116 protein-coding genes (1 of these 116 only partly in view) are annotated in these 108,907 nt (G+C 67.1%); 51 read left to right on the top strand and 65 right to left on the bottom strand.

The genetic code is table 11. From position 1 onward, the window contains the following. Positions 1–40: 40 nt before the first annotated feature. The gene (locus CHINAEXTREME_RS07115; protein ID WP_007140239.1) at positions 41–994 is read right to left on the bottom strand and encodes a DUF7093 family protein; all 954 of its coding nucleotides are present in this window, start codon (positions 992–994) and stop codon (positions 41–43) included. A gap of 130 nt (positions 995–1,124) precedes the next feature. Here CHINAEXTREME_RS07115 and CHINAEXTREME_RS07110 point away from each other — a divergent pair, with 130 nt between their 5' ends. From CHINAEXTREME_RS07110 to CHINAEXTREME_RS07100, 3 genes are read left to right on the top strand one after another with little or no spacing between them, the layout of a single operon-like run. Continuing rightward, positions 1,125–1,421 carry a DUF6432 family protein gene (locus CHINAEXTREME_RS07110; protein WP_007140240.1) on the top strand — a complete coding sequence of 99 codons (297 nt, stop codon included), beginning with the start codon at positions 1,125–1,127 and terminating at the stop codon, positions 1,419–1,421. A 39-nt stretch (positions 1,422–1,460) separates the two neighbouring features. Further along, the gene (gene ygfZ / locus CHINAEXTREME_RS07105; RefSeq protein ID WP_007140241.1) at positions 1,461–2,576 is read left to right on the top strand and encodes a CAF17-like 4Fe-4S cluster assembly/insertion protein YgfZ; all 1,116 of its coding nucleotides are present in this window, start codon (positions 1,461–1,463) and stop codon (positions 2,574–2,576) included. 60 nt (positions 2,577–2,636) lie between these two features. Further along, positions 2,637–3,041: a hypothetical protein gene (locus CHINAEXTREME_RS07100; RefSeq protein WP_007140242.1), complete on the top strand. Its 405-nt coding sequence runs from the start codon at positions 2,637–2,639 to the stop codon at positions 3,039–3,041. Position 3,042: 1 nt separating this feature from the next. On the opposite strand, the gene CHINAEXTREME_RS07095 is transcribed toward CHINAEXTREME_RS07100, so the two are convergent. The 9 genes from CHINAEXTREME_RS07095 to CHINAEXTREME_RS07055 form a co-directional block, all read right to left on the bottom strand. Next, complete coding sequence (locus CHINAEXTREME_RS07095; protein ID WP_007140243.1) at positions 3,043–4,494, bottom strand: MATE family efflux transporter; 1,452 nt, start codon at positions 4,492–4,494, stop codon at positions 3,043–3,045. Between the two features lie 46 nt (positions 4,495–4,540). After that, complete coding sequence (locus tag CHINAEXTREME_RS07090; protein ID WP_044961568.1) at positions 4,541–5,638, bottom strand: geranylgeranyl reductase family protein; 1,098 nt, start codon at positions 5,636–5,638, stop codon at positions 4,541–4,543. A 70-nt stretch (positions 5,639–5,708) separates the two neighbouring features. Continuing rightward, positions 5,709–6,347 (bottom strand): GTP-dependent dephospho-CoA kinase family protein, encoded by a 639-nt coding sequence (locus CHINAEXTREME_RS07085; RefSeq protein WP_007140245.1) that lies wholly within the window; start codon positions 6,345–6,347, stop codon positions 5,709–5,711. 6 nt (positions 6,348–6,353) lie between these two features. Then, entirely contained in the window at positions 6,354–6,551 is a 198-nt protein-coding gene (gene spt4, locus CHINAEXTREME_RS07080; RefSeq protein WP_006673686.1) for a transcription elongation factor subunit Spt4, read from the bottom strand. Positions 6,552–6,553: 2 nt separating this feature from the next. Beyond that, positions 6,554–7,129: a DNA-directed RNA polymerase gene (locus CHINAEXTREME_RS07075; RefSeq protein WP_007140246.1), complete on the bottom strand. Its 576-nt coding sequence runs from the start codon at positions 7,127–7,129 to the stop codon at positions 6,554–6,556. A gap of 1 nt (position 7,130) precedes the next feature. Beyond that, positions 7,131–7,580, bottom strand: coding sequence for a PIN domain-containing protein (locus CHINAEXTREME_RS07070; protein WP_007140247.1), 450 nt, complete (start codon positions 7,578–7,580; stop codon positions 7,131–7,133). A 20-nt stretch (positions 7,581–7,600) separates the two neighbouring features. Continuing rightward, the gene (locus CHINAEXTREME_RS07065) at positions 7,601–8,833 is read right to left on the bottom strand and encodes a translation initiation factor IF-2 subunit gamma (protein ID WP_007140248.1); all 1,233 of its coding nucleotides are present in this window, start codon (positions 8,831–8,833) and stop codon (positions 7,601–7,603) included. Positions 8,834–8,981: 148 nt separating this feature from the next. Next, positions 8,982–11,690, bottom strand: coding sequence for an efflux RND transporter permease subunit (locus CHINAEXTREME_RS07060; RefSeq protein WP_007140249.1), 2,709 nt, complete (start codon positions 11,688–11,690; stop codon positions 8,982–8,984). Between the two features lie 209 nt (positions 11,691–11,899). Further along, positions 11,900–12,811, bottom strand: a complete 912-nt coding sequence (locus tag CHINAEXTREME_RS07055) for a DUF7351 domain-containing protein (protein ID WP_007140250.1) — start codon at positions 12,809–12,811, stop codon at positions 11,900–11,902. Positions 12,812–12,917: 106 nt separating this feature from the next. On the opposite strand from CHINAEXTREME_RS07055, the gene CHINAEXTREME_RS07050 reads away from it, so the two are divergent. The 3 genes from CHINAEXTREME_RS07050 to CHINAEXTREME_RS07040 all read left to right on the top strand — a co-directional run bounded on the left by CHINAEXTREME_RS07050 (position 12,918) and on the right by CHINAEXTREME_RS07040 (position 15,370). Beyond that, positions 12,918–13,874, top strand: coding sequence for a winged helix-turn-helix domain-containing protein (locus tag CHINAEXTREME_RS07050; RefSeq protein ID WP_007140251.1), 957 nt, complete (start codon positions 12,918–12,920; stop codon positions 13,872–13,874). Positions 13,875–14,020: 146 nt separating this feature from the next. After that, positions 14,021–14,296, top strand: a complete 276-nt coding sequence (locus CHINAEXTREME_RS07045) for a hypothetical protein (protein ID WP_007140252.1) — start codon at positions 14,021–14,023, stop codon at positions 14,294–14,296. Positions 14,297–14,353: 57 nt separating this feature from the next. Next, on the top strand, positions 14,354–15,370 hold the full coding sequence (locus CHINAEXTREME_RS07040; RefSeq protein ID WP_007140253.1) for a DUF5787 family protein: 1,017 nt from the start codon (positions 14,354–14,356) through the stop codon (positions 15,368–15,370). A gap of 34 nt (positions 15,371–15,404) precedes the next feature. Here CHINAEXTREME_RS07040 and CHINAEXTREME_RS21810 read toward each other — a convergent pair whose 3' ends face one another. From CHINAEXTREME_RS21810 to CHINAEXTREME_RS07025, 4 genes are all read right to left on the bottom strand, one after another. Continuing rightward, on the bottom strand, positions 15,405–15,575 hold the full coding sequence (locus tag CHINAEXTREME_RS21810) for a hypothetical protein (RefSeq protein WP_007140254.1): 171 nt from the start codon (positions 15,573–15,575) through the stop codon (positions 15,405–15,407). 145 nt (positions 15,576–15,720) lie between these two features. Then, positions 15,721–16,545 (bottom strand): MBL fold metallo-hydrolase, encoded by an 825-nt coding sequence (locus tag CHINAEXTREME_RS07035; RefSeq protein WP_007140255.1) that lies wholly within the window; start codon positions 16,543–16,545, stop codon positions 15,721–15,723. A gap of 51 nt (positions 16,546–16,596) precedes the next feature. After that, a complete protein-coding gene (locus CHINAEXTREME_RS07030) occupies positions 16,597–16,977 on the bottom strand; it encodes a hypothetical protein (RefSeq protein WP_007140256.1) in 381 nt (126 codons plus the stop codon). Positions 16,978–17,077: 100 nt separating this feature from the next. Then, complete coding sequence (locus CHINAEXTREME_RS07025; protein WP_007140257.1) at positions 17,078–17,545, bottom strand: DUF2237 family protein; 468 nt, start codon at positions 17,543–17,545, stop codon at positions 17,078–17,080. Positions 17,546–17,673: 128 nt separating this feature from the next. Between CHINAEXTREME_RS07025 and CHINAEXTREME_RS07020 the strand changes: the two genes are divergently transcribed. Then, positions 17,674–18,042 (top strand): rhodanese-like domain-containing protein, encoded by a 369-nt coding sequence (locus CHINAEXTREME_RS07020; protein ID WP_007140258.1) that lies wholly within the window; start codon positions 17,674–17,676, stop codon positions 18,040–18,042. Between the two features lie 139 nt (positions 18,043–18,181). Here CHINAEXTREME_RS07020 and yciH read toward each other — a convergent pair whose 3' ends face one another. From yciH to CHINAEXTREME_RS22165, 7 genes are all read right to left on the bottom strand, one after another. Beyond that, positions 18,182–18,475, bottom strand: a complete 294-nt coding sequence (gene yciH / locus CHINAEXTREME_RS07015; protein WP_004217450.1) for a stress response translation initiation inhibitor YciH — start codon at positions 18,473–18,475, stop codon at positions 18,182–18,184. An 82-nt stretch (positions 18,476–18,557) separates the two neighbouring features. Then, positions 18,558–20,864 (bottom strand): transglutaminase TgpA family protein, encoded by a 2,307-nt coding sequence (locus CHINAEXTREME_RS07010; protein WP_007140259.1) that lies wholly within the window; start codon positions 20,862–20,864, stop codon positions 18,558–18,560. Continuing rightward, positions 20,861–22,003: a DUF58 domain-containing protein gene (locus CHINAEXTREME_RS07005; RefSeq protein WP_007140260.1), complete on the bottom strand. Its 1,143-nt coding sequence runs from the start codon at positions 22,001–22,003 to the stop codon at positions 20,861–20,863. The genes CHINAEXTREME_RS07010 and CHINAEXTREME_RS07005 overlap by 4 nt, the downstream gene beginning before the upstream one ends. Positions 22,004–22,016: 13 nt before the next feature. Beyond that, positions 22,017–23,057: an AAA family ATPase gene (locus tag CHINAEXTREME_RS07000; protein WP_007140261.1), complete on the bottom strand. Its 1,041-nt coding sequence runs from the start codon at positions 23,055–23,057 to the stop codon at positions 22,017–22,019. A gap of 298 nt (positions 23,058–23,355) precedes the next feature. Beyond that, the gene (locus CHINAEXTREME_RS06995) at positions 23,356–23,550 is read right to left on the bottom strand and encodes a cold-shock protein (protein WP_007140262.1); all 195 of its coding nucleotides are present in this window, start codon (positions 23,548–23,550) and stop codon (positions 23,356–23,358) included. 153 nt (positions 23,551–23,703) lie between these two features. Beyond that, on the bottom strand, positions 23,704–26,184 hold the full coding sequence (locus CHINAEXTREME_RS06990) for a methyl-accepting chemotaxis protein (RefSeq protein ID WP_007140263.1): 2,481 nt from the start codon (positions 26,182–26,184) through the stop codon (positions 23,704–23,706). Between the two features lie 158 nt (positions 26,185–26,342). Then, entirely contained in the window at positions 26,343–26,612 is a 270-nt protein-coding gene (locus tag CHINAEXTREME_RS22165) for a DUF7573 domain-containing protein (RefSeq protein ID WP_029601505.1), read from the bottom strand. A 181-nt stretch (positions 26,613–26,793) separates the two neighbouring features. On the opposite strand from CHINAEXTREME_RS22165, the gene CHINAEXTREME_RS06980 reads away from it, so the two are divergent. Further along, positions 26,794–26,991, top strand: a complete 198-nt coding sequence (locus tag CHINAEXTREME_RS06980; protein WP_007140265.1) for a hypothetical protein — start codon at positions 26,794–26,796, stop codon at positions 26,989–26,991. Here the strand turns inward: CHINAEXTREME_RS06980 and CHINAEXTREME_RS06975 are convergent. The 5 genes from CHINAEXTREME_RS06975 to CHINAEXTREME_RS06955 all read right to left on the bottom strand — a co-directional run bounded on the left by CHINAEXTREME_RS06975 (position 26,988) and on the right by CHINAEXTREME_RS06955 (position 33,328). Next, complete coding sequence (locus tag CHINAEXTREME_RS06975) at positions 26,988–27,986, bottom strand: 5,10-methylenetetrahydromethanopterin reductase (RefSeq protein ID WP_007140266.1); 999 nt, start codon at positions 27,984–27,986, stop codon at positions 26,988–26,990. The two genes, CHINAEXTREME_RS06980 and CHINAEXTREME_RS06975, sit on opposite strands and share 4 nt — an antisense overlap. Next, positions 27,983–28,765, bottom strand: a complete 783-nt coding sequence (locus tag CHINAEXTREME_RS06970) for a coenzyme F420-0:L-glutamate ligase (protein WP_007140267.1) — start codon at positions 28,763–28,765, stop codon at positions 27,983–27,985. The genes CHINAEXTREME_RS06975 and CHINAEXTREME_RS06970 overlap by 4 nt, the downstream gene beginning before the upstream one ends. Positions 28,766–28,838: 73 nt before the next feature. Next, positions 28,839–30,485, bottom strand: coding sequence for a hydantoinase B/oxoprolinase family protein (locus tag CHINAEXTREME_RS06965; protein WP_007140268.1), 1,647 nt, complete (start codon positions 30,483–30,485; stop codon positions 28,839–28,841). Beyond that, on the bottom strand, positions 30,482–32,539 hold the full coding sequence (locus CHINAEXTREME_RS06960) for a hydantoinase/oxoprolinase family protein (protein ID WP_007140269.1): 2,058 nt from the start codon (positions 32,537–32,539) through the stop codon (positions 30,482–30,484). The genes CHINAEXTREME_RS06965 and CHINAEXTREME_RS06960 overlap by 4 nt, the downstream gene beginning before the upstream one ends. Positions 32,540–32,824: 285 nt before the next feature. Beyond that, on the bottom strand, positions 32,825–33,328 hold the full coding sequence (locus CHINAEXTREME_RS06955; protein WP_007140270.1) for a metallophosphoesterase family protein: 504 nt from the start codon (positions 33,326–33,328) through the stop codon (positions 32,825–32,827). A gap of 61 nt (positions 33,329–33,389) precedes the next feature. On the opposite strand from CHINAEXTREME_RS06955, the gene CHINAEXTREME_RS06950 reads away from it, so the two are divergent. The 3 genes from CHINAEXTREME_RS06950 to CHINAEXTREME_RS06940 all read left to right on the top strand — a co-directional run bounded on the left by CHINAEXTREME_RS06950 (position 33,390) and on the right by CHINAEXTREME_RS06940 (position 36,437). Next, a complete protein-coding gene (locus tag CHINAEXTREME_RS06950; protein ID WP_007140271.1) occupies positions 33,390–34,832 on the top strand; it encodes an NUDIX domain-containing protein in 1,443 nt (480 codons plus the stop codon). A gap of 149 nt (positions 34,833–34,981) precedes the next feature. Further along, a complete protein-coding gene (ddh, locus tag CHINAEXTREME_RS06945) occupies positions 34,982–35,911 on the top strand; it encodes a D-2-hydroxyacid dehydrogenase (protein ID WP_007140272.1) in 930 nt (309 codons plus the stop codon). A gap of 10 nt (positions 35,912–35,921) precedes the next feature. Continuing rightward, complete coding sequence (locus CHINAEXTREME_RS06940; protein ID WP_007140273.1) at positions 35,922–36,437, top strand: GNAT family N-acetyltransferase; 516 nt, start codon at positions 35,922–35,924, stop codon at positions 36,435–36,437. Between the two features lie 288 nt (positions 36,438–36,725). Here CHINAEXTREME_RS06940 and engB read toward each other — a convergent pair whose 3' ends face one another. Beyond that, on the bottom strand, positions 36,726–37,343 hold the full coding sequence (engB, locus tag CHINAEXTREME_RS06935) for a GTP-binding protein EngB (RefSeq protein ID WP_007140274.1): 618 nt from the start codon (positions 37,341–37,343) through the stop codon (positions 36,726–36,728). Positions 37,344–37,380: 37 nt separating this feature from the next. Beyond that, positions 37,381–39,201 (bottom strand): sensor histidine kinase, encoded by a 1,821-nt coding sequence (locus CHINAEXTREME_RS06930; RefSeq protein ID WP_007140275.1) that lies wholly within the window; start codon positions 39,199–39,201, stop codon positions 37,381–37,383. Positions 39,202–39,334: 133 nt separating this feature from the next. Here CHINAEXTREME_RS06930 and CHINAEXTREME_RS06925 point away from each other — a divergent pair, with 133 nt between their 5' ends. Further along, positions 39,335–40,627 (top strand): TIGR00341 family protein, encoded by a 1,293-nt coding sequence (locus tag CHINAEXTREME_RS06925; RefSeq protein WP_049918393.1) that lies wholly within the window; start codon positions 39,335–39,337, stop codon positions 40,625–40,627. Between the two features lie 11 nt (positions 40,628–40,638). On the opposite strand, the gene CHINAEXTREME_RS06920 is transcribed toward CHINAEXTREME_RS06925, so the two are convergent. Beyond that, positions 40,639–41,079 (bottom strand): hypothetical protein, encoded by a 441-nt coding sequence (locus tag CHINAEXTREME_RS06920; RefSeq protein WP_007140277.1) that lies wholly within the window; start codon positions 41,077–41,079, stop codon positions 40,639–40,641. A 19-nt stretch (positions 41,080–41,098) separates the two neighbouring features. After that, complete coding sequence (locus CHINAEXTREME_RS06915) at positions 41,099–42,136, bottom strand: NOG1 family protein (protein WP_007140278.1); 1,038 nt, start codon at positions 42,134–42,136, stop codon at positions 41,099–41,101. Positions 42,137–42,218: 82 nt separating this feature from the next. Between CHINAEXTREME_RS06915 and CHINAEXTREME_RS06910 the strand changes: the two genes are divergently transcribed. Together CHINAEXTREME_RS06910 and CHINAEXTREME_RS06905 are read left to right on the top strand one after the other, a co-directional pair. Further along, complete coding sequence (locus CHINAEXTREME_RS06910) at positions 42,219–42,635, top strand: DUF5518 domain-containing protein (RefSeq protein WP_007140279.1); 417 nt, start codon at positions 42,219–42,221, stop codon at positions 42,633–42,635. An 82-nt stretch (positions 42,636–42,717) separates the two neighbouring features. Continuing rightward, positions 42,718–43,590, top strand: coding sequence for an arylamine N-acetyltransferase family protein (locus CHINAEXTREME_RS06905; protein ID WP_007140280.1), 873 nt, complete (start codon positions 42,718–42,720; stop codon positions 43,588–43,590). Between the two features lie 78 nt (positions 43,591–43,668). Here the strand turns inward: CHINAEXTREME_RS06905 and CHINAEXTREME_RS06900 are convergent, their stop codons facing one another. The 5 genes from CHINAEXTREME_RS06900 to CHINAEXTREME_RS06875 all read right to left on the bottom strand — a co-directional run bounded on the left by CHINAEXTREME_RS06900 (position 43,669) and on the right by CHINAEXTREME_RS06875 (position 46,161). Then, complete coding sequence (locus tag CHINAEXTREME_RS06900) at positions 43,669–44,016, bottom strand: four-helix bundle copper-binding protein (protein ID WP_007140281.1); 348 nt, start codon at positions 44,014–44,016, stop codon at positions 43,669–43,671. Between the two features lie 141 nt (positions 44,017–44,157). Next, positions 44,158–44,442: a phosphoribosyl-ATP diphosphatase gene (gene hisE / locus CHINAEXTREME_RS06895; RefSeq protein ID WP_007140282.1), complete on the bottom strand. Its 285-nt coding sequence runs from the start codon at positions 44,440–44,442 to the stop codon at positions 44,158–44,160. Next, positions 44,443–44,910 carry a bifunctional nuclease family protein gene (locus CHINAEXTREME_RS06890; RefSeq protein WP_007140283.1) on the bottom strand — a complete coding sequence of 156 codons (468 nt, stop codon included), beginning with the start codon at positions 44,908–44,910 and terminating at the stop codon, positions 44,443–44,445. Positions 44,911–45,047: 137 nt separating this feature from the next. Beyond that, entirely contained in the window at positions 45,048–45,746 is a 699-nt protein-coding gene (pdxT, locus tag CHINAEXTREME_RS06885; RefSeq protein WP_007140284.1) for a pyridoxal 5'-phosphate synthase glutaminase subunit PdxT, read from the bottom strand. A 253-nt stretch (positions 45,747–45,999) separates the two neighbouring features. Then, positions 46,000–46,161, bottom strand: coding sequence for a preprotein translocase subunit Sec61beta (locus CHINAEXTREME_RS06875; protein WP_007140285.1), 162 nt, complete (start codon positions 46,159–46,161; stop codon positions 46,000–46,002). A 127-nt stretch (positions 46,162–46,288) separates the two neighbouring features. Here CHINAEXTREME_RS06875 and CHINAEXTREME_RS06870 point away from each other — a divergent pair, with 127 nt between their 5' ends. After that, positions 46,289–46,819 (top strand): Lrp/AsnC family transcriptional regulator, encoded by a 531-nt coding sequence (locus CHINAEXTREME_RS06870; protein ID WP_007140286.1) that lies wholly within the window; start codon positions 46,289–46,291, stop codon positions 46,817–46,819. A 26-nt stretch (positions 46,820–46,845) separates the two neighbouring features. Here the strand turns inward: CHINAEXTREME_RS06870 and CHINAEXTREME_RS06865 are convergent, their stop codons facing one another. Both CHINAEXTREME_RS06865 and CHINAEXTREME_RS06860 read right to left on the bottom strand, forming a co-directional pair. After that, positions 46,846–48,201, bottom strand: a complete 1,356-nt coding sequence (locus CHINAEXTREME_RS06865; RefSeq protein WP_007140287.1) for an aspartate aminotransferase family protein — start codon at positions 48,199–48,201, stop codon at positions 46,846–46,848. Between the two features lie 163 nt (positions 48,202–48,364). Further along, a complete protein-coding gene (locus CHINAEXTREME_RS06860; protein ID WP_007140288.1) occupies positions 48,365–49,009 on the bottom strand; it encodes a universal stress protein in 645 nt (214 codons plus the stop codon). Between the two features lie 194 nt (positions 49,010–49,203). On the opposite strand from CHINAEXTREME_RS06860, the gene CHINAEXTREME_RS06855 reads away from it, so the two are divergent. Further along, positions 49,204–49,473 carry a thioredoxin family protein gene (locus CHINAEXTREME_RS06855; RefSeq protein WP_006673733.1) on the top strand — a complete coding sequence of 90 codons (270 nt, stop codon included), beginning with the start codon at positions 49,204–49,206 and terminating at the stop codon, positions 49,471–49,473. A 186-nt stretch (positions 49,474–49,659) separates the two neighbouring features. On the opposite strand, the gene npdG is transcribed toward CHINAEXTREME_RS06855, so the two are convergent. Continuing rightward, positions 49,660–50,328 (bottom strand): NADPH-dependent F420 reductase, encoded by a 669-nt coding sequence (gene npdG / locus CHINAEXTREME_RS06850; RefSeq protein WP_007140289.1) that lies wholly within the window; start codon positions 50,326–50,328, stop codon positions 49,660–49,662. Positions 50,329–50,531: 203 nt separating this feature from the next. Between npdG and CHINAEXTREME_RS22605 the strand changes: the two genes are divergently transcribed. Next, the gene (locus tag CHINAEXTREME_RS22605) at positions 50,532–50,927 is read left to right on the top strand and encodes a DUF7344 domain-containing protein (RefSeq protein ID WP_007140290.1); all 396 of its coding nucleotides are present in this window, start codon (positions 50,532–50,534) and stop codon (positions 50,925–50,927) included. 43 nt (positions 50,928–50,970) lie between these two features. Here the strand turns inward: CHINAEXTREME_RS22605 and CHINAEXTREME_RS06840 are convergent, their stop codons facing one another. From CHINAEXTREME_RS06840 to CHINAEXTREME_RS06825, 4 genes are all read right to left on the bottom strand, one after another. Next, positions 50,971–51,216, bottom strand: a complete 246-nt coding sequence (locus CHINAEXTREME_RS06840; protein ID WP_007140291.1) for a hypothetical protein — start codon at positions 51,214–51,216, stop codon at positions 50,971–50,973. A gap of 59 nt (positions 51,217–51,275) precedes the next feature. After that, on the bottom strand, positions 51,276–52,673 hold the full coding sequence (locus CHINAEXTREME_RS06835) for a hypothetical protein (RefSeq protein ID WP_029601501.1): 1,398 nt from the start codon (positions 52,671–52,673) through the stop codon (positions 51,276–51,278). 173 nt (positions 52,674–52,846) lie between these two features. Then, positions 52,847–53,104 (bottom strand): hypothetical protein, encoded by a 258-nt coding sequence (locus tag CHINAEXTREME_RS06830; protein ID WP_007140293.1) that lies wholly within the window; start codon positions 53,102–53,104, stop codon positions 52,847–52,849. Positions 53,105–53,193: 89 nt separating this feature from the next. Then, positions 53,194–53,790, bottom strand: a complete 597-nt coding sequence (locus tag CHINAEXTREME_RS06825; RefSeq protein WP_007140294.1) for a uracil-DNA glycosylase — start codon at positions 53,788–53,790, stop codon at positions 53,194–53,196. An 85-nt stretch (positions 53,791–53,875) separates the two neighbouring features. Here CHINAEXTREME_RS06825 and CHINAEXTREME_RS06820 point away from each other — a divergent pair, with 85 nt between their 5' ends. Beyond that, positions 53,876–54,286 carry a disulfide bond formation protein B gene (locus CHINAEXTREME_RS06820; protein ID WP_007140295.1) on the top strand — a complete coding sequence of 137 codons (411 nt, stop codon included), beginning with the start codon at positions 53,876–53,878 and terminating at the stop codon, positions 54,284–54,286. Positions 54,287–54,322: 36 nt separating this feature from the next. On the opposite strand, the gene CHINAEXTREME_RS06815 is transcribed toward CHINAEXTREME_RS06820, so the two are convergent. Next, the gene (locus CHINAEXTREME_RS06815) at positions 54,323–54,916 is read right to left on the bottom strand and encodes an endonuclease dU (protein WP_007140296.1); all 594 of its coding nucleotides are present in this window, start codon (positions 54,914–54,916) and stop codon (positions 54,323–54,325) included. 67 nt (positions 54,917–54,983) lie between these two features. Next, the gene (locus CHINAEXTREME_RS06810; RefSeq protein ID WP_007140297.1) at positions 54,984–55,160 is read right to left on the bottom strand and encodes a DUF5786 family protein; all 177 of its coding nucleotides are present in this window, start codon (positions 55,158–55,160) and stop codon (positions 54,984–54,986) included. A 138-nt stretch (positions 55,161–55,298) separates the two neighbouring features. Here CHINAEXTREME_RS06810 and CHINAEXTREME_RS06805 point away from each other — a divergent pair, with 138 nt between their 5' ends. Then, entirely contained in the window at positions 55,299–55,934 is a 636-nt protein-coding gene (locus CHINAEXTREME_RS06805; protein ID WP_007140298.1) for an MBL fold metallo-hydrolase, read from the top strand. A gap of 402 nt (positions 55,935–56,336) precedes the next feature. Here the strand turns inward: CHINAEXTREME_RS06805 and CHINAEXTREME_RS06800 are convergent, their stop codons facing one another. The 3 genes from CHINAEXTREME_RS06800 to CHINAEXTREME_RS06790 form a co-directional block, all read right to left on the bottom strand. Next, positions 56,337–56,486 (bottom strand): 50S ribosomal protein L40e, encoded by a 150-nt coding sequence (locus CHINAEXTREME_RS06800; RefSeq protein ID WP_007140299.1) that lies wholly within the window; start codon positions 56,484–56,486, stop codon positions 56,337–56,339. Between the two features lie 57 nt (positions 56,487–56,543). Further along, complete coding sequence (locus CHINAEXTREME_RS06795) at positions 56,544–57,089, bottom strand: DUF367 family protein (protein WP_007140300.1); 546 nt, start codon at positions 57,087–57,089, stop codon at positions 56,544–56,546. A 71-nt stretch (positions 57,090–57,160) separates the two neighbouring features. Beyond that, on the bottom strand, positions 57,161–58,960 hold the full coding sequence (locus tag CHINAEXTREME_RS06790) for a Rieske (2Fe-2S) protein (protein ID WP_007140301.1): 1,800 nt from the start codon (positions 58,958–58,960) through the stop codon (positions 57,161–57,163). A 121-nt stretch (positions 58,961–59,081) separates the two neighbouring features. Between CHINAEXTREME_RS06790 and CHINAEXTREME_RS06785 the strand changes: the two genes are divergently transcribed. Beyond that, positions 59,082–59,423 carry a nuclear transport factor 2 family protein gene (locus CHINAEXTREME_RS06785; protein ID WP_007140302.1) on the top strand — a complete coding sequence of 114 codons (342 nt, stop codon included), beginning with the start codon at positions 59,082–59,084 and terminating at the stop codon, positions 59,421–59,423. A gap of 227 nt (positions 59,424–59,650) precedes the next feature. After that, positions 59,651–60,673, top strand: a complete 1,023-nt coding sequence (locus CHINAEXTREME_RS06780) for an NAD-dependent epimerase/dehydratase family protein (protein WP_007140303.1) — start codon at positions 59,651–59,653, stop codon at positions 60,671–60,673. 82 nt (positions 60,674–60,755) lie between these two features. On the opposite strand, the gene CHINAEXTREME_RS06775 is transcribed toward CHINAEXTREME_RS06780, so the two are convergent. After that, a complete protein-coding gene (locus CHINAEXTREME_RS06775; RefSeq protein WP_007140304.1) occupies positions 60,756–61,904 on the bottom strand; it encodes an MBL fold metallo-hydrolase in 1,149 nt (382 codons plus the stop codon). 178 nt (positions 61,905–62,082) lie between these two features. Here CHINAEXTREME_RS06775 and CHINAEXTREME_RS06770 point away from each other — a divergent pair, with 178 nt between their 5' ends. Together CHINAEXTREME_RS06770 and CHINAEXTREME_RS06765 are read left to right on the top strand one after the other, a co-directional pair. Then, positions 62,083–62,637 carry a DoxX family membrane protein gene (locus tag CHINAEXTREME_RS06770; RefSeq protein WP_007140305.1) on the top strand — a complete coding sequence of 185 codons (555 nt, stop codon included), beginning with the start codon at positions 62,083–62,085 and terminating at the stop codon, positions 62,635–62,637. Between the two features lie 261 nt (positions 62,638–62,898). Continuing rightward, complete coding sequence (locus CHINAEXTREME_RS06765; protein WP_029601500.1) at positions 62,899–63,357, top strand: Tfx family DNA-binding protein; 459 nt, start codon at positions 62,899–62,901, stop codon at positions 63,355–63,357. Positions 63,358–63,565: 208 nt separating this feature from the next. Here the strand turns inward: CHINAEXTREME_RS06765 and ubaA are convergent, their stop codons facing one another. Then, positions 63,566–64,402 (bottom strand): SAMP-activating enzyme E1, encoded by an 837-nt coding sequence (gene ubaA, locus CHINAEXTREME_RS06760; protein WP_007140307.1) that lies wholly within the window; start codon positions 64,400–64,402, stop codon positions 63,566–63,568. Between the two features lie 171 nt (positions 64,403–64,573). Here ubaA and CHINAEXTREME_RS06755 point away from each other — a divergent pair, with 171 nt between their 5' ends. The 4 genes from CHINAEXTREME_RS06755 to CHINAEXTREME_RS06745 all read left to right on the top strand — a co-directional run bounded on the left by CHINAEXTREME_RS06755 (position 64,574) and on the right by CHINAEXTREME_RS06745 (position 68,205). Beyond that, positions 64,574–64,759, top strand: a complete 186-nt coding sequence (locus tag CHINAEXTREME_RS06755; protein WP_007140308.1) for an HVO_0416 family zinc finger protein — start codon at positions 64,574–64,576, stop codon at positions 64,757–64,759. A gap of 112 nt (positions 64,760–64,871) precedes the next feature. Then, complete coding sequence (locus CHINAEXTREME_RS21805) at positions 64,872–65,030, top strand: DUF7563 family protein (protein ID WP_007140309.1); 159 nt, start codon at positions 64,872–64,874, stop codon at positions 65,028–65,030. An 83-nt stretch (positions 65,031–65,113) separates the two neighbouring features. Continuing rightward, positions 65,114–66,997 carry a UvrD-helicase domain-containing protein gene (locus CHINAEXTREME_RS06750; protein WP_007140310.1) on the top strand — a complete coding sequence of 628 codons (1,884 nt, stop codon included), beginning with the start codon at positions 65,114–65,116 and terminating at the stop codon, positions 66,995–66,997. 2 nt (positions 66,998–66,999) lie between these two features. Continuing rightward, on the top strand, positions 67,000–68,205 hold the full coding sequence (locus CHINAEXTREME_RS06745) for a M24 family metallopeptidase (protein ID WP_076738705.1): 1,206 nt from the start codon (positions 67,000–67,002) through the stop codon (positions 68,203–68,205). Between the two features lie 16 nt (positions 68,206–68,221). On the opposite strand, the gene CHINAEXTREME_RS06740 is transcribed toward CHINAEXTREME_RS06745, so the two are convergent. Continuing rightward, on the bottom strand, positions 68,222–68,503 hold the full coding sequence (locus CHINAEXTREME_RS06740; protein ID WP_007140312.1) for a DUF7533 family protein: 282 nt from the start codon (positions 68,501–68,503) through the stop codon (positions 68,222–68,224). Between the two features lie 281 nt (positions 68,504–68,784). After that, positions 68,785–70,185 (bottom strand): metallophosphoesterase, encoded by a 1,401-nt coding sequence (locus tag CHINAEXTREME_RS06735; RefSeq protein WP_007140313.1) that lies wholly within the window; start codon positions 70,183–70,185, stop codon positions 68,785–68,787. Between the two features lie 116 nt (positions 70,186–70,301). On the opposite strand from CHINAEXTREME_RS06735, the gene CHINAEXTREME_RS06730 reads away from it, so the two are divergent. Beyond that, entirely contained in the window at positions 70,302–70,931 is a 630-nt protein-coding gene (locus CHINAEXTREME_RS06730; RefSeq protein WP_007140314.1) for a riboflavin synthase, read from the top strand. Positions 70,932–70,944: 13 nt separating this feature from the next. Here the strand turns inward: CHINAEXTREME_RS06730 and CHINAEXTREME_RS06725 are convergent, their stop codons facing one another. Further along, positions 70,945–71,292: a hypothetical protein gene (locus tag CHINAEXTREME_RS06725; protein WP_007140315.1), complete on the bottom strand. Its 348-nt coding sequence runs from the start codon at positions 71,290–71,292 to the stop codon at positions 70,945–70,947. Between the two features lie 102 nt (positions 71,293–71,394). Next, positions 71,395–72,417, bottom strand: coding sequence for a PrsW family intramembrane metalloprotease (locus CHINAEXTREME_RS06720; RefSeq protein WP_007140316.1), 1,023 nt, complete (start codon positions 72,415–72,417; stop codon positions 71,395–71,397). Positions 72,418–72,703: 286 nt separating this feature from the next. On the opposite strand from CHINAEXTREME_RS06720, the gene CHINAEXTREME_RS06715 reads away from it, so the two are divergent. Then, the gene (locus CHINAEXTREME_RS06715; protein WP_029601499.1) at positions 72,704–74,164 is read left to right on the top strand and encodes a DUF402 domain-containing protein; all 1,461 of its coding nucleotides are present in this window, start codon (positions 72,704–72,706) and stop codon (positions 74,162–74,164) included. Positions 74,165–74,171: 7 nt separating this feature from the next. On the opposite strand, the gene CHINAEXTREME_RS06710 is transcribed toward CHINAEXTREME_RS06715, so the two are convergent. Beyond that, complete coding sequence (locus tag CHINAEXTREME_RS06710; protein ID WP_007140318.1) at positions 74,172–74,624, bottom strand: NUDIX hydrolase; 453 nt, start codon at positions 74,622–74,624, stop codon at positions 74,172–74,174. 164 nt (positions 74,625–74,788) lie between these two features. Next, positions 74,789–74,929, bottom strand: a complete 141-nt coding sequence (locus tag CHINAEXTREME_RS21800; RefSeq protein ID WP_007140319.1) for a DUF7560 family zinc ribbon protein — start codon at positions 74,927–74,929, stop codon at positions 74,789–74,791. A gap of 165 nt (positions 74,930–75,094) precedes the next feature. Here CHINAEXTREME_RS21800 and CHINAEXTREME_RS06705 point away from each other — a divergent pair, with 165 nt between their 5' ends. The 4 genes from CHINAEXTREME_RS06705 to CHINAEXTREME_RS06690 all read left to right on the top strand — a co-directional run bounded on the left by CHINAEXTREME_RS06705 (position 75,095) and on the right by CHINAEXTREME_RS06690 (position 77,338). Continuing rightward, the gene (locus CHINAEXTREME_RS06705) at positions 75,095–75,328 is read left to right on the top strand and encodes a hypothetical protein (protein WP_007140320.1); all 234 of its coding nucleotides are present in this window, start codon (positions 75,095–75,097) and stop codon (positions 75,326–75,328) included. A 95-nt stretch (positions 75,329–75,423) separates the two neighbouring features. After that, positions 75,424–76,323 (top strand): acyltransferase, encoded by a 900-nt coding sequence (locus CHINAEXTREME_RS06700; protein ID WP_007140321.1) that lies wholly within the window; start codon positions 75,424–75,426, stop codon positions 76,321–76,323. A gap of 171 nt (positions 76,324–76,494) precedes the next feature. After that, positions 76,495–76,818 (top strand): DUF7577 domain-containing protein, encoded by a 324-nt coding sequence (locus CHINAEXTREME_RS06695; protein WP_007140322.1) that lies wholly within the window; start codon positions 76,495–76,497, stop codon positions 76,816–76,818. Positions 76,819–76,978: 160 nt separating this feature from the next. Continuing rightward, positions 76,979–77,338, top strand: a complete 360-nt coding sequence (locus CHINAEXTREME_RS06690) for a HalOD1 output domain-containing protein (protein ID WP_007140323.1) — start codon at positions 76,979–76,981, stop codon at positions 77,336–77,338. A gap of 140 nt (positions 77,339–77,478) precedes the next feature. On the opposite strand, the gene CHINAEXTREME_RS06685 is transcribed toward CHINAEXTREME_RS06690, so the two are convergent. Beyond that, positions 77,479–78,222: a TraB/GumN family protein gene (locus CHINAEXTREME_RS06685; protein WP_007140324.1), complete on the bottom strand. Its 744-nt coding sequence runs from the start codon at positions 78,220–78,222 to the stop codon at positions 77,479–77,481. Positions 78,223–78,465: 243 nt separating this feature from the next. On the opposite strand from CHINAEXTREME_RS06685, the gene CHINAEXTREME_RS06680 reads away from it, so the two are divergent. Beyond that, on the top strand, positions 78,466–78,711 hold the full coding sequence (locus CHINAEXTREME_RS06680; protein WP_007140325.1) for a hypothetical protein: 246 nt from the start codon (positions 78,466–78,468) through the stop codon (positions 78,709–78,711). Between the two features lie 87 nt (positions 78,712–78,798). Here the strand turns inward: CHINAEXTREME_RS06680 and prf1 are convergent, their stop codons facing one another. Beyond that, positions 78,799–80,058 (bottom strand): peptide chain release factor aRF-1, encoded by a 1,260-nt coding sequence (gene prf1, locus CHINAEXTREME_RS06675; RefSeq protein ID WP_007140326.1) that lies wholly within the window; start codon positions 80,056–80,058, stop codon positions 78,799–78,801. Between the two features lie 168 nt (positions 80,059–80,226). Here prf1 and minD point away from each other — a divergent pair, with 168 nt between their 5' ends. Both minD and CHINAEXTREME_RS06665 read left to right on the top strand, forming a co-directional pair. Then, positions 80,227–81,126, top strand: coding sequence for a cell division ATPase MinD (gene minD, locus CHINAEXTREME_RS06670; protein WP_007140327.1), 900 nt, complete (start codon positions 80,227–80,229; stop codon positions 81,124–81,126). 387 nt (positions 81,127–81,513) lie between these two features. After that, a complete protein-coding gene (locus CHINAEXTREME_RS06665; protein WP_007140328.1) occupies positions 81,514–82,059 on the top strand; it encodes a hypothetical protein in 546 nt (181 codons plus the stop codon). A 219-nt stretch (positions 82,060–82,278) separates the two neighbouring features. On the opposite strand, the gene CHINAEXTREME_RS06660 is transcribed toward CHINAEXTREME_RS06665, so the two are convergent. The 4 genes from CHINAEXTREME_RS06660 to CHINAEXTREME_RS06645 form a co-directional block, all read right to left on the bottom strand. Further along, entirely contained in the window at positions 82,279–83,382 is a 1,104-nt protein-coding gene (locus tag CHINAEXTREME_RS06660; protein ID WP_007140329.1) for a pyridoxal-phosphate dependent enzyme, read from the bottom strand. A gap of 2 nt (positions 83,383–83,384) precedes the next feature. After that, positions 83,385–84,344, bottom strand: coding sequence for a succinylglutamate desuccinylase/aspartoacylase family protein (locus CHINAEXTREME_RS06655; protein ID WP_007140330.1), 960 nt, complete (start codon positions 84,342–84,344; stop codon positions 83,385–83,387). Between the two features lie 100 nt (positions 84,345–84,444). After that, on the bottom strand, positions 84,445–85,983 hold the full coding sequence (locus CHINAEXTREME_RS06650; RefSeq protein ID WP_010546524.1) for a stage II sporulation protein M: 1,539 nt from the start codon (positions 85,981–85,983) through the stop codon (positions 84,445–84,447). Between the two features lie 275 nt (positions 85,984–86,258). Then, positions 86,259–86,759: a TRAM domain-containing protein gene (locus CHINAEXTREME_RS06645; protein ID WP_007140331.1), complete on the bottom strand. Its 501-nt coding sequence runs from the start codon at positions 86,757–86,759 to the stop codon at positions 86,259–86,261. Positions 86,760–86,986: 227 nt separating this feature from the next. On the opposite strand from CHINAEXTREME_RS06645, the gene CHINAEXTREME_RS06640 reads away from it, so the two are divergent. Next, positions 86,987–87,778 carry an electron transfer flavoprotein subunit beta/FixA family protein gene (locus CHINAEXTREME_RS06640; RefSeq protein ID WP_007140332.1) on the top strand — a complete coding sequence of 264 codons (792 nt, stop codon included), beginning with the start codon at positions 86,987–86,989 and terminating at the stop codon, positions 87,776–87,778. Then, positions 87,775–88,728: an electron transfer flavoprotein subunit alpha/FixB family protein gene (locus CHINAEXTREME_RS06635; RefSeq protein WP_010546523.1), complete on the top strand. Its 954-nt coding sequence runs from the start codon at positions 87,775–87,777 to the stop codon at positions 88,726–88,728. The genes CHINAEXTREME_RS06640 and CHINAEXTREME_RS06635 overlap by 4 nt, the downstream gene beginning before the upstream one ends. A 49-nt stretch (positions 88,729–88,777) precedes the next feature. On the opposite strand, the gene CHINAEXTREME_RS06630 is transcribed toward CHINAEXTREME_RS06635, so the two are convergent. Beyond that, positions 88,778–89,869: a molybdopterin-dependent oxidoreductase gene (locus CHINAEXTREME_RS06630; protein ID WP_007140333.1), complete on the bottom strand. Its 1,092-nt coding sequence runs from the start codon at positions 89,867–89,869 to the stop codon at positions 88,778–88,780. 481 nt (positions 89,870–90,350) lie between these two features. Here CHINAEXTREME_RS06630 and CHINAEXTREME_RS06625 point away from each other — a divergent pair, with 481 nt between their 5' ends. The 3 genes from CHINAEXTREME_RS06625 to CHINAEXTREME_RS06615 all read left to right on the top strand — a co-directional run bounded on the left by CHINAEXTREME_RS06625 (position 90,351) and on the right by CHINAEXTREME_RS06615 (position 95,003). Further along, a complete protein-coding gene (locus CHINAEXTREME_RS06625; protein WP_007140334.1) occupies positions 90,351–91,628 on the top strand; it encodes an ABC transporter substrate-binding protein in 1,278 nt (425 codons plus the stop codon). Between the two features lie 9 nt (positions 91,629–91,637). Next, a complete protein-coding gene (locus CHINAEXTREME_RS06620; RefSeq protein ID WP_007140335.1) occupies positions 91,638–93,998 on the top strand; it encodes a methyl-accepting chemotaxis protein in 2,361 nt (786 codons plus the stop codon). A gap of 162 nt (positions 93,999–94,160) precedes the next feature. After that, positions 94,161–95,003, top strand: a complete 843-nt coding sequence (locus CHINAEXTREME_RS06615; protein WP_007140336.1) for a polyprenyl synthetase family protein — start codon at positions 94,161–94,163, stop codon at positions 95,001–95,003. A gap of 29 nt (positions 95,004–95,032) precedes the next feature. Here the strand turns inward: CHINAEXTREME_RS06615 and CHINAEXTREME_RS06610 are convergent, their stop codons facing one another. After that, complete coding sequence (locus CHINAEXTREME_RS06610) at positions 95,033–96,289, bottom strand: DUF373 family protein (protein WP_007140337.1); 1,257 nt, start codon at positions 96,287–96,289, stop codon at positions 95,033–95,035. Between the two features lie 193 nt (positions 96,290–96,482). On the opposite strand from CHINAEXTREME_RS06610, the gene CHINAEXTREME_RS06605 reads away from it, so the two are divergent. The 3 genes from CHINAEXTREME_RS06605 to CHINAEXTREME_RS06595 all read left to right on the top strand — a co-directional run bounded on the left by CHINAEXTREME_RS06605 (position 96,483) and on the right by CHINAEXTREME_RS06595 (position 100,146). Beyond that, entirely contained in the window at positions 96,483–97,478 is a 996-nt protein-coding gene (locus CHINAEXTREME_RS06605; RefSeq protein ID WP_007140338.1) for a radical SAM protein, read from the top strand. A gap of 349 nt (positions 97,479–97,827) precedes the next feature. Continuing rightward, positions 97,828–99,264, top strand: coding sequence for an IS66 family transposase (gene tnpC, locus CHINAEXTREME_RS06600; RefSeq protein WP_029601814.1), 1,437 nt, complete (start codon positions 97,828–97,830; stop codon positions 99,262–99,264). 129 nt (positions 99,265–99,393) lie between these two features. Next, complete coding sequence (locus CHINAEXTREME_RS06595) at positions 99,394–100,146, top strand: hypothetical protein (protein WP_007139770.1); 753 nt, start codon at positions 99,394–99,396, stop codon at positions 100,144–100,146. Between the two features lie 36 nt (positions 100,147–100,182). On the opposite strand, the gene CHINAEXTREME_RS06590 is transcribed toward CHINAEXTREME_RS06595, so the two are convergent. Next, complete coding sequence (locus tag CHINAEXTREME_RS06590; protein WP_007139771.1) at positions 100,183–101,490, bottom strand: helix-turn-helix transcriptional regulator; 1,308 nt, start codon at positions 101,488–101,490, stop codon at positions 100,183–100,185. Positions 101,491–101,707: 217 nt separating this feature from the next. Between CHINAEXTREME_RS06590 and CHINAEXTREME_RS06585 the strand changes: the two genes are divergently transcribed. Together CHINAEXTREME_RS06585 and CHINAEXTREME_RS06580 are read left to right on the top strand one after the other, a co-directional pair. After that, positions 101,708–102,976 carry a DUF7096 domain-containing protein gene (locus tag CHINAEXTREME_RS06585; protein ID WP_007139772.1) on the top strand — a complete coding sequence of 423 codons (1,269 nt, stop codon included), beginning with the start codon at positions 101,708–101,710 and terminating at the stop codon, positions 102,974–102,976. A gap of 126 nt (positions 102,977–103,102) precedes the next feature. Beyond that, positions 103,103–103,645 (top strand): type IV pilin N-terminal domain-containing protein, encoded by a 543-nt coding sequence (locus tag CHINAEXTREME_RS06580; RefSeq protein WP_338013392.1) that lies wholly within the window; start codon positions 103,103–103,105, stop codon positions 103,643–103,645. A gap of 92 nt (positions 103,646–103,737) precedes the next feature. Here CHINAEXTREME_RS06580 and CHINAEXTREME_RS06575 read toward each other — a convergent pair whose 3' ends face one another. Then, positions 103,738–104,361: a methyltransferase domain-containing protein gene (locus tag CHINAEXTREME_RS06575; protein WP_007139774.1), complete on the bottom strand. Its 624-nt coding sequence runs from the start codon at positions 104,359–104,361 to the stop codon at positions 103,738–103,740. Between the two features lie 233 nt (positions 104,362–104,594). Between CHINAEXTREME_RS06575 and ahaH the strand changes: the two genes are divergently transcribed. The 5 genes from ahaH to CHINAEXTREME_RS06550 all read left to right on the top strand — a co-directional run. Beyond that, positions 104,595–104,927: an ATP synthase archaeal subunit H gene (gene ahaH, locus CHINAEXTREME_RS06570; protein ID WP_007139775.1), complete on the top strand. Its 333-nt coding sequence runs from the start codon at positions 104,595–104,597 to the stop codon at positions 104,925–104,927. Then, positions 104,914–107,199, top strand: coding sequence for a V-type ATP synthase subunit I (locus CHINAEXTREME_RS06565; protein ID WP_238593364.1), 2,286 nt, complete (start codon positions 104,914–104,916; stop codon positions 107,197–107,199). Before ahaH ends, CHINAEXTREME_RS06565 begins: the two co-directional genes overlap by 14 nt. A 348-nt stretch (positions 107,200–107,547) precedes the next feature. Continuing rightward, the gene (locus CHINAEXTREME_RS06560) at positions 107,548–107,811 is read left to right on the top strand and encodes a hypothetical protein (RefSeq protein ID WP_007139777.1); all 264 of its coding nucleotides are present in this window, start codon (positions 107,548–107,550) and stop codon (positions 107,809–107,811) included. Positions 107,812–107,831: 20 nt separating this feature from the next. Further along, the gene (locus CHINAEXTREME_RS06555; protein WP_007139778.1) at positions 107,832–108,419 is read left to right on the top strand and encodes a V-type ATP synthase subunit E; all 588 of its coding nucleotides are present in this window, start codon (positions 107,832–107,834) and stop codon (positions 108,417–108,419) included. Next, positions 108,416–108,907, top strand: the beginning of a protein-coding gene (locus CHINAEXTREME_RS06550; RefSeq protein WP_007139779.1) for a V-type ATP synthase subunit C. Its footprint extends 609 nt past the window's final position; the window shows 492 of its 1,101 coding nt (coding positions 1–492); the start codon lies at positions 108,416–108,418; the stop codon falls past the right edge of the window. Before CHINAEXTREME_RS06555 ends, CHINAEXTREME_RS06550 begins: the two co-directional genes overlap by 4 nt.

Below are 108,907 nucleotides of genomic sequence, written 5' to 3'. Positions count from 1 at the left end.
GAGCGGCGGTTGCCCTGGAAAACCGTTCCAGCACTCCGTATCAGTGCCGCGGCCGCTCGCCGAGATACCCCTTGCGGCAGTCGGGACAGATGTCGCCGGCCCGCAGCGAGGCGCGGTTCTCCGCGGCGACGTAGTCACACCGGGGGCAGTAAAACTCCGTGGGCACGTCCTCGTCGGCCGGATCCTCTTCCGTCGGCACCGGTACCGAGCCGTCGCGTTCGATGCCGGAACCGCTCTCGAGGGCGGGTTCCTCGCTCGAGTCGTCGTCTTCCATCGCCTCGAGGTCGGCGGTCACGTCGGCAGCACTGATACCGTCGGAGCCGCCCGTCCCGCCGGCGGCCGTCCCGACGTCGCCCTCGGAGACGCCGCGGTCGACGCCGTCGGGGACGCCGGTCTCGCTCGAGTCGTGCTCGAGGACGACTGCGTCGTCGTCGGTCGGGTCACCGACCTCGGCCTCGGGCCACTCGGTCGGGTTCTCCTCCTCGACCGGCGGGCCGACGTCGCTCGAGTCGGGCCACTCACCGTGTTCGCGGTCGCTGTCGCGGTCGCGATCGGCCGGTGAGTCCTCGAGGATCTCGCCGTCGTCGTCGGCGGCCGTCGCCACGGTGTCGTCCGCGTCCGTGTCGGCGTCGGCCGTCGGCTCGACGGTCTCGGTTTCGCCGGCGTCCGCGTCGATGAACTCGACGTCTTCGCCGTCGGCGGCGCTCTCGGGCTCGGAGCCGGACGGTTGTTCGGAGTCGATGTCGGACTCGGGCCCGGGTTCAGGTACGGATTCGGGTTCGGGTTCGTGTTCGTCGGGCAACTCGTCGCCGTCGATCGCGGAGGAGATGCTCGTCACTTCCGTGTTCTCGCTGATGACGTTCCGTTCGCCACAGCGGGTACACTCCTCGTACTCCTGGACGGTAACGACGACTTCACTGCCCCGTTCTTCGCGCTCGCGTTCGACGTCGGGATCGCCGTAGTCGTGTCCGAGCAGCGAACATCGCAGGACCATTGTCACACCGTTCCGAGCGGGGCCATAAAAAACGTACCGCCTGGGTCCGGCGGGGCGACGACAGTGCCGCCCCGACTCGAGGGTCGCCAACGACAAACGTCAAATCCCGGGTCGTCGAATACCAACACGGATGAAAGCAAAGCGGGAGTACCGGAACCGGGAGCGGACGGAAGTCGCGGTACTCGACGCACTCGTCGATCGAGCCGACGACGGCATGACCGTCTTCGAACTCCGCGCGGCCGTCGAGGCGGAGATCGACGACCTCGAGGACGCTCTCGCGACCCTGAAGACCGACGGCCTCATCGTCGTCGAATCGGACGGCGACCAGACCCTCATCAAGCCCGCCGACCGGGTGATTCCCGAGGTTCCCGACGAAGAGCCCGAGGAATCGATCGGCGACTGGCTCCGGGACCGGCTGCCTTTTTGAATCGAAACGCCTGATACGCTCAGGCTCCTGACTGGAGGCATGAGCGTCATCGAGTCGATCCACGAGGACCACGGCGCGACGTTCGGCGAACGGGGCGACCGGACCGTCGTCGAACACTTCGGCCGGCCCGAGCGGACCCACCGTGCGGTCCGCAACGGCGTCGGCCTGATCGAGATGGTCTCCGGCGTGGTCGTCGTGGAGGGCGACGACCGCCTCGAGTACGTCGACAACGTGGTCTCGAACCGCGTCCCCGACGAGGACGGCCAGGGCTGTTACGCGCTCGTCCTCGATCCCCAGGGAGGCATCGAGGTCGAACTGTACGTCTACAACGCCGGCGAGCGGCTCTTGCTTTTCGTCCCGCCGCAAAAGGCCGAACCGCTGGCCGAGGAGTGGTCCGAGAAGATCTTCATCCAGGACGTCGAGATTCGGGTCGCAACGGACGACTACGCGATCTTCGGGATTCACGGCCCCCAGGCTACCGAGAAGGTCGCGAGCGTCCTCAACGGAGCCGCCTCGCCCGAGGACCGGCTCTCGTTCGTCCGCGGCTCGATGGGCGACTCCGGCGTGACCGTCGTCCGGACCGACGCGCTCGCGGGCGAGGAGGGCTACGAGGTGATCTGCGCCGCCGCCGACGCCGAGTCCGTCTACGACGTCCTCCTCAACCAGGGGCTGAACGCGGCCCCCTTCGGCTACCGGACCTGGGACTCCCTCTGTCTCGAGGCCGGGACGCCGCTGTTCGACACCGAACTCGAGGGCGAGATCCCGAACGTCCTCGGGTTACGGAACGCCCTGGACTTCGAGAAGGGCTGTTACGTCGGCCAGGAGGTGGTCTCCCGTGTCGAAAACCGCGGGCAGCCGAGCCGCCAGTTGATCGGACTGACAATCGCCGGCGAAAGCGAAGCGGAAGCCGCCGAGGGGCCAGTTCCCGAGTCCGGCGCGGCCGTCTTCGACGGCGACGCCTCCGTCGGCGAGGTCACCCGCGCCGGAGAGAGCCCGCTGCTCGAGGAGCCTATCGCGCTCGCGGTCGTCGACTACGGCCTCGAGAGCGACGACCTGACGGTTCGCGTCGGCGGCGAGGAGGTGCCGGCGACCCGGACCGAGTTGCCGTTCTACGAGGGCTCGGATCGCTCGGGTCGGCTGCCGACCTACGAGTGACGGGACGAGGCCGGAAGCCGCCGGCCCGGGCCTGACGGCCGTCCGGGTTCGAAGGACCGTATGAACGACAGCATCGACGACGCCGATCTCGAGGAACTCACCGAACGAGTCCGCACCCAGTCGGCGGAAGCACCCGGCTCCGACACCGAACGCGTGACGATCCGGTCGCTCGAGGTGATCAACTCCGACTCGCTCGCGACGCTCCGCGAGGAGTTCGAAACGGACCCGCCGACCGAAACGAACGCCGAGCCGACGTTCGTCCTCTCCGAGGAGAACGCCGATCGTCTGCTCGAGGACTCGTCGGAGTCCGACCTGGAGGCGCTCGAGGACCGACTCGGCCGACCGGTGACCGTCAGCGGGGAGATGCCCGACGACACCGTCTTGCTGCTGACACCCGACGCCGTCGACGGCGCGGAGCTGCTCGAGCCGGAGGGGATCGCCTGCGGGATCGTCGTCAGTCGCTAACTCAATCCTCACCCGGCTCCGCGGACGGCCGGTACTTCCGACTCACCGCCTTCCAGCGGCCGCGCCGGAACAGCCAGTAGTTGATTCCGCCCGGGACGTAGGTCTCGAGCAGAAAGGCGAGATAGAGTCCGCCGACGCCAAGCGGCGTGACGAGACCGATGGCGGCCGCCGGAAGCGCGAAGACGTAGCGGCCGACCAGCGAGGCGACGAACGGCAGTCGCGTGTCGCCGGCCCCCAGCAGCGCACCCGCGGCGGCCCCGTCGATCCCGTAGCCGACCGCGCTGACCGCGCCGACGGCGACGAAGACTGCGGCCTGGGCGATCTCGCCCGGGTCGGCGACGAATAGCCCGGCGATCGGTTCCGCGAGGGCGATCACCAGGAGGCCGGCCGCGGCGTAGATCAGGACCGACAGCCGGACGATGGCCGCGCCGAACGCGCCGGCCTCGTCCTCCTCGTTGGCCCCGAGTCGCTGTCCCACGAGCGAACTCGCGGCCAGCGACAGTCCCCAGTTGATGCTGTTGATGAGCCCGCGGATCCGGCGACCGACCTCGACCGCGGTCACGACGACCGGCCCGAAGGCGGCGGCGATCCAGAGTAGCGGGAACACGGCGACTCCCTGGGCCAGCCGACGGCCGATCTCGGGCGTCGAAATCTCGACCAACTGCCTCGCCAGTCCCAGGTGAAGCCACGGGCCCGAACGCGTGATCGGCACCGGGCTGGGTTCCATCCCGAGGCGGCCGTACGATCGTCCGCTCATCCCCCAGCCGAGGACGAGGGTGACGAACCCCGTCGACAGGGTCGTCCCGAGTCCCGCGCCCGCGACGCCCATGCCGAAGCCGAAGATGAAGGCGGCGCTGAGGACGATGTTCAACACCGCACCCCCGGCGCGGGCGACCATCTCCGTGTACGTGTCGCCGACGCCGGTGTAGGTCCGACTGGCGATGAGATTGAGGAGTTCGAACAGCACGGCCGGCGCGACGAAGACCAGGTACGTCGCCCCGTACTCGACGAGCGCCGGGTCGGCGTCGAACAGGCCGATCAGCGGCTCGGCAAACAGGAGGAAAGCGCCGACAAGCGGCAGTGCGATCGCCGTCGCCAGCAGGACGCTCTGGGTTACCACCAGCGAGGCCCGCTCGGTCGCCTCGCCGCCGTAGTTCTGCGAGACGAGGCTGACGGTGCCGCCGGCCAGCCCCAGCCCCAGCATCGTCACGATCTCCCAGTACGCGAGCGCGAAGGCCATCCCGCCGGTGCTCGCGATGCCGACGGCCGTCCCGACCATCGCCAGGTCGGCCGTCTGCTTGGACATGATCGCGAACCCGGTGACGATCCGGGGCCAGGCCAGGTCCATCGTCGGCCGGAACCGATCGCTCGAGATGATCCCCAGGCGCTCGAGCGCCCCGGCGATGCGATCGACCGCGACCCGACGCCAGCGGCGGCTCCGACCGTCCGTCATCGGACGTTCGTTCCCGGACGGGAGCCTTCGGTCTGTCGGCTCGCCGTCAGCGGAACGCCCGGGAGACCATCGCCTGGAGGTGATCCCGCGAGAGCAAGGAGGTCGGGCGGTCCATGTGTACCCCGATCTTCCCCGACAGCGCCCCCAGGCCGATCCGCTGGACCGGTTCGGGCAGCGAGTACGCCCGGCGGAGCCAGTGGCCCAGCGACTGCTCGCGCTCTATGTCGTCGCGCCAGGCGCGTTCGTAGGCCGCGAGCGTCGTCGGCCGGTCGGGGTCGATCTCGCGGGCGGCGTGGTCGGCCGAGGTCATGCCATAGAGGATGCCGCCGCCGGTGAACGGCTTGGTCTGGGCGGCCGCATCGCCGAGCAGGAAGCCCCGGCGGGTGGTCACTCGCTCGGGGGGACCGATCGGGATCGCACCCGAGCAGCGATGGGAGACGTCGACCTCGTAGCCGTCGATCAGTTCCTCGAAGTGTTTGTTTACCTGGACGCCCGGCGGCGCAGCAAGCCCGTACTCGACGCCGGCATCGCCACGCGGAATGCGCCACGCGAAGAACGTCGGCGCGGTCAGGTGGACGTCGACGAAGTCCTGGTGGTCCTCCTCCTCGGAAAAGGCGAGCACGCCGTGGAGGAGTTCGCCCGGTTCCGGCAGGTCGAGTTCGTCCCGCACCCTCGAGCGGGGCCCGTCACAGCCGGCGACCATCTTCGCCTCGAAGGTGTGAACGTCGTCGGGGCCGCTGGCGACGACCTCGACGCGGTCGCGGTGCTCGCGGACCTCGGTGACGGTGTGTTCCTCGCGGACGTCGGCACCGGCCTCGCGCGCGAGGTCGGCGAGGTGTCGGTCGAGGCCGACGCGGTCGATGACGTTCGAGGCGACCTCGTCCTTGTAGAAGGGGTAGGCGTCGCTTCGCGGCCCGCCGACGTGGAACCGCGCGCCGTAGATCTCGTTCTGGAAGAGTTCCTCGCGGGCACCGGGGCCGGTAAACTCCCAGACGTCGGTGCTCACGTGGCCCGAGCAGGCAAGCGGCGTGCCGACGGTCCCCTGCTCGAGAGCGAGCACGTCGTAGCCCTTCTCGGCGGCCCGCCGGGAGAAGCGCGCGCCGGCGGGACCGACGCCGACGACGACGAAATCGTACTCGTACATGTCGGTCACGTTCACCTGGGCCGATAAATATCCTGTCGAACGGACCGCTGCCGGAGAACGGACGGGAGAATCACTCGAGCAGCGTCCAGAACCGCTCTACGTCGCCGTCGAACCGGTCGAGCAGGTCACGGACCTCCTCGCGGACCTCCTCGGTCACCCGGACGTGGACCATCCCCTCGCCGGGCTGGCCGTAGACGACGCTCGCACCGTCGGGCGCGGCGACGATCGCCGGCAGGACGACCAGGTCCTCCTCGCCGTCGACCAGGATCGTCGTCGGCTCCATCCGCTCGAGGGCCTCACAGAGCGCCCAGACGACGTCCTCGGTGATCTCGGCGGGCGGGTTCACGGCCTCGAGGCTTGTACCTTCGGTGACGGTGTCCCGGATCTCCTCGTCGACGGTCTCGCGTTCGGTGCGCTCGTCGACGAGGGCGACGTCGGGACGGCAGTCGGCCTCGAGCAGGTGGTAGGTGACGACGTCGCCGACCGCGATCAGCGGCTCGCCGACGTCCTCGAGCAGGGCGTCCGCGTCGGTCTCGATCGGCCCGAGCGGCTCTTTGAGTTCGCTCCGCAGGTCGTCGGGCAACACGAGTAGCTGGTCGGCCGGATCGGAGACGACGTCGGTCGCTCCGGGCCCGGACCCGTCGGTCGCGCTCGCGTCCTCGTCGCCGCCGCGGTCGCGGTCGGCGTCGTCGGGTTCGTCGCTCGTCACGGCGGGTCAGCGGACCTTCAGCGCATACGCGCCGGGTTCGGTGATCTGCATTTCCGTCGCGATCTCGCTGTCCTCGGGATGGGCGATGACGACGTAGCCGGCCCAGTCCTCGGTCAGCGACGAGGAGTTACACGCGTCGCAGGTCTCGTTGTCCGGTTCGTTGACCCGGTGACACTCGCGACAGACGAGACGATCGGATGCCATGGTTATTCACCTTCGGTCGCGGTTGCTTCCCGCTTTTCGTGTTCTTCCTCGAGCCAGCCGTGTTTGCCCAGGCCGGGCTGTTTCGCCGTGAGGCCGATCTTCGAGTCGCGGGGGTTGCGCTCGTCGATGCTCTTGGTGACGATTCGGGCGCGGACCGCATCGTCGACCGCCAGCGTGCGGTTGGACTCGTTCGAGGCGAGTTGCTGGTTCTCGCCGTCGAAGGCGAGGTACTCGTCGCTGATCTGGGAGACGTGCAGCAGGCCGTCGACCGGTCCGATGCCGACGAAGGCGCCGAACTCGACGACTTCGACGACCGTGCCGTCGACGACTTCCTGCATCTGCGGGTCGAAGGTGACGGCGTCGAAGTCGGCTTCGTAGTAGACGCCGGGTTCGTTGGGCAGCACCGTCCCCTCACCGATGTCGTGGACTTCGGTGACGGAGACGACGCTTCCCACCTCCTCGTCCATGCGTCCCTCGAGTTTGTCCTGCAGCAGTCGCTTCACGAGGTCCGGCGAGACGTCGCCGAGCTCCTCCGGCGGTACTTCTACCGTGTCCTTCAGTCTGACCCGTTTGTACATTCTATGGTTGAGTGATCGCTAACTTGTTTCTCCCGCGTAATGCAATTACCGGTACGTTCGCCTCGAGCACACGGTCACGCAGCGGGCGGTCGTTCGTGACGACGTAGTCGACGTTGCCCTCGCGGGCGAGTTCGACCAGGGCGTCGTCGGCGTACGACGCTTCCGTGTCGACGACGAGACAGCGCTCGGTCGCGAGGTCGCGGCCGACGTTCGCGGCCGTCCCCTCCCGTCCGCCCTTCTCGGAGAGGCGGCGCAGTTCCTCGAGGACGGCCTGGGGGGTGATCGCCTCGTAGCCCTCCGTTCGCGGCTGATCGCCGCTCGCTTCCTCGGGTGTGCGTCGCGCACCGCCGAGGAGCCGCTCGAGTTCGTCGAACAGTCGCACGTCGAGTTCGACCGGCATCATCAGCGCGCTCGTGTCGAGTGCGACCCGCGTCCGGCCCTGCGTACTCATTCGTCGTACCGTGTTGCGTGTTACGTCTCCTTGAGCGTGCCGAGCCCGATCAGTCGCCAGCGCGCGCCGATCCGGCGGTTGATCGCGATCTTCGCGCCGGGTTCGGCCGCGACGGGGCGTTTGAGGTTGACCTCACACTCCCCTTCACGGGCGCTGGTGACCGCGCCGACGGTCGTCGCGGTGCCGACGGTCATCATCAGGGGCTCGCCCGTGCTGATCTCCTCGACCTCGCCGCCGTCGGTGCCGACGACGCGGTCGAGCAGGTCGACGTCCATCGTGAAGCTGTCCCAGGTGGGCGGCAACGACCCCGCGGGACCGGCCAGTCGGCCGGCCAGCGCGTCGCCTTTCGTCAGCGACGGGTCGAGGCCGGTACCGACGCCGAGCAGGCCGCCCGGCGTCGCGGCGTCGACGTCCTCGCCGCCGGCCTGGAGCGACCGGATCGTCGTCTCGATGGGAACGTACTCGGTCTGGCCGCCCCGCTCGACCTCGCGGCCGGGACGGATCTCGATCTCGTCGCCGACCTCGAGTTCGCCCTGGACCAGACTCCCCCCGAGGACGCCGCCGGCGAGGTCGTCGGCGGTCGTACCGGGTTTGTTGATGTCGAAGCTCCGGGCGACGTGCATCCGCGGATCGGTGTCGGGGTCCCGTTCGGGCGTGGGGATCTCCTCCTCGATGGCCTGCATCAGCAGGTCGAGGTTGACCTCCTGGCCCGCGGAGACGGGGACGACCGGCGCGTCTTCGGCGACGGTTCCCTCGACGAACTCCTGAATCTCCTCGTAGTTCTGCCGGGCCTGGTCGCCGCTGACGAGGTCGACCTTGTTCTGGGCGATGACGATGTTGTCGATACCGATGATGTCCAGGGCCATGAGGTGCTCCTCGGTCTGTGGCTGGGGGACGGGTTCGTTCGCGCTGATCACGAGCACGGCCCCGTCCATCAGCGAGGCACCGGACAGCATCGTCGCCATCAGCGTTTCGTGTCCCGGCGCGTCGACGAACGATACGGTCCGCAGCGGCTCGCTCTCCGAGCCGTCCGGACACTTCTCGGCGATGGTGTAACACTCGGGTTCGTCGAGGCCCTCGCAGTGACGGAACGTGGCGTCCGCGTAGCCGAGCCTGATGGAGATGCCGCGTTTCATCTCCTCGCTGTGCTGGTCGGTCCACGAGCCGCTCAACGCTTGGACCAGCGTGGTCTTGCCGTGGTCGACGTGACCGACGAGCCCGATGTTCACCTCCGGTTGTTGATTTCCTGCCATAAGACGGTGAGTAATCTTAGATATGGCTTCCGCCGTGCGCTTGATAAAGGTTGCGAGCTACACCCGCAGCCGCCTCCGGCCCGCGAACGGATCGAAGCCGGGTACCCGGGTTCCCCGAGGCCGACAGAACCGTCCGAACGACCGGGAACTACGCGTTCGCCTCCGTTCCCGGTTTCCCGTCGCCATCGGCGTCGGCGGGATTCTCGGCGTCGATCCCGGAGCCCGACCGCCCGTACCGCGCCCAGAGAGCGAGCGCGCTCGGGAGGACGAACACGCTCACCACGAAGGCGGTCACGATAGCGAGAACGACCAGCGTCCCGAAGCTCTCGAGTTGTGGGTGCGGGTGCAACAGCAGGGTCGCGAACGCGCCCGCGGAGGTGAGCGTGCTCCCGAGCAACGCGCCGCCGGTTCCGGTGACGGCCCGCTCGAGGGCCGCGAGCGGCCGTCGCCTATGGTCGGGATCACCGCGCTCGAGTTCCTGGGCAAACCGGTCGCTGACGTGGATGCCGTAGTCGATGCCGAGGCCGATCACCAGACTCATCAGCAGTGCCGTCAGCAGCGTCAGCGGTACGTCGAGCAGGTACATCCCGCCGACGACCAGCCCCGTGACCAGCGCGATCGGGAACGCGGTCACGATTCCGAGCGTCGCGCTCCCGTGGACGTACCGGTAGACGACGGCGAGCGTGGCGAAGACCGCGCCGAGTGCCAGGAGCAACACCCGGACGACCCCGTCGGTGATCTCGCCGAGCTGGGAGTCGACGACGATCGTCTCACTGACGGGGGTGGCCGCGAGGTCGGCGTCGGTCGCCCTCCCGGACTCGGCCTCGGGAGACTCGATCGACGCCGCCATCGCCTCCACGTCCGCCACGCGGTCGTCGTCGAACCCGGCCCGCTCCGGCGGGCCGACGACGCGAAGCGATCGGTACTCGCCGTCGGTTCGCTCGATCACCCCCGCGGCCTCGCCCGGCGCAGCCTCGTAGAGGGCGTCGTACACCGTCTCGAGGTCCTCGTCCGGAACGCCGTCGCCGTCCGTATCGGCCGCCTCGAGCGTCGCGGCGAACGCCTCGTCCTCGGCGGCGACCGAGGCCATCACCGTCGTCGGCGACCGGAGGTCCCCGGCGTCGCCCGACGCGTCCGCGATCGCGCCGCGTTGCTCGCCGACCTCGAGGCCCCACTGGACCTGTTCGAGCGTGTCGTCCTCCGTGACGTCGCCCTCGATCAGCAACTGGAACCGGTCGCCGTCGGCGGCCGCGACGGGCCGGTACTCCTCGCGGACGTACTGATCGTTCCGGTCGTACTCCGAGACCTCCCAGGCGAGCGGCCCGGGCAGTTCCTGTTTCCACTCGGCGGCCGGTTCCTCCTGTTGCTGGACGCCCTCCTCCTCGAGGGCCGTCCAGGCGACCGCGCCGCCGGCGCCGGCGACCAGCGCGACGACGAGGACGAGCGGGGCGACGCGGCGCGCGAGGACGACGCTGCTCCGGAGGAACGGCCGAAGCACGGCCCCCTCGCCCAGTGGCCGTTTGCGACGGTCGATTCCGATCCGCTCACAGATCCCGTCGACGCTGATCTTCAGCGCCGGGACGAGCGTGAGAAAGATGACGAACGCCGAGAGGACCCCGAGCGTGATCCCGAGGGCAAGTTCCCGGATGATCCCGACGGGGTTGACGACGTTCGAGAGGAAGCCGATGGCGCCGGTGATCGCGACGAGTCCGAGCGCGACCGAGACCGATCGAACGGCCCGGCCCATCGACGGTCGAATGCCCGCGTCGGCTCGGGCATCCGTCGCGACGCCCCGCTGTTCCCGATACCGCATGAACACGTGGAAACCGAAGTCGATGCTGAGTCCAGCGATCAACACCGGGCCGATGAACGCCGTCATCCCGGCCGAGATCCCGAGCCAGCCGAGGATTCCGAACATCCAGACGATCGTAGTGACGACCCCGACCATACCGACGAACACGTCCAGCGGATCGCGGTAGGTGACCGTCAGCACGACCAGCACGAGCGCCAGCGTAAGCGGCACGAGCAGTTCCATCGTGTTCTCGTTCAACTGGTCGACGGACTCCTGTGCTGCCGGTTCTCCGAGCGTGAAGTAGGAGAGAGCGGGCTCGCCGTCGTCGCTCGTCTCGAGCGCGCCGGCTTCCTGGCCGTCCTCGCTCCACTCGCCGGCCGTCTCGTAGAGGACCTCCTGTGCCCCGGCCACGGCTTCCTCGCCGTCGCCGTCCGCGTTCGAGTTCGCGTCCGCGTCCGCGCCAGCTTCGAACCGGAACAGCATCCGGTGGCTCTCCGCCGTCGCCGTTCCCGGCTCGTAGCTCTCGGGCACGAGTCGCGCCGCCTCGGGGTGGTCGGCGACGGTGCGGTCGACCAGCGACGCGACCGCTTCCTCGTCGGCCCCCTCGAGGGCGTCGATCTGGGTCTCGAGGTCGGCGCTTGGCTCCTCGGCGAGCTGGACGGCGACGAGGTTCGCTACGCTCGTGACCGCCGGCCCGGAACCGTCCCCTCGGTCGTCGTCCGCGAGCGCGTCGGCGACCGTCTCGTGTTCCGTCACCGCCCGCTGGTAGCGCAGCGAATCGAGCAGCGCGGCTTTGGAGAGGGCGTTGCCGCCGTCCTCCGTCGCGACGTAGACCGCCGCGTACGCGGCTCCGCGCTCGTTTCCGTCGGCGTACTGCTCCTCGAGGTAGTCGGCCGCCTGCGACCGGTCGGTCTCGGGGAACTCGTCTTCGGCCGCTTGCCCGCCGGTGTCCAGGGCGGCGACGCCGACGACCATACCGGCGGTCAGCGCCAGCATCACGAGCAGCACGATCCGGTTGTGAGTCGTGACGAACTCGACGAAGTCATCAATTGTCACTTTCGTCATTGTTTCTCCCTCCGACTCGGTTCGGTGTCTGATTCCATCTCGTTGCAGGCCCAGGACGTCACCCTACGTAAGTATTATCGAAGAAATTACATGTAACAGATCCGTTTCAAAATCACAGTTGAGCCGTCCACGGGGATCGGCCGACGCTCGAACCGTCTCGGCCGTCGGACCCGCCCACGTGGCTCAACGGTCGTTTTGTTCGACCACTGTCAGGAACGGCGGTCCGCCAGCGATCTGCGTCGCACGCGCTCGGTCGCCGTGATCGACAGGTCGGCGGCCAGCTCGAGCCGGAGCGCGTCGTCCTCGAGGCGGAGCGTCACCTCGTACTCCGTCGGATCCGTTGCGGTTCGCGTGCCGGTCCACTGCCCCTCGGAGGCGTAGCCGAGCAGTTCCCACGGCGCGAGCGTGAGCACGTCGACGCCGCGCTCCCAGCAGAACGCGATCGCTTCCGGGTGGTACGTCGACCTGAGCGTCAGCGGCGCGGAGTACGACCGGAGACACTGCCGACACCGGTCGACCGCGCGAAACGGATCCGCCTCGAGTTCGCCGCCCTCGACCACCTCGAGGGAGAGGTCTCCGCCGCAGGAGGGACAGACGCCGCCGCGAACCTGCCGGTAGTGGGCGCTCATCCGGTGTGCGAGCGTCTCGACGACGGCCGACGGCGACCGGTCGCGGACCTGTGCCGGCGTGACCTCGTAGCCGGCGATGCCCCGCTCGCAGTCCCGGCACGCGACGGTGAGAAACTGGTTCTCGAGGGACACCTCGAGCGAGTGCGCCCCACAGAGCGGGCACGTCCCCGAGACGTCGGTTCCCTCGAAGCCGGTCGGTGCGCCGTAGTTCTCCGACAGGAGCAGGCGGACGATCCGCTCGCCGGCATGGGTCAGCGAGTACCCGCCGTCGGTCTTGCGCAGGAACAGGCCCTCGAGTTCGCCGAGGTGGTAGGAGAGCTTCGATGTGTTGTCGATGTCGACGCGGTCGTACAGGGTCGAAAACGAGAGTTCGGCCGGGCCGCCGGTGTGTGCGCCCTCGCTCTGTGCGACGGCGACCTCCCGAAGGACATCGATCCGCGTCCCGTCGGAGAGTAGCCCGAACGCTTCGATGGCCGAACGGTCCTCGGTCATGGGGCCCTCAACACCCGCCAGCACGTAGTCCTTTTCCACCCATCAGGCAGCATACAAAAATGAAGTTCGGGGAACTATTTTGCCGATTACTCACATACGCCTCCGTATGAGTCGATCGGACGTCTCGAGCGAGGAGGAAAACCCGCTCGAGTGTACGGACTGTCTCGACCCCGCCGAGGCCTTCGCGCTCGTCAGCAACGAGACACGGCTGGCGATCCTCGAGGCGCTGTGGGCGGCCGACGAGCGACCGGTTTCTTTCTCCGAGTTACGCCGCGAGGTCGGCATGCGCGACTCCGCGCAGTTCAACTATCACCTCCAGAAGCTGACGGGCCACTTCGTCGCGCAGGAGGACGGCGTCTCCGCGAGCGAAGCGACCGGAGGCTCGCCGGACGGCCGGTCCGACGGCGGCTACACGTTCAGACACGCCGGCGAGAAGGTCGTCCGGTCGGTGATCGCGGGCACGTTCAACGAACAGCCGACGGTCGAACCGTTCCCGGTCGAGGGGGACTGCGTCTCCTGTCGCGGGCCGCTGCGGGCGGTCTACGAGGACGAACGGCTCCGGATCGAGTGTCGCGACTGCGGGCAACGCCACGGTGAGTACGACTTCCCGCCGGGCGGGCTCAACGACCGGACGCCAGAGGAGATCGCCGAGGCCTTCGACCAGCGGGTGCGCCATCTGCACTGTCTGGCGGCCGACGGCGTTTGCCCGGAGTGTAGCGGCCGCATGGAGAGCCGGATCGTCGAGGAGGGCGAGTGCTGTCTCGGCGTCGGGCTCCGCGTCGACCACGAGTGCGCCCAGTGTGGCCACACGCTCTGTTCGGCCGCCGGCCTCCGACTGCTGGATCACTCCGCCGTCGTCGGCTTCCACCGCGAGCGTGGCGTCGCCCTCGAGGACCGTCCGTACTGGACCCTCCCCTGGTGTGTCACCGACGAGTACACCCACGTCCTCGAGCGCGAGCCCTACCGCCTCGAGGTCCGCATCCCGCTCGAGGGCGACCTGCTTGCGGTGACGATGGACGGCGACCTGAACGTCCTCGAGACACGGGTCGAAACCGGCGACTGACCCGCTTTTTCCGCTTCGACGACCGACGTCGATACGACCGCAGTCGACCGTCCGATCCGCCGACTGAAACCGATTTCAGTAAGGCCGGCTACAAAAATATAATTCAGATTACAATTATGGGCGTGGCTCCCCTTGGACTAGACACGATGTACGACCCACGCCCACCCCGACGGATTCCGTCGATCGACGACCGAACCGTGCTCGAGACCGTCGTCGTCTCGCTCGCGACGACCGGACTGTTCGTCGCGGCGATGGTGGCCGCGCTCGGCGCCGCGGCGCTCGCCGGCGACGACCCGATCGTCTCGGCCCCGGTCGCAATTCTGGCCGGAATCGTGACGCTCGCCGTCGGAGCGCTCTCCCTCGGCGCCTTCGGATCCCGGCTCGGCCGTGCCATCGGCCGTCGCCGAGCGAGGGCCTCCTGAGGAGTCGACGGCTCCGACGACCTTTTTTCGTCTCGCTCCGTCCCTCGGATCGTACCCGTGCCCGCGTCCGTCTCCGAGTTCGCGTTCGAACTCGAGTTGTGCGCCCGCCTCGAGGCCGACGACCGCGAGGGGATCGTCGCCCGCCAGCTCGGGGGCTGCGTCGCCGAACCCGGCGGCCGGGTGCTCGACGCGGTGCGCATCGAACCGGGTCCGGAGTTCGACGACCGGGTCGCCATCGCGAGCGAGACCATCCCCGACGTGGCCATCGCCGCCGACGTGGGCCCCGGGCGGGCACGCTACTGGAAGGACGTCGTCCCGGACGACTGTCATCCCGACCGCGCCCGCCGGGCGGTGGAACGGGCCTGCGAGATCGGCTTTTTCGAACGCGAGCATCGGAACGGCCGCGAGTACGTACGGCAGGTCACCCGTTACCCGGACTGGTACGACCGGATCGTCGGCATCGAGAACAAGCCGGACCTCGGCCGTCCGGGCGACCTCGAGGCCCAGTTGCGGACGGACGTCAGCCTCGCCCTCGTCGACGAGGTGATCCTCGCGACGGAGAGTTACGTCACCCGGGCGCACCTGAACCGGATTCCGGACGCGGTCGGCGTCTGGCGCGTCCACCGCGACGGACCGATCGACGAGCGCGACCTCGAGATCGAAGTGGTCCGCGAGCCGAGGTCGCTTCCCGTCGAGGAAGCCGGGGTCGAACCCCTCGAGTCGCTGCCCGGCCGCACCGACGTGGCGGTCGTCCCGTCCGCGGAGAAGGCCCGTGCCCGCCGACGACTGGCCGAGCGCGCCTACGGGAAGGGGTGGCGGACGTACGGGTTCCCGGACTGTACGGCCTGCCGAGCGGCGACCGTCGCCGGAGCGACGCTGCCGTACTGCGAGTGGGCGGATCGTGTCGTCGACGCGAGCGCCGACTGCGGGGAGTCCTGTCCGGGGTACGAGCCCGTTCGCGAGGCTGCCGACGTTGACGTGGACCTCGAGGCCGAACGCGACCGACGAACCCCCTGGACCGCGGACCCGGCGGGCAAACGGCGACGGCAGTCGGGACTCGATCGGTTCGGCTGAACGGGGGTCGAGGGGCCGCGACGAGAGCGAAGCGTCACTCCCCCTCGAGTTCGCGGCTGACCGTCGCGAACAGGACCGCATCACACGAGTGGCAGGTGAAGACGTCCGGTTCGATCGTTTCGGTGCCGTCGTCCCGGTGGACGGTCACTTCTTCCGGTCCGACCGATAGCTCGAGCGGGTCGTCACAGTGTGGACAGATCGCCATACTCGACCTGACGGGGCCGGGCGGAAGACCGTTACGCGCATTTGGATCGGTCGGTCGAGCCGTGGTGCTCGGGCGATCCCGTCACCCGTTGCCCCCTATTTCGAACACGCTCCGTTCGATAAACGGACGATTCGTCCCCTTGCGATCAGAGCACGTACTCCTCGCCGTCGACCGCCAGCGGGTCCTCGAACGCCTCCTCCGGCGGGTAGTAGTGGGCCGCGTGCACCAGCCGCGTCCGGTCCGCGTTCAGGTCCTCGGCCAGCGCCAGCGCCCCCTCGCGAGTCATGTGTTTGTGGCCGAACGTCCGGGGGACGCCGTCCGGACCCTCGTGCCGACCGCCGGCCGGATGGTGTTCACAGAAGTACGCGGGGACGATGGCATCGGCCAGCAGGAGGTCGGGATCGGCGAGGGCCTCGCGGGACTGAGCGGGGATATCGTAGTTCGTGTCCCCGGAGATCGACAGCTTCGCGCCCGTCTCGGGGTCCTCGACCGCGACCCCGTAACACAGAAGCGGCGGGTGTTCGACCGGCACCAGCGTCACGTCGAACCCGCAGGTCCGGACGGGATCGAGCGGGGTCGTCGCGTGAACCTCGAGCGCCGAGAGGTAGTGGTAGTCCTCGGCAACGGTTTCGGCGACGCTCCGGCCCGTCTGCGGGTCGGTTTCGCCGGAGGCATACACCGTTAGTGAGTCGAGCACCCGGAAGACGTTCCCAAGGCCGTCGAGGTGATCGAAGTGAATGTGCGTGACGATCCCGGCGTCGGGCGGCGCGACATCGTCGCGCAGGAACTGGTAGCGAAAGTCGGGGCTGAAATCGACCAGCAGGGTCTCGCCGGTCCGCTCGTTCTCGACGTGGACCGAGAAGCGGGTGCGTTCGACGTCCCGTTCGCGGGCGGCCTCGCAGGTGTCGCAGTCACAGCCGACCGTCGGCGTGCCGGTCGTATCACCCGTCCCGAGCAGCGTGACGCGCATCAGTACGGTGGTCGTCCGCGGACGCGGTCGAAAGCCGACTCGTACTCGCGGTTACACATACGACTCACCCTCCTCGAGCGCCCGTTCGACGAGCGGGTGGTCCCGGTTCTCCTCGAAACGGTCGGCCGGCAGCACGTACACTGAGAAGACGATCCCGTGTTCGATCCCGACCGTCTCGCCCAGTCGCTCGAGGTCGCGCTCCCGGTGCTCGTCGGCCTCCTCGAGGACGATCAGCACGTCGACGGAGGCGTGAACGCCCCGGTCGTCGCGGACGGCGTCGCCGAAGACGACGAGGCGGTCGATCGCATCGCCGTGTTCCTGGCGTGCCCGCGCGGCGAAGGCCTCCGCGGCGTCGATCCCGTCCTCCTCGTCGAACCCGGCGTCGACGGCCCGGTCCGAATCGCCGTCGAGACGCAGTTCGTTGTCGGTCATCGCCACCACGTTGGCAGTCGTCACGTAAAGGGATTCCCCGACGGAATGACGGAATAGGCCCTTTACGGCCGCGCTCGCGCCGCTCCCACGACGCTCGCCGTTACGAGTCCGGTTCGTACTCGTACTCGTACTCGTACTCGTATTCGTACTCCCGGAGCAGATCCGGCTCCACGTCGCGCAACACCGCTTCGTGGGTCGCCTCGAGCACGACCGGCGGCGCACAGCCCGCTTCCTCCGCCTCGAGCCACCGGCCGAGACAGAGACACCACCGATCCCCCGGCTCGAGGCCGGGGAAGTCGAACTCGGGGTTGGGGGAGACGAGGTCGTTCCCCTGGGCCTTGCTGAACTCCAGGAATTCTTCGGTCATCACGGCACAGATCTCGTGCCGTCCCCGGTCCGATTCGACGCGGCGACAGCAGCCGTCGCGCAGGAACCCCGTCATCGGGTCGGTGCTACATGGCTGGAGTTCCGTCCCGTAGACGTTGCGGTCGCCTCGCTCGTTCGACTCGGCTCGTTCGTCGGGCTCCGACCGCCCACCACGGTCGCTCGCACCCGGATCCTCCGACATGTCCCCCGTATCGGCCGCCGGGGGCGAAAAGGGTGGTGCTGTGATACTCCGTTGCCGGTACCTGCGACCGCGAGCGGGCCCACGGCCCACCCGTGCCCTTATTCCGTTATAGGGCCAACCCGCGACCGATGGACGGCGAAATCTCCACGGACGAGGTCAACGAACTCCTCGAGAGCGACGCGGACGTCCGGATCGTCGATATCCGCGACCCCGGAAGCTTCGAGCACAGCCACATTCCCGGCAGCGAGAACGTACCGTTTCACGAGCTGACGAACCGTGTCGACGAGTTCGCGGACGCGGACCGCGTCGTCACCGTCTGCCCCCACGGGGAGGCGAGCGTCCAGGCCGCACGGCTCATCGGCTCGTACGAGGGCGCCGACGACACCAGGGTCGAGAGCATGGCTGGCGGCCTCGAGAAGTACGGGATGAAGTTCGGACTCGTCCGCGAGGACGACGAGCCGGACGCGGAGTCGACGGACGTCGAGTCGCCGTTTTGATCGAGGCCGCGAACCGACGAGGTTCGACCGTCGTTGGAATCGCCGGACAGGACGGACCCACCGCTCACCGGCGGAAAAGCTGGAAAAGCGATACGAGAGACCGCCGCGGGTTCGGAAGTCGTCTCAGATCATCGCGGGCTCATGCGACGTTGAAGCCGCGGTCCCGAAGGAACTCCTCGATGCGGCCAGTGTGGTTGCCCTGAAGTTCGATCTGGCCGTCCTCGACAGTGCCTCCACAGGCGAATTTGGACTTGAGATCCGACGAGAGACTGTCCAGATCGACGTCCTTCGGATCGAATCCTTCGACGATCGTTACCTCTTTCCCGTACCTGCGCTCGTCAATGCGGATATTGAGTTGCTGTTGGCCCTTGGCCACGTCCTCGCAGACGCAGAGTTCCTCGGGCAGCCCGCACGTCGAGCAGACTTCCGACATTACGTTCCTTGCTACGAAATGGCCATATTAAACACTATCGGGACCCGCATGCCGTCGTGCGGTTCTTTTTGAGTGATATCCGTCAATTTCGGAGCCGAGCGACGGCTGACAGCCGCTTTCGCACGATCTCGTCGACGATCTCGATCGACTCGTCGGCCGCCACGCGGTCGACGCCGTCGCCGTAGACCGCCCGTTCGTACCGCTCGAGTACCTGCTCGATGCGGGGATCTAGCTCGTCACCGTGGGCTGCCTCGAGCGCGGTCAGGTACCCGCGTGCGGACTCGGACGGCCGCCGCGGCCGGTACTCGTGTCCGAGCACGCCCTCGAGCCGACGGAACGCGCGTTCGACGTCGCGGTCGGGATCCTCGGTTCGCCGCTGCCAGTAGCGGCCGACCAGCCGTCGGGCGCGGACCGTCGCGCCCGTTCGATGAGCGCCCGCGAGCAGGCCGACGAGGAACACGGAAGCGACGACGAGCGCCTCGCGCGTGATCGGGACGGGGCTGGAGAACCCCTCCTCCTCGGGCGTCGAGACGGTCCCGTCGCCGGCGGCGGCACCCGTCGGGCCGACCTGCTCGACCTGCTCGCCCGTCCCGTTCCGCTCCGAGGACGCGTCGCCCGGCTCCGTCGGCGACTCGTTGCCGTCGGGGTTGTGGTCCGGCGCATCGGGACCGTCGTCGGAGTCGTCGCCTCGAGTATCCGATCCGTCTTCCCCGTCCGATCCGTCTCCGTCGCTGCCGTCGGTCTCGAGGTCCACGTTCTCGATGTTCTCCTCGCGGGCGTCGACGAGCCGTTCCGTGTGCTCCGCCTCGCGGGGCTGGGGCGGCGTCGGATCGAACTCGACCCAGCCCTCCCCGGGGAAGTACACCTCGACCCAGGCGTGGGCGTCGGTCCCGCGGACGACGTACCTGTCGTCCTCGACCTGCTGGCCGCTCGTGTAGCCGGTCACGTACCTGGCCGGAACCCCCTCCGCCCGGAGCATCTGGGTCATCGTCGTCGCGAAGTAGACGCAGTAGCCCTCGTCCATCTCGAGCAGGAACGTCTCGGCGACGTCGCCCTCGGGCCGCTCGACCTCGAGCGAGTAGTCCTTCGAGGAGCGCAGGTGCCGTTCGATCAGGACGGCCCGCTCGTAGGGCGAACTCGCCCCTTCGGTAATCTCGGCTGTGCGCTCCTCGAACGCCGGGGAGATGCTCTCGGGCATCTGGAGGTACTGCTCTTCGATCTCGTCGGGGTAGTCCGTCCCGGCGTTGTGCAACGCGACCGGCGCGGGGTCGACGACCGCGCTCCTGACGACGTACGTGTCGTCCTCGATCAGCGTCGTCGCCGGGCGGATCTGGCCGTGTGCGGACACCTCGGTGTAGTCGGCGATGCCACCCTCCACGTCGACGGGCTGGGCGGCGGCCGGCATGACTCCCAGGTCGGTCGCGACGGTGACGGTCTGTTCGACCGTCCCCGTGGTTCCGGCCGGCTTCTCGATTCCGGCCTGGCCGAAGGGCTGGGACTGGCCGGTCCTGACCCACTCGTCGCCGGTGTACCGGTCGTAAACCCCGGTTCGCCAGTACGAGCCCTCGTCCGCCTCGACGGTGAACCTGATCTGGGGCGAGAGGTCGACCTCGCCCGCGATTCCGGACCGTTCCGATGCGGAGTCGATCGTCGCCTCGAGCGTGCCGTCGCTGGCACCGGCGGTCGTCGGGTTCGCCGTACCCGTGCCCCCGGGGACGAACGTCACCGACAGCGAGAGCGCGACGATGACCGCGAACAGCACCGCGATGGCGTCGGCCTGGGCGACGGAGCCGCCCCGGCGCTCGAGGTCGCCGAAGCCGACCGCCCCGAGCGCGGCGAGGACGCCGACGAGCGTGGCCGTCGTGCCAGCGTCGCCGGTCAACACCAGGAAGACCAGCGCGAACCCGCCGGGGAGGACGCTCAGCCCGTACCGGCCGCGCAGGGCGAGATACCACGAGAGAAAGACCGGTCCCGGGGCGAACGCGAGCGTCCAGGTGCCGGCCTCGACGACCCGGAGCAACTCGAGGCCGGTCGCGAGCGTGACGACGTCGGCGAGGACCGTCTCGCTGGCCGAGAAGATCGCCTCGGCACCGACGCCGCTCCGTTCGAAGTAATAGACGAAGCCGACGACGGCGACGGTGACCGCGATCGTCGCCGCCGTCCGGAGTCGGATCAGCCGCGCGAGAGCCGTCGCCGCGAGCAGCATGACGCCGACGAGGGTCAGCAGCGTCCGCGTGCCGCCGACGACCCGGGTCACGTCCTGCAGGACGCTCACGTACGCGGTCGTCAGGACCAGTACGGAGCCCAGCGCGAGGATCCGGAAGGCACCGGGACCGATCGTCCCGTCGGGCGAGAAGGGGATCGTCCGGTCGGTTCGATCGACGCTCATCCGACCACCCCCGAGCGTGCGTCGGCATCCGTTTCCGTATCCGTGTCCGCGTCCGCGTTCGTCTCCACGCCCGCGCCACCGTCGGGGCTCGAGCCGTCCAGATCGAGCCCAACCGCCCCGTCGGCCCCGACGAGTCGCTCGAACGGGAGGGTCCGCCCGTCGACGACGACGCGGAGCCCGTCCGCGTCCGCGAGGACGACGACCTCCGCCGCCTCGCGGTCTCCCTCCTCGAGGTCGGCGGCCTCGAGGGTGGCGAGCGTCCGAAGCAGGTCCCGCCGGTGCCCCCGCCCGGCGTCGGGCCGGCGGTGGTCCTCGCCGAGACGAAGGCCGACCCGAAGCTCAGACTCGAGCAGGAAGTCGACGACGCTGGCGACGGCTTTCGCGAGGTCGTCGCAGTACCCCGGCGCGCAGTCGGCGGCGACGGTAACGGCGTCGTCGGTCGACCCCGTCGCGTACTCGGTCACGACGAGTTCGTCGTCGGGGCGTTTGGCCGCGGACTTCCAGTGGACGTCCCGCAGCGAGTCGCCTCGGCGGTACTCCCGCAGGTGGGCGAACTCCTCGCGCTCGTGATCGAGGTCGGCGCCCTCGCTGCGGCTGCCGACCGTTTCGACGAGGGTCCGGAACTCGCTGGTCCCGCTGCCCCGGAGGTCGACGGGCCGCGGGTAGACGCGAACCCGGGTCGTCCCCGGCCCCTCGAACCGGCGTTCGACGAGTCCCAGCGCATCCTGGACCGCGATCGAGCCCGGGCCGATCTCGTGAACGCCCCGCTCCCGGAGCGCCAGGTCGTACTCGAGGGCCGTCTCGCCGGGCTCGAGCGTGAGTTCGGCGACGTACTCGTCGGTTCCGCCGTCCGCGACCGCGACACCCTTGCCGACGGCGTCACGAACGGTCGCCGAGACGGATCGGTCGTACTCGAGGTCGATCGCAACGGTCCGTCGGTCGCCGACGGGGCCGTCCGCGACCGGGTGGCGTCTGACCGTCGGCGGATCGAGGCGAACCGTCGCGATCACGGCTGCGGCCAGCGCGATGGCAAGCGGCGCGACCACGGCGTTGAGCGCTCGCGGCCCGGACTGCCAGCTCATGCCGATCGAGAAGGCAAGCACCGCGAGCGCGGTCCATCCTCTGCGGGTCGGTTTCATAACTCGTCTCTCGTCAGGCGTCGACGGGCACCCGCTCGAGGGCGTCGGCGACGATCGCATCCCCGTCGCGGTTGCGGTCGCGGTCGCCGGTCTCGATCCGGTGGCCGAGCACCGTCGGGGCCTCCACCTGAACGTCGTCCGGGATGACGTACTCCCGACCCTCGATGACGGCACGGGCCTGGGCGGCCCGCAGCAGCGAGATGGTGCCCCGCGGGCTGGCCCCGATGCGGGCGTGTTCGCGGGTGTACCCGACCAGCCGGGTCGCGTACTCCCGGACCGGTTCTTCGACGCGCACGTTCGCGACCGTCTCGCGCGCCCGGACGATCGCTTCACGGTCGGTCACCGGCTCGAGCGACTCGATGGGGTGGTGACCGACGGTCCGGCCGAGCAGTTCCGCTTCCTCGTCGGGATCGGGGTAGCCCAGCCGGAGCTTCTTCATGAACCGGTCGAGTTCCGCGAACGGGAGTTCGTAGGTACGGTCCCGCTCGACGGCGTTTTGCGTTGCGATGACGGTAAACGGGTCCGGTAACGGTCGCGTGTCGCCGTCGACCGTCACCTGCTCTTCTTCCATCGCCTCCAGCAGCGCGGACTGGGTCTTCGGCGGCGCGCGGTTGATCTCGTCGCCCAATACGACGTTGCCGAAAACGGGGCCGGGCTGGAACTCGAACTCGCGAGTTCGCTGGTTGAAGACGTTGACCCCGGTCACGTCCGTCGGGAGGAGGTCGGGCGTGAACTGGATCCGGCGGAAGTCACAGTCGACCGAGGTGGCGACCGCCCGTGCGAGCATCGTCTTTCCCACGCCGGGGACGTCCTCGAGCAGGATGTGTCCCCGACCAAGGAGCGCGACGACGGCGTGTTCGATCGCCTCGTCGTGGCCGACGATCACCCGGGAAACGTTGTCGACGACGTCGGTAGAGAGCGTCGCGACCGTAGGGACCGGGAGGGGGTCGGGTCGGTCGTCGGTCGCTCGAGTCGGCGAGTCCGAGTCGCCGTCGTCGCGGGTACCTTTCGTACCGGCGCCCTCGTCGCCGGCCGGTTCCGGTGGCTCAGTCATGACTGGCGGCCGCGGGGCGGAGCGGACACCTGATCCGAGCGGGACGAGAGGGCTGGCGACTTTTCATGGCGTTTATCCCTGTTCAGGGACAGCGAGACATATGCTTTATGTCACTATAATTATCAATAAGAGAACGGAACGAATCAGTCGTCGCCGCTCGAGAGCGAGACGTCGCCGAACGTTCGGGATCGCGGGAGCGACGGAACGGGTGCGGTCGCCCGCGAGGGCTGGACCGGGAACGCCGAAGCCGTCGCTATCCGGTTAGCAATCGGAAAACGATACCCCTTGCTGGAACAGCTTACAGTCGTTCGAGGTTCGTCGCGCGCGGGCCCTTATCGGCCTGCTCGATGTCGAACTCGACTTCCTGACCTTCCTCGAGGTCCGGACCGCCAACGTCCTCCATGTGGAAGAAAACGTCCTCGTCCGCGTCCTCAGTCTCGATGAAACCGTAGCCGCCAGTATCGTTGAAGAATGCGACCGTACCTTGCGCCATTGCAGGCGTACAAAGCCACGACTGGGATATAAATGTTCGGGCGATACTCGCCGGCCCACGTTCGTCGAGCGGTCGTTTTCGTGCCCTGGACACGGGTGAGACGACATTTTTCGGTCTCGAGTTCGACACTGCTCGAGCGGCCGAAACGGACGGCTATTCGGACTCGAGCGCGGGCGGCTGGCGTCCATCGTCGTCGTCCTCGAGCGCAGCGTCCGCCTCCTCGAGGCCCGCCGCGTCCGTCGTGAATTCCGCAAGCAGTTCCTCGAGGCGGTCCGCACGCCGGTGTAGCGCCGTCACGCTCTCGGAGACACTCGCGGTTGCCTCGGTCTGTTCCGTCGCGCTCTCTAAGATCGCCTCGGCCTCGCTCGCGGTCGTGTCGCTCAGGTCCGTCACCTCGTCGGCCATCGAGACGAGTTCGGCCGCGGAGTCGGCGATGGCGTCCGTCGCCTCGTCGATGTCCTGGACGCCGTCGTCGGCCCGGCGCACGTCGGTTTCGATCTCCCGGAAGGCTGCGACCGAGCGGTCGATCGTCTCCGAGCCGTCGGCCACGCGCTCACGCATCGCCTCCATCTCCCCGACGGTGGCATCGGTCCGGCGCTGGACCGTCCCGATCAGCTCTTCGATCTCGCCGGCGGCCGTCTTCGTCTCGGCAGCGAGCCCCTTGACCTCCTCGGCGACGGTCGCGAAACCGCTGCCGTCGGCGTTTCCGCTCCCGTCCCCGGCGTGGGCCGCCTCGATCGACGCGTTCAACGCGAGGATGCTCGTCTGGTCCGCGATCTCCGTGACGGTCCCGACGATCTCGTCGATCCGGTCGACGGCCTCCTCGAGGTCGCGGATCTCCTCGAGGGCGGCCTCGGAGCGGGCCTCGATGGCCGCCATCTCGTCGACGACGTCCTCGGCCGCGTCCATCCCGTCCTCGGCGCGTCGGGCGGCCTGCCGGGAGGTTTCGGCGACCGAGTTCGCCGTCGAGGCGATCTCCTCGACCGTCGCCGACGTCTCCTGGATCTCCGTCGACATCGCGGCCATACGGTCGTTCTGGCGCTCGGCGACAGTCGCGATCTCGCGGATCGAGTCGGTCACCTCGTCGCCCGTTTCCTCGAGGGCGACGCACTCGCCCCGTACGTCGTCGCCGGTCTCGGCGACCTCGCCCGCGAACGTTGCGATGGTCGCGACCGTCCGCTCGAGGTCGGCCACCATCGCGTTGAACGTCGTCGCGATCTCGGCCATCGGCTCGCTCTCGGGATCGGGCTCGAGCCGTCTGGTCAGGTCCCCGTCCGCGCAGGCACCCATTACCTCGCAGTAGTCGGCGGCCGTCCGCTCGAGGCGTTCGGTCCGCTCCTGGGCCTCGCGGCGGGCCTCCCGGGCCCGCTTCGTGGCCGTCTCGGCCTCCTCGCGTGCCTCGTCGGCCCGGTCGCGCGCCTCCTCGGCGCGCTCTCGCGCCCGTTCGGACTCCTCGAGTTGCGCGACCAGCGAGTCGCGCATGTCGTCGATCGCCCGGTAGAGGTCGCCGATCTCGTCGGTGCGCCCGGTCTCGAGGTCGACGTCGTACTCCCCGTCGCGGATGGCGGTCGCCCGGCTCGAGAGGGCCCGAATCGAGGTGGCCGTGGTCCGGCCGACCGCAACGCCGAAGACGCCGATCAGGGCGACTCCGACGGCGGTGAGCAGGTAGCCGAACCGGTTGACCGTATGGACGAACCCGAAGGCGTCGGCCTCGCTCGTATGGACGAGGACGGCCCACCCCTCGTCGGTCGTGTGGTAGCCGACGACGTACCCGTCCGGGACGAATTCGTAAGGCGGCTCGGCGAGTGCCCCGCTCGGTCGCTCCTCGACCGTCGTCGCGCCGGGGCCGTCCGACCGGGCGAGCTCCAAGAACCGCTCGTGGTCCGCGTACTCGCGGCCGAAACTGGCATTCGCCTCGTCCTCTCCGTAGCCCAGTTGCCTGTCGTCGGCGACGATCCGTCCCTCGTCGTCGAGGATCGTGACGACGGTATCGCCGCCAGTGTAGTCAACCAGCCGCTCCGAGAGCGCGAAGGTGTAGACCAGCGCCCGGTCCGCCCCGTCCTCGCCGCCGACGCCGACGTAGTAGGAGACGACCGGATGCTCCTCGGCCGAGAGCCCCAGCGCGTCCGGCATCGCGTACGGCTCCGTCCGCCGTACCTCGTGTTCCGAGAGGTCGTCCGCGAGCGCGTCCGCGTTCGGGAACTCGAGGTCCGACAGCGTCTCGGCGTCGTAGTCCGCGCCCGCCAGGATCTCGCCCGTCTCGGCGTCGACGTAGAGCGCGTGCATCCGCTCGTCCGGGAGGTCGTAGTAGACGTCCCCCAGGTACTCCCCGATTTCCTCCTCCGAACCGGACTCGACGACCGGCGCGCCGGCCGAGGCGACGACGAAGTTCTCGTTTCGCTCGTTCCAGTCGTCGAACGACGACGCCTCCCGGACCGCGGCATCGCGCTGTTCCTCGAGTGCGCTCTCCGCGACGCTGTCGGTGATTGCCCCCGTCGCGACGAACCCGATGCCGCCGATCGACAGCCCGAGCACGAGCAAGACGATGCCGAATTTCAGCGCGTACCGTTGTCTGACTGCCGACGGCACCAGCCGGCGGAGCGCCGCGAGCAGGGATCCTGACGGTCCACCCATCTATGTGTTATGAAATAATACATCATATTTATGTAGATTGTGGCCACGAGCGAGACGACTCGAGCTTCGACGGTCGAACGGGGTAACACGCGGGCTCGAGAACGCAAAATTGGGGGGAGGCCGTCGAATCACGAAACGACCACTCGAGAAACCGGAGGCTACCACTCCTTGCAGTCCGGACAGACCAGCCGTCCGTCGTCGCGCCAGACGCGTACGGTCCCCTCCTCACACCGGTCGCACTCGTAGTCGCCCCACGCGTACGTCGAGAGCGCGGTCGCGTCGGGATCGCTGGACTCGGAGTCGGAGTCGGACTCGGAGGAATCTCGCGAGGGAGCCCCGGAACCGGACGCCGACTCGCCCGAGTCGGAATCGGACGTTCCCGCGTCGGCGAACTCGGAAAGCGTCGCGTCGTCGCTGGCGTCGGTCACGCGCGACCCTACGGACGGTTGCGGTTTAGTGCCACCGACTCCCACCGCCCGTCGGGACTCGCACTCGCACTCGTATTCGTACTCGCACTCGTACTCGAGCGGGTCCGGTCCCGACCGTCGAAAGACCGGATTATAGCGCCGGACCGGCATCGCCAAGTACCCCGGTTGACAACTCACACGCATGGAACCCACAGCGTTGAACGTTATCGTTGACAACTTCGTCGAAATGACCGAACAGTTCAGCGAAGTCGCTGCCGGGGACGGACTCGCGCCGCTTTTGGTGCTTGCCGGCACCCTGCTGATCGTCTTCGCCATCGGCGTCTTCGGCCTGCTGACGCTGGGCGCGGTCAGTAGCCTCTTTTCCTCGAGTTCGAGCTAGACGTCGACCCGGTCCAACGCCTCGCTCGCACGCTCGACCGCGTCCTCGAGGTCCGGGCCAAGCGGCGAACCGACGACGATGCCATCGACGTGTTCCAGCGCCGCCTCGAAGCGGTCGGCGACGGTCTCCGTCGTCCCGGCGATGCAGAACGCGTCGATCATCGCTGGCGTGACGCGGCCGAACGCCGCCGTGAGATCGCCCCGCTCGAGCGCATCGGCGACCGCCGTCGCCGCCTCGCGATCGATGTCGTGGCGTTCCAGCACCGGCTCCGCCGCGCCGCCGACGATGAACGCGACCGGCGGCCGCGCGGCCCCCCGTGCAGCGTCCTCCTCGGCGGCGACGCTGACACTCGCGAACGCCAGCGCCTCGAACTCGCCGCGTTCGTCGGGTCGTTCTTCGAGCCCCTGTGCGATCTGCCCCGCCGACCACTCGAGATCCCGCGGATGGGCGGCGTTTATCAACGTGCCGTCGGCGTGTTTCGCGCTCATCCGGAGCATGTGCGGTCCCTGTGCGCCGACGTAGACCGGGACCTCGGTCGGCTCGAGGTTGAGCGAGGCGTCCTCGGCGGCGAAGGTACCGTCGTGGGTGACCGTCTCGCCGGCCCAGAGGTCGCGGGCGACGTCGAACGTCTCGAGGACGCGCCGTAGCGGTCGGTCGCGCTCGACGCCGAGGTTCGCGAGCGAGGAGCGGTCGCCCGCACCGACGCCGAAGACCGCACGGCCGTCGCTGACCTCGTCGACGGTCGCGACCTGCGCGGCGAGTTTTACGGGGTGGGTCTCGTAGGGGTTGACGACGCCCGGGCCCAGTCGGATGTTCTCGGTCGCGTCCGCCATCCGCGAGAGGGTGACGAACGGGTCGCGGTTGAAGTAGTGGCTGCTGGCGAAGGCGACGTCGAACCCCTCGCCCTCCGCGAGGGCGGCCAGCGAGGCGATCCGGTCCGGCGGGTGCTCGGGCGTGAGTTCGATGCCCCGGATCGGTCCCGTGCGGTCGCTCATGGCTCGAACCTCCATTCCCGGAGTGCCTGGCGGATCAGGTCGTCCTCGACGGAGCGGAACAGTTCGTCGCTGCCCTCGAGGTCGCCGAACTCCCAGTCGCGGACGACGACTGCCGGGTTCCCGTCGGCTCCCTCGCCGGTCACGAGGTTCGCGGCCGCGGCGAGTTCGTCGACCACGGACTGGACGGTGACGCCGAGTTCGCGCCCGTCGCGGTCGCGTTCGCCGCGCCAGTCGCGGCTCGCGGGCATCCCCGCCCAGCCGAGCGCGACGCCGCGCTGGCCGTGGCGGAACGGCCGCCCGCTCGTGTCGGTGACGATCACCGCGACGTCGTCGTAGCCGCGGTCCTCGAATCCCCGCCGAATCCGCTCGGCGCTCTCGGTCGGCCGTTTCGGCAACAGGAGCAGGTCGTGGTCCGGCACGTTCGAGCGGTCGATCCCCGCGTTGACGGTGATGTGGCCAAAGCGCGTCTCGGTCAGCAGGAACGGGGCCTCGATGAGCAGTTCCGTGCTCTCCTCGAGGACGGCCTGTGCGAACCGGGGGTCTTTCTCCTCGCCCGCGACCTCCTCGATCCGGGCGGCGATCTCCTCGGCACGGCCGCTGACGGCGTAGTCCTCGAGGTTCGCCGTCCGCCCCTCGGCCTTCGAGACGACCGTGCTCGCGACCGTGAGGACGGCCCCCTCGAGCCCGAGCCCAAGGTCGTCGGCCCGACCGGCGATCAGTGCGGCGAGGTCGTCGCCGGGACGGATCTCGGGCAGGTCCGTCACTGGCGTCAGTTCCATACCGGAGGGAAGGCCAGCGGCGTCAAAAACGCACCGTCACCGGAGAATGGCGTCGCCGTCGGTGTCGGAGACGTTACGAGTCGCCGCCGGTCCGTTTCCCGGCGCGCCGGTCGGCCTCGAGCGCGTCCGGATCGCGCTCCCCGGGATCGCCGTGGCCGCCGCCGCCGGGCGTCCGTACGGTGACCGTCGTGCCCGCTTCGACGTCGACGGTCGTTTTCGCCGACACAGGGTCGCCGTCGAGCAGATTCTCGCCGGTCGCGCCGTCCTCGCCGCCGGCGACGCCCGTCGGCGCGTGGCGGCGCCGTTCGGTCAGCAGCGAGACCGTCGCGTCCGTCTCGACGGTGACGACGCGCTCGAGTCCGAGCCCGCCGCGGTATCGGCCTTCGCCGCCGCTGTCGGGCCGCAGGGCGTAGCGCTCGACCCGTAGCGGGTACTCGGTCTCGAGGGACTCGACGGGCGTGTTCAGCGTGTTGGTCATCCCGACCTGGACGCCGTCCATGCCGTCCCGATCCGGCCGAGCGCCGAAGCCGCCGCCGATCGTCTCGTAGTAGGTGAACGAGCCGTCCCGCGCGCCGATCGTGAGGTTGTTCATCGTTCCCTGTCCCTGTGCGGGGACCCGATCGGGTGCAGCACGGGCCAGCGCCGCGAAGACGACGTCGGTCACCCGCTGGCTGGTCTCGACGTTGCCGCCGACGACCGCCGCGGGCGGGTCGGGATTGAGCAGCGTTCCCTCGGGCGCGCGGACGGTCACGGGCTCGTAGCAGCCGTGGTTCGGCGGGATCTCGGGATCGGTCACACAGCGCACGACGAAGAAGACCGCGCTCTTTGCGACGGCGAGCGGGGCGTTGAGGTTGCCCGCGAGCTGGCCGTCGGTGCCCGAGAAATCGACGTCGATCTCCGCGCCGTCGATCGTCACCGTCGCGGCGATCTCGACGTCGTCGTCCGTGACGCCGTCCCCCTCGAGGACGTCGATCGCCTCGTAGCTGCCGTCGGGCAGCGCGGCGATCTCGTCGACGATCCGCTCGCGGGAGTAGTCGATCACGGCGTCGAACCCCTCGAGCACCGTTTCGCGGCCGTGTTCGGCGAACAGCGACTCGAGGCGGTCCGCAGCGCGTTCGTTGGCCGCGAGCTGTGCTCGCAGATCCGCGCGTCGTTCGCGGGGGTTGCGGACGTTCGCGAGCACGAGCGAGTGGACGTCCTCGCGGAGGTCGCCGCCCTCGACGAGTCGCGTCGGCGGGAGCCGCAGCCCCTCCTGGTAGATTTCCTGTGCACCGGCAGGCATGCTGCCGGGAGTCATCCCGCCGACGTCGGCGTGGTGGGCCCGCGAGACGGCGTAGCCGACGATCTCGTTCGCGCTCTCGTCGCCGGCCGCGCTCCCGTCGACGGCGGCCGGCGCCAGCGCCGAAACCATCGTCACGTCGGGCAGGTGCGTCCCGCCGGTAAAGGGATCGTTGAGCACGAATACGTCGCCCGGTTGGGGGTCGAGGTCGCGGACGGCATCGACGGCCGCCGGCATGGCCCCCAGGTGGACCGGGATGTGTTCGGCCTGTGCGATCATCCGCCCGTCGGCGTCGAACAGCGCCGTCGAGCAGTCCCGCCGTTCCTTGATGTTCGGCGAGTACGCCCCACGGATCAGCGTCTGGCCCATCTCCTCGGCGACGCTCTCGAGTTGGTTGCGAAGCACTTCTAGCGTTACCGGATCGATCGTGGTGTCCGTCATCGGTCTTCCCCCTCTCGAGTCATCACGAGAGTGCCGTCGTGTTCGATCTCGCCCGCCCACGCCGGCGGGACGACGGTCGTACTCTCGGCCTGCTCGAGGATCGCCGGCCCGGAGATCGTTACGCCGGGCGCGAGCCGATCGCGGTCGTAGACGGTGGTCTCCCGCGGCCCAGTGCCGGGGAAGTACGCCTCACGCGTGTCGACGAGCGCGTCGCCCTCACCGTCGTGGCGGACGGTCGGCTCCGCCCCGGGGACGGTCGCCGTCGCACGCAGGTTGACGACCTCGATCGCCTCGTCCATCGCGTAGCCGTAGGCCCGCTCGTGGGACGAGTGGAAGCGTTCGGCGACGGCGTCGGCGTCGAAGGTGTCGTCGACGGGAACGGTCAGTTCGAAGCTCTGGCCCGCGTACCGACAGTCCGCGGCGCGTTCGACCTGCGCCGCGTCCGGGTCGGACGCGTCCCCGAGCACGTCGCCGACGAGGTCGTCGTAGACGTCCTCGAGTGCTGCCGGTTCGGCCTCCTCGAGACCGACGCCGACCGTTCGCACCGCATCGTAGCCCTCGTCGGCCGCCAGCAGCCCGAACGCCGACAGCACCCCCGACGGCCGCGGGACGACGACCCGGTCGACCTCGAGGGCGTCGGCGAGCGCCGCGGCGTGCATCGGCCCCGCGCCGCCGAACGCAACCAGCGCGAACTCGCGGGGGTCGTGGCCCCGCTCGACCGTCACCGAGCGGATCGTCCGGGTCATCGTCGCGTTCGCCACCCGGAAGACGCCCTGTGCCGCCTCGAGCGGCCCCTCGAGGTCGGCCTCGTCGGCGAGCCTGGCGAGCGCCTCCCGGGCGGCGTCGACGTCGAGGGTCATCTCGCCGCCCAGCGCAGTCTCCGGACCGATGTATCCCAGCACGACGTTCGCGTCGGTGACGGTCGGCTCCGCCCCGCCCTTGCCGTAACAGGCGGGGCCGGGCGCTGCGCCCGCCGACCGGGGGCCGACCCGGAGCGCGCCACCCGAATCGACCCAGGCGATCGAGCCGCCGCCCGCGCCGACGGTGTTGACGTCGACCATCGGCGTTCGGATCGGCAGCCCCGCGATCTCCGCGTCCGTCGTCCGCTCGGCCCGACCGTCCCGGACGAGGCTGACGTCGCTCGAGGTGCCGCCCATATCGAAGGTGACGAGACCCGAGACGTCGTCGGCCGAGACGGTCGCGGCCGCGCCGACCACGCCCGCCGCCGGCCCGGAGAGCACCGTCGTCACGGCGTGCTCGCGGACGGTCTCGGGGTCGGCGATGCCGCCGTTGGCCTGCATGATTCGCGGGGCCGGAATGCCGGCGTCCTCGGCCTCATCGACCAGTCGGCCGACGTAGCGGTCGATCGCCGGCCGCACGTAGGCGTCGACGGCCGTCGTCGACGTCCGCTCGAACTCGCGAAACTCCGCGAGCACCTCGTGAGAGGCCGAGACCGGGACGTCGTCCCCGAGTTCCGCTCGCAGCGTCTCCGCGACCCGGCGTTCGTTCTCGGCGTCGGCGTAGGCGTGCAACAGACAGACGGCGACCGCCTCGACGTCGCGCTCTTCGATCGTCGCCGCGAGGTCGCGGACCGCCTCGAGGTCGACTCCCTGCTCGATCCCGTCGACGGTCGTCCGCTCGTCGATCTCGAAGCGCAGTTCGCGGGGGACCAGCGGCTCCGGTTTCTCGGCCTCGAGGTCGTACAGCGCCGGTCTGTCCTGTCGGCCGATCTCGAGGACGTCGCGGAACCCCTCCGTCGTCACGAGCGCGGTCCGCGCGCCGCCGCGCTCGAGCAGCGCGTTGACCGAGACGGTCATCGCGTGGGCGAAGTCCTCGATCTCCCCGGGCTCGATCCCCGCACGGTCGCAGGCCTTGCGGAGCCCCTCGAGGACGCCGACGTGTTGCTCGTCGGTAGTCGGCACCTTCGCGGTGGCCAGTCGGCCGTCCACCGAGAGCGCGACGTCGGTGAAGGTACCGCCGACGTCGACGCCGACGCGGGGGCCGCTCGCGGAGTCGGTACGGGTGCGGTCGTCCGTCTTCCTCGAGTCCGTCATCGGATCGTCCCTCCGGGGCGGACGCGCCCGCGTTCGGGGTTCGCGGGTCGGCGTCCGGGCGAGTGTCGTCGTACGGTACGCATTTACACGCATTCGACGCGCCGGATGGGAAAAAGGCTGTCAAGATGGAACGGAACTGGACGACCTCGCTTTGGCCCCCGCCCGTCTCCACGGACAGCGTCCGGAGGGTACCGCCGAGTCATCCTCGAGCGACACCGCAACGCGTCGGGTCATGTGCCGGAGGACGAGCGGGGGACCCGTATAGCTCACGACCCGGGCGAGGGACTATCCGGTCAGCAGTTCCACCTCGAGGTCGCCGCCCTCGACCGTCGCGACGTACATCGTCTCGCGGTCGGCCGGCGCGGCCCCCGTCGCGCTCCCGGGGTTGAGCACCCGGATCCCGTCGACAGTCGTATCGACGACCCGGTGAGTGTGTCCCGCGACGACCACCGGGTCGACCTCGGGATCCGTCTTCGAGCGCGCCGTTTCGACGATGCGATCGCGCCAGCCGTCCGGCGAACCGGTGCCGTGGGTGACGACGAACGTGACGCCCTCGACGACCCGGGTTGCGGCCGCCGGAGCCTCGAGCGTCGCGGGATCCATGTTCCCGCGGGCGCAGGTCAGATCGCCGTCGGCCAGTTCCTCGATCCGGTCGTAGGCGCGTCTCGAGTCGAAATCGCCCGCGTGAATCGCGTGGTCGGCCCGCCGAAGCTCCGCCGCGACCCAGTCGGGCACTTCGTTCGCGCGGGACGGGACGTGCGTGTCGCTACAGATGGCGACGCGTCGCATAGACAGCGGTACGCGAGCCAGTCCCGAAAGCGATTCCCTCCGCCGGGTCGTTCACCCGGATATGACTGACACGAGCGAGTCGGGCGAGGGGACAGAGGCGGACACGGACGCGGACGCGGACGCGGACAAAGCGGACGCCGGAACCGCGACCCACGTCGTCACCGCCTTCCTCCGGCACCGCGGACGGCTCCTCCTGTTGCGCCGCAGCGACGCCGTCGGCACCTACACCGGCGCGTGGGGCGGCGTCTCCGGGTTCGCGGAGGGCAACCCCGACGAACAGGTTCGAGTCGAGATCCGCGAGGAGACCGGCCTCGAGGACGACGACGTCTCGTTCGTCCGCTCCGGGCGACCGGTGGAGTTCGTCGACGAGGACCTCGAGCGCGAGTGGGTCGTCCATCCGTACCTGTTCGACGTCGGGAGCGACGACCCGGAGATCGACCTCAGCGAGGAACACGACGAGTACACCTGGCACCCACCGACTGCGGCCCTCGAGGGCGTCGGCGAGGCCCTCGAGACGGTGCCGGAGCTATGGACCGCCTACGAGCGGGTCGCCCCCACGGTGCGGTCGGTCGCGGCCGACGACGAGCACGGTGCGGCCGCGCTCTCGATCCGCGCGCTCGAGGTGCTGCGGGACCGTGCGGGGCTGCTCGTCGCCGAGCGCGAGGCGTTCGGTACGGACCCGGAGGGTGAACGCGAGGAACTGGCGGGGCTCGCCGACCGGTTGCTCGAGGCTCGCCCCTCGATGGCGGTCCTCCGGAACCGGGTGAACCGCGCGCTCGCGGCGGCAAGCGGCGAACGCGACGAGGTCGAGACGGACGACGCTGGCGCGCCCGCCGTCCTCGAGGCCGCACTCGAGGGGATCGACCGCGCGCTCGCGGCCGACGACGAGGCCGCGGCGACCGCGAGCGAACTCGTCGTGGGGACCGTCCTGACGCTCTCGCGGTCCGGCACCGTCCGCGAGGCGCTGCGCCGGTCCGCTCCCGACCGCGTGTTCGTCGCCGAATCCCGACCAGCGCGGGAGGGGATCGACGTCGCGGAGGAACTGGCAGCCGACGACGCCCTCGAGTGTCCCGTGGCAGTCCACACGGACGCGGCCGCGGCTCACGTCCTCGCGAGTGAGGACGTGGATCGGGTCCTCGTCGGGGCCGATACCGTCCGCCCCGACGGCGCGGTCGTGAACAAGACCGGCACGCGAGCGGTCGCCATCGCCGCGGCCCGCGAGGGGGTCCCGGTCACCGTCGTCGCCGCGACGGACAAGGTCTCGACCCGCGAGGAAGTCAACCTCGAGTCCGGGCCGCGGGACGCCGTGTACGACGGCGACGCCTCGATCGACGTGCTGAACCCGACGTTCGACGTCACGCCGGCCGACTGCGTCGACGCGGTGGCAACCGAACGCGGCGGTCTCGAGCCCGACGCGATCGCGGACGTGGCCGCGGAGTTGCGCGAACTCGAGGCACAGTCGACGGGGGCGGAAACGACAGACGGAAACCCCTCCACGGAGTAGTGACCGGCGGCGGCCGTGACGAGAGGTTACCCCCTCCGAGCCCCTTGTGACGAGGGTTTTTCCCCGAGCCGCCGTTTGCACTGTGTCGCGAACGAGGCGTACTCCTGTTCGGACAAAGTTTGAACCCCGAGTCGGTCGTATCCCGAGCCATGCACCTCGAGTGCGATCGAATCGGCGTCCACGAATCCGTCGACGACGTGTTTCCACCCGAAAAGCTGGTCGACTACCTCGACGATCTGCCCGTCGCCGTCGAGGTCGTCGGGGACGCCGACGTCGAGGCCTGCGACGCCGTCGTCACCCTCGAGCACCGCGACGCCTTCCTCGAGGTCGACTGGATCCACTCGATCCAGGCCGGCGTCGACCGGTTCCCGTTCGACGCCCTCGAGGACGCGGGGATCGTTCTCACCAACAGCACGGGGATCCACGACCGAACGGTCGGGGAGACGGTCGCGAGCTACCTGCTCGCGTTCTCGCGTCGCCTCCACGACCACGTCGCGAACCAGGGGGAGCGGCGGTGGGACCAGCCCGCCTGGAACGAGGCGTTCACGCTTCCGGGAACGACCGCCTGCGTGCTCGGCACGGGAACCCTCGGGCGGGGCGTCGCCGACGTGTTGGGCTCGCTCGGCGTGCGCACGGTCGGCGTCCGCCGGTCGGCCGACCCCGTCTCCGGCTTCGAGGAGGTCTACGCGAACGACGACCTGCTCGAGGCGGTCGCGGATGCCGACTTCGTGATCGTCACGCTGCCGCTGACCGAGGCGACCCGGCACCTCGTCGACCACGAGGTCTTCGAGACGATGGACGAAGACGCCTACTTCGTCAACGTCGGCCGCGGCCCCGTCGTCGACGAGGCGGCGCTGATCGACGCCCTCGAGTCGGGGGCCATCGCGGGCGCTGCCCTGGACGTGTTCGAGACCGAGCCGTTGCCCGCGGAGTCGCCGCTGTGGGGGATAGACGAGGTGATCGTTTCGCCACACTGCGCGGCGTTCACCGAGGACTACTTCCGGGACGTCGGCGACCTCGTCCGGGAAAACGTCGATCGGCTCGCCGAGGGCGATCCGTTCCACAACCGCGTCGTATGAGAGACGGCGAATGACCGCGACCGACCCGTTCGACGTCCGCGACGCGACCGACGACGACGCGCCCGCCATCGCGGCCGTCCACGCCACGGCGGCCCACGAACTCGGGGGTAGCGCCTACGACGAGCGCCAGGTGCAGGCGTGGATCTCGAACGTCCACCCCGAGCGGTACCCGATCGGCGATCCCGGGTTCCGCGTCGTCGTCGCCGAACGCGGCGACGAGGTGGTCGGGTTCGGGCTCCTCGATCTCGCGCCGAACGGCCGCGACGACGGCGTCGGCGAGATCAGCGCCGTCTACGTCCACCCCGACCACGCCCGGGAGGGCGTCGGCGGCGCGATAATGGACGCGCTCGAGGGGACGGCCCGGGACGCCGGCCTCGAGGCGCTCGTCCTCACCGCGTCGCGAAACGCGATTGGGTTCTACGAACGGCAGGGGTACGAGGGCGTCGAGACGGTCTCCCTCGAGATGAACCAGGGGGTCCCCCTCGAGTGTCTGCGGATGCGGAAACGGCTCGAGCACGGCGAGTAGTGCCGTCGGTCGGGGAGGGGAAGGCAGGAACCGATCACACCACAGCGACCGCGAGCGACCGAACGCGGCGCATAGCGCCGCGGAGCGACGAACGGCCGGAGGCCGTGAGTCGGGGAGCGTGGGCCGACGACCGATGTGGAGTCGCGCTGCGACCCGAAGCGGAGTGAGGAGGCTTTTGATCGAAACTGAGCGGGATTTTCGATCCCGCTCTTTTGCAGATTTTGCCGAGAGACATCGCGCTCGCGCCGCAAGCGCGAGCGTGATAGATCGCAGAGCAAACTTTCGGTTCTAGAAGAACTTGAACAGGTCGTCCCGCTGCTGTTCGTGGAGGTGTTCCCGGACGGCCTCGTTCAGCGGCTCGATCCGCCCCTTCTTCGCGGTGATCGGCGCGACGATCTCCTGCCACTGCTTCCACGGCGGGTAGAGGCCGAGCCGATCGCAGAGTTCGTTCAGCCGCTCGTCCTTGTCGTCGACCTTGTCCATCTTGTTGACCGCGACGACCGTCGGGATGCCCAGATCCCGCAGGAAGTGAAACATCTCCACGTCGTAGGGGACCTCGTCGGGGCCGGAGTGGCGGTCGATGATGTCGATGACGCTCTTGCCGTCGACGACCAGGATCGCAACGAGGATGTTCTCGGCGTACTCCTCCAGATAGTGGACGATGTTCGTCTTGATCTGCTCGCGGCGCTCTTCGTGGACGCCGCTCATGAAGCCGAAGCCGGGGAGGTCGGTGATGACGAAGTCCTCCGGCGCCCAGTCGTAGTGGTTGGGTTCGCGGGTAACCCCGGGGTTGCCGCCGGTGTCGAAGTCGTGGCCGGTCAACTCGCGCATGAGCGTGGACTTGCCCACGTTCGAGCGACCGACGAGGGCGACTTCGGCCTCGCGGTCGGGGCGCGTATCGAACATACGACACCGTAGCGCGGTCGTGACTTTATACTCTCGGTCAGCGGTTCGGCGCTGGAAGACGGCTCGAGTCGACTCCCCTCGTCCCCCCGTCGGTCGGAACGCGAACCGAAACCGTCGTCCCCTCGTCGGTGGAGTCGAACTCGATGGTCCCGCCGATCCGATCGACCCCCCACGTAACGATCCACAGGCCGAGCCCGCTCCCGTGCTCGAGGGGGTCCTCCCCGTCCAGATCGATCGCCTCGAGTTCCGCGGGCGGGATCCCGGGACCGTCGTCTTCGATCTCGATCGTGTAGGCCTCGCCGGGCCGTGCTCCGTCCGTGGCCGCTGTCCCGGTCCCTGTCTCGGTCTCGGTCCCGGTCTCAGTATCGGTCTCGGTCTTGGTCTCGATTCCCGTCCCTCGACCACGGATCCGTCCCGTCGGCGGCTCCGTCTCGGTGTGCTGGACGGCGTTGGCGACGAGGTTCACGAGGACGATCCGCAGGATCACCGGATCGGTCGAAACGGTCGCATCGGCCGCCTCGAGGTCGATCCGCGCCCCCGGCTGCTCCTCCCGTGCGGCGTCCGCGACCGACTCGAGGAAGGGGGCGACGTCGACCGACTCGAACGACGGGTCCCGGTCGCGCAGGACGTCGAACTCGCGGGCACGCTCGCCGATGTCGACCAGCGCCTGGCCGCTTTTCCGGACGTCGTCGACCCACCGCTCGAGTTCCGGGTCGTCGACCGACGACCCGAGGACGTCCGCAGCACCCATGATGACCGTCATCTCGTTTCGGAGGTTGTGCCGGAGGATCCGGTTGAGCACGCTCAGTTGCTGTTCCTGCTCCAGTCGCTCGGTGATATCCTGGAGGACGATCGTCTCACCGACGACGGTTCCCGCGGGATCCGTAAGGGGCGAAACCGAGATCGAAAACCGGCGGGTTCGATCGGCCCCTGTCGTTCGTGCCGTCCGGACCTGCCGGTCCGACGGGGCGTCGTCGAGCGGGATGGCAAAGTGATCCGTCAGTTCGGTGCCGACGACGCTCGAGGCGGCGGCGTCGATCAGTTCCGCCGCCGCATCGTTGAACGCGACCAGGCGGTCGTTGGGATCGAGGATCAGGACGGGGTTCGGCAGGTCGTCGATCGCGGCCCGCTCCGCGGCCCGCCGGGTCGTCGGGTTCGACTCGAACATATCGGTTCCGACGAACGCGTAGCCGTCGAGGGCCGCGTGAACCAACAGCGAGGCCGGAGCGAGGTTCAGCGCCGGCCAGTACCCGATGCCGCCCAGCCAGGCGAGCAACGTCACCGACGGCGGGACGGTGCTGAGTGCGACCGCGATCGCTTCCCGCCGGTAGAGCGGACCGTAGGCCAGGATCGTCTCGACCAGCAGCAGGACCCCGACGCCCGCGGCGACGAGACTGACGAACATCGCCGCGTACCCCCACGGCTGGATCCCGTAGGTCACCGTCGAGAGCCCGAAGACCGGTTCGATCCGGAACCCCTGCCACAGCAGGTCGTGGTACGGATGCGTGAACGCGAGGGCCGTCGTCCCGACGGGGAAGACGAACAGCAGACGAAACCCCTGCCGGTCGAGGACGCCGCTTCGACCGGTGTACTCGAGGGCGAAGGCGAGAAAGAACGGCCCCATCCAGGTCATTCCGAGCCAGGCAACGGCCTCGGCGTAGCTCCGCGGGACGGGATCGAAGACGAGGAGACCGATCCCGTACCCGAAACACGCCAGCGACTGAAACGCGAGCGTGTACATGAACCAGGTAGCGCCGGCGCTGCCGCGGTGGCGGTCGAGATACGCGACTAACGACGCGGAGGCGATCCCGGCAGCGAACGATCCGAGGACGATCGCAGTACCAGCGTACCCGAACAAATCCTAGCGGAGCCACGAACAACGGTCCGATAACCCTTGTGGCCCACCCGCCGCTTGCGATCGACGCTGCCTCGAGCCGATGCCGAGACGCAAGCGCCCTGAATTATGATCCCCGAGTGTCTCACCCATCGACGTGCGTCTCGTACAGTTGACGGTGCCGACGGGGAAGCGGGAGACGGTCCTCGGGACCCTCGACGATCGCGGGATCGACTACGTGGTGACCGACGAGGACAGCAAACGGGAGTACACGGCGGTCGTCTACTTCCCGTTGCCGTCCGCCGCGGTCGAACCCGTCCTCGACGAACTGGAAAGCGTGGGGATCGACGAGGACGCGTACACGGTCGTCGTCGACGCGGAGACCGTCGTCTCCCGGCAATTCAGCGCGCTCCGCGAGGAGTACGAGGATGGCGACGTCGAGTCGGACCGCATCTCCCGTCAGGAGCTACAGGCCGAAGCCGACGAGCTGACGCCGACGTTCGGCGTCTACACGATCATGACGATCATCAGTGCCGTCGTCGCGACCGCCGGTCTCCTGCTCGACTCGCCGGCGGTCGTCGTCGGCTCGATGGTGATCGCGCCGCTGATCGGGCCCGCGCTCGGCGCGAGCGTCGGCTCCGTGATCGACGACGAGGAGCTGTTCACCGAGAGCGTGCTCTACCAGATCGCCGGCGTGGCGCTCGCGATCGCGGCCGCGGCCGCGTTCGCGTGGCTGGTCAAGACGACGAACATCGTTCCGCCGGGACTCGACATCACCGAAGTCGGCGAGATATCCGAGCGGCTGGCGCCGGACCTCCTCTCGCTCGCCATCGCGCTCGGGGCCGGCATCGCGGGGATCATCAGCATCGCGACCGGGACCTCCGTCGCCCTGGTCGGGGTCATGATCGCCGCCGCGTTGATCCCGCCCGCCGCTGCCGCCGGGATCGCCATCGCGTGGGGCCAGCCCTCCGCAGCGATCGGCTCGACGGTGCTCGTCTCGGTCAACGTCCTGTCTGTGAACCTCGCCGGCCTCGTGACGCTGTGGTACGTCGGCTATCGACCCGAGGACCTCTTTTCCCTCGGCGAGACCGAACAGCGGGTCCGCCGCCGGGTCGTCGGACTCGCGGCGATCGTGTTCGTGTTCGCGCTCTTTCTCGGTGCGATCACCTACGCCTCCTACGTCAGCACGACGTTCGAGGAGAACGCCCGCGAGGAGGTCGAACTCGTCCTCTCGGAGGAGGAGTTCGAACAGTACCAGGTCCTCGAGTTCGAGGTCCTGATGGACGACGACTATCCGTTCCGCAGCCCGGACCGCGTGGTCGTCACGATCGGCGGGCCGCCATCGGAGTCGCCGCCAGCGCTGGCGGAGACGTTGCGCGACCGGATCGACCGCCACACCGACGAACCGGTCGACGTGGAAGTCAGGTACGTGAACGTGATCGAGGGCTAGGAGCCGCTCGGTCACCGTCGACGCCGAACGCGCTCGAGCAGGCTCGGCCCGTCGGCGGTCGCCGCTCCCGTTTCGGAATCGCGTTCGATGCCGTCGGCGGTGCCCTCGACGGAAGGGGCGGCTTCGTCGGGGTTGTGCTCGGGTTCGTGCCTGTCACCCTGACCGTGGCCGTCGGCGTTCCCGGTCCCGGTCCCGGTCCCGGTCCCGGTCCCGGTTCCGTTTTCGTCCCCCGAGTTCCGTCCGATCCGGCGGCGAATCCACGTCCGCGGCCCGCCGATCCTGTTGACGAAGTACGTCGGGAGATACAGTGCGATAGCTCCCAGGAGGAGAAATCCCGTTCCAGAAAGGTACTGGCCCGAATACAGGTGCGAGAGCCCGATGACGAACATCGGCCCGGCCATCGAGAGGCCGGCCGCGGTCTGGAGCATCCAGAGGATTCCGGGTCCTTTCATTCGTTGACGACGCTCGGACTCACTCTTCGAAGGGTAGTTCCGGCTCGTAGTCGACGGCTTCGATGGCCGCCTCGAGGACGCCCTCGACGTTCTCACCGGTTTCGATGCTCATCGTGTGGTCGGCGTCCATCTCCTCGAGGTCAGCGTTCCAGACCTCCTCGCGGTCGCTCTTGTTCGCGACCGTCAGCACCGGCACCGACTCGAACTGGGCGGCGATCGAGTCCCGCAGCTCGAGCTGGGACTCGACGGGGTAGCCACACTCGCCGCTGGGGTCGAGCATCACGAGCATACAGTCCGCGAGGTGCTCGATCGCGCTGACGGCCTGGGATTCGATCTCGTTGCGGTCCTCCGGCGGGCGGTCGAGCAGTCCGGGCGTGTCGACGAGCTGATAGCGGATGTGGTCCTGCTCGACGTGGCCGACGCCGATCCCCTTCGTCGTGAAGGGGTAGGAAGCGGTCTCCCCGCGGGCGCTCGTAACGTCGTTGACGAACGACGACTTCCCGACGTTGGGGTAGCCCGCGACGACGATCGTCGGCTCCTCGGGATCGATATCGGGCAGATCCCGGAGGTCGTTGCGCGCCTCGTTGATCCGCAGGAGGTCGTCGTCGACCTGCTCGACGATGTCCGCGAGACGGGCGAAAGCCTGCTTGCGGTGTTTCCGGGCGGTGTCGACGTCCGTCTTCCGCAGGCGGGGCTGGTACTCCTCGTGGATCTCGCGGGCCTTTCGACTCGCCCACATCACCTCCGAGAGGCTCTGGCGAAGTTCGTCGACTCCGCCAGACGCTTGCGCGTCTGCCGTACCCTCCGAGCGTGGCTCGGAGACGTCTAAGATCGCGTCCGCGAGTTCGTAGTAGAACGGGTGGGCGTCGTACTCGAAGTCCGGCCACGCCGTGACGACGTTCTCGAGGTTGTCCGAGATGATGTTCGCCGCGGTCTGGAGCATCGACTGCTGGGCCTCGAGGCCGCCTTTGGCCTTGCCGGCCCGCGCCGCCCGCGAAAACGCCTTGTCGATCAACTCTTCCGACGTGGGCGTCGTCGGAAGGTCTTCGAAAATCATAGCGTGAACTAGAACGTGCGGTCTTAAAAGGTCGTTCGTTATCCGCCGAGCCCTTATCAGCGCGGCGCACGTACCGTCCGGCATGACTAACTGGCGAGCGGTACTCATCGGCTTCCTCGTCGGGGCCGTGCTCGGACTCGTCGGACTCACGCTTCCCGGGATCGGCCAACTGGTCGCCGGTCTGGTCGGCGGCTTCGTCGCCGGCTACATCGCCGGCGGCGGCTTCCTGCGTGGCCTCTGGCACGGATTGCTTGCGGGGGCGCTCGGCGGCATTGTCGGCGGATTGCTGATCGCGCTGTTCGTCGCCGTCGCCGGCTGGGCCGCCGGCCCCGTCGGCGGCATGGTCACCGGCATCGCCGGACTGGGCATTTTCGCCGCAGCAGTCCTGCTCGCGTTCGTGATGGCCCTCGAGAGCGCCGTCGCCGGCGCGCTCGGCGGCGTGCTCAACCCGCGTCCCGGTCCGGACCGGACCGGTCGCGGACGGGAACCGTACCGGTAGTCGCGAGCAGTCCTGTGACGCAGGATACAAAAATTGGTTCCCGGAAAAAGTGACTATCCCGGCCGTTCTCGACTAGCACGGAATGTCGCCGGATCTGCCACCGCGGACTCGAGTCGGAAGCGATCCCCCTGGGGAGGGTGACCCTCGGCCCGCCGTCGAGGCGTATCTCGACCGCATCGGGCTCGAACCGGACGCGGTCTCGAGGCCGGACCTCGAGTCGCTCGAACGACTCCAGCGTGCCCACGTGCGGTCGGTCCCCTTCGAGAACCTGGACATCGTCGGGGATCCGCGCGGTCGGTGGCCCGAACGGCCGATCGACCTCTCGGTCCCGGCCCTCTACGAGAAGATCGTCGCGTCGAACCGCGGCGGCTACTGTTTCGAGCTCAACGGACTGTTTCACTGGCTGCTCTCGGAAGTGGGATTCGAGGTCGACCGCGTCGCCGGACGGGTCGTCACCGACGGCGAGCCCTCGCCGCCCGCGAACCACCACGCGAACGTGGTCCATCTGGACCCGGACCGTCGCTACGTCGTCGACGTGGGGATGGGGACGCCGGCGATGCGCCGCCCGACCGCCTTCGACGGTACCGCCCGGACCGACGAGGCCGGCGTCGCGTGGCGTGTCGTCGACTGCCACCGGCCGGGCGAACCCTACCGGACGGAGTACCGCCCGCCGGGCGCGGACGAGTGGGCCACCCGGTACGTCTTCAGCGACGAACCGCGGGAACTGGACTACTTCGCGGCGACCAACGACTACCTCCAGCAGGCGCCGGAATCGCCGTTCACGGGCGATCCCGTCGTCTCGATCGCCACCGCCGACGGCCACCTGAAACTGACAGGCGACACCCTCCTCGAGACCGTCGGCGGCGAACAGCGCGAGCGGTCCGTTACCGAGGACGAGTGGGACGCGGTGCTGGTGCGGGGGTTCGATCTCCGGCCCGGCGGAGCGTCGGCCTGATCCGAACCGGAGCCGAGGGTGTGTATCAGGGCAGCGAATTCGCTCGTCGCCGTTCGAGCGGCGCGACCCGTCGCGCGATCAGGCCGACGCCATCTCCCGACAGCTCTCGGCACACGTCGGCAGGATTTCGGCACAGGCCTGACAGTGATCGTGGTCGTGCCGTTCGCACTCCTCGGCACACTCCTCACAGAGGTCAGCACAGAGTTCGCCCAGTTGTCCGTGATAGCCCGAGTTGCGGGCCATGAACCGCGCGTGCAGCGAAGCGATGTCGGCCACGTCCCGGCAGAGCCGGATACAGCGGGCCATCCCTTCGCCCTCGTCGGCACAGGCGTCGGCACACCACTCACAGACTTGCGCGGCCTCGAGACAGTTGTCGATACACTCCTGCATCTGGTCGTCCGCGTGTTCGAGTTCTTGGAGCGCCATCGACACGAACGACGTCGTTCAGGACAATGAATCCGTGACGGGCGGTTGCAAGTAGGGTCCCGGAATCGCTGTTCGATCGCGGGCCGTCCCGACCGGCGCGGCGAAACCACCGCCGGACTCGAGACGGCCCGCGAACACCGACTACCGGCGTGCCTCGAGTTCCGCCTCGAGGTCCTCGAGGTCCATGTCCTTCATCGAGAGCAGGACGAGCAGGTGGTAGACGATGTCGGCGGCCTCGGAGGCGATCTCCTCGTGGTCGTCGTCCTTGGCCGCGAGGACGAGTTCGGTCGACTCCTCGCCGAGTTTCTCCAGGACCGCGTTCTCGCCTTTCTCGTGGGTGAAAAGCGAGGCGGTGTAGGAGTCCTCGGGCAGCGTTTCCTTGCGATTCTCGATCACGGCAAACAGGTCTTCGAGCGTGTCCTCCATCTACATCTCACCGGAGACGTCGCGGATGTCTTGGAGTTCCTCGAACTTGCTCCTGTCGTCTCGACCGTTCTCGAAGACCTCCCCGGTCACCTCGATGTCGGCGTTCGTCCGGGCGGCAAGCGCCAGCGAATCGCTCGGTCGGGCGTCGACCACCGTCTCCCCGCGGGGCGTCTCGAGGTGGAGGTCGGCGATGTAGGTGCCGCCCTGCCCGTCGTCGCGTTCCTGGATCTCGCTGACGACGACGCGGTCGATCCGGCTCCCGAGTTCCTCCATCACGTCGAGCAACAGGTCGTGGGTCAGCGGGCGACCGATGTCGTCGGCCTCGAGGCCGCGAGCGATGCTGGTCGCCTCCTCGAACCCGATGAAAATGGGAACGACGTCCTCTTCGCCGTCGACAGCGAGAACCACCACCGGAACCGGACCCTGCGGTGTCCCCGCGACGCGGACCGCGTCGATGGTTGCCTGCATATCGCTACCGACGGGTGCAAGGGAGAAAAACGTGTTCGGTCGCGAATGCATGCACGAGGGCGACGGCCGGAGGCCGAACGGAGAACCGAGAAACTGGGACTGGCAGCCGGCGCGGTCCCGTGCGAACGGACCGCAACCTACCGAACGTCCGCCCCGGTCTCGGCCTCGAGCGCGCCCTCCTCCGGAACCGTCGCCGCCTCGTTCTCGAAGAACGCGAGCCCGTGGATTCGACTGTCGGGAGTCAGTTCCGGGTGGAACGCCGTGCCGACGACCGGACCCTGTTTGACCGCGACTGGGCGGTCCTCCCAGGTCGCGAGCACCGTCACGTCGCCGGTGACGTCGTCGATCGCCGGCGCACGGATGAACACCGCCGGGAACGGCCGCTCGTCCCCGTTCCCGTTCCCGTCTCCGTCTCCGTCTCCATCTCCGTCTCCGCCCTCGAGACCCGTCACCTCGAGCGGTGCCTCGAAGCTGTCCTTCTGTCGTCCGAAGGCGTTGCGTTCGACGCTGACGTCGAGCAGGCCGAGTTCGTCGACCCGGTCGTCGCGGGCATCGCTCGAGGCGACGATCAGCCCCGCACAGGTCGCGAGCACGGGTTTGCCCGCCTCGACGTGGTCCCGGATTTCGGAGGCGATCCCCTCCTCGCGGAGCAGCCGCGAGATGGTCGTCGACTCGCCGCCCGGCATGGCCAGCAAGTCACAGTCGGGGACGATACCGGATTCGCGGATCTCGTGGACGGTCACCTCCCGGCCCCGGGACCGCGCAGCGCGTTCGATGGCGGCGGCGTGCTCCTCGACGTCGCCCTGGACGGCGACGACGCCTGCCTCGAGTGTCATGCGGGCCGGTAGGGAGAGTGCGTTCAAAAATGGCGCGCATGCGACCGGCGGACTGTCGGCGGCCGGGGGCGATCGCGTTCGCGGTGTCCGACTCGAACACCTGCCTCCAGAATTCGTCGGTGACACGACGGACTATCTCGAGGGGTTCGAGAGGGCCTTCGACGGGAAAACGCACGGAGCAAACGACGGCCCGACCGCTCGAGGGAGTCGAAGGTCGAAGGTCGAAGGGAGAAACCGGCAGCCGGTCCTCGAGTTATGAAACGAACGTCAGCAACTGGACGACGACGCCCAGCATGACGCCGGTTGCGATGACCGTCTTCGGATTAATGAGAATCGCGTTCGAGTCCTCCGAGTCGAAGTACCGGATGAGCCCGGCACTGGACATCAGTCCGCCGGTGTTCTGTCCTCTGTCCATACGCGTTCCTACGCTCCACCGGAACTAAATCTTTCGACCCTGCGTTCGGGTCGATCGAACGGTTCGACTCTCGGTTACGTCTCCCCGCCAGGTACAATCAAGTGTCCCTCGGCCCAATGAAACCCCAATGGGCGAGTCACTCGACGAGCGCGACGTTCGGATCATGTTCGCCATCGCCGAAGAAGAGTCGTTCAACACCGAGACCATCCACGAGGTGACCGGAATCCCGAAATCGACCGTCCACTACCGCATCCAGAACCTGAAGGAAGCCGGCGTCATCACCAACGACCTGTTCGACATCGACCGCGAGAAGTTCGGCCTCGAGATCACCGTCATCTCGGAGGTGTGGGCCGAATACGACGAAGGATACCACGAGGCTGTCGGCCGAAAACTCGGTGACATCGAGGGAGTCAACCAGGTGTACTTCACGATGGGCGATACGGACTTCATCGTCATCGCTCGGCTCACCTCGCGTGACATGGTCGAGAAACTCGTCGAGGAGTACGAGTCGATCGACGAGATCAGGCGCACGAGTTCGAAGTTCGCCATCTCGACGATCAAGGAAGACGTCGGGATCAGCATGCTCCAGGACTACGATCCGGAGGTGCTGCTGGCCAGGCAGGGGATTCGCGGCGACGAGGCGGAAGGGTCGGACTAATCGCTCGCGGCGTCTGCCGGGCTCCGTTACCGGTCGCCGGCTGCCGTCTCGATCGCGTCACAGATCACGTCCGCGCCGATCCGGGCCTGTGCTTCGGTCAGAACGAGCGGCGGGATCAGCCGCAGGACGTTGCCGTGTCTGCCGGCGCTCCAGACGAGTACGCCGTTCTCGTAACAGTGACGCTGGATTTCTTTCACAAGTTCCTCGTCAGGTTCGCCGTCCGTGACGAACTCGAGGCCGACGAACAGCCCCTTGCCGCGGACGTCCGTCAGTGCGGGCGTCTCGGCAGCGACCTCGCGGAACCGGTCCCGCAGGTAGCTTCCCACTTCGGTCGCGTGTGCGAGCAGGTCGTGCGATTCGATGTACTCGATGGCCCGGATTCCGCCGACGAACGCGGGGACGTTCCCGCGGAACGTGCCGACGTGTCCGCCGGGCCCCCAGGTGTCGTGGTCCTCGTGATAGAGCATCGCACCGATCGGGAGGCCGGTCCCGCCCAGCGCCTTGGCCATCGTGATCGCGTCGGGGGTCACGTCGAAGTGGTCGGTCGCGAACCACTCGCCCGTCCGCCCCAGCCCCGTCTGGATCTCGTCGACGATCAGGAGGGCGTCGTTGTCGTCGGCGATGTCGCGAAGGCCCCCGAGGAACTCCGCGGGCGGGACGACGACGCCGCCCTCGCCCTGGATCGGTTCGACCCAGATCCCCGCCGGCGTCTCGTGGCCGCCGTAGGGGTCCTCGAACTTCCGTTTGACCGCCTCGAGCGCCGTCGACACCGAGATCTCGTCGCCGCTCGCGGAGGGATAGGGCGCGTGGATCGCGTCGGGGAGAAGGGGCCCGTACCCCTCCTTGTATTTCTTGCCGGCGGTGAGGCTGAGCGCGCCGGCAGTCGTCCCGTGGTAGGCCCCCTCGAACGCGAGCAGCCCGTGACGGCCGGTGTTGTGTTTCGCGAGTTTGATCGAGCCCTCGATCGCGTCGCTACCGCTTGGCCCGCCGAAGACGACGTTGCTCGCCCCCTGGAGGTCGCCGGGCGCGATTTCGCGCAGCCGCTCGATGAGTTCCAGCCGCGGTTCCGTCGGGAAGTCGACCGTGTGGGTAACGGACTCGAGTTGGTCCTGGACCGCCTCGAGGACGTACGGGTTGGAGTGGCCGACGTTGAGTACGCCGATCCCGGCGAAGAAGTCGAGGAACGTGTTCCCGTCGGCGTCGCGGACGGTCGCGCCGCGGGCCTCCTCGAGCGCGATCGGGATCCGTCTGGGGTACGCGACCGCGCTACTGTCGATCTCGCGTTGCCTCTCGAGGAGGCGCTCCGAGTTCGGACCCGGGACGTCGTCGACCGACGGTGCGTCCGCGAAGTGGAGCTCGTCCAGTGCTGGGCCTACAGTCATATTGTAATCTTCCCATCGTGAGAGATATATTTTGTCCTGCTACCAAACATCCGACCTATCATTGACTCAGATCCAAACCGACGGGGCGCCGGCGAGTCCCCGCCCGACGTCTGGATCTCGGAAAACGGGAGGGCAGCGCGGGGAGGCGTCAGCGCCGCTGCGGTCACTCTCCCCGCAGTTCGGCGATACGTGTCGTTCCGGTTGCCCGGGAGATGTGGACGTTGAACGCCCGATCGTCGTTTTCCGCGTGGACGATCCAGTAGCCACCCATCTCGTGGGGATCGTCCTCGATGTCGAGGTCGGCGACGTCGATCCCCTCGGCGTCCGCGAGGGCTTCCCGGGCGACGTCGACTGCGGCGGCGGCGTCGCCGACGGGTTCCTCGTGCTCGTCGGCCCGGGTGACGAGGACGGAACAGTCCGCGTTGCGCATCACGTGCTCGGTCACGCTGCCGAGTAGGAGTCGGTCGATCCCGCGGCGACCGTGGGTCCCCATGACGGCGACGTCGATCGCGTTGTCGTCGATGTACTCGAGGATGACCTCCCGCGGGTCGCCGTCCTCGACGCTCGTCGTCACGGCGACGGAGTCCGGGGCGCGTTCGGCGACGCCCTCGACCAGTTGTCGGCCGTGTTCGCGTACCGATTCGACCGGCTGACTCCCCGAGAGATCCAGGGGCGTCCGCTCGTCGACGTCGGCGGCGAAGAGGACGTGCAGCGTGGCATCGAACCGGTCCGCCAGTTCGATCCCCTGTTCGACCGCCCGCGTGGCGGGATCGCTGCCGTCGGTCGGCACCAGGATATGTCGGTACATACCGTGAAATTCGACGGACACGTATAAAGAACCGAGGCGAATGATCAGCGAGTGGGAACGAACGCCGGCCGTTGCGACTGCCGACCACGGCGGCCCCTGCTGGCGGTCGTCCCGAGAATCGTGGCGATACAGCGGCAACCGATCACGACTGGGAAACCCTTATGCGCGGCCGGTAGCTACGTAGCGATGACCGCATGACTGTCACGCTCAAGGACTTCTACGCGGACTGGTGTGGCCCCTGCAAAACCCAGGACCCGATCCTCGAGGAACTCGAGGAGGACTGGGAGGGCCGCTTCGAAGTCGAGAAGGTAAACGTCGACGAACAGCAGGACGTGGCCAACGAGTATCAGGTCCGTTCCCTGCCGACGCTGATCATCGAGAACGACGACGGTATCGTCGAACGCTTCGTCGGCGTCACCCAGCGCGAGGACCTCGAGGACGCGCTCGAAGAAGCCGGCGCGTAAGCGCCGTTTCGGATCGGTCCAGCCGCCCGACTTCTCTCACCAAGGGGGTGCCGGCTTACGGTCCCCATCTCCGCTTTCGGTTCTCGAGCCGTCGGCTCGAGTACTTAGGAGGGGACACGACGCCCGTTCCCGACGGATACGGATACGGATACGGGTACGGGTACAGGTACAGGGCGAGCGCCGCGATCAGACCCACTTCGCGCCCACGTCCTCCAGGTCGTCGTTGTACCGAGCGATGTTGATGACCAGCGGCGTGACGCTCTCGACCTCCGCCGCGTTCGCGAGCGGACCGGCGTCGAGCGGGCGCAGGCCCTCGATCTCGTTCGTGAGGTCCCGGACGCGTTTCTTCGCGTCCGCGTCGTCGGCGACCAGCAGCGTATCGAGGTCGAACTCGACCTCGAGATCGGCCAGCTTGCCGGCCGCGAGGTTGTGGAACGCGCCGACCACCGGGACCTCGTCGGGCGCGCGCTGGGCGACCAGTTCCGTTACGCTGCCCGCACCCGGCGGGTGGTAGTGCATCCCGTCCTCGTCGCCCTGCATGCCGACCGCGGGCGTGACCAGGATCGTGTCCTCGTCTAGCCTGTCCGCGACCGCATCGACGGTGTCACCGACGTAGTAAGGCGGCACCGAGAGCACGACCACGTCCGCCCGGTCGGCTGCCATCTCGTTTGCGAACCCCTTCAGGTCCGCGTCGACGCCGTGCTCGGAGAGGGTTGCCTCGTACTCCTCGACCGCATCCCGGGCCTTCTCGGGGTCGCGGGAGCCGACGAGGATCTCGTGGTCCGTGTCTCGAGCGAAGCGCAGCGCGAGCCCTTCGCCGATATCGCCAGTGCCGCCGAGTAGTGCGATTCGCATAGGGGCCACTGCGCACGGCACCGGAATAAAAGGGAGGGGGTTCGGCCGAACCGCGCCGTCTGATCGGTCGCGTGTTTCGGGCCGTTCGCTCGTCGACCGACCGTCGCCGCGGATCAGTCACTCACTTAATCAAAACCACGGTTGTCGTGAAAATGTATGTGGATTAATGATTTGGAGGACGTCGATTGAGAGAGGTGGACAGTATGAGCAAGAGAGACGACGTTTTCGACGCGTTAGCGGACGCACAGCGGCGAGAGGTGTTAGTCGGGTTACTGAAACACGATTTGCAACCGGTAGCGGAGTTATCCGACGCGTCTCGGGACGTGATCGAGGCGAACGAGCGGCTTCTCGAGGAACACCTGTCCCGCTCTCGAGACCTGCCGGGGGTGGACGAGACGCTTCTTCGCCTGCACTGCGTTCACCTCCCGGCCCTCGCTGAATACGGCTTCGTCGAATGGTATCGAGCCGCCGGCGTCGTCACGAGAGGACCTCGGTTCGACGAACTGCGACCGTTTCTCGAACAGGTCGTCGATCACCCGGCGGACCGCTCCCAAACGGATTCTGGCCTCCGGAAGGAGCAGTTGACTATCGATCGGTGAACAGGGAGACACGTTCCATGGCCGTTCTCGAGAGATGCTACTGCTACTCGTCGGCGAGTTCGACCCCCCGAACCACGACGTGGAGCAGGACGACGCCGCTCCCGACGGCGAGGACGAACTGCGAGAGCAGCGTGAACAGGAGGGCACCGGATGCGGCCGCCAGCAGGAAGGGGACGGCCGCGACCGCGCCGAACAGCGCGACGAGTTTCGCGATCGGAACCAGTTCGTAGAACAGTCGATCGTCGTCGAGCGTGCCGCTGTCGTCGAAGAAGGGACCGGAAGTCGACATGGACGAGCGGTCGCCCGCCCGTCGTATTATCGTTCCGAACTATCCCGATTCCCAACCGTTCAGGCCACGACCTCGACGACCGTCTCGGCTTCGTCGTCCGCGCCGACGACCCGCACGGGGAATCGCTGGTCCTGCCGGACGGGGTAGGTCTCGAACTCGAGCGTCGCCGCGCCCGTCGCGCCGGCCTCGAGCGAGACCGGTTGCGTGTCCACGTGCTCGGGGTCGTGGCCCACGATCAGTTCGAGTTCGTCCTCGCGGTACTCCGGTCCCGTGTTCTCGAGGTCGACGATCACCTCGAGGGTGTCGCCGGCCGGAACCGGCGAATTCGTCCCGCGGATCGAGACCGCCATCTCGCCCGCCGACCGTTCGCGAACCTCGTCGATCACCCACGCTGACTCGGGGCTGGCGACGGTGCCGTCCTCACAGATCACCCACGGAAGGACCCGGCAGGTGTGACAGAGCGAGTCCGTCGCCAGCCGCGCGGTGTCGGTCTCGCCCTCGAGGTCGGTGACGCCGAGGATCGTATCGGCCTGCGTGAGCCACCAGACGACGCGATCCAGTCCGCCGTCCTCGCGGGTCGCCTCGAGTTCGAACTCGACGGACTCGCCTCGTGTGACCGAGACGGTGTCCCCGTCCGGCCGGAGCGGCTCGACGGTCGGCGACGGGTGCCCGTCCTCGGCGACCTCGACCGCCCACCGGGCGGCGTAGGTCTCCTCATCGTCGTCCGCCGGAACGACGGCTGCGGCCACCTCGTGGGTGCCCGTCTCCTCGAACGTCTCCCGGTGGTAGTGGGCGTCGAACTCCCCGTAGTACGCCGCCTCCCACGGGCCCCCGACAGGGCTGCCGACGCGCTCGCCATCGACCCACCAGACGGTCGTCTGCCGTTCGTCTGGCTCGAAGGCCCCGGCCTCGAAGAGCACCTCCGTTCCCTCGCGGATCGAAATCTCCGGGTCGGGGCGCGCGGTCGGAAGCTCCGACGCGCCGATCACGCCGACGGTGGTCTCGGCGATGTCGCCTTCGATCGCCACGCCGACCGGGAACTCGTCGTCGGTCGGCACCGGATACGTGTAGAAGTCGAACCGGGCGGTCCGCGTCTCGCCGGCCGCGACCGGCATCTCCCGTCGTCCGACGCGTTCGGCGTCGTGGCCGACGAGAAACTCGACCCGAGTGCGGAGGTCGGCCGTTCCCCGGTTCGTTATCTCGGCGACGACCCGCAGGCGGTCGCCCGCGCCGACCGGCGACGACGTGTCGGCGATCGATACCTCGAGGTCCGGACTGGGGCCGGAGTCTACCTCTTGGTCCGTCGACTCGAGCGGTTCGAACTCGTCCGAACCGGAGTCCGCTCCGTCTCTACCGTGCTCCCGCCGTCGTCTCCGCGCGAGCGCGCCGGCGACCCCGACACAGACCGCACCACTCGAGGCTCCGTACAGCACCCGTCGTCGACTCGGTCCGCTCATAATGAGGGCTTAGCGACGAGTCGCGCAAAAACCGAACCTACCGTTTCGGGATCCAACGAGCGGTTTCGAGTGACCGCCGGAGAGAGCGACTGACGGCCCCGTTCGACGGCGGCCGTACGTCGTGGTTACCGTTTTCCGGAAGTGACAGGAGCCGCGAACTCCTCGCCGCGTATTCAGGGAGCGTCGTCCTCGTCCGGGTTCATCGCCGCGCCGAGTTCTCCCCGGTAGGCGTCGCGGTTCTCGACTTCCCGGATGCGCTGGTCGAGCGTGTCCCCGAGTTCCCGGCGGCGCGTCTCGTCGACGTCGGGATCGTTCCCCAGTGCCTCGAGGTCCTCGCGGGCGCTCCGCAACACGGCAACGGCCTCCTCGGTCTCGAGGTCGGTTGCTCGCTCGAGGCTCCGTTCGACGTCGGCAAGCGTGAGATCGGTCATGGTCGTCCTGGGGCGGCCGGGCGGTTCAACTGACTGCCGGCGATCGAAACCTTCGCCGACGATCCACCGCTGTACGGCGCACGGACCGGTCAAAAGCCGTCGAGCCGCGTCTGCCCGCCCTCGCTGCCGTCCGCGCCGGCGAGGTCGGCGGCCCGCTCGATCGTCTCCGCGAACGTCTCCTCCTGGCTGCGGTCGTACAGCGTCGCCGCCGGGTGAACACAGATCAGCAGTCGGTACGGCGAGCCCCGGATGCGGACGTCCTCGATCGTTCCCGCCTCCTTCGTCACGGCGACCGAACGGTCCAGCAGGTGCTCGCTCGGCACCTTCCCGAGCGTGACGATCACCTCGGGGTCGAGCCGCTCGATCTCGGTCTCGAGGTATCCCCGACAGTTCTCGAGTTCTTCCGTTGTCGGGTCGCGGTTCTCCGGCGGGCGACAGCGCACGCAGTTGGTGATCCGAATCGTCTCGCGGTCGAGGCCGGCGATCCGGAGTTGGTCGTCGAGCACGGAGCCGCTGCGGCCGACGAACGGCTCGCCCTGCTCGTCTTCCTGTGCGCCCGGCCCCTCGCCGACGAAGAGCACGTCGGCGTCCTCGGGGCCGGTGCCGTTGACGATCCGACTCCGACAGTCGACGAGTTTCGGACACTGCGTGCACTCGGTGACCCGGAGATCCTCCATCGTTCCCATGGTGGGTGCTCAGCCGAGGGGCACCTACGTTTTTCCGTTTGTCGGGACCGAACGATTGAACCCGCCGTCGCACCCACGCGACCGTATGCGTCGTCGCTTCCTCGCTGTCACCGCCGTCGTCGCGGCCGTCGCAACCCTCGGGAGCCTCTACTTCGGCGAGATCCGGGGGTATCCGCCCTGCGACCTGTGCTGGTACCAGCGGATCTGTATGTACCCGCTCACGGTCGTCCTCGGCGTCGCCGCCCTCGAGGACCGCGCAGGAACGTGGAAGACCGCCCTCCCCCTCTCGGGGGTTGGACTCCTCGTCGCGGCGTACCACGTCCTGATCCAGGCGACCGGTTCGTCGGGCACGACCTGCGGGGTCGGCGGCGGCTGTGGCTCCGTCTACTGGCGCGGCCTCGGCGTCTTCACGATTCCGCGGCTGTCGCTGGTCGCGTTCGTCCTCGTGACTGGCGGGCTTCTCGGCGTGGCGGCGCTCGAGCGGCGGTCGGCGTAAGTCGGTTACACGCGCCCGCTCGAGGTCGCGATCGGACTATTCGGACTCGCCGCCCGAGGACTCTTCCCCGCTTCTCTGGCGGTACCCGTCCGCCGCCCGCGCCGCGAGGCTGGCCACCCGGATCGGCTCCGGACGGCCGCCCTCGGGCGTGAACGCACGTACCACCTCGTCGACCCGCTCGGCCTCGAGGCCGCTGGCCCGGACGTACACCGTCTCGTCGTTGACCGACAGTTCTCGGCGGGGCGACAGCGAGCGATACCGCTCGAGGCGTCGGCGACGCTCTTCACCCGAGAATGCGTCGCGAATCCCGGTCTCGAGACCGTCGCTCGCCTCGAAGGTGACGGCGATCACGGGCCGGTCGGCGGCCTCGCGGATCCGCGACAACTCGAGAACGTTGTACCAGGCCGGGGCGACGGCACCGAGCAACACGTACCGGGCGTCGGGACGGTCCAGGTCGGCAAGCAGCGAGACGACCGCGTCGGTCGCGTCGGTGCCGCCGACGGTACAGGAGTCGTAGGCGAGGCCGTCCACGACGCGGTCGGCGCGGACGACGGCGGCGGCGAGCGTACTCCGTGTCGCGCCGTCGCGATAGGACTCCGCGACGCCGAGTGCCCGCACCCCGGCTTTCATCGGTATCGCCACCGGAATCGGCGCCGGGACCGAGACCGGCACCGACGGCGGGGGTTAGCTATCACCGTCAGGACTCGTCGTCCTTGATCTCCTTGAGGCGATCCAAGAGTTCGTCGCTGGAAGCTCCGTTCTCGAACTCGATCGTTCCGTTGTGGTCGGTTTCCGATGACTGAACGGCGTCGTCGTCGTCAAAATCAGCGTCGACCTCCTGTTGTTCGGATTCGTCGTAACTCCCGAATCCCATACAGGTAGCCCTATGCGTTTGGAGGTGAAAAATTCCATGGTTGTGTCCATCGGGGCCGCTACCGATCGCTCAGCGGAAATTCCGCGTACTGGCGGCGCCGACGCCAGGATTTTACTCGCGGCCGACGAGACCCCCGATATGGACGTGTACCACGTCACCGACGAAGCCGAGACGTTCACCTGCAACGCCTTCCTGGCGGTCGGCGATACCGTCACGCTCGTCGACGTCGGCGCGTACGAGGGCGTCGTCGACGTCATCCACAGGCACGTCGACGACCTCGATGCGGTCGTCCTGACACACCAGCACAGCGATCACGTCGCCCAACTCGAGGCCGTCCTCGAGGCATTCGATCCCGACGTCTACGCCTACGGCGACCATCCGGCACGGACCCACGCGCTCGAGGACGGCGACTCGGTCCGGATCGGCGACGAGGAGTTCGACGTGGTCTACACGCCCGGCCACGCCGACGACCACGTCTCGTTCGTCTCCGAGACGACGCTGTTCTCCGGCGACGTAGTCGTCCACGACGACGGCGCGTTCGACTACGGCAGCTTCGGCCGCACGGACATGGCCGGCCAGTCCCGCGAACGGCTCATCGAGAGCATTCGGGACCTGCTCGAGCGCATGCCCTCGGGGGACGAGGGAGGCGAGTCCGCCGGCGTCGAGCACATGTACGCAGGCCACGGCGAGGTCTTCCACGGGGACGTCCGCGACGTCGTCGAAACCGCGCTCGAGCGCGCGGAGCAACGCGAGCCCAAGTACCCCGACGAGTGACGCGGCCGGTGCGGCCGGTCGGGGCCGACGGATCGTACCGGTCCCGTCGGTCGAATAGTACCCGTCGCGCTCGCGGGAATCACCCACTCCTAAGTAGGAACTGTGCCAACGTGAGGACGCACCGCAAGGTGTGCGGTGGGGAGACCACCACCTACCGAACCGCTCCCCACACGCTGCTTCCGTCACCGGAAGCGAGTGGTTGTTTCTAATCGAAGTACTAAACGGCATTGGCTATTGGTCGCGACCGAGAATCGACTGCCCTCGGGCGGTCACGCCGGCGAGAACCGACGTGCAAACGATACGTAGGGGCGCGACGACCGGCGGTCCGACCGCTTCGACGCAAGGGAGAAGCGGGACGGAACGCCGTCCCAGAACGAAGGTGTCTCGAGTACTCGAGTCGCGTTACGCTGCGCGGGGTTCTTTCGCCTTGGGGCGGAGGTTCCCGTAGCCACACTTCCGGCAAGAGTCGGCTCGCTTCGGGTTGCGGGCGTTACAGCGCATGCAGATCATCTTCTCGAGCGACCGGTTCTCGGCGGCGTCGAAGCTTGGCATATCGCCCCGTTGGGGGGACGTGCATATAACCGCTGTGATTGTGCGACCGCCGAGCGGTCACTCCGGGACGGCATCGTCGTCCACGGTCTCGCTTTCGCCCTCGTCGGGGTCGGCCAGATACTCCTCCTGCACCGCGACGACCTCGCTCGAGTCCGCACACTCGCTGTACCGGCGAAGCGGCTCCTCGTTGAGCGTCAGGAAGGTCTCGCCCCAGCGGAACGGCTCGAGCAGTTCCTCGGCGCGGTCCCGCTCGCCGAAGATACAACAGGCGCCGGCCAGCGCCTCGACGGTGGTCAGCTGGAACGGCCGGCCGTAATTGACCGGGTTCGCGGCGACGAGGAAGGGCAGCGCGCGGTGGACGCCGTTCATCCGGAACGAGGCCGCCTCCGCGGACTCCCAGGAACAGTCGAGCGCGACCAGCGTGCCCAGCCCCTCCTCCGCGTCGGCCGGCGAGAGCGCCCGGTCGGCGTGGGGGTTGAGGACGACGCCGTAGGGCACCTGCGACATCTTCCGGTAGAGGATCGCCTCGTCGAACTGCTCGAGGCGGCGCGCGGTGCACTTCTCGGGGTCGTCGTCCCCCTCGTAGTAGACGTGACACTCCACGCGGGGCCGTACGGGCGGGGCGGAAAAAAGGCAGTCGATGGGCGGACGCGACTAACCCGCTCCCCCGTGGATCACTCGTGGATCCGTTCGCCCCGCCCGAGCCGCGTCGCGATCGAGAACGTCTGTTCTGCCTCCCGTCGCGTCGGGAAGTGGGCGGCCATGTACCGAGCCGTCGCGATCAGCGGGATCCGGCGGCGCCGATCGAGGTCGACGCCTTCCCGTTTCTCGCCCTCGGATCGGCGCTCCTCGACCAGGTCGAACCGCCGGAACGCCGCCTCGACGTTCTGGAGGGTGTGGAAGTCGGCGTCCTCGCGCAGCAGTCCGTGCCCGAGCGTCCGCTTCAGCGCCGCCGGGTCGCCGCCGCAGTCGAAGAACTCCCCGACCAGCCGACCCGCACGGTTGACCTCCCCGTCCGCGTCAAACGTCTCGAGTAGGTCCTCGCGAATGGCGTCCGGGTCGCGGCCGGTGTCCTCCCCGGGCTCGGGAACCCGCGCGGGCGGCGTGTTGAGGAACCGATCGAGGTAGACGCTCACGGCGGCGTCGAAGACGGCCCGGTAGAGTTCGATCGCGTCGGTTCGGCGGGTCGCCCCCTGGACCGCGTTGGCGTAGGTGAACGTGTGGTGGACGGTGTCCCAGTCGCCGAACTCGTTCCCCGTACCGAACTGCGCGACCCGGGTCGCGGCTGCGTGAGCGACCTCCGCGGCGAGGTCCTCGGTCGTCGCGCCCGCCCGGACTGCGTCGGCCAGGGCGTCGACGATCGCCTCGGGGTCGTCCCCCAGCAGCGTCGCCTGGAAGTCGGCCGGGGGCGACCACGACCCGCGGTCCCCTTCGCGAGCGAGTTCCTCGAGCCCGTTCGTCTCGGTGACGTCGCCGCCGTAGACGTCCTCGAGGAGCGCGACCAGGTCGACGGGCTGTCGCCACGCCGACTGCTCGTTGCTGCGGTCGGCGGTGACGAGCGGCTCGACGAGGCTCGCGAGGGCGTCCGCGGTGTGTTCGGCACCGACGTGTTCGAGCGTCTCGAAGGCCGTGTTCGCGAAGTCGAGGACGTGGCCGGCCGAGAGGTAGGGGTGATCCGTCGCGGCCGCGAAGACCATCTCCGCGAGTTCGGCCTCCGAACGGCCCGACTCGACGGCGGTCCGCAGGCAGCGTTCCGCGCCGTCGGCGTCGCGCAACTCGACGCAGTCGCGAAACCAGGACTTGAGCCGGTCGAAACCGACGTCGTCGGTCGACAGCGACGGCTGGTCGAAGTTCGGCGTCTCGCCGGCGCAGTCGTTCGCGACGTACCGGACACCGGTGTACAGCGCCCGCTTTCGGTCCCTCTCCTCGAGGTCGTCGATCACGTTCGCCATACAGCCGAGGACGGTGAGCCCGCGACCCCAGCCGGCGTCCCGATACTTGGTGCCGAACTCGAGGGTTCGCGCGGTCGGCTCGCGGTAGTCGACGCCGGCGTCGAGGAGGCCGATGGTCGACTTCGCGACGACCAGCCGCAGGTTCTCCTCGAGCCCCGTCTCGAGGCGGTCGGCCCAGTGCTCCTCGGGCGGCAGCTCCCGGACCGGGTTCGGGTTCACGTAGACGGTTCCGTCGCGCACCTCAACGGGGTAGGTCTGGACGTCGTCGGCCCACGGGTCGAACGTGTCGCCACAGGAGAGTTCGAACCGGGCGTGGTGCCAGTGGCAGGTGAGGATCCCGTCGTCGACGGTGCCCTCGACGAGCGGGAACCCCATGTGGGGACAGCGGTTGTTCACCGCCCTGACCTCCCCTTCGTGGTGGAAGAGGGCGATCGGTACCCCGTCGACGCTCGTCAGTTCGCGGCCGCTCTCCTCGAGGTCCGCGAGCGGGACGGCCTCGTGGAAGTCGTCGGCTGTTGCCATAGGTTTACACACGACGCGATGTCGTGTAAGCGTTCGCTGAACGCAGTTCCTGTAACCGTCGCGATAATAGGGCGTCGGGCGAGTACCACGCTTTTGGCACTCCGCCCGAAACCTCCCGCGTATGGACCCGGTTGCCCTCGTTCGGCGGTACTACGACGCGCTCGACGACCACGACTACGAGGCGCTCGAGTCGGTGCTTGCGCCCGAGTTCGTCCAGCGAAGACCCGACAGGACCTTCGAGGACCGGGCCTCGTTCGTCCGGTTCATGCGCGAGGAACGACCGAACCCGGACACGCGCCACGAGTTGTGCTCGGTCGTTGCCAACGACGAGGCGGCAGTCGCCGCCCGCGGTCGCGTCCTCGAGGCCGCAGGGCCAGGCGACGCCGACGAACTGTTCGAGTTCGCCGACTTCTTCGAACTCGAGGAGGGACGGATCGTTCGCCTCGAGACCTACTCGCGGTGAGACGGGGGAACGGCTCCCCCGGACTCCAGAGTGAGGTCACGGTCGGTTCTCCCGAAATGGTGGTGAGACGGGAGGGAGTCCGATCCCTGCGCGTGCGAACCGACCGCTGGTCCGATAGCTACGCGTGGTCCCTTCCGGGCGACGACTACTCGAGGTCGGATTAGGAAACCGAACGGTTTGCCCGAAAAGCACGAAGTCTTATGCTGTTTGTTAACACGGGACAGTATATGGGGTACGTCATCACTGGTGCGACGGGGTTCATCGGGACCTCCCTCGTCGAGCGCCTCGTGGACGACGGACACGCGGTGACTGCGGTCACCCGCGACGAGTCGAACGCCGAGCACCTCCCCGAATCCGTCACGGTCGTTGAGGGGGACGTCACGGAGAAAGAGGGCCTGCGAAACGCGATAGACGGGGCCGACGGTGTCTTCCACCTCGCCGCCTGGTACCAGGTCGGGCCGGGCCCGTGGAACGAAGAGAAAGCCGAGCGGGTCAACGTCAAGGGAACGCGGAACGTGCTGGAACTGCTCGACGAGTACGACGTACCGAAAGGCGTCTACGTTAGCACCGCCGGCGTGTACGGCGATACTGGCGGCGAGTACGTCGACGAGTCCTACCGGTCGCCGAACTCGTTTCCCTCCGTGTACCAGCGCACGAAATGGCGCGCCCACTACGAGGTCGCGGAACCGATGATCGACGACGGACTCCCGGTCGTAATCGCCACGCTCGGCGCGATCTACGGACCCGGTGACAAGGCCTACGGCGGCACACCCCGGACTGCGTTCCGGGGCCACCTCAAACAGGAGCTTCCCATGATTCCGAACGACTTCACGCTTCCCTGGAGCTACGTCGAGGACACGGCCGCGAACCTGGTCCGGGCGATGGACGAGGGAGCTCCCGGGGAGGAGTACATACTCTCGGGCGAACCCAGGAGCGTCCCCGACATATTCGGGATCGTAGAGGAGTTGACGGGGATTCCAGCGCCGCGAGCGGTGCCGAGCGCGGTTTTCGGCGCGTTGAGCCGTGTCGTCTCCGTCGCCGAACTCGTTACCCGGCCTCCCGAGGGGTTCGAAAGCGAACTGCTGGCGTTCTTCGACAGCGGCGAAGTGCTCGTCGACAACTCGAGAGCCCGACGTGAACTCGGGATCGAACACCGGCCCGTGGAAGACGGCCTCCGTGAATATCTCGACTGGGAGCTGGCACAACTGGGGATGCAATCGGAACTACGCGAACCGGCTTCCCCGGCCTGACGGTCGCCGTGACGTGTGAGGTTTTTATAAAATCGGACGGGCCTCGAGACCGTCCCGCCGTCCCGGTCTCGTCGGGCTCCGATCAGGCCGAGCAGTTGTTCGGCCCCATCTCGAGTTCGACCCGTTCCTCCGGTGCGATTTCGAGCGCACCCCGATTGCGGTCGATGATCTCCTCGTAGTTGGCCGGCTTCTCCCCGGCGTCGGCCATCCGCTCGACGAACGCCTCGCGCTCGAGGTCGAGCAGGTCGATCTCAGTCCGGGCGTCCCTGATCGTCGTCGTGATCGGTTCGCCGGGCGAGCCGTGGGCGAACTCCCCCGACTCGGTGACGGTGACGTGGCCGGGGAGGACGACGACCGACTCGGGTTCGGCGAGGATCGTCCGGTGGAGCGTCTCGTAGAGCATCTCCGCGCCCTCCTCCCCTTCGTCTGCGCTGAACTCGAGTTCCGTCCGCCCCGTCGAGTCGACGTGCAGCGTGTCCGCGGTCAACAGCGCCCGGTCGTCGACCAGCAGGTTGATCATCTCGCTGGTGTGGCCCGGCGCGGCCAGCGCCTTCACCTCGCGGTCACCCACCGCGAGCACCTCGTTGCGCTCGAGGGGCGTGAACTCGACCTCGACGTCGCGCTCCGTGGCACGCTCGCCGAGGTAGTAGGGGACCCCGAGGTCGTCGGCGAGTTCCCGCCCGCCGGACGCGTGATCGGCGTGGACGTGGGTGTCGATCACCCCCTCGATCGAGAGGCCGGCCTCCTCCGCGGCGACCGCGAACTCGTCGCCGTCGGCGGTCGGATCGACGACGACCGCCTCGCCCGTGCGTTCACAGCCGACCACGTAGCCGAGACAGCCCTTCGCGCGACGCTGGACCTGAACGACCGTCAGCCCGTCGTCGACGTCGATCGAGGCACGATCGTAGACGCCGCTCCACCCTTTCATCCCGCCGTCGACGGCCTGGGCGTCGAACTCGTCGGTCGCCGACTCGAGTTGCGTTGCCAGGTTGCCGGACGAGAGCCCTTTCGCGCAGATGGCGATCACCCGGTCGGCGTCCCCGACGACCTCGCGCAGGTCCTCGAGTTGCCCGTTCTCCTCGAGGTCCTCCTCGGGGCCGAACTGGAAGTGTCTGGCCCCGGGAACGCGCCAGGCCTCGTAACTCTCCGCCGGGCGCGTATCGACGAGCGCGAACTCCTCGTCCCCGTCGATCAGCTCCGCGAGCCGGTCGGGCGAGATGGTCGTGACCATACCGCCCGTACGACGCCGACGGACGTAAACGTCGTCGCGCAGCCGCCGGCAGTATAAATTGGGCGAACATATTCGCACCCGATTCCCGAACGGTCGGAACATCTCCTGAGCGGCGGGAACCAGGATCCGCGTTCAAGTATACGACCGTCCTACCTCTACCTGTAAGAGGTGACAGACGATGTCCACTACAACTCCAAACCGACTCGAAAGCCGCTACGGTGGGATTACCCTCACCGGCGAACCGCACGCCCTGAGCGCGTGGTTCGTGGTCGCACTGCGGTTCGTGATGGGTGGGATGATCCTGTTTGCGGGCCTGGGGAAGGTCTCCGACTGGCCGTTCGACGCCAGTGGCTACCTCGCCCACGTCGACCCCGCGAGCCCCGTGAGCGGACTCTACGGCGCGATGGCCGCCAACCCCGCGCTGATGGAGGTCATCAACGTCGTCGTGCCCGCGACGCAGGTGCTGATCGGCGTCGCGCTGATCGCCGGCGCGTTCGTCCGCCTGGCAGCACTCGGCGGCGCGATGCAGATGACCGCCTTCTACCTCGGCGGCTGGGAAGGTGAGTGGCTCGCGCTGTTCGACTCGACGCTGATCTACGCCGTCGCGTTCCTCGCGCTCGGCGCGTTCGCAGCGGGCCGTATCGCCGGCCTCGACGCCTACCTCGAGCGCATCCAGGTCGGCGGCGAGAAGCTGATCGACCGCTACCCCAAGCTCCGGTACCTCCTGGGCTGAGCCGTGCGACGGCATAGGCCGGGATCGACGGAGCCTCGCTTTCCTCCTCGCGCGCTTTCGCTTTCGAGCTCGACGTTTCCGCACGTTCTCCCGTGTCCCTCCCGATATCGTTCGTGACGGCTCGAGTATCGACTCGGTCGCGGTCGGATCGGGGAAGCTTTCATCCCGTCGCCTGCTAGTACTTGGATATGAACGTCCGAGTCCGACCGGGCTCGATCCGGACGGAAGCCGGAACCGGAACCGGAGCCGGGGGTGACCGTCGTGCTCGATGAAGTCGACGAACTGCTCGACGACATCGGGTTCGAACCCGAATCGAGCGTCCTCACGTATCGACAGGCCCAGGTGCTGGCCCTGCGCGAACGAGACATCTCGCAGGCCGACATCGCCGACGAGCTGGGTACCTCGCGTGCGAACGTCTCCTCGATCGAGGCCAGCGCCCGCGAAAACCTCGAGAAGGCCCGCGAAACCGTCGGGTTCGCGGAGGCGCTTCGCGCGCCGGTCCGTGTCCGCGTCCCGGAGGGGACCGACCTCTACGACGTGCCGAACCGGGTCTACGAGGCCTGCGACGAGGCCGGCGTCAAGGTCGACTACACCGCGCCCGACCTGATGAAGGCAGTCAGCGACGCTGCCGGCTCAGCGATCACGGGACGGGAGGTTTCGACGCCCCTGATCGTCGGCGTTACTTCGGACGGGATGGTCCGGGTCCGCCACCAGGAGTAGGCTCGATCGCCAACGACAGTCCACGACCGTCCACGAGCGCCGCGGCCGTCGCAGGGTCGAAACTATGCGTCTCGCCGTGGTCGATCCGCGCATGGACCTCGAGTTAGCCGACACCGCGGCGCTGGTAACGGCATCCGCGAGCGGCCGCGACGGCCCGGCGGAGTGACGACGAGGTGATCGGTTCCTCCGTCCTCGTTCGGCCCGTGGCTCAGTCCGCCGAGATCTCGCAGGTCCCCTCGTAGGCCACGTCCGAGACGGACTCGATCTCGGGGTCGTCGCCACAGACGGGACAGTCCGGGTTGGGCCGGACGGGGACCTCCTCGAAGCTCATGTCCATCGCGTCGTACATGAGCAGGCGGCCCTCGAGGGGGTCGCCCTTCCCGAGCAGGTACTTGACGACCTCGGTGGCCTGGATGCAGCCGACGGTACCCGGGAGGACGCCGAGGACGCCGGTCGTCGCGCAATCGGGGACGGTGCCCGGTTCGGGGGCTTCGGGGAAGATACAGCGGTAACACGGCGGGTCGTCCTCGCCGGTGCGCTCGTTGGTGAACGTCGTCACCTGCCCCTCGAAGCGATAGATCGCGCCGTGGGACAGCGGCGTCTCGGTGAGCACGCAGTGGTCGTTGAGCAGGTACCGCGTCGCGAAGTTGTCGCTGGCGTCGAGGACGACGTCGTAGTCGGCGACGAGGTCGCCGACGTTTTCGGGTGTGAGCCGTACCTCGTGGGTCTCGATGTCGACGTCGGGGTTCAGCGCCGCCACGTAGTCGGCCGCGCTCTCGACTTTCGGCCGGCCGACGTCGGCGTCGCCGTGAACGATCTGGCGCTGCAGGTTCGACCGCTCGACGACGTCGTCGTCGACGATGCCGATCCGGCCGACCCCGGCGGCCGCGAGGTACTGGATCGCCGGCGACCCGAGCCCGCCCGCGCCGACGACCAGCACCGACCCCTCGAGCAGCCGTTTCTGGCCTTCGGGCCCGACCTCGTCCATGATTACGTGTCTCGAGTACCGATCGAGTTGCGTCGCGTCGAGGCGCAGATCCGTCATACGCCTACGTTGGAGCGAGACCGGCAAAAACTCGAGGGTCGGCACGCTCCCCGATTCGACGCCGGGAATCCCCCGGTCCTGACGAGTACGGCACCTTACCTGTCGGAAACTCTGAGGTAGGATCTGGAGGTAACCCTACGATTTATTACTGTGGTGTGCATTGACACACCTATGGGTACCTCACCCAACGACGCCGGTGACGACGTCTTCGATCAGTTCCTCACTGACCGCGGTCACACGGTCGAACGAGTAGGGTGGGAACAGGAGTATAACAAGAAGCAGTGTCCGGAGTGTGGCGGCCTCCACGAGGACTCGGCGACGCTGTGTACAGTTTGCGGCTGGGAACCGACGGCGTAGGCGGCTCTTCCCATCGTTTTCCTCCACCGACGAGCGGTGCCGCGACAGTTTTCGCCCCGAACATTCGACATAACTATAGTGTATTAATTGCAAACAGTAGCGGTGAGGAGATATGCCGGAATGCCAGAACTGCGGTTCGTTCGTGACCGACGCGTACGCGCGGGTGTTCACGCCGCGAGGCGTCGACGACCCGCGCGTCTGTCCGGACTGCCAAGACAAGATCCGAGACGGCGCCGAGGTCCGAACCGCTCGCTCCCCGCGAAACCCCTGACGCCCTGAACCGCCCGTCAACGGTCCGTTCCCGTCGTCGAAAACCCACGTCACTTATGAGTATCGCGCTCCTGAATGGCTACAATGGCTACCACGGAGACGAAGGTGACCCGGCTGTTCGGTGGTCCGGGAAGCGGGAAGACGACCGCGCTTCTCGACCACGTCGAAGAAATCCTCGAGCAGGACGGCGTCACGTTCCGGGATATCCTCGTCGTCTCGTACACGCGAGCGGCCGCACAGGAGGTTCGCGAACGACTCGCCGATCGGCTCGGTGAGAGCCCCCGTGCGCTGCAGGGCAACGTCTGTACGATGCACGCCAAGGCGTACGATCTGCTGGATCTCTCCCGAAGCGACGTCATCGGCGAAACCGAGAAAGAGGAGTTCTGCGAACAGTACGGTCTCGAGTTCGAGGACGAGTACTCCGGCGCTGGTCGCCGGACTGCCCGCTCGACGACCATCGGAAACAAGGTCATCGCGACCAGTCAGTGGCTCCAGCGGACCCGCCGCGACGTCGCCGACTGGTACGACGTCCCCTTCCAGTGGGACGAGGAGGAGGTTCGACTCCCGCCGGAGATCGACCCCAACGCCCAGGAGGGCAACAAGTACACCCCGACCTGGCCCAGCGACGACGACCGGATCGACGTCCCCGAAGCGATCCGCGCCTGGCGCTCCTACAAGGGCGAGGAGGGCAAGATCGGCTTCGCGGACATGTTAGAGCGCGTGCGACAGCGCTCGCTGCTCCCGAGCGTCGACTACCTGGTGATCGACGAGTTCCAGGACATCACCACCCTGCAGTACGACGTCTACGACGAGTGGAAACCCCACATGGACCAGGTGCTGATCGCCGGCGACGACGACCAGGTCGTCTACTCCTGGCAGGGTGCCGACCCCGCCTTGCTGCTCGAGGAGGGCGTCGACGAGGACGTCATTCTCCCTAACTCCTACCGACTGCCCTCGAACGTCCTCAACGCCGTCAACAAGGAAATCCGTCACATCGACAAGCGTCAGGACAAGGACCTCAAGCCCCGCAAGGAGGGCGGCGCGGTCGAGGCCCGCCGGAACGCCTCCATGCTCGACGTGGTCCGGATGGTTCGGCGGACGCTGGTCGAGGACCCCGACGGGACGATCATGGTCCTGTTCCGGGCCCGCTACCAGATGTTCCAGTTCATCGACGAGTTCATCACCGAAGGGATCCCGTTCACGTCGCTGACGGACCAGCGGATGTGGACCGACCGACTCACCCAGTACGTCCGCGCGGTCGAGGCGATCGATCGCGGCGACGACGTCACCGGCCTGCAGGCCCGCCGACTCGCCGACATGCTCCAGGAGTCGGCGTTCGGCACCGAGGAGCGCGACGACCTCTTCGACGAAATCGACGAACGCCAGGAGGAGACCGGCATCGAAGACCTCCAGGAACTGCTGATCCCCGCCGAGGTCGTCGAGGACCACGTCCCGTTCATGCCCGACCCGGCCTCCGCGGCCGACATGGTCCGGAAGGTGACCAACTTCCAGAAGAAGAGCATTCGCTCGTACTTCGGCATCGGCGAGTACGTCGGGATGGACACCGACCGGGTCCGCGTTGGCACGATCCACTCCGCGAAGGGCCGCGAAGCCGACCACGTCATCGTCGGCACCGACCTCACGGAGAAGGTCGTCGAGCAGATGGTCGCGACGGTCGACGACCCCGAGGACGTCCCCGGCGTCGAGGAGTTCACCAAGTCCACCTCGCCGGTTCCCGTCCTCACGGACAACGAACGGCGCGTCTTCTACGTCGGCATGTCCCGTGCCCGCGAACGGCTCGTCCTGCTCGAGAACCTCGTCGACGGCGCGCCGACGCTGCCGATCGACGTGTTGCTCAACGGCCGACTCACCGACGCGACCCTCGAGGAACTGATCGAGGAGGCCCAGCAGCCGCTGGCGGACGAAGGCGACGGGGAAGGCGAGGAAGTCGAGGCCGAAGCGCCGTAACCGTGACCGACGGGACGCCACGAGCCGACGCGGACAGTCGTCGGACTCCACCGAGTCGGGAGAACGATGTCGGCGCCGACGCCCTCGAGTCGATCCTCGACGACCGTCTCGAGTCCCGCAACGCGGCGGCGTTCGTCCACGCCGGGACCGACCGCGATCCGGGGGTCCGGTACTCTGTGGCCGCGCTCGCCTCGATCGAGGACGACGACCACGACCACGATCACGACCATGACCCCGCCCGCGGGCGATCCACCTACGCGATCGGCTACGACGGCGAGGAGTGGCACCTCGAGAGCGAACGCCCGAGCGCCCCGTCGGACCGGCATCCGGCGGCACGGCTGGCCGACGCGCTCGCGGCTGTCGTCGACCCGAACGTGAACGTCGGTCCCGCGGAGCCGACGGTACTGACGCCCGCGAGCATCCCCCACGACGCTGCACTCTACCTCGAGCAACGCGGGTTCGGCCTCGCCTCGACGGACGCCCTCGAGCGCGCCCGGGCGAAAAAGACCGACGCCGAGCGTGCACGCATCGAACGCGCCCAGCGGGCCGCTCGAGCGGGGCTCCACCGGGGAGCCGAACTGCTCGCCGCGACGACGGTCGAGGACGATCGGCTCGTTCTCGAGGGCGAAGACGAGTCGCCGGAGCCGCTGACGGACGACCGACTCCGAACTGCGGTCGACGAGGGAATCACCGCCGCGGGCGGATTCCCGGTCGGCAACACCACGATTTCCGTGCCCGGCGACGGCCGACTCCGGCCCGGCGAACCGATCGTCGTCGCCGTCGCCCCCCGCGATCCCGATGGCTACTACGGCGCGCTCGCTCGAACCGTCGTCGTTGACAGCGATGGCGGCCGGGAACGGCGCACCCATGTCGCCCTGACACAGGCGTTCGGCTCCACGCGGGCGATGCTCACCGCCGGCCCCGAGACCGTCGCCGCAGTCGAGGGTGACCTCGAGGCCGAGATCCGTGCGTTCGGCGAGGACGGCGCGGTCGAGACCCGGGCCACCGGTGTCGGCCTGGAACCAGCGGAGCGGCCGCTCGCCCCGGGAACGGAGATCGAACCGGGCGCAGTCGTCCGGATCGATGCCGCGGTAGAAGTCGGCGACGGCCGGTGCGAGGACAAACCCGACCCCGCCGAGTGGCTCGCCGCACCGTCCCGCTCGCTCGAGCCGACGGCACTGCTCGAATCGCCGGAACGGGAGTTCTGAGTTCCGACCGCTCGAACTACCGCTCGTCGTTCTTTTTTGGGTCGTGGCGTTGGTCCCCGTCGGACGGATCACCGTCATCGAGGAGTCCGGATCCGATCCGTTTCACGACGAGTTCGGGGACGTCGCCGGGCGTCGTCAACCGCTGCTGGACGACCACGAGCCCGACGGCGAGAAAGAGCAGGGCCGCTCCAGGACCCGTACGCCCCCGGACGACGAGGAGTTCGACCCCCGCCATCGCCGCGGGGAGCGCGAGGACGAGCACGCCCGCGAGTTTGACCGTATCGATGATACCTGCCACGTCGAGTCGGGTACGCTCGACGCAGTAAAAAGGGCAGCGACCGGGGACGACATCGGGACGACCTCGAGCGACGCGAACCGCGCCGCGTCGTACGCTCCGTTGTGGTTCGTTACGGGTGATCGCTCCGACGGGACGGCAACCCCCGGTAAAACGCTACGACGAGCCGTCTCATACTACTGGACAAAAGTCAGTACACACCCGATCGCGTCTCGACGCCTGTCCCGGAACGTGACGGCGTCTCGAGTGCGATCGGTGTGTGTGCATCGTTTTGTCCGGCAGAGTCAGTCGCTCGTTTCGACGGTCGCTGCCGTCCGCTCGGACGGCGACTCGACGACGTGGCGGTCGGGCAGGTCGGGTTCGGGCTCCCGCCCGACCGTAAAGAACCGCTCGGTCCGGGTGAGTTCCTCCGTCGCAGGGCTGGGCTTCCTGATCCGCTCGAACTCGACGGCGACGCCCGAGGCATCGGAAGCGGCGTCGGTCGCCGGCTCCGATCGCTCGGCGGACGCATCGACCGGCTCGATCCGCACCGCCGCGAGCTGGTAGGACGGGTAAAACACCGGCGGCAGGATGCCGATGATCCCGTCCCGGCGATGAAGGCGCTTGAGCCACGTGCCGCTGTTGACCATGATCCCGCCCTCGAGTTCCCGGATTCCCGGACGGTGGGTGTGCCCGTAGCAGAAGATCGTCGTCTCCGGTTGCTCGTCGAAGACCTCACGAGCGGCCTCCACGTAGGGGATTTCGGGATCGACGGTGAGTTCGGTCTCGAAGATACCGAACCGATCGATCGTCTGCCTGACGTCCCGGCGGATGAAATACAACGGAATGCCGACGAGGACGAGCAGGCCGGCGACGGTCACGTTGAGCGAGAGGAAGAACCACGCCGCGGTCCCGGCCCGCCCGAACTGGCCGAGAAAGGACGCGGTCCGGTCGATCGGCATCGACCAGACGCCGGCCACGTCCAGGCCTGCCAGGACGGCGAGGATGGCGCTGATATTGAAAAGCAGGAGAAAGGGAACCAGCGAGTACCGCAGCACCGGGTTCATCTCCCGGTAGAAGTACTTCGAGAACAGCCAGACCGGCATCCGCTCGGTCGGCGTGACCGCCTGGACGTCCTTCAGCCAGTTGTACCGGCCGCGGTCGGAGAGTTTGCCCGCACGGCTCGTAACGAGGGTATTGTAGTAGTAGCCGAGCGGCGTCGCGTGGGGGTTGCCCCAGTCCTCGATCCGGTTGTTCGGATCGCGTTGATGGCCGTGCTCGAAGTGGATCACCTGGTCGCCGATCCGCCGGGAGATCGACTGTTCGGGGAGCAACTCCACGTTGTACTCGGCCAGGCGGTCGACGTACTCGTCGTAGGCCGCGAGTTCGTGGTCGTGGTTGCCCGGCAACAGCGTAATCTGTACGTTCTCGCCCGTCGCCCGGAGCTGTTCGAACAGCTCCGGATACGTCTCCTCGAGGACGTCGAACTTCTCGATCCCCTCGACCGTCGTGAACTCCCAGAGGCCGAACGCGTCGCCGTTGATGATCAATTCGGCGTCCTCGTCGGTCCGCTCGAGACGCTCGAGGAACTCCAGGAACTCACCGAGGAACGCGGCCTCCTCGAGTTGCTCGTCGCCGCCGATGTGGAGATCGCTGACGACGTAGTAGACTCGATCGTCCGGGCCCGGATTCGGGTCCGCATCCATTGCACTCACTCTTCGGGTCCACCTCAAAAGGCGTTGCGTTCGTCGCCGTCGCGGGGTTGCTGGAACGGAGCGGAACGGAACGGCTTTGCCCCGAGCGTGCCACGTTCGACTAGAGCATGTTCACGGGAATCGTCGAGGAGACCGGCGAGATCGTCGGCCGCGAACGGACCGAGGACGGACTGCGGCTCCGTATCGGCGCGGACGAAGTCGCGACGGGACTCGAGCACGGCCAGAGCATCAGTGTCAGCGGCGCGTGTCTCACGGTCGAGCGGTTCGAGGACGGCAACTGGTTCGAGGTCTTCCTGGCGACCGAGACGGTCGAACGGACCTACCTGGGCGACCTCGAGGAAGGCGAGGGGGTCAACCTCGAGCGGGCGATGCCGGCCGACGGGCGGTTCGACGGCCACGTGGTCCAGGGTCACGTCGACGCGGTGGCGACGGTCACGGGGATCGAGTCCGTCGACGAGGACTGGTTCTTCGAATTCGAGCTTCCGGCGGGCTACGAACGGTACGTCGTCGAGAAGGGATCGATCACGCTGGACGGTATCAGCCTCACCGTCGCCGACTTCGAGAGCGGAGACACCGCCGACTCCGATGCTGGGGCCGCGAGCGTCACCGTCGCGATCATCCCGGCGACATACGAACTCACGACGCTCTCCGAGAAGGAACCCGGCGATCCGGTTCACCTCGAGGTCGACGTCCTCTCGAAATACGTCGAGCGACTGCTCGAGGCGCGCTTCGAGTGAGGCGGGCGGGGGATCAGAGCCCGGGAACGCCGAACGCACCGATACCGAGACCGAAGAGGTTGAGGACGAACAGGATCGCGAGCGCCGCGACCCAGGCGACGAGCCCGATGACCGCGGCGTCGGTCCAGCCGCCGGGGTAGCGCCAGTTGATCACCCAGACCCAGGCGACCAGCGCGATCAGCGGGCCGAAAAGCGGGATCCACGCGGTCAGGGCCCACGCGATCGCACCGAACAGGGCCGTCCAGACAGCGTGTGAGTAGTCGTCGGAGCCGACGACGGTCGACGCGCCGAGGTAGATCGCCAGACCGCCGACGAGCAACGCGACGACGAACGCGATCAGCGAACCGATGAGTGCGACCATGTCCGCGGGTTCGTCGGGAACGGATATATATTTCGGGGAAACTGTCCTGAATTCGAGGAAGTCAGCGCTGATTCGAACTCGTCGATCGGACGACGGGGGGAGCTACCGCTCCCAGCGACGGCGTCGCGGCGGATCGAACTCGGTGAGTTCCGGCGACGGCGAATCGGGAACGTCGGCCTCGGCGTCGCGGTACCGGCGGCGATACCGGGCGATCTTCCGGTAGAGATAGTAGCCGACCGCGGCGTCGAAGACGATCATGTAGCTGACGAGCGCGGCGTCGGGGCCGAGCGCGGTGAGTTCGGCGGCGATTCCGGGGACGATCCCGACCGTCGTGTTGTAGGTGGCGTGGACGAATGCAGCCACGAGCAGCCCCTTCGCGACGATGGGGCCGGCGTGTTGCGGGTTGAACTTCGCGAGGCCGAGATAGTAGCCCGCGATCGCCGAGTAAATGACGTGTCCCGGACCCGCGAGCGCGCGGACGGTGGTGATCCCGGTCGCGGCCGCAAACAGGCCCGCTTCGGCCTCGGCGACGGTCCCGGAGATGTAGATCGCGTTCTCGATCGCGGCGAACCCGAGGCCGGCGACCGCGCCGTAGACCGCGCCGTCGACGACGGCGTCGAACGTGTCGCTCCGGTAGGCGAAGACCCGGACGGCGAGCAGTTTGACCGCCTCCTCAACGGGGCCGACGATCAGATAGAAGAAGAGCACGGGACCGATCAGTGACAGCGCCTGGAACCGCGGGCGCATGACCGAATTGATGAGCGCGGCGAACGTCGCAAAGAGGATCGCCAGCACGAACGTCGCCACGAGCAGCGTCAGCGGTTCCTCGCTCGTGATGTCGGTCCGCCAGATAAACGCCGCCAGCAGGGCTGCGGGGACGATCGACAGACCGAAGAAGGCACCCAGCAGGGGGTCCTCGAGGACGAGCACTGCCGGCTGGACGAGCAAGGCGAGCGTGATCACCGCCGCGACGAGAAGGACGATCGTCTGTAACCCGTAGCTGATCCCGTTGTAGAGGGCGTACGCGAGCAGATCCACCGTCGATCTCGGTTCCCACGTCGAGACGTCGTAGAGGTCGCTCGAGCCGTCGTCGGCCCGCTCGACCGGATCGCGCCTGCGTTCCATACCCGCTAGCTATCGCTCCTGAACGGTAAGCGTTGGGCGAGAGTCAGCGCGGGACGAACGTATGCCGAGCGAAAAGGACGGGCGACCCGGACGGTCGCCGAAACTCGGAATCCACAAAGGCCCGGTGGGCGAACCGACGTGTACGAACGCCGGTTCGCGTTTCGGCACTCGGTCGACGATCGATCGGCGGTTCCGACCGGCGACGGCGACCGTCCCGGACCCGGCCACGGACGGTTCGGCCGGACGGTGGCGGAGCGAACCGACCCGAATCCACTATGACACGACAATGACCCGAACCACAGTACGCGTCCGCGGCATCTACACGACAGCGCTCACCAAACTACTCGAAGACAGCGACGGGAGTGGCAGCGAAAGCGAAAACGCTCTGATCGAGGTCGTCCAGGCATCCGACCCCATCGAGGAGCGGTTCGACGACCCGTTCGCGGCCGTTCCCGCCGACGTCCGGATCGAGACGACCCGGGACAGGCAGGGGATCGAGGTCTCGGGCGCGCCCGACGACCTCGAGCGGGTTCTCGCGGCACTCGAGGGGCTCGCGATCGACACGTTCCGCTGGGACGACGAGACGCCACGCGGCGCGGTTTTCGACGCCGAAGTGCTCGAGGCCGGCGGCGGGAGCGGCGCGGTCGTCGACCTGGGCGACGGCCGGCGGGGCTATCTCAAGTACGACGACGTCGACGGCTACGTCGGCGAGGGCGACCGGTACCGCGTCCAGGTCGACGAACCGACGCCACCCTGGGACGGCGACGAACCGCGCGTCCGGCCGACCCTCGCGGTCGGGGGCGGCCTCTGTACGCTCTCGCGGGACCGAACGGGCGTCTCGGCGGCCGCGAGCGGCGAAACCGGAACCGAACTCGTCGGCATGACGGACCTGCTCTCGACGTCGATCCCCGAGGGGTGGGGCCTGCGCTGGAAGCGCGCGGCGGCCGACGCCGATCTCGAGGCGATGGAGGCAGCCGTCGACCGCGCCGTCGACCGCGCCGAGGACCTCGAGGCGGCGATCGGAGACGCGCCGGACGAACCCGGCGAACCCGGACGGATCGCCGCGCCGCGCCGGACCGCGTGGTGCTGGTTCGGCCGCGAGTCTCGGTTCGCCCTGGACGACCACCGCCGCACGGTCGAGACGACGATGCCCGGTCACCACCGGATCAAGGCGGCCGATCGGGCCGCGAGCGCGGCCGTCGACTTCGCGGAGGCGGTCGGCGCGTCCGGCGCCGACGGGGAAACCGCGTTTCCCTTCGACGCCGTCTCCCGCCAGTTCGGCCCGACGAGCGGCGACCGCCTCGAGATCGGTCACGGCAAGCCCGACGGCCGCCGGATCTCGCTGGGCTATGGCGAGGTCACCGAGTGGGACGCCGACGGCTCGATCACCCTCGAGCGATCGATGCGCGGCGGCGGGACCTACGACGCGCTGGGGACGCCCAAGGAGGAGGGCGACGTCGCGGTCACGAAGTTCCGCGAGGGGCGGTGGTGGTACCCGACGACGTACAAGTCGGCCGCCGGCGAGACGAAAGGGACGTACGTCAACGTCTGTACGCCGGTGGAACTGTTCCCCGATGCGGTGCGGTACGTCGACCTCTACGTCGACGTGATCCGGACGCCGGACGGCGCCGTCGAGATCGTCGACGCCGACGAACTCGAGGCCGCGGTGGACGAAGGGCTCGTCTCGGAGGAACTCGCGGAAAAAGCACGAAGCGTGGCCGACGCGGTCGAACGCGCGCTCTCGTAACCTGCGGTCAGTCCGACGCTGCCGCTGCGCCGCCGTCGTCGGCGGGCAGGAGATGGAGGTAGTCGTCGAGATCGAGGACGAACTCGCGGCCGGTCGAGGGCTGTACCCAGTACAGTTCGAACTCGGAACCGTGTTCCTCCCCGCCGTCGGTCACGGTGTGGGTCCACCCGTCGCGGGGCTCGTGGACCGTCGCGTGGAAGAAGTGGCGGACGTATCGTTTTGGCGGCGACTTCCGGCGGGTCCAGACGTCGGTCGTCAGATGACACGTCGCGTTGAGTGTGGAGAGTCCGCTCTCCTCCATTACTTCCCTGAAGAGGGCTTCTCTGGGTGACTCACCGGGCTCGAGGGTCCCTTTCGGGATCTGGAGGCCGTCGTGGCCGGGCCCCTCGAACACGAGCAACTCTCCCGTCGTGCGGGTGATGTACGCACACGCTTTGGGGACGTATTCGGGATCGGTCACGCTACATGCCACCACGGCACAATATATAAGCGCGTTCCACAAGGGGATCAAAGGAATCTAAGGGTGTTCTCGGCTCTCCCTGGGGCCGATGTAGCTAACCGGCGGTTCCGCCCGTCGGTCGGGTCGGTCCCGAACGGTCGCGGTGGAGAACCAGGGGTAACTGACTATGCGGTCGGTTGGCTGCTCTCGACCGCGGCTCCGCAGACGGGACAGCCGTGGCGCAGCGTCGCCTCGAGCATCGCCTCGGTGACGGGTATCTCTCGGCCACAGTCCGGACAGGTGAATTCGCGCTCGTGGGGCGTCATAGTGGGGTTCCTCCTACGTGGAACGTCGTTCCCTACCGGGAAAGCGAGATTACCCAGATATAGAGGTGCTTATAAGGAATCGCTCGAGCGGTCGGAACCGGCGGCTCGAAGTCGGTCCTGCCGTTCGAGTCGAACCTTCTTTACCGCCACCCGCGAAGTGACCGTATGGTCGAAGCCCGTGACGGTCGCGACTCGAGTCGGATCCTGCTCGCGGTCGTCCTCGGCGTCGCCGTTGCCCTCCCGATCGCCGCGACCCGGCTCGAGGTGAGTCCCCATCGGGTCACGGCCGGAACGGTCGTCGTCACCGCGTTACTGTTGACGGGTGCGATCGCGCTCCCCGCGCTCATCGTCGCGAAGTGGGACGCCGACGCGGGAGCCCAGCGGGACCGATCGCCGTAACTCGGCGGCCGGTAACACTCGTGTCACCGGCCGAGAGCCGGCGAGACGAACGGACAACCGAACCCCTATCAACTCCGCGAGCGATACGTCGGGATATGACAAAGCGGTACGTCTCGCTCCCGGACGAGGCGGAGGCGGGAATGCGAGCGTTCATCGACGAGGTGGACCGGCGGCTCTCGAGCGACGAGGACACGTGTTCGGTGGTCGAGGACGTCCTGATCGACCTCTCCGGCGACCGCGAGGCCTACGAGCGCTGGCAGAACGGCGCGTCGGTCTCGCCGGCCGAGCGCGTTCGGCTACAGAGCTACGACCCCTGTAACACCACCCTCGAGAGCGAGTACTACGCCGAGAAAGACGAGGAGCAGTTCCGGCGATCGAAACACCTGCAGTGGCTCTGGCGGCAGTTCGACAGCCTGCCGATCGCGGACAACGTGGAGTTCGCGCTGCGGTTCCGGCGGATGCTTGCGGACCACCTCTTCGAGGAGTGTGGCGACGGCTGCCGCTTTTTCAAGGGGATCACGTTCACCTACGGCCACAACATCACGATCGGCGACAACGCGGTGATCCACGACGACGTCCACCTGGACGACCGCGGGCGGCTCACCATCGGCGACCGCGTCTCGATCTCCGACGGCGTCCACGTCTACAGCCACGACCACGACGTCGTCGACCAGACGGAAGTCCGCAACTACCACACGATCGTCGAGGACGACGCCCGGCTCACCTACGACTCGATGGTCCGTGCGGGCAACAGGGTCGGCGAGAACGCCATCGTCGGCGCGCGCGGCGTCGTCCAGCACGACGTGCCCGCTCACCACATCGCCGTCGGCATGCCCGCGAAAAGCGTCAAGATCAAGCCCGGCTGGGAGGACGTCGCCACGCCCATCGAAGAGGCCGGCGTCAACCGCCAGGAGGAGCGCCACATCGAGTACGAACTCCCCGACGACCTCGAGGTCTTCGACGAGTTCGAGCGGGAGCTGGAACCGCCCCGCTAGTCGACGCGCCGGCCTCGTCGCTCGTTTTCCGCTTCCGCTCCCTGCTCTCGCCCCCGCTCCCGCCCCCGCCCCTGCCCCCGCGCTCGAGTCTTGCAACCTTCACTTCCCCTGATCGGTCCCGTGGAGCGACGCGGGGAATACCCAAGTGTGTTGAGAACATATACCACACTGATGGAGCTCTGGGGCTGGCTCATCGGCTACCTGGTGCTGTTTGCCCTTCTGCACCTGATACTGTACTACGTGTACGTCCGCCGTGACGGCGACGGTGACGGGGCGGGAACGCCGTCGTTCGCCGATCCGAACCGTGCCAGTTCGCCGTCCTCGCCGGGACCGGACAGCTATCCGAGTTCGCGCGAGGTCGACGAGTTCGACGCTCCCGACGAGGACCGCGACCTCGAGGGGGAGACGATCAGGTGTCCGCACTGCGGGGCACACAACGCGTCCGACCAGGCGTATACCTACTGCTGGCACTGCGTTTCGACGCTCCGTCGGTAGGGTACGCCCCGCGTGTGACACAGCCGATCGACGTCGGGTGCCGGAGCGATAGCTATCGAGCGTTCGAACTGTCACGAACGCCGGACTGACGGGCTCGGAGATGGATCCGTGAAGGAGTACGCTTTTACCAGTCAACTCGAGAGTAGCAGGGAGGACAGTCATGCACGAACGCACATCCCCCGCATCGCAGCCCCGACCCCCGGAGGTCTACCGAGTCACGCACGACCCCGACGGGCCGGCGGCGCTCAGTACGACCGTCGTTCACGCGCTCGCGGACTGCATGGGAGTGGATCCGACCGACGGTCGCATCTCGCTGTACGACGCCGTCGATCCGGACGCGCTCGACAAACTCTTTCGACCGCGCTACGACGGCACAGCCAGAACGCGCGGGCGGGTTTCGTTCGTCGTCTCCGGCTACCGCGTCACGATCGAGGCCGACGGCGACATCGTGATCGAACCACCCACCGAGGAGTACCGGTCGGCGGACTCGCGCTCGAGGCGGCCGACGGGACGGCGCTGACGTGCGGACGCGGACGTAGTTTTTCTTTTTCACGCCCTCAGCGACGGCCTCGAGGGCAGCGTCGCTACCGGCAGTAGTCCGGAAAACGGAAACGGGAAACGGGAAACGGGAAACTGAAAACGGAAAACGACGGCCCGCAGTCAGGCGAGTTCGTCGGCGATAGTCTCGAGGTGGTCGATCCCGACCACCGCGACGACGTCGCCCGCTTCGTGTCGCAACGTCTCGAGTCGGTCGACCATACACTCTTCGCGGGTGTCGTCCCGGTAGGCGAGCGCACCGTCGTCGACGCCGCCCAGCAGGGCCCGGACCCCGGCGACGTGGGATCGTTCGTGGGCGGCCTGGCGTTCCGGCGGGTCGTCGTGGTCACAGTCGTACTCGATCGGTTCGTGCTCGTCGCGGGCGACCGTCATCGACGTCGCGTTCGTCACGGTCGCGGCGATCCGGCAGGTTAGCGCCTCGCGGGACGCCGCGCCGAGACTCGAGACGACGCGGCGGGCGGTCTCGGCCGAGGCCCGGTCCGCGACCAGCCGGGTCAGGAGCCGGCGGAGGAACGACCAGTTCGGCGCGTCGATGCCGACGACCTCGGCGTCCGGAGCGGCCCGGATCGCCGCGCTCATCTCGCCGCCGAACCGGGGCGGGGCCGACTGGGTGGCCGCGTCGCGAGCGTAGGCTTCGTATAACGGGACCGCGGCGGGGGGCAACTCGAGGGCGACCGTCTCGGGGTCGACGACCTCGAGCACGCGCTCGACGCGGCCGACGCTCGCGGGGTGGTCGTGGACGACCCCGAGGAGGGTAACGTCGCCGTCCGCGCCGGGGAGGCGGCGACAGAACTGCCGGGTAACGCGGGGGTCGTCGATCGAGGCGGGGAACTCGCACGCGTCCATTGATCGCCTGGTAATACGGGACTACCGGTATAACCCTTCCGTTGTGTGCGAGTAGGACGTCGTTACACCGCTCGAGAACGGTCAGAAACACCGACAGGTCGTTCGCCGTCCGTTCCGCGAGCGGTAACGGTTCAGTGGGGGAATACAACGGTTTCGGTCGTTTATTACGCGTCACACCCACCGATCCACTGGCGCTACCAAGCGGCTACCAAGCGATTACTCGACCCACACGGCGGACCCGATATGAACAGAGACACGATCACGAAAGCCGACGAAGGAAAACGCGTACTGAACCCCGATGGGATCGAAGTCGGTCGCATCGTCGAAGTCAGGAACGGGCACGGCTACGTCGATCCGAACCCCGGGATCGCAGGCACGATCAAGGCCAAACTGGGCTGGGGCGACGCCACGGAGCGGGCGCACCCGCTCGACGAGGGGAGTATCGAGCGGATCACCGAGAACGCGGTCTATCTTCGCGGCACGCTCTGATCGGTCGCGGCCTCGAGTCGGCCCGAACCAGTAGCCGACGGGGGTCGGAAAACGAGGTGAGCCAGGAAGACAGCGAAGCGACCGGCGTTAGACGCCGGTGGAGTACCGGAGGATACCCGCGAAGCCGCCGAAGGCGTTGTACAGCTGTTCGCCCTTTTCGAAGTCCGTCGAGATGAACTTCGTCTCGGTGCCGCGCTGTTCGGCGATCTCGATGAGGTGGTCGATCGCGTCCTCGCGGTCCTCCTCGTCGGCCTCGATTTCGGTCCCGCAGTCGCTGCAGGTGTGGTCGGGCGTCGCCTTCCGGCGGTCGATGACTTCCCGGTCGGTGTTGCCACACTCGGGACAGTCGTAGGTGACGACGTCCTTCCGGAGGTCCTCGCTGATCAGCAGCCGGTCGACCGCGCCCATCACGAGATTTTGCCGGGTCTGCTCGAACCCGTAGGTCGCGAGGTCGCCCGCGTTGAGTTCCTCGAAGAACTCCTCCATCTGCTTCTTGTCCTTCATTACCTCCGCGTCGGCCAGCGCGTCCTCCGCGTTGTCGACGAGGTCGTACAGCCCCGACTCGTCGGTGTAGGCGACGTCGAACTTGCCGATCACATTGTCCTGGATCTCGTGGTGGAGATAGTCGCCGTCCAGGAACTCGTCTTTCGTCGGCGACGGGCCGCCGACGAGGATCCCATCGAGTTCGTGACGTCGGGGGACGAACAGATCGTTTGCCATCCCCGCAACCTCCTGGTAGAAGTTATCGATCGCCTCGAGGCGCAGGCGGGCGAATCGCTGGGCGGACTGGCCACCTTTGCGCTGCTTGCCGGGGACCAGCGACGAGGCTGATTTGACCGGCTCGACGCGTTTCCCTTTCAGCCAGCCGACGTTGGCCTCGCGCCGGTCGAGGACGACCAGGCCGTACAGGCCCTTGTCCGCCATCATCTCCTCGAGTGGCTCGGTGAGGAAGTCCGAATCGCAGTGATAGCGGAACGACTCGATCGGCTGGGGCGGGCTCTCGAGTACCTTGGTGACCATCTCGGTGCGGCCGCCGCCGGAGTCGACGGCACCGGAGAACAGCACGATGCCGTTTTCCGGTGGGTACGTGTCGTAGTAGCGCAGCCGGTCTTTGATGCTGGTCAGCGCGTCCTGGACGGCCGTCCGCGTCTGCTTTGACTTGATGTTGGCCGCTTCGCTGTGCTCCTGGGTGACGTGTTGAACGACGTCGCTGATCTGGCGGTCTTCGGGAACGTAGATGGTGACGAGTTGCGTCCCGGACCCGTCGTAGTCCTTGAGATCCTCGATGACCTTCCGGAACTCGTATTTCTTCCGGTCGGATTGCTCCTGCTCGCCCTCCTGGCTCATTGGGCGTACAAAACGGTGCTGCGGCTAAGTATTCTTTGACACGCCGACGAACCGTGATAGTCTCCCACGAAAACCGAAGTATTCCGACTTGTTTTCCCACCCGCGGGCGTCGGACTCGAGGTGACGATTTAAGGTGTTGCCGTTCGTCGGTTCGGACAGTATTCGAGTATGTCTCAGGAGACGGTGTATGCCATCGCGAGCGGGAAGGGCGGCGTCGGGAAGACGACGTCGACGGTGAACCTCGGGACCGCGCTCGCACAGGCGGGCGAGCGGGTCGCCGTCGTCGACGTCGATCTCGGCATGGCGAACCTCGCGGGGTTCGTAAGCCTCTCGCCCGACGCGACCACCCTGCACGACGTGTTGACCGAAGACGCATCGCTCGAGGACGCCACCTACCGGCTGGCGGATAACATCGTCGCGGTTCCCAGCGGCACGGGACTGGACGACTACGCGAAAGCCTCCCCCGAGGGACTTCGTGACGTCGTCGCGGAACTGCGGGAGACCTACGATTTCGTCTTCCTCGACGTCGGCGCGGGCATCAGCCACGAAACCGTCCTCCCGCTGGGGCTGGCCGACGGCGTCCTCGTCGTCTCGACGCCCGAACCCGCAGCGGTCCAGGACTCCCGGAAGACGATCGAGTTGACCGACCGCGCCGACGGCGAGGTCGAAGGCCTGATCGTCACACGCACGCACGCCGACAGCGACGTCTCCTACGAGGAGATCGCCGCCCAGCTCGGCGTTCCCCTGATCGGTGCCGTCCCCGACGACCCCGCGGCCCGCGAGAGCGTCTACGCCGGGACGCCGCTCGTCGTCTACGAACCCGACGGACCCGCAGCGAGCGCGTACCGCCGGATCGCCGCCGACCTGGCGGGCATCGATCTCGAGGAACGTGCCAAACGCCGTCGCGGAGAGACGACGGACACGTCGGACGGAGGCGACGCGGACGCGCCCGTGTCCGACTCCCGGGACGAGGCGAACGACAGCGACGGCGACGGTGACGGCGACGGCCGCGAAGCCGCACACGACGAAGTCTCGAGCGCGATTACAGAAGCGGAATCCGACTCCTGACTCCCGACCAGCCGTCTCTTTCTCTCCTCGCCGTCCTCGGCCACCCCGCGACGACGCCGTCCCCGCTCGATCCCCGTCGTCGACCGCCGTCGATCGTCCAGCAACCCTTACCTCGGGGTAGGCCCCGCCTGTAACGGCCGCTACGGGGCCTACAACCGATTATTTGTCGAAACCGATGACTACCGCGCGATCCGGAGATTCGATCGCTCGAGACTGTGGGCGGTCGAAACTGGTAAGCGTTCGTGAACGTACGACAGGCGTGTTCTGGTGGCGTTATATCGGCCAGAGGCACATCTAACGGCGTCCTCGAGGGGGTCGCACGACAACATCAACCACGATGACAGTACGAGCTAATTACTAATCCCGGAGTCCCTCGACCGCTCGAGCATGGAGCGACGTAAGATCCTCCTCGGCAGTGGAGCCGCGCTCGCAACCGTGCTTGCGGGCTGTTCAAGTACCGAAACCGGCGACGAAAACCCCGACGACGGGGACGACGGCATGGACGACAACGGAGACGACGGGTACGATGACAACGGTGACGACGGCAGCGACGGCGACGACGGAGACGACGGAGACGACGGGGACGACGACGTCCCCGGGTTCGACGACGATATGGACTCCGAGAGCGACGTGATGACGGTCATGGAGGTCGACCGTGAGGACGACCGTCTCTACGTCGTTACGCAGACCGAGACCACCGACCCCGAAGTGCTCTCGCAGGAACTCGAGACCGTCGCCCTCGACATCGCGGAAGCGGTCACGGATCCCGACAGCTTCAAGGCCGAGATCAGCACCGTCGAGTGGGTCCTCGAGTACGAGGGCAGCCACGTCCTCGCCGTCCTGGTCGACGTCGAGTGGGTCGTCGACTACATCAAGAACGAACTCAGCGAAGACGAGTACATCCAGAAGGTCCTCGACGCGAAAGAGGAGTAACGCGACGACCTCCTCGACGTCGCGGTCGCGAGCACACAGGCGTGGCTCGCAACCCGCAACTCGGTCCCAGGAGAGCGGAGAACTGTCGGACGAGGTCGTCCTCGGCTTCGGTTTTCGTTTTTCGGCGACGAGACACGTGCGGTGAGCGGCGAGTCCCCGGCCGCCGGCGTGGCCGTTGGCTCGCGTTGATTCGGCCCAGCCTCGCGGGACGACGCGGGGTTACAACGTCTTCAGTCCGCTCCCCGTCAGCGGGACGACGACGTCGTCGTCCGGATCGACGACCCCTTCCTCGCGGTACCGGGAGAGCGCTGCCGGGGCGACGGCGCTCGTCGGTTCGACGTAGAACCCCCCACGGTGGAGTCGGTCGATCGCGGTCTCGATCTCGTCGTCGTCGACTGCGATCGCGTCCCCGTCGGTTTCCTCGATCGCCTCGAGGATCTCCGTCCCGCGTGCGGGCGTGGTGATCTGAATGCCGTCGGCGATCTCGCTGGGCTCGGTGCCGTCGGCGACCCCGGCGCCGTCGAGTTCCTCGACGATCGGGGCATAGCCCTGGGCCTGACCGGCGAGCAGTTTCGGCATCCCGTCGACGATCCCGGCCTCGTTGAGCCGGGCGAACCCCTGGTAGGCGCCCAGGAAGAGGGTGCCGTGCCCGACCGGGAGCACGACCGCGTCGGGGACCGTCCATCCCCGCTGGGCGGCCACCTCGAAGGCGAAGGTCATCGTCCCCGCGTAGAATGCCGGGTTCCAGGCGTGGCTGGCGTACCAGCCCTCGCCCGCCTCGACGGCCTCGATGCAGGCGTCGGTCACGTCCTGGCGGGTGCCCTCGATCCGGACCGGACGGGCGTCGGCGCGCTGGATCGTCATCAGTTTCGACTGCTTGACGTCCGCGGGGACGTAGATGTCCGCCTCGAGGCCCGCACGGGCCGCGTAGGTCGCGATCGCCGCGCCGGCGTTGCCCGAGGAGTCCTCGATGACCTTCTCGACGCCGAGTTCGACCGCCCGCGAGAGGGTCGTCGTCGCGCCGCGGTCCTTGAACGACCCCGTCGGGAACACGTACTCGAGTTTGAACTCGGCGTCCCACTGTGGCGCATCGACGAGCGGGGTAAAGCCCTCGTGGAAGGTGACGTGCGGTTCGATCGGCAGGAACTCGAAGAACGTCCACAGGCCGTCGCTGGTGTCGAGCCGCGAGAGCGGGAGCGGATCGCCCTCCGGGAGCGGCCGTTCGACGTACTCGAGGGCGCGTCCGCACTCGCAACGCCACGGTTCGTCCGGTCCGGCGGCGTACGTGGTCCCGCAGGCGGGACAGGTGAGATCCGAGGGCATGATCAGTAGGAGTCGAGGTCCGTGCCGAGCGAACAGACGTACTCCCCGGTGGCGACCTGGGGGAGCCGGCGGGTCCGCCAGAGGATCCCGTCGCTGTCGGCGGTGACAGTCTCTTTCGTCTCCCCGAAAGGCGTGGTGATCCGGTACAGCGTCTCGCCGCGGGCGACCTCATCGCCGAGGTCCTTCTCGAAGTCGATGAGGCCGCCGCGGGACGCGCCGTACTGTTCGAACCCGTTGGCGCGGGTCTGGCGCTCGAGGTCGACCGTCCCCTCGAGGAAGTCGTAGTAGGTGAGGACGTTGAAGACGCCCTCGACGCCCTTCCGGATGCTCGTCTCGTCCCAGCCGACGCAGCCGCCGAGTTCGGGGTCGACGGTCGGGATCCCCTCGTCCGGTGCGGCGCGGGCGAGCTGGCCGTCCGGCCCTTTCTGGTCGAGGACGTAGCCACAGCCGAAGGCCTTCGCGAGCTCGAGACACTCGTCGTGAAGACGGTGGCGGGTCCCACAGCGAACCCGGACCTCGTCGATCATCCGGCTGGTCGACCCCTGGTGGAGATCGAGAATGAGATCGGCGCGGGTCGCCACGTCGAACGTTGTGGCGGCGATGCGCTCGCTCGAGGTGCCGTTCTCCGAACCGGGATAGGCCCGGTTCATCTTCGTGTCGTCGATGGGGTTGCGGTGCTCGGCGACCTGGAACGCGTGGTAGTTGACGATTCCGACGATCAGGATCGTGCCCGCAATCTCGGCGGGGTCGAGTTGCGGGACGACCTGCTGGAGGACGCCGACGCCGTTGAGTTCGTCGCCGTCGCTTGCCGCCTGCATGTAGAGCGTCTGCCCCGGCTTCGCACCGTTCACGACGGCGACGGGGAGGCCGAACGTGCTCCCGTCCCGGGTCTCGCCGACCTCGAGACGGCCCGTATCGACCTCACCGGGCCCCGCACTCGCCGTTCCGAGCCTCGTCGTCATGTCACCTACGACGGACCGGCCGGCCTTTATTGGTTCGGTCTGTTCGCACGGAGGGAACGGGACGGACGGGAAATACGGCGGGTGTCGCCGGTTCGTCGGCTCAGAGGAACGGCTGGTAGTAGTACGGGCTGACGAACCCCTCGGTCGCGGCCGCGACCGCGAGCAGGATGCCCACGCCGACCAGCACCCAGAACGCCCGCTCGAGGTCGTCGGCGAACGCGACCCGCGGGAGCCGGCCCCGGAGCCGTCGCCAGAAGGCGACGCCGAGGGAGATCCCGAGCGCGCCCGCGATGAAGATTGCCGGGATCTCGAGGATTCCGTGGGGGACCACGAACGCGACCAGTTCGAGGGGGTCGGCCTCGAGGCGAGCGTAGATCCCGAAGAACACCCCGTTGAACAGCACGGAGACGATCGCCGGCACGGCGAAGGCGACCCCCGAGAGGGCGGTCGAGAGCGCAACCATCCAGTTGTTCCCGAAGAACTCCAGCGCGGCCGCGGGCGGGACGTGACCCTCGAGTCGCCCCGAAATCGACGCCTCGAACGCCTCGAGGCCGACGAACGGCGCAGCGGCGCGCCAGCCGAGCCAGAAGCCGACCAGCGCCAGCGCGACGACGGCGGCGTGGAGCAACGGCGTCGCACGGACGAACGACCACATCTCGCCCCAGCCCCGGCCGAGGCCGGCCCGGAACTGTGTCCAGGCCGACCGGTCCGGGGTCGCCGGCGGCGTCAGCCGACCCCGGTGGTCGCAGTACAGTGCCGTCTTCAGCAGGTCGAGCGCGGGGAGCACGAGCAGCGTCGAGAGGACCGGGACGAGCGACGCGACCTCGAACAGCGCGAACAGTCCGCCAACGGTCGAGAGCGCGATCAGCGAGCCGATCGCGATCACGTAGTAGAAGGCTGCTCCGACCGGCCGGGCGCGGACGAACGAGGCCGTCGCGGACAGCGAGCCGAACACGCCCGCGTCGTCGACGACGACCGCGACCGGCGCGAAGGCGAACACGGCCCGGACGGCGGCAAGTGCCGCGATACCGGCGAGGGCCGCGAGGAGGGCCGCGAGCGCGCCGGCCAGGGGCACTCCGGCCAGCGAGAAGCCGCCGACCAGCGCCGCGACGACGGCCCCAACGCCCGCGATGACGACGATCCAGAGGACGACCTCGAGGACGTACAGCGCCAGGAACCGGAGGGCGTACCGCCTCCCGCCCGCGATGCCAGCGACCAGCCCGCGTTCGTCGCGCAAGCGCCCGTAACAGGCCGACAGTTGCGCCGCGGAGACGATCGGGACGAGCACGATACCGAGGAGGACGAGCCCGAGCACGGCGGCGGCCGCGAGCGCACCCGTCGTAGGGGTCAGCAACTGTTCGACGACGGGGACGAGTTCCTCGGCCCACGCCTCGAAGGCCGCCGGGTCGGCTTCCGGGTCGGGCGGCGCCGTCTCGATCCCGGAGAGTTCGTCCCGGACCGCCCGGAGTCGGCCCGTCGTCTCGAGGTGGAGATAGGCGACGGCGGCCGCGAGAAACGGGATGACGCGGGCGACCGCCGGAATCGCGGTCCCGAGTACGTACAGCGGGAGGAGATCCCCGGGTCGGCGGCGAAACACCGCGACGACCGCGGCGACCGAGTCCGAAAGCGAGCGTGACATGGTTGTCTGTTGTCCCATCGGTAGTTAAAACAAGTCGTTCCGGCACGACCGGCCACTTGAGTCCCGGTCAGACCCCGGTCACCGAACCGTGGCCTCCCTCGCCGGGGCCGCCGCTTACGAGCGTGGCGAGAACCGCAGATAGGGATGAACGCAAGACGATCAGCGACGGCGGGAGAAAGGAAGGGGTACCGCCCAACGAATCGTTCCACGGACTACGACCGTGATCGGACCCGTGACCGCGCTGCAACCGAAACCGTGACTGTCCACTCGAGGGCTTACGAGCCCCAGAAGTTCTCGCGACTGCCGAGCCGTTCGCGGTGCTTGTTCGTGTCGTCCCCGGCGCTCTCTTCGGCGTCCTCGTCGCCCTCGGCGTCTTCGGGGGCGTCGTCGGCCGCCGCCTCGTCGTCGTCCGCCGAGTCCTCCTCGGCGTCTTCCTCCGGTTCCATCGGCAACTGCTCGAGTTCCTCCGCGCGGGCGTGGTTGCTGTGGACCTCAGTGATCTCGACGCGAGCCCGGGCCTCCGGGAGGAGGCCGTCGACCATGACGATGAAGCCGTCGTCGGTCCGCCCGACACCGGCGCCGCTCTCGTGCATGTCGACGACGTCGATGACGACCTCCTCGCCGGATTTGACGGGCTGGGTCTTCAGATCCTCGATGGGCTGGTTGTAGTGTTTGCACCACTCCTTGCCACCCCTGTCACCGTAGTGTTGACATCCCATTCCCGAGATCCGTTCGGAGAAACTCGGACAATCGTCGGCGAGCGGACAGTCTGCCATGCCGCGTAGTACCGGCGGCGTCGTTAAACCGTTTCCGTCTTACTCCCGAGTAGGGACCCTTTGGGGCCTGTCCGGGACAGGCGGGGCAGATGAGGTCGACCGGCAGTCGGGCTGTCGAAAGCGCGACCGACGAACGCGAGGAAGCCAGGGGAATCGATAAATGAACGACGACTCCGCAAAACAATGTTTCGAAAACGTTTACGGGAGGGGCGTGTGAGTGATCAACGATGAAAATCCTCGTTACGGTCAAAGAGGTCGCGACCGTGGAAGACGAGTTCGAAATCGAGGGGACTGAGATCGCGGATCAGTACCTCGGTGCCGACCTGAACGAGTGGGACGACTACGCCGTCGAGGAGGCCGTCCAGCTTCAGGAGGCCGGGATCGCCGACGAAGTCGTCACGGTCACGATCGGTCCGGAAGACTGCGAACAGACCATCCGGCAGGCGCTCGCCAAGGGCGCGGACCGTGCGATCCGCGTCTGGGACGACGCCCTCGAGGGCGTCGACCTGCTCGACGTCGAGGCCAAGACCGAGATCCTGCGCGGTGTCGTCGAGGAGGAAGACCCCGACCTCGTCCTCTCGGGCGTCCAGTCGGGCGACGACAGTTGGGGTGCGACCGGCGTCTCGCTGGCCGAAGACCTCGGCTTCGAGTGGGCCGCCGTCGTCAACCACCTCGAGCACGACCTCGAGGACGGCATCGCCTCCGTCCGCCGGGAACTCGAGGGCGGCGTCGAGGAGCTGACCGACGTCGAACTGCCGGCCGTGTTGACGATCCAGACCGGGATCAACGAGCCACGCTACGCCAGCCTGCGTGGCATCCGACAGGCCCAGCGCAAGGAACTCGACGTCCAGTCGCTGGCCGACGTCGGCGTCGACGAGGGGGTCGTCGACTCGGACCTCGAACTGACCGACATGTACGAGCCCGAAAGCGAGAGCGACGTCACCGTCTGGGAGGGCAGTGCAGAGGAAACCGCCGGAGAGCTCGGTGATCTCCTCCGCGACAAGGGGGTGGCACCATGACGGACGTCCTGGCAGTGGCGGACCACCGCCGCGGCGACCTCCGCGACGTCAGCTACGAACTCGTCACCACCGGCCGCGAACTCGCGGACGAAACCGGCGGCGACCTCCACGTCGCGGTCATCAGCGGCACCGTCGACGAGTTCGCCGACAAACTCAATCGCGACGGCGTCGACGCCGTCCACACCGTCGACTACGGCGAGGAGTTCAACCACGGCGTCTACACCCAGGCGACGACCCAGCTGTACGACGAACTGGCCCCCCAGTACGTCCTGACGCCCAACAGCGTCAACGGCCTCGACTACGCGCCGGCCGTCGCGAACGAACTCGACCTGCCGATCGTCACCGACACCGTCGCCCTCGAGACCGACGGCGAGACACTGACGGCGACCCGCGAGATGTACGGCGGCAAGGTCGAGACGACGAGCGAACTCGAGGGGCCCGCGGTCGTGACGATCCGCAGCGCCGAGTGGCCCGCCGCGGAGGGCACCGGCGACGCCACGATCGAGGCCTTCGACGCCGGTATCGACGAGGACGCGCTCGGCACGACGGTCAACGGCTTCGAGGAGGTCGGCGGCGGCGACGTCGACATCGGCGAGGCCGACGTGCTCGTCTCGGTCGGCCGCGGCATCGAGGAAGAGGAGAACCTCGAGATCATCGAGGAACTCGCGGATGCCCTGGACGCGACTGTTTCCGCCTCCCGCCCGATCGTCGACAACGGCTGGCTGCCGAAGAACCGGCAGGTCGGCCAGTCCGGGAAGGTCGTCACGCCCGACGTCTACATCGCGATCGGCATCTCCGGCGCGGTCCAGCACGTCGCCGGCATGAAAGGCTCCGATACGATCGTCGCGATCAATACCGACCCGAACGCGCCGATCATGGACATCGCCGATTACGCGATCACGGACGACCTGTTCGATGTCGTTCCGGCGCTGACCGAGGAGTTCCAGTAACCGCCCACGGGCGGCTTTTTTGGTCCAAATTTTTCGAGGAACGGTTCCCTCACTCGAACCCGCTGACCAGCGTCACGACCCACTGTGCCGGATCGGACCGCCGGCGGACCTCCACCCGCTCGAGCCACTTGACCCACTGGAACCCGCGCCGTCCGGGGGCGACAAGGCGCATCGGCGCGCCATGGCCGTGGCTCAACCGTTCGTCGCCGACGTGGGTCGCGAGCAACGCCTCTCGCGCCTCCTCGAGCGGCAGCGACCACCGGTAGCCGGTCACCGAGACGAACCGCACGAACGCCGCCCCGTCTCGAACGTCGGCCGCCGCGAGCAGGTCCCCCACGCGGATGCCGCGCCACCGCTGGACGGTGTACCAGCCGCTCGTACAGTCCAAAAGCGCCCGTTCGTCGCTGTTCGGCGCCACCCCGTCGTAGGAGTACTCGAGCGGGGTTTCGACCTCGCCCTCGATCGTTAGCGTCCACGCCGACGGGTCGATCGGATCGGGGTCGTCCGCGACCCACGACGTGACCGGAAAACTCCCGTTGCCGCTCCCTTCCCGGGGCTGGGACCCGGTGAACCGGCGGTCCGCCCCGGGCGTCTCGAGGGCACGATTGAGGAACACCTGGGTGCGATAGACGGCTGCCCCACCGGCCAGCAGCGCCGTGTACTTGAGCGTCGTCCGCCGGCGATCGAAATCACGCCGTTTCGGGAGCCGGAACCGGGTCGAGAGGTGCCACACCATCAGCGGAACCAGGGCGAGACCGAACCCGACGTGGACGCTCAACAGCGTCCAGTAGGAGAGTCGCACGTCTAGCCCGAACGTCCAGAGGACACCGGTCGCGATCGCTCCCGTCGCCGCGATCACGGTGCAGACCGACAGGAGCGTCGAGGCGCGCCATCGTTCGGTCTCGAGAACCCGGTGGCGAACGCGAGCGAGTTTGAACCCCAGCAGCGCGACGAGCGTCAGTCCGAAGATCCGGTGGAGCCAGAACAGCGGCCAGCCGGCCGGCGAGCCGACAGTAAACGAGACCAGCCCGGAAACAGCCTCGAGCACGACGACCGTGAAGATCGACCAGTCGACGAGTCGGGGCGGTGGTCTGACGGCAGCCAGGGCACTCCGCACGGTGGCCGACGGGCTGTCTTCCATGATCTGTGTTACGACCCCCCGTAGAAAGAAGCGTTCGGGACGGCACTCGATGCGTTCGACCGTCTCGAGGCGAGCGACGTCAGGAACGTACGCGAACCGAACGGTTCGTCGGCGAAACCGTCGATGCAGTAAACAGCGTGACAGCGACAGGACGGGAAGGGAGGGTAGAATGGAACCGCGTTCCCCAGCGGAAGGGCACGAAAACTCGGAACTTTGCGAACCGTCGCGTACTTTTTGTCCCCTCCGAAGCGCGGGTAATGGAACTGTCGTCACGGCTTCGGCTGCCAGCCGTGACTACGCACCACCACTGTAGAGTTACCAGCAAGCAAAAAGTAGCTATATCCAAACACACCGGAGAGAGCTAAAATGGCTCCGGAATAGTATTTGAGTTGATGGTTCCCTTCACACATACACACAATTAGTGGCAGATAGCTCCAAAATGGCCACCAGAACTACATGCAGCAAAATTTACCCCAGTAATATGGGCAGCAATCCGAACAGACGACGACTACTTTCGGGGCTCGCCGGTGGTTCCCTCGCCGGCCTCGCAGGTTGTACCGGCACGCTTCCCGGCACCGATTCCGGGACGACCGGTTCTGGCGTCGGAACTCGTAGCACCGATCGGACGATCAAACTCGGTATCTTGCTCCCGCTTAGCGGTCCACGCAGTGCCGTCGGCGAAGACATCCTCGCCGCCGCGACCCTCCCTATCCAGCAGGTCCGCGACGATCCCGATCTCGAGATCGAAATCGAGTACACCGAAGCGGATACCGAAAGCGATCCGGTGACCGCTGCACAGGCGGCGGCATCGCTCGTCGACGACGGGTATCCGATGGTGACGGGTCCGCTCGACTCCGATATCGTCCTGCAGGCGACCCAGCAGGTGCTCATTCCGTACCAGATTACCGCCTGTTCGCCTGCGGCGACGACCCCGACTCTCACCACGCTCAACGACGGGGGGTTCGTCTTTCGAACGGCACTCTCCGATGCCGTTCAAGGAACAGTCATGGCCGACGTTGCTGCGACCGACCGGGGCGTCGATACCGCTGCGACGCTGTACGTCAACAACGACTACGGCTGGCAACTCAGCCAGGCCTTCGAGCGCGCGTTCGAAACCACTCACGACGGGACGATCACCGATCACGTCCCCGTCGACGTCACCGCAGACTCCTACGACAGCGCTATCGACCGACTCACTGAATCGGATCCGGACCTGGTGATCCCGGCGATCTACCCCGAAATGGCCCGGACGCTGTTTACCGATCTCGACCCCGACAGCACCTTCGACCTGTTGTGTACCGACGCCATCCGCCTGGGTGACCTTCACGAACGGGTCGACTACCCGCTCGATGGGATCAGGGGAATCGCACCACTCATCGACGGTCCCGGCATCGACACCTTCACCGATCTGTACGCCGACGCCCACACCGGCGACCCCGATCTCTTCGAATTCTACGCTTACGACGCGACCGCCGTGCTCTTGCTCGCAAACGCATATGCCGGCCAAAACGACGGCCAGGCGATCCAGAACGCCATCCACACCGTCACGAGCCCAGGCGGCGAAGAGATCACCCCTGAGACGATCGCCGACGGGATCAGACTCGCCGCACAGGGCTCCGCCGTCGAATACCGCGGCGCGGCCAACGAAACCGGCTTCGACGACAACGGCGACCCAACCGACACGACCTTCGAGTACTGGGAGTTCGACAGCACTGCCGACACCGGTATCACGGAAATCGACCGTCTCGATCCATACTAACCTAACACCATGTCACTCGCAACAACACTCGTCCCGTCGTTCATCAGGCGCAGTTATCTCGCCAAGTTCGTGCTCGCTATACTTGTCGTCGTCCTCGTCATGAGCGTCGTCGGCGCTGGCAGCTACGTCTACGTCGACAACACCGTCCAGGACGACGCCAACACGCAGTTGAAAACGACCGCCGAAATGCAGGCCGACGAAATCAGTTCCTGGATGGAGTCACTCTCCGTCCAAACCCGTACCGCCTCGGCCTCGCCCGTCCTCCAGGAGGGCAACCCACAGGAGGTACAGGCCCACCTCGTCGAAGAACAGGCCCGAATGGGCGTCAACGTCCGCGCGATCCACTACCTCGACACCGAATCGGACGAAATCGTCACTAGCACGACCGCCGCCTACCGCGACAGGCCGCTCGCGGATCTCGAGGAGCCATGGAGCGATCACGACTTCGACTCGGAGTTCATGCTGGACGAGGAGGTCTGGCACACGCCGGAGGCGTACGAATCACCCACCCTGGAAGACCAGGTGATGGCGTTTGCCAGCCCAGTCCAGGACCGCGACGACCGGGTCGTCGTCGTGATCGGTACGCTCGAGTACCAGATCGAACAGTTACAGGAAGACGACACAGCACAGTCGACGCTCATCCTCGATGCGGAGGGCAACGACGTGTTCCAGGCCGACCACGCCGCAGTCGATGCCGACGAAGAGGCCCTCGAGGCGGCTCTCGGTGGTCGATCACAGTTGGTGACCGACGAACAGCGAGTCCACTCGTACGTCCCGGTGAGTGACACCCAGTGGATCGCCGTCTCGAGCGTCCCGACCGAGGAAGCGTACGGCGTCGCAGCCAGCGTCGGAAACAACATCCTGCTCATGCTCGCCCTGAACCTGGGTGTCCTGAGTCTGATCGGGGTCGTTCTCGGCCGACAGACCGTCGGGCCGGTAACGACCCTCCGTGACCGGGCAGCATCGATGGAGGCTGGCGACCTCGAGGTCGATCTCGAGACGACCCGAACCGACGAGATCGGACAGTTGTTCGACGGCTTCGATGCGATGCGAACGTCGCTTCGCGAGCAAATCGAGGAAGCCGAGGCGGCCCGGGAAGAGGCCGAACAGAAGCGCGAAGAGGCGACCGAGGCACAGCGTGAGGCGGAAGCGGCCGAACGCGAGGCCGAGGAGGAACGCGAGGAGATCGAGCGGATGACGCGTCATCTGGAGCGAAAAGCCGAGGAATTCAGTACGACGATGGCTGCCTGTGCTGACGGTGACCTCACCCGGCGACTCGATCCCGAAAGCGAGAGCGATGCGATGACCGACATCGCGGTCGCGTTCAACGAGATGGTCGGACGACTCGAGGAGACGACGGCGGACGTCAGAGCGTTCGCGGACGAGGTTGCAGCAGCCAGTGAACAGGTGACTGCGAGTACACAGGAAGTGCAAGCGGCGTCTCAGCAGGTTTCCGAATCGATCCAGGAGATTTCCGACGGGGCCGAAAACCAGAACGAGTCCCTGCAGACGGTCGACCGAGAGATGGAGAACCTGTCGACGACGACCGAGGAGATCGCTGCCTCCTCGAGCGAGGTCGCCGAGATGGCCTCTCAAATGGCTGAAACGGGCCGTAACGGTCGGGAAGCCGCCAAAGAGGCGATCGACGGCATGCACGAGATCGAAGCCGAATCCGAGGAGGCGGTCGAGGCAATTCGGGACCTCGAGACGAAGATGGCACAGGTCGACGAACTGGTCGAGTTGATTACGGATATCGCTCGTGAGACGAACATGCTCGCGTTGAACGCGAACATCGAGGCAGCACGCGGTGACACCGCTGACGGTGCCGGCTTCGATGTCGTTGCAACCCAGGTCAAAGAGTTGGCAGAGGACACCAGATCGACTGCCGAAGACATCGAGGATCGGCTGGACCGCATCAACGATCGGACGTCGGAAACCGTCGCGGACGTCGAGCGAACGGCAACTCGCATCTCCGAACACGTCGATTCGGTCGAGGACGCAGCCACTGCACTGGACGAAATCGCCGATCGCGCCGAAAACACCAACGATGGCGTCCAGGAGATTTCCGCCGCCACCCAACAGCAGGCCGCTTCGACACAGGAGATCCTTGCAATGATCTCCTCGGCGACGGAAATCGCCGAATCGACCGCCGAAGAGTCACAGAGCGTCGCCGCCGCAGCCGAGGAACAGACGTCCGCGCTCTCGGAGGTCTCGGAAAGTGCCAGTTCGCTTGCCGATCAAGCGTCGCAACTGAGTGAAACGCTCGACCACTTCGAACTCGGAAGAGGGGCGGACGATCGCGGGACGGGAGACGACGGCGACCGACCCAGTGTTATCGAGCCGGGTCTCGGAGAAGACGCGGACGACTAACCGACAGACAACGATGACAAAAATGGGATAAGAATGTTGGCTGAACAGTGATATAATAGAGAACGACCCGAGGACTCTGTCGGTAGTGACACGGACGAAACGAAGGAATTCGGACCTTTCCGAACCGTCACGTATTTTTCACCCCCGTCCTAAGCGCGGGTAATGGAACTTCTCGAGCGCCGTCGGGCGCTGATCGAAGAGCGCCTCACCGACGTCGTTGACGGACTCGAGCCCGAGACGCTCAACGAGGAAGTTCGCCACGTGACGCTCTCCGGCGGAAAGCGTGTTCGACCGATGATCACTCTGCTTGCCTGCGAGACGGTCGGCGGCACCGCGGAGGAGGCCGTCGAGTTCGGCGTCGGCATCGAACTCGTCCACAACGCCTCGCTGGTGATCGACGACATCATCGACCGCTCCGAGCTCCGTCGAGGCACCGCCAGCGCGTGGGCCGAGTTCGGCCACGGGCCGGCGATCATCACGAGCGACGGACTCCTCGGTGAAGCGTTCGCGCTCTTCTCGACCGATCCGCGCGCGACGCAGGTCGTCGCGGAGGCGATGGTGGAACTGGGCATCGGCGAGGCGACGGAACTGTCGGCCAAACCCGGAAACGAGGAAGAGTACATGACTCTCGCACGCCGGAAAACGGGCGCGCTCTTCCGGGCCGCCGCCGAACTGGGTGCGATCGCCGCCGACTCCGACCCGTTCACCGTCGAGGCCCTCGGCGAATACGCCGAGCGCGTCGGCGTCGCCTTCCAGATCCGGGACGACGTGCTCGACGCCGTCGCCGACCCCGACGAACTGGGGAAGCCGACGGGCCACGACGCCGCCCTCGAGCGGCCCTCCGTCGTCCAGGTGACCGATCTCACGCCCGAAGAAGCGAACGCGCGCGCCCGGACGGAGGCGGATCGAGCGATCGACGCCCTGGAGCGTGTCGATGTCGTCGATCCGGAGGCGAAGGAGTACCTCCTCGAACTGGCCGAGTTCGTCGTGGAGCGAGAGCGGTAGGACACGGGGCCCACGAATCCCGGCGGTGGCTACGAGCGCGCGCCTTCCGCGGCCGGCCGGCTCTCGGCGTCGGAATCCGCATCGTGGTCACGGTCCGGATCGCGCTCCTGCCGATCCCGACCCCGACCCCGACCTCGATCTCGACCCCGACCCCGACTCCGTCCGCCACTGCGGTCTCGAGCGTCAGGACCCGAACCCGGACCCCGGTCCGTCTCCGAAAAGCGCGATTCCGCTACCGCGAAGGCCAGGGTGCTGGCGATGCCGAGCAGCGTCCCCGCCGTCAGGGCCGTCGCCAGGTAGCTGACGCCGACCCGGCCGAGGAAGTAGGCGCTGACAGCGTGCAACACGATGGCGATCGAGACGACGTAGAACGGCGCGTTGAGGTACCGCCACTCGAGGTCGCCGGCGATGTACTCGTCGGTGATCTGGCCGAGGCTCGTGGTGACGCCCGCCGCGGCGAGCCACTGGATCGAGCCGTAGACCAGCGCCGCAAGCATGACCGGAACGCCGACCTCCCCCGGCGTCGACTCCTGGACCGCCTCGAGTTCGTCCATTCCGCTGACCCCGCCGAGGACGAACAGCGTCGTAGCCACGACGTACGCGAGCAGCGTCGTTCGGCCCGCATAGAGGGAGCGGCGGGCGTGCTCGGCGGCCGCGTCGATGCGGTCCCCCAGTCCCAGTCCCCTGGAGATGAGGTACAGCCCCAGGAGCGCCGAGGTCGTTCCGAGGACGAACCCCGGCATCTCGAGGGCGCTGCCGACCAGCGCGAGCGGGTAGATCAACAGGAGGATGCCGAGCGGAATGAGTACCGTGCCGCGGGTCTCGGGGTCGTCCAGCACCTGCTTGAAGGTGTAGTACATCGACTCGAGGTTCTGGGCCTGGCGGACGACGACCCGGCGGACGCCGTCGATCGGCACCCGCGAGCGGATGATGGGGATGACCGACTCGTCCTGGGCGCCGTCGGTGATCACCAGTGCGGTGACGTCCTCCGCGGTCGAGAGGCTCGCGAGGACGGTGTCGACCTCCTCGCCGACTTCGCGATTGGCGGCGACGTCGCTGTCGTCGTTGCCCGTGACGACCGCGACCTCGACGCTCTCGTCGCGTTCGGCGAGGTCGTCGTAGACGTGCAGCCCCTGGAAGATCACGTTGACGTCGGAGTCCTCCGGGTCCGCAGTCGCGAGGGCGATCGCCGCCTCTTCGACGGGTTCCCGGCCGATGACCGGCGTGGAGAAGCCGGTCTTGCGACCGAGGTCGTCGTCGAGATCGACACAGAGGACCAGCAGCATCGATTCGTCGTTGGACGGCGTGGTATTTCCCTTTTCTGGGACCGACGGAATTATCGAGCGGTCGTCGCGGTCGGCGGTTCCGGACGCCCGGACGCCTCGCTCCGAGGAAAGCCGACGGCAAACTGAAGCCACCCCGCATTCGTCGGCCCCGTTTCGCACGGCTTTTGAGGCTCGGACGGGTAGGAACGGTCGAATGATTTCGAAGGGGTGTGAGCAGTGCGCCAAGGGCGGCAAGATGGTCCTGTTCGTCTACGGTTACTGCGATCAGCGCGACTGCTTTTACTGCCCGCTCGGTGAGAACCGCAAGAACGTCACCGACGTCTACGCCAACGAGCGCCGCGTCGAAAGCGACGAGGACGTCCTCGAGGAGGCCCATCGGATGGACGCCCTCGGGACGTCGATCACGGGCGGGGAACCCCAGGAAGCGCTCGAACGAACCTGCCACTACCTCGAGCTCGTCAAAGACGAGTTCGGCGAGGACCACCACACCCACCTCTACACCGGCATCACCGGCGGCCGCGAGAACATGCGCCGCCTCTCGGAAGCCGGCCTCGACGAGATTCGGTTCCACCCGCCGTACGAACAGTGGGGTGACCTCCACGGCACAGAGTGGGAAGACATCCTCTATATCGCCCGTGAAGAAGGACTGACCCCCGCGTTCGAGATCCCCGGCATCCGCGCCGAGGAGGAGTTCCTCGAGTTCTTAGACGAAGGCGCCGCCGACTTCTGTAACGTCAACGAGTTCGAGATGTCCCAGGGCAACTACCGGCGGATGCAAAAGCAGGGGTACGAACTGAAGGAGGACCACATGAGCGCGGTCGATGGCTCCCGCGACGAGATCCTCGAGGTGATGGGCGACCACGAGAAAGTCTACTTCTGTACCTCCGTCTTCAAGGACGCCGCCCAGCACCGCCGTCGGCTCAAACGAATGGCCCGTAACGTCCGCCGGGAGTTCGACGACGTCACCGACGACGGCACCATCGTCTACGGGAAGACCTACGCCGATCCCGAGCGCTTCGAGGAACTCGGCGTCCCCGAGGAGTTCTACACGGTCAAATCGAACCACGTCGAGGTCGCCTGGTGGCTGCTCGAGGAGATGATCGAGGAGGGCGACGTCGACGACGGGGAGATCGTCGAGCAGTATCCGAATTACGAGGGGCAGGTCGTCGAACGGACCCCCCTGGCGTAGCTACCGGACGGGGACCGCGGGCGCAGTGCTCGCCCAACGCTTTGGAGCGTGGTTTTCGAGGCTCGAGTCGGTGATATCTCGTGACGTGCGGTCCCCAGCCTTTCCTCCGTCGTCGCACGGGGTCGATCGGTTCTACGGTATCGGTATCGGTATCGGTTGTGCACAGTATAACGACCGTTTCGCGCGACGGTATGTGTTTAGCCCGGGCTGATTTCGGTACTCTCTCGTAGGAAGCGTTCAACGGACGCGATATGAACAGGCAGCAGACCTCGGATACGATTCTCAGGGATGGGCTCCGCACCGGAGCCCATCCCGTTACTTCTGCTGTCACTACTGGTTGGTGGAGTCTGTGAACGCAGACGATTTCACCAAAGAAGAGCTCCTTTCTCGGCTTCTCCAACTTGAGCAACGAGTCGAAGAACTCGAACGGGAGAACAAGCGAAAGGACAAGAAAATCGATCAGAAGGACGAGCGGATAGAAGAACTCGAAACACGCCTTCGCAAATACGAAAATCCGCATACACCGCCCAGTAAGCGACGGTCGGGGACTGACGAGTCCCCGACCTCGCAGGACGACGAAGACGAGAATGTTCGAACCGATGGCGGTACTCCCGGACGGAAGGACGGTCACGACCCTGAGTGGCGTGCAACAGCAGATCCCGACAAAGAGATCGATGTCACCTGTGACTGTTGTCCCGAGTGTGGCGAACACTTCGACGAGTCGGTGGGCGTCAGCCCCCGACTCGTCGAGGAGGTTCCCGATCCACAGCCACCAGAAATCACCCGGTACAACCGTCACTACTACCAGTGCAGCTCTTGTGGAACAGAAACCGTTGCTACACACCCCGACTGCCCCGATGAGGGGCAGTTCGGGGTGAACGTCATCTCTCAAGCAGCACTTTCTCGGTACGATCACCGCCTCCCCTACCGGAAAATCGCTGACCGGTTCGAGCAACTGCATGGATTAGAACTCTCGGGCGCGTCCGCGTGGCACGCGACCGAGCGCGCTGCGCGCGCCGGTCGCTGCGAATACGAACAGATTCGAAGACAGATTCAGCAAGCAGAGATCGTTCACGTTGACGAAACCGGTATCAAACGCGAGGGTGAGCAGGCGTGGATTTGGACGTTTCGGACGAGCGAGCACACGCTATACGCCGTAAGGGAGAGTCGTGGAAGTGATGTTCCCGCGGAAGTCCTCGGCGAGGACTTCCCGGGAACGGTCATCTGCGATGGGTGGACGGCGTATCCAGCGTTCAGCAGTAACCTTCAGCGGTGCTGGGCACATCTTCTCCGAGAAGCTGAAGACGCTGCTAGTGACCACGAGGAGGCAGAACCCGTTTACCGGTATCTCAAGCAGATGTTCGTCGGTCTCCAGTCGTGGCTGGAGACCGACCCGAGTCTTCGTGAGAGAGCACAGATGCACCGCTCATGCCAGAACGGGCTTAGATCGCTCGTGGGGCGGTCAGTAACCGACGAACCAGTGGCAACACTACTCGGGAAAATCGAAGGAGGGATCGACCACTGGCTCACCTTCGTCGGTGAGCCAGCGGTCTCCCCGACGAACAACGCAGCTGAGAACGCACTTCGTGAACCAGTCGTTCTCCGGAAAATCATCGGGACACTCCGTAACGATCGAGGTATGTTCGTTCACGAGACGATCTTGTCCCTGCTGGCGACATGGCGCCAGCAGGGACGCAATCCCTACGAAGAACTTCGCCGAGTCGTCAACAACAATGAGATGATATCACGGGCTCACACTGAACCGGCTGTTGAGACTTCGGGGTAAACACGTACGCGCGACGCAAACCACGGAAACGTCGATCACAGGGCCGTGCAGGCCCGTCCGTCGGCCAACCGGTCGTCGGCGCTTATCGGGATTGTAATAATGGGCACCCCGTCAGAAACGGGAGCCACGATGCGATTTCGAAACGTCGCCGTCGTCGCGGTTGCGTTGCTCGTGGTCCTCTCTGGGTGCAGCGCCTTCGGGGGGACCGGGGCGGAGCCGTCGAACGACTCCGAGACGGACGCGAACGGGATGGAAGACGTGGAAGACGGAGAAGACGAAGCGGAAAAACAAGAAGACGGAGAAGACGAAGAGACCGAGCAGCTCGACGAGGGCGTCGAGCCGAACGGGACCGAGAACGAAACGGACGATGACGGGGGCGGGGACAGTGGAAACACCACCGCGGACGCGGAGTGGACCCCGCCGGAGGAACCGAACCGACCGCTCGAGGACAAGCGTGAGGACCGAATCGAGCGCGTCGAGTTCGTCGACAAGGAGCCCGCAGAGGACGGGGAAGGCTACTCGAACTTCAACCTCGAGGTCGTCGCCAACACCAGCATGGAGAACGTCGATCCGCCGGAACACGGCGACGTTGTGGGCGAGCCCTACTTCTTCGTCAAGATCAACGAGGACGAACAGAAGATCGTCGAACGGACGGGACACGTTCGCATGGAGGAGAACGGCACGTACCACATCGAGGTTCGTCCGGCCGGAATCGAGGAGTTCGGAGAAGGGGCGCTGACCGTCGAGGTCTTCCTGATGGACGAGGACAAGGACTGGGACGACATCTACGATGCCGTCGGCAAAGACGTTCAGTTCAACCCGGACACGGGCGACGAGAACTCGAGTCCGACCGACGACGAATCGGACTCGAACGACACGTAACCCGTACCTGCGGATCGGCTCCGTCGGTCGGGAGGATCAGTCGATCTCCGTCGGATCCACGTCCGGCAGCGTGATCAGGTTCTCGCGGCCGATCCGGAGTTTCTCGATCTCGCCGTCCTCGTCCATCTGCGAGAGCAGTTGCGAGACTTTCGCGTTCGACCAGCCGGTCTCCGTGACGATGTTGGCCTGTTTCATCCGGCCGCCGTTTTGCTTGAGCAGTCGATGAACGCGCTCCTCGTCCGCCAGCAGTTCGGGATCGATGTCGTCGTCGATATCTTCCTCGTACTGGAACTGTGTGTCCGGCTCTCGAGTAGCGGCGTCGACCGACGCCGCTTCCGTTGGGTCGTCGGCGGTATCGGAACGACGGCTGTCCGCTACTGCTCCGCCGTCCGATTCCGCGCCCCCGACGACCGGGAGTCGCTCGAGCGGCGAGCCGTCCCCGTCGCCCCCCGCATAGCGGTAGAGCGCGTACCCGCCCACAGCGCCGACGATAGCGATCAGGAGTCCACCGGCGACCGACCAGTCGAGCCACGCCCCCGTAGACGTAGACGGTCCACGGACGAAGACGATCTCGAGTTCGCCGTCCTCGAACTGGTGTGGGCCGTCCCAGGTGAGGTTGGTCGGCGTCTCGAGGGCGTATCCCGGGGGCGACTCGACGACGAGCCGTTGATCGTCTGTCAGGCTCGGGAACCAGGTCCCCTGCGGGGACTGGAACGCGTCTCCGAAGTAGACGCGCTCGTCGTCGACCGTAGCGAAGTTCTCCCAGGTCAGCGAGTAGGAGATGATGCCGACTTTGACGGTCTCGTTTTCCGAATTCCCGGTGCCGAAGAGCGCGTCGTCACCGCCGCCTTCGACCGGTTCGTACGGCTCCGTTCGCGGTTCGTCCCAGCCTGCGTCGACGATCTCCATGTCGCGGTCGGTCTCCGCCTCCGCCGCCTCGAGCGCGGTCTCGAACGACTGGATGTCGTAGCCGACGCCCCGCTGACCGGAGACGACGGCCTGGGCGTGTTCCTGGAACGTCTCTTCGTCTTCCTCACCGACCAGCAGGAACCGGCTCTCGATCGACCAGTTGACGTCGCCGTCATCGCGAACGGACAGCCGAATTATCTGTCCGGGATCGGCGGGCTCGAGCGGTTCGCGGTCGGAAGCGACGGTATCAGCTTGGATGCGTGGAGAAGACATCGCATCCGCTGTCCCTGTCTCGGACAGCGTGGACGGAGACCGCTCGGTCACCGTCGGCGATAGCGCCGAATCCGGTGCTGGGGCCGGGACCGGGTCCAGTTCGGATCCGACATCGGGGTTCGGTTCGGAAACGAACCCCGAGTCCGACGGTACGGCGGCCACCGCCCCCACGGCGGGCGTAACGAGGAGGGCTATGAGGGCGAGCGTAACGGCGGTGGATAACCGCATACCTACCAACGGGTGGTTTCCCGGGGGAAAAAACCCTTTCCATAGAAGACAAGACGCCATTTACTATCGGCAGACGGCCGATCGAGTGGCGAATACGTTCATTACGACGGGTGCGACCGTCTTTTATATCAGGAGCCCGTACGGTGGGCCGATGAAGGGCGCGATCCCCGCTGTCCTCGCTGCGGTTCTCCTGTCCTCCCTGTTCGCGATGCCCCTCGTCGCAGCCGGTCCCAGCGGCGAGGCCCACGGAGGAGTCGGGACGACCGATCAGATGAGCGCCGTCCAGCAAGCACCCTCGGATCCGATCTCGGTCGAAAACACCACGAACCGTCTCACGCTCCCGAACGCCGGCGAAACGGAGCGTGTCGAGCACGGATCGGATCTCGGCCTGGGCCTCGCGAGTACCGACGACGCCCTGCGAATCGATCACGAGCTTTACGTTCTGTCGGATGGGGCGTTCGACGAGGCCAATACGACCGAACGAAGAGAGATGGCCGAGCGAGCACACGAGCGGATCCAGGATCGGATCGACGAACTCGAGGAGCGCGAACACGAGGCAGTTCGATCGCACGCCAACGGCGAGCGATCGACCGTCGAATTGACACAGACCCTGCTGCGCAGCTACAACGAAGCGAACGAACTCGAGGCCGCGCTCGATCAGTTAGAGAATCGTGCGAGACGAGTATCCGGGTACTCGCTTTCACGGAACGAGCTCCGGGCGGATCGCGCAGTGCTCGAGGCATATCAGACCCAACCCCGCACGAACCTGGCCATTGCGACGCAAAATACCCAACCAGGGACGGAATACGAGTTTGCGCTTCGGACCACCGAGAACGGGTACAGTATCGCGACGATCGAAGACCAGACGTACCTCGTCGAAACGATTCGGTTCGACAATCGGGATACCACGCAACCCGATCAGTTCCAGGAGTTCGAATCGTTCTACCACAGTAACGAACTGTATCCGTGGGCCTCGGAAGCGACCGGTGACAGTCCAACCTTCCACGACCATAGCTCGGAGCGACACTTCTACTGGCTCGAGTACGTTCACGACCAGGGCAACCTCGAGGTCTACCTCGACGCCGGGACCGGGAACGTCTACCGCGAGATCCAGAAGCTGTCGGTCGACGAACTCCCGATCACCGCCGAAGACCAGTGGAGCGAAGCCGGACTCGAGATCACGTTGAACGAGACACCGGCCGACGGTCCGACGGAGATCACGGTCCGCGAAGCCTCGAGTGGCGACCCACAGCGGGCGACGATCTCCATTGACGGCGTCGAAATCGGCGAAACCGATGGTGAGGACGGGACGCTCTGGTACGTCCCGCCGACCGACGACTACGAACTCGGAGTAGAGACGTCGACTCGAGCCATCAGTCCGACGATCGAGAACGACGGGGTCGAGAGCGAAGACGGATGAGTGATTTCAGTCCCGCCACGGCCTGTTGAACGGTCGCTCGCGGGGTTTTCGGGCGGGAACAACCGGAACCCATAATATACCCGTCATTGCTTCAGTTTATATAGTAACGGAGGAGCAGAACGCCCCGTGGCACGGTCATCGCGTCCCCGGAGGGCTGATCTCGACCAGCATCCCGGTCGCCAAACACGGAACCTGTGCGAACGCGGCCGATGGGAAGATCGAGGCATAAGCCCGCTCCTCGGGACAGTCCTCCTGGTCGGAATCACGATCTGTCTCGTTGCGGTGATTGCCGTCGGTTTCGTCACAGGGCCAGTCGACGCCCCGACGATGGCCGCGTTCGAACTTACGATCGACGGCGGAGGATCCGAAATCACCATCGAGCACGCGACCGGCGACGCTATCGACGTTCGGGAACTCTCCCTGACGGTGGCCGTCGACGGCGAGGAACTGTCCGAACAGCCGCCGGTGCCGTTCGTCGGCGCTGTGGGGTTCGACGGCGCGCCGACCGGACCGTTCAACGCGGAGGCGAGCCCGCACTGGCGGCCCGGCGAACGGGCGAGCTTTCGGGTGGCCGAGACGAACGATCCGACGATCGAGGTCGGCGACACGGTGAACGTCGGGCTGGTCGTCGACGGGCAACTCCTCGCGGAACTCGAGGCGACAGCCTGAGACGGATCCCTGTCCCGATGTACCGGCGCACCCGCCGCCCGGGTCGCGGTTGGGCCGGAACTGACCGACGGTAAACCGTACGAGTCGAGTCGTTACTCCGGCGCGCGACCGACCGTCGTGATCGCGACGTCGGGATCGTAGGACGGTCCCATGAAGGCGTGTTTCACGTCCTCGAAGCCGGCCCGTTTGAACATCGCGTCAGCCTCGTACTCGTCGTAAAACAGCATTATCGAGTCCGCGAGCCGCTGAGCGAGGAAACTGTCGGGGTAGTTGGGGCCGACGACCAGCACCTGTCCGCCGGGTTTCAGCACGCGGCGGAACTCCCGGAGCGCGAGGATCGGGTTTGGCCAGTACTCGATCGAGCCCGACGACCAGACGACGTCGAACGTATCGGTCGCGAACGGCAGGCGTTCGGCGTCGCCGCGGTGGAAGTGGACCGGCGGCGCGCGTTTGCCGAACTTCTCGTAGGCCTGCTCGAGCTGGTGGCGGCTCTGGTCGAGCCCGTACACCTCGTCGACGTGTTCGAGCAGCCCTTCGGTCGCGAAGCCGGTGCCACAGCCGACGTCGAGGACGGTCATGTCGTCCTCGAACTCGAGCAACTCGAGGGCGTCGGCGCGCATCTCCTCGTTCCAGATGAACGGGTTGACCTGATCGTACACCTTCGAGAGGTACTTGTAGAACAGCCGGGCCCTGGCCTTGTTCTCGAGGATTCCCATTACTCAGGGATTGCGATCCGATCGGGATATGTCTACTGTTCCAGTCGGCGGGGCTGTGGCTCTGCGATCGGCGCGGCGACCGGTCGTCGTTCCAGCTCCCGGGTCTCGGAAGTCGAACACCGTCGACCGGGAACGGAGTAATCGATCCATACCGGCGTCGGGACATCGCGGCCGGCGAGGTGGTTTCGCAACTACCATATACGCGCTCTTTCAAACGTTCGCTTGCTTAGAGTATGCCGAGGCCACAGGTTCTCGAACGAATTAAGTCGGCGGAGCAAGAGGCCGACGAGATCGTCGCAGAGGCGGAGGAAGAGCGCGACGAGCGAATAGCCGAGGCCCGGGAACGAGCCGAGGAAATTCGCACGGACGCGCAACGAGAGGCACAGGAACTCAAAGAGCGCCAACTCGAGGAGGCGCGCGACGAAATCGACGAGGAGTGCGAACGGATCCTCGAGGAAGGCGAGCAGGAACGGGAAGAACTCGCCGGACAGGCCGAAGACCGGATCGACGAGGTAACCGACTACGTCGTCTCCCTGTTCCAGGAGGACGTCCATGCTCAGACCTGAGAAGATGAGCAAGGTCTCGGTGACCGGCTCCAAGGGCGTCATGCCCACGGTCATCGAGACGATCCACGACCTGAATCTGGTCCACCTCTCGGACTACGACGGCTCGTGGGAGGGGTTCGACAACGGGAACCCGATCGAGGGGGCCGACGACGCCTCCGAGAAACTGGTGACCGTCCGGGCCCTCGAGAGCACGCTCGGTCTGGACGAAGAAACCAAGACCGCGGGTCAGCAGGCCGCCGAGGTCGTCGCCCCCGTACCGGACCTGGACGAGGACACGTCGGCGACGCCGCTGGGACAGGTCGACGACGACTGGGAGGCCCACCTCGAGGAGGTCCGCACGCGGGTCAACGAACTCGACGACCAGCGCAGCGACGTCGAGGCTGAACTCCGGGAGGTCACGGACCGGATCGATCGCATCGCTCCGTTCGCCGAACTCGGAATCGACCTCGACCTGCTGTCGGGATACGACTCGGTCGACGTCGTCGTCGGCGAAGGGTCGGTCGACGAGATCGACGACGCGCTCGAGGCGTCCGACGACGTGCGGGCGTTCGAGACGTTTACCGGCGGCGACGTCGTGGCCATCGTGGCCGCGCCGGCCGAAGACGCCGACCCCGATTTCGTGGGCGACGCGATCGTCGGCGTCGACTTCACTCGCCACGAGGTGCCAGATACGGATCAGAGCCCCGACGCGTACGTCACCGACCTCGAGTCGCGCAAGCGCGAACTCGAATCCGAGATCGAGAGCATCGACGCGGAACTCGACGAGATCGCGGCGGCACACGGCGAGTTCCTCCAGACGCTCGAGGGACGGCTCTCGATCGAGGTCCAGCGGGCGGAGGCGCCGCTCCAGTTCGCGACGAGCGAACGGGCCTTTATCGCCGAAGGGTGGCTGCCCCGCTCGGAGTACGACCGACTCGTCACTGCCCTGCGAGAGACCGTCGGGGACAGCGTCGAAATCGAGGAACTCGAACAGGCCGACTACGACGAGTACGAGCACGGTGCTGAAGCCCACACCGGAAGCGGTGACGGTGAGGGCGGCGAGGAGACCGAAGCCGAGACGGGTCCGACCGCCGAACCCGACGAGGACGAAGAGCCGGTCGAGCGCAAAGCTGCGACCGACGGCGGCGTCCGGGCTGACGGCCACGGTAGCGGCGCCGTTACCATGGACGACGAGCCGCCGGTGATTCTGGACAACATCACGCCGGCCAAGCCGTTCGAGTTGCTGGTCAAGATGGTCGCCCAACCCAAGTACAGCGAACTCGACCCGACGGTGCTGGTCTTCCTCACGTACCCGTTCGCGTTCGGGTACATGATCGGCGACATCGGCTACGGTCTGCTGTACATGCTGATGGGCTATGGCGCCTGGAAGGCCTTCGACTCCGACGCCGGCAAGGCGGTCGGGACGATCGGTCTCTGGGCCGGCGGATTCACGGTGCTGTTCGGCTGGCTGTACGACGAGATGTTCGGCGTCCACATCGAGTACTGGATGCCCGAAGGGATCCACAGCGTTCTGTCGACGTACCTGTTCATGGATACGCTCGACAAGGGGCTGCAGTCGACCGAGTGGGCGATGCTGTGGATCGTCTTCAGCCTGGTCTTCGGCCTGATCCACCTCAACATCGGGTTGATCCTGGGGTTCATCAACGAACTCAGCCACGGCCTCAAGGCCGCAGTCTACGAACGGCTTTCGTGGATCCTCACGATGAACGGGCTGTTCGTCTGGATCTTCAGTGGCCACGCGGTCTCTCAGAAGCCGGATTTCGTCGCAAACTACGCCGTCGTGCCGGAGGCCGTCGGTCTCGCGGCGATCGGGGCCTTCTTCGTCGGCGCCGTGATGGTCGGCATCGGCGAGGGGATCTCAGGCGTCTTCGAGATTCCGGCATGGGCGTTCGGGCACGTCCTCTCGTACCTGCGGCTGGTCGCCGTCCTACTCGCGAAAGCCGGGATGGCGTTCGCGGTGAACCTGCTCGTGTTCGGCGGCTACACTGACCACGGGTACACCGTGTTCAACCTCCCGACGTACGACGTGACCGGCTACGAACAGGATTTCGTCGGTCTGATTTGGATGGACCCGATGTGGATCGGCATCCCGCTTGCCATCCTCGTGTTCGTGTTCGGGCACGTTCTGGTCCTCCTGCTGGGGATTACCGCGGCAGGGATCCAGATGCTCCGCCTCGAGTACGTGGAGTTCTTCCAGAAGTTCTACGAAGGCGGCGGCGAGGAGTACGATCCGTTCGGCCACGAGGAGACCGACACCCAACCTGCCGACTGACGACGAAGCCCGTCGACTGACCCTCGGCCTGCCGCTCGCAACTCGCGGCGGTCTCGTCTCTTCTATCGAACGCCGACACGGTAGCGACGGCGCGACACTGACGCCACCCATCGCCACCCATCCCCGTCGGTTCCGATTTTACGCGTCTGGAAAACGTCCTCTCCGGGAGGCAACAGCCGACCGTTCAACGAGGGCCAATATATAAGGACATTATATTGACTAGCCCGTCGGAGATCCCCGGCGCTGGCTGCTATCGTTTATCCATATCGGATTTTTTCGAGAGTTTTATGGGGAGGGCAGGGCCAGATACGGCTGTTCGGAGCAATCGAACTCACAACACGTCTAACCATGATCGAAGCCCTAGCGGATACGACCGGCCTTGTACTGCAGGAAACCGTCGAAGAATCCCCCTTCCTCACCGACATCGGTGCCGCGGCACTCGCCGTCGGTCTCTCGGCGCTCGCCGCAGGTTACGCCGAGCGTGGTATCGGGGCTGCCGCCGTTGGCGCGATCGCCGAAGACGACGACATGTTCGTCCCCGGGATTGTCATGACGGTTCTCCCGGAGACGCTCGTCATTTTCGCGATCGTCGCCATCTTCCTGGTCCAATAACCACCCCCTTTCTCCCACCAATGAGTTTGGACACAGTCGTAGAAGACATTCGAGAAGAGGCCCACGCGCGTGCGGAGGAAATCCGTAACGAGGGCGAGGCTCGCGCCGAGGAGATCGAATCGGCCGCGGAAGCGGACGCCGAGGAGATCGTCGAGAGCGCCGAGCGAGACGTCGAGCGCGAGATCGAGCAACTGCGCGAACAGCGTCTCTCCAGCGCCAAACTGGAGGCGAAACAGAAGCGCCTGGAGGCTCGTCGTGACGTCCTCGAGGACGTCCACGAGCAGGTCGAAGAAGAGCTCGCCACCCTCGAAGGGGACAGCCGCGAGGAACTGACTCGTGCCCTCCTCGAGGCTGCAAGCGTCGAGTTCGACGACGGCGACGACGTCAGCGTTTACGGTCGCGAGAGCGACCGCGAGCTGATCGAGTCGATCCTCGAGGACGCCGAGTACGACGACTACGAGTACGCCGGCGAGTACGATTGTCTCGGCGGCGTCGTCGTCGAGAGCGAGGGGTCCCGCGTTCGAGTCAACAACACCTTCGACTCCGTGCTCGAGGACGTGTGGGAAGACAACCTCCGGGAGATCAGTAACCGACTCTTCGAGCAATGAACGCGAGTGGCTCGAATCCGGAATCCGGGACTCTCGGTGCGTCGAATCCGGAGTACGTCGTCGGTCGCGTCCGTTCGCGCCGAGCGTCGCTGTTTGCGGACGAGGACTATCGGAAGCTGATCCGGATGGGGCCGAGCGGGATCGCGCGGTTCATGGAGGAATCGGAGTACGAACGCGAGATCAACGAACTCGGAACGCGCTTTTCGGGCGTCGACCTGATCGAGCACGCCCTCAACCGGAACCTCGCGAAGCACTTCCAGGATCTGCTCGACTGGTCCGAGGGTCGACTGTACGACCTCATCGCCCGATATCTCCGGAAGTTCGACGTCTGGAACCTCAAGACGATCATTCGCGGGATCTACACCGATACCGATCCCGAGGAGTACCAGACGGACCTCATCCGCGCCGGCGAACTCGACGATCGCACCCTCGACCGGCTCATGGAGGCCGACGAAATCGAGGACGCGATCGAGATGCTCTCCCGAACC

The sequence above is a fragment of the Halobiforma lacisalsi AJ5 genome (genome assembly GCF_000226975.2).
Taxonomy (GTDB): Archaea; Halobacteriota; Halobacteria; order Halobacteriales; family Natrialbaceae; genus Natronobacterium; species Natronobacterium lacisalsi.
This window is presented reverse-complemented; position numbering and strand designations above follow the sequence as displayed.

Coding starts and splice junctions, on each gene's coding strand:
- CHINAEXTREME_RS06790 (WP_007140301.1), bottom strand. CDS start 58,960: ATGGCAACAGCCGACGACTTCCACGAGGCCGTCCCGCTCGCGGACCTC.
- prf1 (WP_007140326.1), bottom strand. CDS start 80,058: ATGAGCCAGGAGGGCGAGCAGGAGCAATCCGACCGGAAGAAATACGAG.
- CHINAEXTREME_RS07100 (WP_007140242.1), top strand. CDS start 2,637: ATGAACGACAGCATCGACGACGCCGATCTCGAGGAACTCACCGAACGA.
- CHINAEXTREME_RS06595 (WP_007139770.1), top strand. CDS start 99,394: ATGCGATTTCGAAACGTCGCCGTCGTCGCGGTTGCGTTGCTCGTGGTC.
- CHINAEXTREME_RS06920 (WP_007140277.1), bottom strand. CDS start 41,079: ATGAAAGGACCCGGAATCCTCTGGATGCTCCAGACCGCGGCCGGCCTC.
- CHINAEXTREME_RS22605 (WP_007140290.1), top strand. CDS start 50,532: ATGAGCAAGAGAGACGACGTTTTCGACGCGTTAGCGGACGCACAGCGG.
- CHINAEXTREME_RS06650 (WP_010546524.1), bottom strand. CDS start 85,983: ATGTCACGCTCGCTTTCGGACTCGGTCGCCGCGGTCGTCGCGGTGTTT.
- CHINAEXTREME_RS06605 (WP_007140338.1), top strand. CDS start 96,483: ATGATTTCGAAGGGGTGTGAGCAGTGCGCCAAGGGCGGCAAGATGGTC.
- CHINAEXTREME_RS06685 (WP_007140324.1), bottom strand. CDS start 78,222: ATGGACGCGTGCGAGTTCCCCGCCTCGATCGACGACCCCCGCGTTACC.
- CHINAEXTREME_RS21805 (WP_007140309.1), top strand. CDS start 64,872: ATGCCGGAATGCCAGAACTGCGGTTCGTTCGTGACCGACGCGTACGCG.
- CHINAEXTREME_RS06780 (WP_007140303.1), top strand. CDS start 59,651: ATGGGGTACGTCATCACTGGTGCGACGGGGTTCATCGGGACCTCCCTC.
- CHINAEXTREME_RS07060 (WP_007140249.1), bottom strand. CDS start 11,690: ATGACGAAAGTGACAATTGATGACTTCGTCGAGTTCGTCACGACTCAC.
- CHINAEXTREME_RS06835 (WP_029601501.1), bottom strand. CDS start 52,673: ATGAGCGGACCGAGTCGACGACGGGTGCTGTACGGAGCCTCGAGTGGT.
- CHINAEXTREME_RS06585 (WP_007139772.1), top strand. CDS start 101,708: ATGAAGGGCGCGATCCCCGCTGTCCTCGCTGCGGTTCTCCTGTCCTCC.
- CHINAEXTREME_RS06865 (WP_007140287.1), bottom strand. CDS start 48,201: ATGACTGTAGGCCCAGCACTGGACGAGCTCCACTTCGCGGACGCACCG.
- CHINAEXTREME_RS06840 (WP_007140291.1), bottom strand. CDS start 51,216: ATGTCGACTTCCGGTCCCTTCTTCGACGACAGCGGCACGCTCGACGAC.
- CHINAEXTREME_RS06645 (WP_007140331.1), bottom strand. CDS start 86,759: ATGGCAGACTGTCCGCTCGCCGACGATTGTCCGAGTTTCTCCGAACGG.
- CHINAEXTREME_RS07025 (WP_007140257.1), bottom strand. CDS start 17,545: ATGTCGGAGGATCCGGGTGCGAGCGACCGTGGTGGGCGGTCGGAGCCC.
- CHINAEXTREME_RS07115 (WP_007140239.1), bottom strand. CDS start 994: ATGGTCCTGCGATGTTCGCTGCTCGGACACGACTACGGCGATCCCGAC.
- yciH (WP_004217450.1), bottom strand. CDS start 18,475: ATGTCGGAAGTCTGCTCGACGTGCGGGCTGCCCGAGGAACTCTGCGTC.
- CHINAEXTREME_RS06855 (WP_006673733.1), top strand. CDS start 49,204: ATGACTGTCACGCTCAAGGACTTCTACGCGGACTGGTGTGGCCCCTGC.
- CHINAEXTREME_RS07030 (WP_007140256.1), bottom strand. CDS start 16,977: ATGACCGACAACGAACTGCGTCTCGACGGCGATTCGGACCGGGCCGTC.
- CHINAEXTREME_RS06715 (WP_029601499.1), top strand. CDS start 72,704: ATGACCCGAACCACAGTACGCGTCCGCGGCATCTACACGACAGCGCTC.
- CHINAEXTREME_RS06610 (WP_007140337.1), bottom strand. CDS start 96,289: ATGCTGCTGGTCCTCTGTGTCGATCTCGACGACGACCTCGGTCGCAAG.
- CHINAEXTREME_RS06990 (WP_007140263.1), bottom strand. CDS start 26,184: ATGGGTGGACCGTCAGGATCCCTGCTCGCGGCGCTCCGCCGGCTGGTG.
- CHINAEXTREME_RS06960 (WP_007140269.1), bottom strand. CDS start 32,539: ATGACGGACTCGAGGAAGACGGACGACCGCACCCGTACCGACTCCGCG.
- CHINAEXTREME_RS06700 (WP_007140321.1), top strand. CDS start 75,424: ATGACAAAGCGGTACGTCTCGCTCCCGGACGAGGCGGAGGCGGGAATG.
- CHINAEXTREME_RS06875 (WP_007140285.1), bottom strand. CDS start 46,161: ATGGACAGAGGACAGAACACCGGCGGACTGATGTCCAGTGCCGGGCTC.
- CHINAEXTREME_RS07050 (WP_007140251.1), top strand. CDS start 12,918: ATGAGTCGATCGGACGTCTCGAGCGAGGAGGAAAACCCGCTCGAGTGT.
- CHINAEXTREME_RS06785 (WP_007140302.1), top strand. CDS start 59,082: ATGGACCCGGTTGCCCTCGTTCGGCGGTACTACGACGCGCTCGACGAC.
- ddh (WP_007140272.1), top strand. CDS start 34,982: ATGCACCTCGAGTGCGATCGAATCGGCGTCCACGAATCCGTCGACGAC.
- CHINAEXTREME_RS06820 (WP_007140295.1), top strand. CDS start 53,876: ATGCGTCGTCGCTTCCTCGCTGTCACCGCCGTCGTCGCGGCCGTCGCA.
- CHINAEXTREME_RS07010 (WP_007140259.1), bottom strand. CDS start 20,864: ATGAGCGTCGATCGAACCGACCGGACGATCCCCTTCTCGCCCGACGGG.
- CHINAEXTREME_RS06720 (WP_007140316.1), bottom strand. CDS start 72,417: ATGGAACGCAGGCGCGATCCGGTCGAGCGGGCCGACGACGGCTCGAGC.
- CHINAEXTREME_RS06890 (WP_007140283.1), bottom strand. CDS start 44,910: ATGCAGGCAACCATCGACGCGGTCCGCGTCGCGGGGACACCGCAGGGT.
- CHINAEXTREME_RS06575 (WP_007139774.1), bottom strand. CDS start 104,361: ATGGGAATCCTCGAGAACAAGGCCAGGGCCCGGCTGTTCTACAAGTAC.
- CHINAEXTREME_RS06830 (WP_007140293.1), bottom strand. CDS start 53,104: ATGACCGATCTCACGCTTGCCGACGTCGAACGGAGCCTCGAGCGAGCA.
- CHINAEXTREME_RS06555 (WP_007139778.1), top strand. CDS start 107,832: ATGAGTTTGGACACAGTCGTAGAAGACATTCGAGAAGAGGCCCACGCG.
- CHINAEXTREME_RS06565 (WP_238593364.1), top strand. CDS start 104,914: ATGCTCAGACCTGAGAAGATGAGCAAGGTCTCGGTGACCGGCTCCAAG.
- CHINAEXTREME_RS06860 (WP_007140288.1), bottom strand. CDS start 49,009: ATGTACCGACATATCCTGGTGCCGACCGACGGCAGCGATCCCGCCACG.
- CHINAEXTREME_RS06615 (WP_007140336.1), top strand. CDS start 94,161: ATGGAACTTCTCGAGCGCCGTCGGGCGCTGATCGAAGAGCGCCTCACC.
- CHINAEXTREME_RS07075 (WP_007140246.1), bottom strand. CDS start 7,129: ATGTACAAACGGGTCAGACTGAAGGACACGGTAGAAGTACCGCCGGAG.
- npdG (WP_007140289.1), bottom strand. CDS start 50,328: ATGCGAATCGCACTACTCGGCGGCACTGGCGATATCGGCGAAGGGCTC.
- CHINAEXTREME_RS07055 (WP_007140250.1), bottom strand. CDS start 12,811: ATGACCGAGGACCGTTCGGCCATCGAAGCGTTCGGGCTACTCTCCGAC.
- CHINAEXTREME_RS06730 (WP_007140314.1), top strand. CDS start 70,302: ATGTTCACGGGAATCGTCGAGGAGACCGGCGAGATCGTCGGCCGCGAA.
- ygfZ (WP_007140241.1), top strand. CDS start 1,461: ATGAGCGTCATCGAGTCGATCCACGAGGACCACGGCGCGACGTTCGGC.
- CHINAEXTREME_RS06695 (WP_007140322.1), top strand. CDS start 76,495: ATGGAGCTCTGGGGCTGGCTCATCGGCTACCTGGTGCTGTTTGCCCTT.
- CHINAEXTREME_RS06560 (WP_007139777.1), top strand. CDS start 107,548: ATGATCGAAGCCCTAGCGGATACGACCGGCCTTGTACTGCAGGAAACC.
- CHINAEXTREME_RS07070 (WP_007140247.1), bottom strand. CDS start 7,580: ATGAGTACGCAGGGCCGGACGCGGGTCGCACTCGACACGAGCGCGCTG.
- CHINAEXTREME_RS07045 (WP_007140252.1), top strand. CDS start 14,021: ATGTACGACCCACGCCCACCCCGACGGATTCCGTCGATCGACGACCGA.
- minD (WP_007140327.1), top strand. CDS start 80,227: ATGTCTCAGGAGACGGTGTATGCCATCGCGAGCGGGAAGGGCGGCGTC.
- CHINAEXTREME_RS06995 (WP_007140262.1), bottom strand. CDS start 23,550: ATGGCGCAAGGTACGGTCGCATTCTTCAACGATACTGGCGGCTACGGT.
- CHINAEXTREME_RS06775 (WP_007140304.1), bottom strand. CDS start 61,904: ATGGTCACGACCATCTCGCCCGACCGGCTCGCGGAGCTGATCGACGGG.
- CHINAEXTREME_RS06905 (WP_007140280.1), top strand. CDS start 42,718: ATGTCGCCGGATCTGCCACCGCGGACTCGAGTCGGAAGCGATCCCCCT.
- CHINAEXTREME_RS07005 (WP_007140260.1), bottom strand. CDS start 22,003: ATGAAACCGACCCGCAGAGGATGGACCGCGCTCGCGGTGCTTGCCTTC.
- CHINAEXTREME_RS06800 (WP_007140299.1), bottom strand. CDS start 56,486: ATGCCAAGCTTCGACGCCGCCGAGAACCGGTCGCTCGAGAAGATGATC.
- ahaH (WP_007139775.1), top strand. CDS start 104,595: ATGCCGAGGCCACAGGTTCTCGAACGAATTAAGTCGGCGGAGCAAGAG.
- CHINAEXTREME_RS06735 (WP_007140313.1), bottom strand. CDS start 70,185: ATGGATGCGGACCCGAATCCGGGCCCGGACGATCGAGTCTACTACGTC.
- CHINAEXTREME_RS06915 (WP_007140278.1), bottom strand. CDS start 42,136: ATGATTTTCGAAGACCTTCCGACGACGCCCACGTCGGAAGAGTTGATC.
- CHINAEXTREME_RS06725 (WP_007140315.1), bottom strand. CDS start 71,292: ATGGTCGCACTCATCGGTTCGCTGATCGCGTTCGTCGTCGCGTTGCTC.
- CHINAEXTREME_RS06900 (WP_007140281.1), bottom strand. CDS start 44,016: ATGGCGCTCCAAGAACTCGAACACGCGGACGACCAGATGCAGGAGTGT.
- hisE (WP_007140282.1), bottom strand. CDS start 44,442: ATGGAGGACACGCTCGAAGACCTGTTTGCCGTGATCGAGAATCGCAAG.
- pdxT (WP_007140284.1), bottom strand. CDS start 45,746: ATGACACTCGAGGCAGGCGTCGTCGCCGTCCAGGGCGACGTCGAGGAG.
- CHINAEXTREME_RS06980 (WP_007140265.1), top strand. CDS start 26,794: ATGGAACCCACAGCGTTGAACGTTATCGTTGACAACTTCGTCGAAATG.
- engB (WP_007140274.1), bottom strand. CDS start 37,343: ATGTTCGATACGCGCCCCGACCGCGAGGCCGAAGTCGCCCTCGTCGGT.
- CHINAEXTREME_RS06955 (WP_007140270.1), bottom strand. CDS start 33,328: ATGCGACGCGTCGCCATCTGTAGCGACACGCACGTCCCGTCCCGCGCG.
- CHINAEXTREME_RS06660 (WP_007140329.1), bottom strand. CDS start 83,382: ATGCCCTCGGATCTCACCTGTCCCGCCTGCGGGACCACGTACGCCGCC.
- CHINAEXTREME_RS06655 (WP_007140330.1), bottom strand. CDS start 84,344: ATGACGACGAGGCTCGGAACGGCGAGTGCGGGGCCCGGTGAGGTCGAT.
- CHINAEXTREME_RS07090 (WP_044961568.1), bottom strand. CDS start 5,638: ATGTACGAGTACGATTTCGTCGTCGTCGGCGTCGGTCCCGCCGGCGCG.
- CHINAEXTREME_RS07095 (WP_007140243.1), bottom strand. CDS start 4,494: ATGACGGACGGTCGGAGCCGCCGCTGGCGTCGGGTCGCGGTCGATCGC.
- CHINAEXTREME_RS06635 (WP_010546523.1), top strand. CDS start 87,775: ATGACGGACGTCCTGGCAGTGGCGGACCACCGCCGCGGCGACCTCCGC.
- CHINAEXTREME_RS06690 (WP_007140323.1), top strand. CDS start 76,979: ATGCACGAACGCACATCCCCCGCATCGCAGCCCCGACCCCCGGAGGTC.
- CHINAEXTREME_RS06640 (WP_007140332.1), top strand. CDS start 86,987: ATGAAAATCCTCGTTACGGTCAAAGAGGTCGCGACCGTGGAAGACGAG.
- CHINAEXTREME_RS21810 (WP_007140254.1), bottom strand. CDS start 15,575: ATGGCGATCTGTCCACACTGTGACGACCCGCTCGAGCTATCGGTCGGA.
- CHINAEXTREME_RS06950 (WP_007140271.1), top strand. CDS start 33,390: ATGACTGACACGAGCGAGTCGGGCGAGGGGACAGAGGCGGACACGGAC.
- CHINAEXTREME_RS21800 (WP_007140319.1), bottom strand. CDS start 74,929: ATGACGCCCCACGAGCGCGAATTCACCTGTCCGGACTGTGGCCGAGAG.
- CHINAEXTREME_RS06805 (WP_007140298.1), top strand. CDS start 55,299: ATGGACGTGTACCACGTCACCGACGAAGCCGAGACGTTCACCTGCAAC.
- CHINAEXTREME_RS06630 (WP_007140333.1), bottom strand. CDS start 89,869: ATGGAAGACAGCCCGTCGGCCACCGTGCGGAGTGCCCTGGCTGCCGTC.
- CHINAEXTREME_RS06680 (WP_007140325.1), top strand. CDS start 78,466: ATGAACAGAGACACGATCACGAAAGCCGACGAAGGAAAACGCGTACTG.
- spt4 (WP_006673686.1), bottom strand. CDS start 6,551: ATGGCATCCGATCGTCTCGTCTGTCGCGAGTGTCACCGGGTCAACGAA.
- CHINAEXTREME_RS07035 (WP_007140255.1), bottom strand. CDS start 16,545: ATGCGCGTCACGCTGCTCGGGACGGGTGATACGACCGGCACGCCGACG.
- CHINAEXTREME_RS06810 (WP_007140297.1), bottom strand. CDS start 55,160: ATGGGATTCGGGAGTTACGACGAATCCGAACAACAGGAGGTCGACGCT.
- CHINAEXTREME_RS06975 (WP_007140266.1), bottom strand. CDS start 27,986: ATGAGCGACCGCACGGGACCGATCCGGGGCATCGAACTCACGCCCGAG.
- CHINAEXTREME_RS06665 (WP_007140328.1), top strand. CDS start 81,514: ATGGAGCGACGTAAGATCCTCCTCGGCAGTGGAGCCGCGCTCGCAACC.
- CHINAEXTREME_RS06815 (WP_007140296.1), bottom strand. CDS start 54,916: ATGAAAGCCGGGGTGCGGGCACTCGGCGTCGCGGAGTCCTATCGCGAC.
- CHINAEXTREME_RS06910 (WP_007140279.1), top strand. CDS start 42,219: ATGACTAACTGGCGAGCGGTACTCATCGGCTTCCTCGTCGGGGCCGTG.
- CHINAEXTREME_RS06965 (WP_007140268.1), bottom strand. CDS start 30,485: ATGACGGACACCACGATCGATCCGGTAACGCTAGAAGTGCTTCGCAAC.
- CHINAEXTREME_RS07020 (WP_007140258.1), top strand. CDS start 17,674: ATGGACGGCGAAATCTCCACGGACGAGGTCAACGAACTCCTCGAGAGC.
- CHINAEXTREME_RS07065 (WP_007140248.1), bottom strand. CDS start 8,833: ATGGCAGGAAATCAACAACCGGAGGTGAACATCGGGCTCGTCGGTCAC.
- CHINAEXTREME_RS06770 (WP_007140305.1), top strand. CDS start 62,083: ATGTCCACTACAACTCCAAACCGACTCGAAAGCCGCTACGGTGGGATT.
- CHINAEXTREME_RS06705 (WP_007140320.1), top strand. CDS start 75,095: ATGGTCGAAGCCCGTGACGGTCGCGACTCGAGTCGGATCCTGCTCGCG.
- CHINAEXTREME_RS06970 (WP_007140267.1), bottom strand. CDS start 28,765: ATGGAACTGACGCCAGTGACGGACCTGCCCGAGATCCGTCCCGGCGAC.
- CHINAEXTREME_RS06755 (WP_007140308.1), top strand. CDS start 64,574: ATGGGTACCTCACCCAACGACGCCGGTGACGACGTCTTCGATCAGTTC.
- CHINAEXTREME_RS07110 (WP_007140240.1), top strand. CDS start 1,125: ATGAAAGCAAAGCGGGAGTACCGGAACCGGGAGCGGACGGAAGTCGCG.
- CHINAEXTREME_RS06940 (WP_007140273.1), top strand. CDS start 35,922: ATGACCGCGACCGACCCGTTCGACGTCCGCGACGCGACCGACGACGAC.
- CHINAEXTREME_RS06620 (WP_007140335.1), top strand. CDS start 91,638: ATGTCACTCGCAACAACACTCGTCCCGTCGTTCATCAGGCGCAGTTAT.
- ubaA (WP_007140307.1), bottom strand. CDS start 64,402: ATGACGGATCTGCGCCTCGACGCGACGCAACTCGATCGGTACTCGAGA.
- CHINAEXTREME_RS06825 (WP_007140294.1), bottom strand. CDS start 53,790: ATGGGAACGATGGAGGATCTCCGGGTCACCGAGTGCACGCAGTGTCCG.
- CHINAEXTREME_RS06750 (WP_007140310.1), top strand. CDS start 65,114: ATGGCTACCACGGAGACGAAGGTGACCCGGCTGTTCGGTGGTCCGGGA.
- CHINAEXTREME_RS06870 (WP_007140286.1), top strand. CDS start 46,289: ATGGGCGAGTCACTCGACGAGCGCGACGTTCGGATCATGTTCGCCATC.
- CHINAEXTREME_RS06625 (WP_007140334.1), top strand. CDS start 90,351: ATGGGCAGCAATCCGAACAGACGACGACTACTTTCGGGGCTCGCCGGT.
- CHINAEXTREME_RS07000 (WP_007140261.1), bottom strand. CDS start 23,057: ATGACTGAGCCACCGGAACCGGCCGGCGACGAGGGCGCCGGTACGAAA.